Genomic DNA, 112,400 nt, shown 5'->3' with positions numbered 1-112,400 from the left:
CATCTTCACCACCAGCCTGCCGCCCGCTCTGACCGCCGGGGCTCTGGCCTCGGTCCGTCACCTGAAGGCGCACCCGGAACTGCGTGACGCCCATCAGGAACGCGCGGCCACCCTGAAACGCCGCCTGACCGAGGCGGGCATCCCGGTCCTGCCCAGCGTCAGCCACATCGTGCCGGTTCACGTCGGCAATCCGGTCCACTGCAAGCTGATCTCGGACATGCTGCTGGAAGAGCACGGCATCTACGTCCAGCCGATCAACTATCCGACCGTGCCCAAGGGAACCGAGCGCCTGCGCTTCACCCCCTCGCCTGACCACGACGACGCCATGATCGACAAGCTGGTCGATGCGATGGACAAGCTCTGGTCCCACTGCAACGTGGCGCGTCGTCCGGTCGCGGCATGACGCGCGACCCCGAGCTTGGCGAGGTCATCGTCGAGTTCGTTCGCAACGGCCCCTATGTGAAGTGCTCCGCCGTCCACACGGCGACGGGCGTCGAGGTCTCCGCCATCGGTCCGGCCGCCGAGCCGCGTGCGGTCGAACGGGTGGCGATCGCCAAACTGAAGCGTGCGCTGGCGACGCGTTGAACCGACCCTCTCTCGTCCGTTATCCTCGGGCTTGACCCGAGGATCGGATTGTCCGTCGGCGCGACGTGGGAAGGCGTGAGCGCGCCCCTCGCTTGATCCTCGGGTCAAGCCCGAGGATGACGGCGTTTGGAGGGCGGATAGCGTACCTGCGCGGGAAGCGCTCCGGTATGCCCGCGTCTTCCACCCCCTAGATGTTGTGGTGTTCGGCGGCGCGGCCTAGAAGGGAGCGCCGTTTCCGCCTTCAGCCTTCGGGATGCCTGCCTGTGACCGCCTTCACCCACGACTCCTACTTCTCCAAGAGCCTCGCCGACGCCGATCCGGCGATCTTCAAGGGCATCCAGGGCGAGCTTGGCCGCCAGAAGGAGCAGATTGAGCTGATCGCTTCGGAAAACATCGTCTCTCAGGCGGTGCTGGACGCGCAGGGTTCGGTCCTGACCAACAAATACGCCGAGGGCTATCCGGGCCGTCGCTACTATGGCGGCTGCGAATTCGTCGACATCACGGAAGATCTGGCCCGCGAGCGCGCCAAGGAGCTGTTCGGCGCCGCCTTCGTCAACGTCCAGCCCCACTCGGGCGCACAGGCCAACCAGGCGGTCTTCTTCTCCCTGCTGCAGCCGGGCGACACCTTCCTGGGCATGGACCTGGCCGCAGGCGGACACCTGACCCACGGTTCGCCGGCCAACCAGTCGGGCAAGTGGTTCCGTCCCGTCACCTACAAGGTGAACGAAGACGACCATCTGATTGATTATGATCACGTCGCCGAGATGGCCCAGAAAGAGAAGCCCAAGCTGATCCTGGCCGGCGCCTCGGCCTATAGCCGCCACATCGACTTCAAGCGCTTCCGCGAGATCGCGGATTCGGTCGGCGCCTATCTGATGGTCGACATGGCCCACTACGCCGGTCTGATCGCCGGCGGCGTCTATCCCGACCCGATCCCGCACGCCCACGTCGTCACCACCACGACGCACAAGACCCTGCGCGGTCCGCGCGGCGGCATGATCCTGTCCAACGACCTGGACCTGGGCAAGAAGATCAACTCGGCGGTCTTCCCCGGCCTGCAGGGCGGCCCGCTGGAGCACGTCATCGCCGCCAAGGCCGTGGCCTTCGGCGAGGCGCTGAAGCCCGAGTTCAAGCTCTACGCCCAGCAGGTCGTCAAGAACGCTCAGGCCCTGGCCGCCGTTCTGGTCGATCGCGGTCTGGCCATCGTCTCGGGCGGCACCGACAGCCACCTGATGCTGGTCGATCTGCGCCCCAAGGGCGTGACCGGCAAGGCCACCGAGCATGAGCTCGAAAAGGCCCTGATGACCTGCAACAAGAACGGCGTGCCGTTCGACACCGCACCCTTCACCGTCACCTCGGGCGTCCGTCTGGGCACGCCGGCGGGCACCACGCGCGGTTTCGGCGAGGAAGAGTTCAAGCAGATCGGCCACTGGATCGCCGACGTCGTCTCGTCGATGAGCGGCGGCGATGAAGCCGACCCGGCCGTCGTCGCAGGCGTGGCGGCTCAGGTGCGCGAACTGACCGCGCGCTTCCCGATCTATCGCTAAGAGGCCCATCGGATGAAGTGCCCGTTCTGCGGAAACGCCGACACCCAGGTGAAGGACAGCCGCCCGTCTGACGACGGCGCGGCCATCCGGCGCCGTCGGTCCTGCCCGCAGTGCAACGGGCGCTTCACCACCTTCGAGCGGGTGCAGCTGCGCGAACTGGTCATCCTGAAACGGAACGGCCGCCGCACCCCCTTCGACCGGGACAAGCTGGAACGCTCGCTGGGCATCGCACTGAGGAAACGTCCCGTGCAGCCCGATCAGGTCGAGCTGCTGGTCAGCCGCATCGTGCGCCAGCTGGAAAGTCTGGGCGAGACCGAGATCCCGTCGCACATCGTCGGCGACTTCATCATGAAGGCGCTGAAGTCGGTCGATGAGGTCGCCTACGTCCGCTACGCCTCGGTCTACAAGGACTTCCGCCACACCAGCGATTTCGCCAAATTCCTCGGCGACGAGGGCTTCGACGAGACCAAGTCCGGCCAGGACTGATGCGCCCGCGCGTCACGCTTAAGCTGGCGACGTCGCTGGACGGCCGCATCGCAACGGCCACGGGCGAAAGCCAGTGGATCACCGGGCCGGAGGCGCGTCAGCAGGGCCATCGCCTGCGGGCGACGCATGACGCCATCCTGGTCGGCGTCGAGACGGTGCTGGCCGACGATCCCGAACTGACTGTGCGCCTTCCTGATCATGCCGGGCCGCATCCCTTGCGTGTCGTCCTCGACAGCCGCTTGCGGACCCCCGCGACGGCCAAGGTCGCATCCGGCAACACCCTGATCTTCACAACAGCCCAACCCCATCCCATCGGCCAGGCCGAGGTCGTCGCCGTCGCCGCCGATGACGGTCGTCCCGCTGTTTCCGCCGTCCTCGACGCGCTCGCCGCCCGCAACATCGGCTCCCTGCTGATCGAGGGCGGGGGCCGCGTGGCCGCCTCCTTCATCCAGGCGCGAGCGGTGGACGCGATCGAGTGGTTCCGCGCGCCGATCCTGCTGGGCGGGGAGGGGCGGCCCTGCATCGCCTCCCTGGCGCTTGCAAAGCTGGCCGACGCCCCCAAGTTCCGTCGTCTGGGCGTCGAGCCTGTCGGAGACGATCTGTGGGAACGCTACGCCCGCGGCTGAAGCCTCCTCAGGCCGCGATTTCAGACGAATTAGACTAATTAGACTCTGTTTTTTGGGTCCGAAGGGACCGGAGCTTTCATGTTCACCGGCATCGTCACCGACATCGGCCGCGTCCGCAGCGTCCGTGAAACCAACCGCGACCGTCGCTATGAGGTCGAGACCGTGTGGGACACGGCGACCATCGACCTGGGCGCCTCCATCAGCCACGCGGGCTGCTGCCTGACCGTTACGGAGAAGGGGGAGGGCTGGTTCGCCGTCGAGGTCTCGGGCGAGACCCTGTCCAAGACCAAGCTGGGCGACTGGAGCGAGGGCGCCCGCGTCAACCTGGAGCGCGCGGCGAAACTCGGCGACGAACTGGGCGGCCATATCGTCTCGGGCCACGTCGACGGTCTGGGCGAGGTCGTGTCCATCACCCCCGAGGGCGGGTCGCACCGCGTCGTGATCGAGGCGCCGGCGCCCCTGCACAGATTCATCGCCCCAAAGGGCTCAATCACGGTCGATGGGGTTTCCCTGACGGTGAATGGGGTGCATGAGCGCCGCTTCGACGTGAACATCATCCCGCACACGTGGGATGCGACCACCCTCGGCGGCCTGAAGGTCGGCGAAAAGGTCAATCTGGAGATCGACATGCTGGCGCGTTACCTCGCGCGGTGGCAGGAGACCGCATGATGAAACTGGCCGTCTACAACACCGACAGCCCGATCAGCTCGATCGAGGACATTATCGAGGACGCCCGCAACGGCCGCCCCTACATCCTGGTGGACGCCGAGGATCGTGAGAACGAGGGCGACATCGTCATTCCGGCCCAGTTCGCCACGCCGGACCAGATCAACTTCATGATCCGCTATGCGCGGGGCCTGGTCTGCCTGGCCCTGACGTCCGAGCGCGCCAAGCAGCTGCGCCTGCCGCCGATGGCCGCCGAGAACCGCGAGAGCATGGGCACGGCCTTCACCATCTCGATCGAGGCCAAGGAAGGCGTCACGACCGGCATCTCGGCCGCTGATCGCGCCCATACGGTCCAGGTGGCGGCCGATCCGTCGCGCACCGCCGACGACATCGTCTCGCCGGGCCACATCTTCCCCTTGGTCGCGCGCGACGGCGGCGTCCTGGTCCGCACCGGCCACACCGAGGCGGCCGTCGACATCAGCCGCATGGCCGGCCTGATCCCGGCCGGGGTGATCTGCGAGATCATCAAGGACGACGGGACGATGGCGCGGATGCCCGACCTGATCGCCTTCGCCCAGCTGCACGGGCTGAAGATCGGCACCATCGCCGACCTGATCGCCTATCGCCGCCGCACCGAGCGCTTTGTCGAGCGCGTGATGGAGACGCCGTTCGAAAGCGTCCACGGCGGCGAATTCAAGCTGATCCTGTACCGCAACACCATCGAGGGCGCGGAGCATGTCGCCCTGGTGCGCGGCGACATCGACCCGGCCAAGCCGACCGTCGTGCGGATGCACCAGGTCGACTTCGCCGCCGACCTGCTGGGCCATGTCGAGGCCCGCCAGGACTATATTCCGAAGGCGATGCAGGCGCTGGCGGCCCAGGACGGGCCGGGCGTCGTCGTCTTCCTGCGCGATCCCGACCTGCATGGTCTGGCTGAGCGGCTGGGCGGCGTCGCCAAGCCCGCCGCCGTGGATCGTTCGCTGAAAGCCTATGGCGTCGGGGCGCAGATTCTGCTCGACCTCGGCGTCAAAGACATGATCGTGATGAGTTCGACGCGACCCAATCCGACGGCGCTGGAAGGCTACGGCCTGCGCATCGTCGGCTGGCGCGACATGGACGGAGAAGACCAATCTTGAACGACCCCACTCGCGTCCTCATCGTCGAGGCGCGCTTCTACGACGAACTGGCCGACGCCCTTCTGGAAGGGGCGAAGGACGCCCTGCGCGCGCAAGGCGTTCAGTATGACGTCGTGACCGTACCCGGCGCCCTGGAAGTGCCGACCGTGATCGCCATGGCCGAGGAGGCCGGACGCTATCCGACCGCGCCGCGCTATGACGGCTATGTCGCCCTGGGCTGCATCATCCGCGGCGAGACCTATCATTTTGAGATCGTCTCGGATCAGTCGGCCGCCGGCATCACCCAACTGGGCCTCAAGGGCCTGGCCATCGGCAACGGCATCCTGACGACCGAGGACGAGGATCAGGCCTGGGCCCGCGCCCGCCTCAGCGAGGGCGACAAGGGCGGCTTCGCGGCCCGCGCCTGCCTGGACCTGATCGCCATCCGCAAGCGTCTGCGCGGAGGACTGGCTTCGTGAGCGAACCGACCAACACCACCCCGGCGACCGTCGCCGAAGTCATGGCTCAGCTGGCCGAGGCCGATAAAGCCCGCGCTGAGCCGCAACTGACCAGCCGTCAACGTCGCGCCCGCACGGTCGCCCGCCTGGCCGCCGTTCAGGCCCTGTATCAGATGGAGCTGGCGGGCGAGGGCGTCGACAGCGTCGTGCGCGAGTTCCGCAATCACCGCTTCGACGCCGACATCGACGGCGCCCCTCTGGCCGAGGCGGACGAGGACTGGTTCGCCGCCGTGGTTCATGGCGTGGTCGAGGACCAGCGCGCGGTGGACGAGGCGGTCAAGGCGCGCCTGGCCTCCAACTGGCGGCTGGAGCGTCTGGACGCGACCCTGCGCGCCCTGCTGCGTTGCGGCGCATGGGAGCTGAAGCACAAGCCTGACGTGCCGCGTGAAATCGTGATCGACGAATACGTCGAGCTGGCCAAGGCCTTCTTCGACGATGCGGAGGCGAAGTTCGTGAACGCGGCGCTCGACGGCGTGGCGCGTGATGCCCGCGATTGACGTCGCAGGCGAATTCGAGACCATCCAGCGGCTGCTGAAGCCGCTGGCGCACCCGGAATGGGCGCGGGGGCTGGCCGACGATGTGGCCGCGCTGCCCTCGCGTCCGGGACACGACCTCATCCTGACCAAGGATGCGATCGTCGAGGGCGTCCACTTTCTGCCCGACGACCCGCTGGACACGGTGGCGCAGAAGCTTTTGCGCGTGAACCTGTCCGACCTGGCCGCCAAGGGGGCTGAGCCGTTCGGCTATCTGCTGGCCTGCCACTGGTCCCCACGCTGCGGCTGGCCCGAGCGCGAGGCCTTCGTCGCCGGGTTGCGGCGCGATCAGGCCATTTTCGACATTTCCCTGCTGGGTGGCGACACGGTGAAGACGCCGGGGCTGGCCAGCTTCTCGGCCACCCTGCTGGGCTGGGCGCCGTCGGGCGCGGCGGTCAGCCGGGCCGGGGCGCGGCCGGGCGATCTGGTCTTCGTCACCGGCACGATCGGCGACGGCTGGCTGGGTCTTCAGGCCGCTCAGGCGACGTTGAGCCTGGAGCCCGAGCGCATGGACGCGCTGGAGGCCGCCTATCGCACGCCTATGCCGCGCGTGGAGTTCGCACCCGTCGTTCTGGGGCTGGCGACCGCCAGCGCCGATGTCTCCGACGGCCTTCTGGCCGACGCCGCTCACATCGCCGAGGCCAGCGGCGTCAGCCTCGAGATCGACCTGGAGCGGCTGCCCATGTCGGCGGCGGCGCAGGCCTGGTTCGAGGGGCGCGTCGATCCGCAGGCGGCGCTGGAGCTGCTGGCCAGCGGCGGCGATGACTATGAGATTCTGCTGACCGTCCCGGCGGGCGCCGAAAACGCCCTGCGCCGCGAGGCCGAGCGCCGCCATCTGCGTCTGACCTGCGTCGGCCGGGTGGCCGAGGGCAGGGGGCTGTCCCCGCGCTATCTGGGCCAGACCATCACCCCAACCCGCATGGGCTGGACCCACGGCTGAGGGCAACGGAATCCTAACGGGATAGGGCCAGACTGCCGCCATGAACCGCCGCGCCCTGATCCTCGCCGTCGCCGGCGCCGCCCTGCCGGGGGCGGCCGCAGCAGCCTCGCCATCGGCGGAGACGCCCGCTCAGCCGGCGAGCATCAACCTGACCGGCGTCGGTCTGCCGATCATCGTGGGCGGCCGGGTCCGGAACTACATCTTCGTGGTGCTGAAGCTGCATCTGGGTGAAGGCCATGCCCTGGATGCGGTTAAGGCCAAGGAGCCCTATCTGCGCGACGCCCTGGTCCGCGCCGGGCACCGCACGCCCTTCGTCCTGGCCGATGCCTGGAACCAGTTGGACGCCCAGGCTCTGAGCGCCAGCCTGATCCGCTCGGCCGATACGCTGATCGGCAAGGGCGCGATCGCTCGCGTCGAGGTCGTCAGCCAGGCCGCGCGCCGTCGCACGACCGTACGCGCCGTCTAGAAGAGCGCTGTTGCGCCACGGCTCTGCTTTTGGCACGATTTAGCCGCAATTCCCGAGGGGCGTGAATTTGCGTCCGTAAGCGCACGGGGGGACCGGAAGGCGGCCGAGAGGCGAAAACGCCCGTAGCGCAGCCCATGGATCCGCGCGCCCAGTTGCATAGGGCTTGGAAACGCCATGACGTCATATCTTTGGCTGGTCATCGCGGCCGGCGCTTTGGGGGTGCTTTACGGCGCCGTCCAGACCGCTGCCCTGATGAAGGCCGACAGTGGTAATGAACGGATGCGTGAGATCGCCGCGGCGATCCAGGAAGGGGCATCCGCCTATCTGAAGCGTCAGTACACAACGATTGGCATTGTAGGGGTCGTGATCTTGGTCGCGGCCTATTTTCTTATCGGAACCTGGGCGGCGCTCGGCTTCCTGATCGGCGCGGTCCTGTCGGGCGCGGCGGGCTATGCGGGGATGCTGATCTCCGTGCGCGCCAACGTCCGCACGGCCCAGGCCGCGTCGCAGAGCCTGTCCAAGGGTCTGGACCTGGCCTTCCGCTCGGGCGCCATCACCGGCATGTTCGTGGCGGGCGGCGCGCTTCTGGGCGTGTCCGGCTACTACGCCTTCATGACGCAGGGTCTGGGCCACGCCTCGACCAGCCGCGAGGTCATCGACGGCCTGGTGGCGCTGGGCTTCGGCGCCTCGTTGATCTCCATCTTCGCGCGACTGGGCGGCGGCATCTTCACCAAGGGGGCTGACGTCGGCGGCGACATGGTGGGCAAGGTCGAGGCGGGCATCCCTGAGGACGACCCTCGCAACGCCGCCACCATCGCGGACAATGTGGGCGACAATGTCGGCGACTGCGCCGGCATGGCCGCTGACCTGTTCGAGACCTATGCCGTCACCACGGTGGCGACCATGGTGCTGGCGGCCATCTTCTTCCGCAACCAGCCCTATGTGGACGTACTGATGCTGCTGCCTCTGGCGATCTGCGGCGTCTGCATCGTGACCTCGATCATCGGGACGTTCTTCGTCCGTCTGGGCAAGAGCGGCAACATCATGGGGGCCCTATATCAGGGGCTGATCGTGACCGGCCTGCTGTCATTGGTCGCCGTCTGGTGGGTGATCAACACCTTGTTGCCGGGCGCGGTCGAGACCTCAGGCGGCCTGCTGATCCAGCCCATGAACCTGTTCTGGGCGGGCGCTGTGGGTCTGGTGGTGACGGCGGCCATCGTGGTGATCACCGAATACTACACCGGCACGGGCTTCCGGCCGGTGAAGTCGGTGGCCAACGCCTCGGTCTCCGGGCACGGCACCAACGTCATCCAGGGCCTGGCCATGTCGCTGGAGGCCACGGCGCTTCCGGCCCTGACCATCATCGTCGGCATTGTCGCGGCCTATCAACTGGCGGGCCTGTTCGGCATCGCCATCGCCACCACCACCATGCTGGGCGTGGCGGGGATGATCGTGGCGCTGGACGCCTTCGGCCCGGTCACCGACAACGCGGGCGGCATCGCTGAAATGGCGGGCCTGCCGCCGGAGGTCCGCGTTTCGACCGACGCTCTGGACGCCGTGGGCAACACCACCAAGGCCGTGACCAAGGGCTACGCCATCGGTTCGGCGGGCCTGGGGGCGCTGGTTCTGTTCGCCGCCTATGTGGAGGACTTGAAGTTCTTCGCGGCCGAGGCGGCGCCGGGCAGCTTCTTCTACGGTCTGGGGACGGTCGCGTTTGATCTATCCAACCCCTACGTCGTGGTCGGCCTGTTGTTCGGCGGCTTGCTGCCGTTCCTGTTCGGAGGGTTGGCGATGACGGCGGTGGGGCGCGCAGCCGAGGCTGTCGTGGCCGAGGTCCGACGTCAGTTCCGCGAAAACCCCGGCATCATGACGTTCGAGACCAAGCCGGAATACGGACGGGCCGTCGACATCCTGACCAGCGCGGCCATCCGCGAGATGATCGTGCCGTCGCTGCTGCCGGTGCTGTCGCCGATCGTCCTGTTCGTCGTCATCCTGTTCATCCAGCCGGACAAGGCCAACGCCTTCGCCGCCCTGGGGGCCATGCTGATGGGGGTGATCGTGACGGGCCTGTTCGTCGCCATCTCCATGACGTCGGGCGGCGGCGCCTGGGACAACGCCAAGAAGGTGATCGAGGAAGGCTTCACCGACAAGAACGGCGTCGTTCACGGCAAGGGGTCCGAGGCGCACAAGGCCGCCGTCACCGGCGACACTGTGGGCGATCCCTACAAGGACACCTCCGGTCCGGCGGTGAACCCGATGATCAAGATCACCAACATCGTCGCGCTTCTGCTGCTGGCGGTGTTGGCGAGCGGCAAGATCGTCTGACCGCGCGTCGCTGAAACTGAAAACGCCCCGGAGATCGCTCTCCGGGGCGTTATCTTTTTTGCGCCTATGCTCGCGACGCGGTCGCTCGCGGCTTGAGGCCTGTTTGCGCCCTACGTTCGCGACGCGGTCGCTCACGACTTGTGAGCGCCTGTTTGTAGGGACCGTTAGTCCGGGCGGCGCTGGCCGGGGACATCGTCCTCGGTGCGCGGCAGTTGGCCGCGGCCGACGTTGCCGAGCAGCTGTTCGAGGATGGTCAGCTGGCGGCCGCGGGTCGGGGTCTCGCGGCGCTCCATGGCGATCTGGCGGCCGTCTTCCAGGCCCAGATTACGAACAGAGGCGACCTTGCCGTCGGCTTCGCTGAAGGTGATCTCCGTCACGGTCCGCTGCGACACTTGGGGCTTGTTATAGGTGTAGCGCTGCGTTGTCTGGGTCAGGTAGTACCAGACGTTCTCCGACTCGAAGGTCGAGGTCGTGGACGGCGTCCCCAGCTTGGTCAGCACGGTTTCGCGGGTATCCACCCCGGACTGGATGTCCTGGGGTTTGGCGTCCACCGCCTGGAAGCCTTGGGTGGCGACAACCGGCGCGCAGGCGCCCGCAGCAGCAGCGAGCGAGGCGGCGATGATGAGCGACGTAAAACGGGGCATCGGCGATGGGCCTCTACAAACAAGGTCTTTGACCTAACCGTCGCTGCGTCCTAGTGCAACGGCGCGGCGGAAAAGGGGCCGTAAAACCTATGTTCAAAACACTCTTCAAGCGACAGTTGCAAGACCGTCAGGTTCAGGCTCTGTACGCCCTGGCGGTCGAACAGGCGCGTCAGCCGGATTTCTACACCCATTTGGGCGTGGCGGACCGTATTGACGCGCGATTCGAACTTTACACCCTGCACGTGCTGCTGCTGTTCGTTCGGCTGAAGCAGGAGGGCGAGCGCGGCGCCGATTTTGCGCAAAAGCTGTTCGACGCCTACGTCTCATCGCTCGACAATGTTCTGCGCGAGCTCGGCGTGGGCGACGTTTCAGTGGGCAAAAAGATGCGCAAACTGGGCGAGGCCCTGTATGGCCGCATGAGCGCCTACGAGAAGGCGCTGAGGGCAGGGGACCGCGACGGCCTGCAAGCTTCGATCGCCCGTAACGTCTTCGAGAGCGAGGATGCCGCCGTCGGCGAAGCTCTTACCCGCTACGCCGTTGAGTCGCATGATCGGCTGACGCGCCAATCTTCGGCTGCCGTGGAAAAGGCGCCGGATTGGGCGAAGATCGCCGCATGACCATCCCCGCGATTCCCTACAGCGACCCCATCCGCCTGCATCAGATCGGCGCCGCCCTGACACGACGTCTGGAGCCCGACGTCGAAAGCCGCAGCCGTATCGCTCGCGCACTTGACCTGAAGTCGCTCGATCGATTCGTCGCTGATATCGAGATCGTTCCCACGGTTTCTGGATGGCGGATGTCAGGCCGCGTTCAGGCCGACGCCGTGCAGTCCTGCGTGCTAACGCTGGAGCCCCTGTCGGTGGCGATCAATGAACATTTTACCGTCAACCTGACCGAGACGCCGCCAGACGCGCCTGCAGACGAAGACGGCGAGATCGACCTGGAACTGGACGACAACTCGCCGGACGTGGTGGAGAACGGCCAGATCGACCTGGGCCAATACGCCGTGGAGCAACTGTCCCTGCACCTGGACCCTTACCCCCGCAAGGACGGCGCGGTTTTTGAACAGCCGCCAGAACCCGGTGAAATCTCGCCCTTCGGGGTGTTGAAAGCGCTGAAGCCGGCGGACGACGCCGACAAGAGTTGACCTAAGGTCGCTCAGGCGTCATCCACGGTGCGACATTTTCGTCCGACCGTCCTAAACTGAAGCGCCGCGGCAAGACGGCGACGGAGTCGATTTCACTTGGCATCACCGATACTGATCTCGCTCGACGCCATGGGCGGGGACCATGGGCCTTCCGTCGTGGTCGGCGGCGTGAAAGACTACATCGCCCGCTATGGCGGCGAAGGCGTGCGCTTCCAACTGCATGGCGACGAGGCCGCGATCCGCGTCGAAGTCGCGCGCAACGGACTGGCGTCCGGCGTCTGCGAGATCCGCCACACCGACAAGGTCGTCGGCATGGACGAGAAGCCCGCCCAGGCCATGCGCCGCGGCAAGGGCTCCAGTCTGTGGAACGCCATCGAAACGGTTAAGCTCGGCGAGGCGCAGGCCGCGGTTTCAGCCGGCAACACCGGCGCCCTGATGGCCATTTCCAAGCTGTTGCTACGCATGGCCGTAGAGGGGCTGGAGCGGCCCGCCATCGTCGCCAGTTGGCCGACCAAGCGCGGATTCACCGCCGTTCTGGACGTTGGCGCCAACATCGGCAGCGATGCACGCCAGTTGCTCGAATTCGCCATCATGGGCGAGGCCTTCCAATCGGCTGTTCACGGCGTCGCCAGGCCCACCGTCGGCATCCTGAACGTCGGTTCCGAAGAAATGAAGGGCCATGACGAGGTGCGCGAAGCGCACGCCGTTCTGCGCACAGACGCCGTGCCCGTAAACTATAAGGGGTTTGTCGAAGGACACGACATTGCAGCCGGAACCGTGGATGTTGTCGTCACCGACGGCTTCACCGGCAACGTCGCCCTGAAGACGGCCGAGGGCACTGCGCGCTTCATCTCGGGCCTGTTGAAGGAGGCGCTGACCTCCGGGCCTCTGGCCAAGATGGGCGCCCTGATCGCCATGCCTGCGCTGAAGAAGATGGCGCGCCGGATTGACCCCAGCAGCGTCAACGGCGGTCCGTTGCTCGGCTTGAACGGGATCGTCGTCAAAAGCCACGGCGGAGCCACGGCTGAAGGTTATGGCAACGCCATCCGTGTGGCTGTCGATCTGGCCCGAAGCGACTATCTGACCAAGGTCAGCGCCAACTTCGCGCGTCTGTCGGCCGTCCTGGACAAGAGCGACTCCGCGTCCGACGAGGCCCAAATCGGAGAAGTCCAGCCGTGAGCATCATCCGCAGCGTCGTCACCGGGGTAGGATCATTCCTGCCCGAACAGGTCGTCACCAACGCCGACCTGACCAAGATCGTCGACACCTCCGACGAATGGATTGTCGAACGCACCGGCATCCGTCAGCGCCACAAGGCCCGCGACGACGAGCCGACCAGCGATCTGGCGGTCAAGGCCGCCGAGCGCGCCCTGGCGGACGCGGGCAAGACGGCAGCCGATGTCGATCTGATCATCGTCGCCACGACTACGCCGGACCAGACCTTCCCCGCGACGGCCGCCATCGTCCAGCGCAAGCTGGGCGCGCCGGTGGGCATCGCCTTCGACGTTCAGGCGGTCTGCTCGGGCTTCGTCTACGCCATGAGCGTGGCGGACGGCTTCGTCGCGCGTGGTCAGGCCAAATGCGCCCTGGTCATCGGCGCCGAGGAAATGACCCGGCTGATGGACTGGACCGACCGCACGACCTGCGTCCTGTTCGGCGACGGCGCCGGCGCCTTCGTGCTGGAGCCGGGCGAAGGGCAGGGGACCAAGGAGGATCGCGGCGTGTTGGGCTTCGCCCTGCGCTGCGAGGGCGCCAAGGCCGACATGCTCTATGTCGACGGCGGCCCGGCCACGACCGGCACGGTCGGCCATCTGCGGATGCTGGGCAATCAGGTCTTCCGCCACGCCGTGGTGAACATCGCCGAGGCCATCACCGCAGCCGCCGAGGTCGCGGGCGTCGATATCCCCGAGATCGACTGGTTCGTGCCGCACCAGGCCAACCAGCGCATCATCAAGGGCGTGGGAGATCGCCTGGGTCTGGACGAGGACAAGGTCATCTCGACCGTGGCCATGCACGCCAACACCTCGGCCGCCTCCATTCCCCTGGCGATGGACGTCGCGATCAAGGACGGGCGGATCAAGAAGGGCGATCTGGTGCTGGTCGAAGCCATGGGCGGCGGCCTGACGTGGGGCGCCTGCGCTTTCCGATTCTAGGTTCGCATTGAGGGCTTTGATTTTCTGTCATTTTGCCCTTCAATGCCCCGCCATTGGAAAGCGGGGAGATGTCAGTGTCCCAGACCCTTACTCGGGCTGATCTGTGCGAAGCCGTTCACGAGGAAGTCGGCCTGTCGCGCCAGGAATGTTCCGGCATGGTTGAACGGACGCTTGAACTGATCGTCGAGTCGCTTGAACGGAGCGAGACCGTCAAACTGTCTGGCTTCGGCGTCTTTCAGGTGCGCGAAAAACGCGCGCGTATGGGACGCAACCCCAAGACCGGGGAACCCGCCGCCATCAACCCCCGCCGCGTCATCAGCTTCCGGGCCTCCCAGATCATGAAGGGCCGGGTGCACGACGCCGTCGTAGAGACCTGAGTTCATTGGCCAAAAGCCCTAGCGCCTTTCGTACTATCTCCGAAGCCGCCGAAGAAGTCGGCGCGCCTCAGCACGTCCTGCGTTTCTGGGAGACGAAGTTCGATTTCATCGCTCCGGTGAAGCGCGCGGGCGGGCGGCGTTTTTACCGTCCTGACGACATTATGGTGCTGAAGGCCGTTCGTCGCCTGCTGCATGACGAGGGCCTGACGATCCGTGGCGTGCAGCGCTTGGTGAAGGATCTGGGGCTGACGCGCGTCGCGGCCTATGGCGATCCGACCGCCAGCCTCGAAATCGATTCGGGCCTACGAGCGGAAACTGCGGCTTCCGGCGCGACGCAGACCATCGATCACAACCGTCTGGCGCAGGTTTTGGCCGACCTGGAAGCGGCTCGCGCACGTCTGGAAGGTGTTCTTCGTCTTTAGGACGGAAGTTGTTGTCGATAATGCGTTTTAGGGTTTGCGGAGCGCGAAACCCTTGTCTATACGGAGCGCCTTCGGAGCGTGGCGCAGCCTGGTAGCGCACTTGACTGGGGGTCAAGGGGTCGCAGGTTCGAATCCTGTCGCTCCGACCATTTCAGGTTCTCGGACTTGATTTGCGAACTTGACGGGCGGCTTCGCAACAGCGAGGCCGCCCGTTCCGTATCTACTCCTCAAGCCATCCCGCTAGTCTTCCGTCTCGTCCGTTTGAAGCAGGCGGATCGCCATCGCGATCATGACGATGATGTGGACCGTTTCCAGCACGCGCTGCGCCGCGCCGTGCCAGAGAAAATCGGGTGAAACTGAGCGCGGCGACGACCGCGCATGCTGCAAGCAGGGGGAATAGTCCAGACCAGCCTGCGAGATGACGCAGGCCCAACGCGAGAAAGAACAATCCGACGACGCCGCTAAAATACCCCACAGCCCTTTGAATGGCTGCGCAGCGGGGCGTCGAGCTATGTTGCTTGGAATGGCGCAACACTACCGAACTGGCGTTTCCTTCGCATAATATATCTTAGGCGATAAATGCCAATTCTCGCCCTAAAGGTCATCCACACCTGCCTCGGCCGCCGCATGGGCTTCCTCCTTCAACCAGGCGACAAAGGTTCGCGCGGCCGTCGTGGCGCCGCTGCGCTTGATCAGAACGTAGTATGCGAAGTCCGTGGTCAAGGCGCCGTCGGCGAATGGCGCGACCAGTCGACCCGCAGCCAGGTCGTCCGCCACGAAGGCGTACGGCGCCAAGGCGACGCCTTGACCGTGAGCAGCGGCTTCGATGGCCAGGGCCGTCTGGTCGAAGCGTGGTCCCGCCTGGGCGTCGATGTCGGTCAGATCGCGCGCCTTCAGCCAGGCGCCCCAGTCCGGTCGCGGCTCCTCCCATTCGCTGGGTCGCAGATGAATCAGCACGTGGTGCGCCAGGTCAGCGGGCTTTCGCAAAGGCTGGCGTCCAACCAGCAGCCCTGGCGCGCAAACCGGCGTTACATCAGCGTTCAGCAAACGTTCCGATCGAACGCCGGGATAGTCGCCACGTCCATAACGAACCGCCACATCGACACGGCCGCCGCTGACATCCGCCAGGCGCATATCGGCTGACATCCACACTTCGATCTCAGGATGGGCGGCGGAGAAGCGCGCGATGCGCGGCGCCAGCCACTTGGCTGCAAACGATGGAGGGACGCTGACCGCCAGGGCATGACGACGGTCCGGTCGATACAGCAGATCCCCTGCCCGTTTCAGGTGATCGAATCCGTCGCGCAGAAGCGGATAGAGTTCCGCTCCCAGGTCGGTCAGGGCGATCTGACGCCCTTCGCGATGAAACAGAGGCGCGCCGGCGTGCTGCTCCAGAATGCGTATCTGCTGACTGATGGCGCCTGGCGTGACCGACAATTCCTCGGCGGCGCGGGTGATGTTCAGTCGCCGAGCCGCCGCCTCGAAGGCCTTCAGCGCGTTCAACGGCGGGATGCGGCTTTCCAGCGCGGTCTCGGACTTGCGGCGGATCATCAGCTCAGCCATTCCGGTGTCGGCAGGTTGCGGGCGGCCAGGAAGGCCGGATCATAGATCTTGCTGCCATATCGCTGACCGGAATCGCACAGTACGGTCACAATGGTGCGGCCAGGACCGATTTCGCGCGCCAGCCGCATCGCCCCGGCGATGTTGACCCCGCTGGACGGCCCCAGGGACAGTCCCTCTTCCTTCACCAGACCGAACAGGATGGGCAGGAACTCGACGTCTTCGATGCGATAGGCGTGATCGACCGACAGCCCCTGCAGATTGCCCGTAATGCGATTGACGCCGATGCCTTCGGCGATCGAGCCGCCCTCGCCTTTCAACACGCCTTCGGTGAACCAGCTGTAGAGAGAGGCGCCGGGCACGTCGGCCAGACCGATGCCAACATCCGGATTACGCTCGCGCAAATAGGCGCCCGTCCCGGCCAGGGTGCCGCCAGATCCAACGGCGCAGATGAAGCCGTCGATACGCCCCTCGGTCTGTCGCCAGATTTCCGGGCCGGTGGCTTCATAGTGAGCCAAGCGGTTGGCCTGATTGTCAAACTGGTCAGCGTAGAAGGCGCCGTTCGGCTCGCTTTCGTTCAGTTCTTCTGCGAGGCGGCGCGAGAAGTGAACGAAGTGGTTGGGGCTGGCGAAAGGCGCAGGGTCGACCTCGATCAGGCGGGCGCCGTGCAGGCGGACGGCGCGTTTCTTCTCTTCCGTCTGGGTGCGGGGCATGACGATGACGACCGGATGGCCCAGCGCCGCGCCGACCAGCGCGAGGCCGATGCCGGTGTTGCCCGCCGTGCCTTCGACGATCGTCCCGCCGGGCTTCAGCGCGCCCGAGGCGCGCGCCGCGCGGATGATGCTGAGCGCGGCGCGATCCTTGATCGAGCCGCCCACGTTCAGAAACTCGGCCTTGCCCAGGATTTCACAGCCCGTGGCCTCAGAGGCGCGTTTCAGGCGCACCAAGGGCGTGTTGCCGATCAGGCCAAGGACATAAGGCGCAACAATCATGGAAAATCCGAACCATGGGGAGAAGCGACCCTCTTAGCCACAGTTCAGATTTTCTAACAACCGCCCTAGATGTGGATCACGCGGCCATAGGCGTCGAGAGCCGCCTCGTGCATGGCCTCGGACATGGTCGGGTGCGGATAGACGATGCCGTGGATGTCTTCCTCGGTCGCTTCCATGGTGATGGCGGTGACGTAACCTTGGATCATCTCGGTGACGTCGGCGCCGATCATGTGCGCGCCGATCAGGGCGCCCGTCTTGGCGTCGAAGATGACCTTGACGAAGCCTTCGGTCTCGCCCGCCGCGATGGCCTTGCCGTTCACCTTGAAGGGGAAGCGGCCGATCTTGACCTCGCGGCCCTCGGCCTTGGCCCCCTGCTCCGTCAATCCGACCGAGGCGACCTGCGGCTGAGCGTAGGTGCAGCCGGCGATCGGCGAATGGACGTTTGGGGTCTTGTAACCGGCGATGTGTTCGGCGGCGTGGATGCCTTCGTGCGAGGCCTTGTGCGCCAGCCAGGGCGCGCCGGCGCAGTCGCCGATGGCGTAGAGACCCTTCACATTGGTCTGGCAGTGGCTGTCGGTCTTGATGTGGCCGCGGTCCAGTTCGACGCCCAGCGCCTCCAGACCGATGCCGTCGGTGTTGGCGGTGATGCCGACGGCCGAGATGCAGACCTCGGCCTCCAGGCTTTCAGCCTTGCCGTTGACTTCAAGATCGACCTTCACACCCGTGGAATTCTTGGAGACCTTCGTCACCTTGGCGCCCAGCTTGAACTTGATGCCGCGCTTCTCGAAGCCCTTCTGGGCGGCCTTGGAAACCTCTTCGTCCTCGACCGGCATGACGCGATCGACAGCTTCGACGACCGTCACCTCGGCGCCCAGGGCGCGGTAGAAGCTGGCGAATTCAATGCCGATGGCGCCTGAACCAATGACCACGAAGGTCTTGGGCAATTTCTTCGGCGCCAGGGCGTCGCGATAGGCCCAGATCTTGTCGCCGTCGGCCTCAAGCCCGATCTGCGGCAGGGCGCGTGCGCGGGCGCCGACGGCCAGCATGACCGTCTTGGCCTCAATGGTGCGCGTACCGCCGGCCTTCAGATCCACGACGACCTTGGGCGCAGCGGCGCCTTTCTCAAGCTTGGCCGAACCTTCGATGACCTCGATCTTGTTCTTCTTCATCAGGAAGCCGACGCCCTGATTCAGCTGCTTGGCCACGCCGCGCGAGCGCTGGATGATGGCGTCGAAGTCGAACGTGGCGCCCGAGGCGGACAGGCCATAGTCCTTCAGGTGCGACAAGCTCTCGAACTTCTCGCCCGACTTCAGCAGGGCCTTGGTCGGGATGCAGCCCCAGTTCAGGCAGATGCCGCCCAGGTTCTCGCGCTCGACGATGGCGACCTTCAGGCCCAGTTGGCTGGCGCGGATGGCCGCGACGTAACCGCCGGGGCCCGAGCCGATGACGACGAGATCGAATTCAGCAGCCATGATCAGATCAACTTCTCGATGTCGGCCTTGATGGCCTCAGGTTCAGTCTGGGGCGAATAGCGCGCGACGACGCGGCCTTCGCGGTCGGTCAGGAACTTGGTGAAGTTCCATTTGATGGCTTGGGAGCCGAGGAATCCGCGCTTCTGCCGGGATAGCCACGCATAGAGGGGATGGCGGTTCGGTCCGTTGACCTCGATCTTGTCGAACAAGGGGAAGGTCACGTCGAAGCTGCTGGCGCAGAAGGCGGCGATTTCCGACGCCCTGCCCGGCTCCTGCTGACCGAACTGGTTACAGGGGAAACCCAGAACCTCGAACGGCGCATCGGCGAAGTCGCGGTGCAGCTTCTCGAGCCCGTCATATTGACCGGTGAAGCCGCACTTTGACGCCGTATTGACGATCAGCAAGGCCTGGCCACGAAAGCGGTCCAGCGACACGTCTGCGCCATCAATGGCCCGGGCGGAGAAGTCATAGACCGAGGTCATGACTTCACCCTCCCCCGCTTTTTTCAGCACATGATCTCATCCGAAAACCGCTGACACTTTTCGGGATCATGTGACTAGGCCAGCATCGCCACGGGATCTTCGATCAGCGGCTTGAATGCCTGCAGGAAGCGGGCGCCCGTCGCACCGTCGACCACGCGGTGATCGCAGGTCAGGGTCACGGTCATGACCGTGGCCACGGCCAGTTGCCCGTCCTTGACGACCGGACGTTGCTCGCCCGCGCCCACGCTCATGATGCAGCCCTGCGGCTCATTGATGATCGAGCTGAACGACTTGATGCCGAACATGCCCAGGTTGGACACCGAGAAGGTGCCGCCCTGGAACTCTTCGGGCTTCAGCTTGCGCTCGCGGGCGCGCTTGGCCAGATCCTTGGACTCGGTCGCGATCTGCGCCAGGCCCTTGGTCTCGGCCTTGCGGATGATCGGAGTGATCAGGCCGCCGTCGATCGCCACCGCCATGGAGACGTCGGCGTTGTGGTGCATGGCGATGCCTTCTGGAGTGTAGGAGGCATTGGCCTCCGGCACCATCTTCAGGGCCAGGGCGGCGGCCTTGATGACGAAGTCGTTCACCGAGACCTTGATGCCCTGCGGCTCCAGCATCTTGTTCACCTTGGCGCGAACAGCCATCAGCTGGTCGATCTCGCAGTCGATGAAAAGCGGGAAGTGCGGCACGTTCTGGATGCTGTCGACCATGCGACGCGCCACGGCCTTCTTCATCCCGTCCAGCGGGATCAGGTCGTAGCTGCCGTCCGGAATGCCCATCTGGGCGAGAGACAGAACCTTGCGCGGCTCGGCGGCTGTGGCCGGGGCGGCAGAAGCGGTCGAGACGGCCGGCTTGGCGCCGCCCTTGCCAGCGGCTTCCACGTCGCGCTTGACGATACGGCCGTGCGGGCCGGTGCCGGTGATGCTCTTCAGGTCCAGGCCGGCCTGGGCGGCCAGGCGGCGCGCCAACGGCGAAGCGAAGATGCGGCCGCCGTCGTCCGATTTCGGTGCAGCAGGAGCGGCCGCCGCCACAGCCTTCGGAGCCTCTTCTGCCTTGGGCGCTTCGGCCTTCGGCGTGTCAGCCGGGGCGTCAGCCTTCTTCGGCGCGGGCGCTACGGCGTCGCCGGACAGGCGGGCGATCGGCGTATTGACCTTCACGCCCTCGGCGCCTTCCGGCACGAGGATTTCCAGCACTTCGCCTTCGTCCACGGCTTCGACTTCCATCGTCGCCTTGTCGGTTTCGATCTCGGCGATGACGTCGCCGGCCGAGACGGTATCGCCGACCTTGACGTGCCACTTGGCCAGGACGCCCTCTTCCATCGTCGGAGACAGGGCGGGCATCAGGATATCGGTCATCAGGCGTTCCCCGCTTGCGGTGAAACCGGCTCGGCGACGGTGCGAACGTTATCCGCCTTGATCACCTCGCTGAGCCCTTGAAGGATGCGGTCGTAGGCGGCCTTTTCATTGTGACCATGGCGCACGGCGTAGCCATGCGCCATGTGACGCGCCGCATAGGCCAGCAGTTCACCAAACTTGCTGGGATCAGCGAAAGCAGGCTTCACCGACATCACCGGCTCATTCTTCGACCACCACATGCGCAACAACTCTATTGCGTTCTCGTCTGCGGCGACGCTGTCCGGTACGGCCAGCTCAAACTCTGCGGACTCGCTCACGCCATCACCTTCTTCACAGCGGCGACGATCTTGTCGACGCCCGGCAGGGACAGGGCTTCCAGGTTGGCGGCGTAGGGCAGCGGCACGTCTTCCTGGTGCACGCGCACCGGCGGGGCGTCCAGGTAGTCGAAAGCGTGTTCAATCACGCGAGCGACCACTTCGGCGCCGACGCCCATCGGCCCCCAGCCCTCTTCGGCCGAGACCAGACGGTTGGTCTTCTTGACGCTCGCGACGATCGTTTCGTGATCCAGCGGACGCAGGGTGCGCAGGTCGACGACTTCGGCCGAGATGCCTTCTTCAGCCAGCTTTTCGGCGGCTTGAAGAGCGAAGCCGACCATGCGGCTGTGCGCCGTGATGGTGACGTCCGTACCTTCACGGCGAACCTTGGCCTTGCCGATCGGCACGACGTAGTCCTCAACGTCCGGCACGTCGAACTCGTGACCGTACATCATCTCGTGCTCGAGGAAGACGACCGGGTTCGGATCACGGATGGCGGCCTTCAGCAGGCCCTTCGCATCGGCGGCGTCATAGGGGGCGATGACCTTCAGGCCCGGCACCTGAGCGTACCAGGCCGAATAGTCCTGGCTGTGCTGGGCGGCCACGCGGGCGGCGGCGCCGTTCGGGCCGCGGAACACGATCGGACAACGGATCTGGCCGCCCGACATGTACAGCGTCTTGGCCGCCGAGTTGATCACGTGGTCGATCGCCTGCATGCCGAAGTTCCACGTCATGAACTCGACGATGGGCTTCAGGCCCGCCATGGCGGCGCCGACGCCCAGGCCGGCGAAGCCGTGCTCGGTGATCGGGGTGTCGACCACGCGACGGTCGCCGAACTCCTGAAGCAGGTCGCGGCTGACCTTGTAGGCGCCCTGGTACTGGGCGACTTCCTCGCCCATCAGGAAGACGGCCTCGTCGCGGCGCATTTCCTCGGCCATGGCGTCGCGCAGGGCGTCGCGAATGGTAGTCTTCACCAGCTTGGCGTCAGCGGGGATTTCCGGGTCGCGCAGTTCGACCTTGGGCTGAGCCGGAGCCGCGGCTGCCGTGACGGCGACAGGCGCTTCCGCTTCGACGGCGGTCATCGGTTCGGCGGCCTTGGGTGCGGGCGCAGCGGCGCCGTCTTCACCCGCCAGACGTGCGATCGGCGTGTTGACCTTCACGTTCTCAGCGCCTTCCGGCACCAGGATTTCCAGCACTTCGCCTTCATCGACGGCTTCGACTTCCATCGTCGCCTTGTCGGTCTCGATCTCAGCGATCACCTGGCCGGCCGACACGACGTCGCCCGCCTTGATGTGCCACTTGGTCAGCGTGCCCTCTTCCATCGTGGGGGACAGCGCCGGCATCAGAATGTCCGTCACGTATCAGGCCTCCACGTAGACGTCGGTGTAGAGCTCGGACGGATCCGGCTCGGGGCTCTCTTGAGCGAACTGCACGGCTTCGGCCACGATGGCCTTCACTTCGTTGTCGATCGCCTTCAGCTCGTCCTCGGTCGCCTTGGCGGCGGCGAGCAGCATCTTCAGGTGGTCGATCGGATCGCGGGTCTTCTTGACCTCGTCCACCTCTTCCTTCGTCCGGTATTTGGCAGGGTCGGACATGGAGTGGCCACGATAGCGGTAGGTCTTCACTTCGAGAATATAGGGGCCTTCGCCGGCACGGGCGCGGGCCACGGCGCGGGCGGCGGCGTCACGCACAGCCAGCACGTCCATGCCGTCGACCTGTTCGCCTGGAATGCCGAAGCTGGCGCCGCGCTGATACAGTTCGGTCGTGGACGACGAGCGTTCGATGCTCGTACCCATGGCGTACTGGTTGTTCTCGATGATGTAGATGGCCGGCAGCTTCCACAGCTGGGCCATGTTGAAGCTCTCGTAAACCTGACCCTGGTTCGAGGCGCCGTCGCCGAAATAGACGAAGCTGACCGAGTCATCGCCGCGGTACTTGCCCGCGAAAGCCAGGCCCGTGCCCAACGCCACTTGGGCGCCGACGATGCCGTGACCGCCGTAGAATCCGGTCGGCACGTCGAACATGTGCATCGACCCGCCCTTGCCCTTGGACGACCCGCCGATGCGGCCCGTCAGCTCGGCCATGACTTCCTTCGGGTCCATGCCCGCGACCAGCATATGGCCGTGGTCGCGATAGCCCGTGATGATCTTGTCGTAGCCCTGCTTGACGCTCTCTTGAATGCCGACGGCCACGGCTTCCTGACCGATGTACAGGTGGCAGAAGCCCCCGATCAGGCCCATGCCGTACAGTTGGCCCGCGCGCTCTTCAAAGCGGCGGATAAGGATCATCTCGCGATAGAAACGCAGCAGGTCTTCCTTGGAAGCCTGAGGCGTGTTCGGAATCTTGTCGCCCGTGTTGGGCGAGGTTTTCTGAGCGGCGGCTTTCGCCATCCGGCATCTCCCGGCTTACACCCCTGTTTCAGGGACTCTTATCGTTACAGAAAGGGGCTTTAGCAGCCTTCGTTCCCGAAACGCAAAGCGGCCAGCCAGGCTGTAACAATAGTTCAGGAAGCGCGTGTCGCGTCAGGGTTGTGGCCAGCGGGACCATTCAGCCGCACCACGTAGTCGCGCGGGTCGGCGAAGCCGATCACCGCCCTCGCCCGCTCTTCCAGCAGATCCTTCGACAGGCTCTCTGTACGCAGATAGCGGACGCGGACTTCCAGATCCTGGCGCTGTTCGGCCAGACGGCTCAGTTGCGTCTGACGTTGCGCCAGCAAAGCGTCGCGTTCACCGCCACTTAGCAGACCGCGTTCACCCGTCAGGGCTTGCACGCCCAGATAGACGATCAGCAGCAGCAACAGGACGGACGGCAGGTAAGGCTTCATCTGCTCAGGCACGACGGACGCTCCTTCTGAGCGCGCATAAACACAGTGACCTATCAGTGAGCGAAAATGCCTAACGAACCGTAGCTTGACCGTAATTGCGAACGCCGCCCCCGAGGTTCGGAGGCGGCGCCCAGCACATCTTCGTGATGCAGCTTATTTCAGCAGCATGCCGTCGCCGAAATAGGCGGCCTGGTCGCCCAGCATCTCTTCGATGCGCAGCAGCTGGTTGTACTTGGCCGTCCGGTCCGAGCGAGCCAGCGAGCCGGTCTTGATCTGACCGCAGTTGGTGGCCACGGCCAGGTCGGCGATGGTCGAGTCCTCGGTCTCGCCCGAACGGTGCGACATGACGGCGGTGTAGCCCGCACGGTGCGCCATATCGACGGCGTCCAGGGTCTCGGACAGGGTGCCGATCTGGTTGACCTTGATCAGGATGGAGTTGGCCAGGCCTTCGCCGATACCGGCGGCCAGACGGCGCGGGTTGGTGACGAACAGGTCGTCGCCGACCAGTTGAACGCGGTCGCCCAGACGGTCCGTCAGCAGCTTCCAGCCGTCGAAGTCGTCCTCGGCGCAGCCGTCCTCGATCGAGACGATCGGGAAGCGTTCGACCAGATCGGCCAGGTAGTTGACCATGCCCTCGGCGTCGAAGGACTTGCCTTCGCCGGCCAGCTCATACTTGCCGTTCTTGAAGAACTCGGTCGAGGCCACGTCCAGCGCCAGGTGGAAATCCTCGCCCGCCAGATAGCCGGCCGCCTGGCCCGCCTTGGTGATGAAGGTCAGGGCTTCGTCAGCCGAGGCCAGGTTCGGGGCAAAGCCGCCCTCGTCGCCGACGTTGGTGTTGTGGCCGGCGTCCTTCAGCGCCTTCTTCAGGGCGTGGAAGATTTCGGCGCCCATGCGCAGGGCTTCCGAGAAGTTCTCGGCGCCCGTCGGCATGATCATGAATTCCTGGATGTCGATCGGGTTGTCGGCGTGGGCGCCGCCATTGATGATGTTCATCATCGGCGTCGGCAGGATGCGGGCCGAGACGCCGCCGATGTAGCGGTGCAGCGGCAGGCCGGCCGAGATGGCGCTGGCCTTGGCCACGGCGAGCGAGACGCCCAGCATGGCGTTGGCGCCCAGGCGCGACTTGTTCTCGGTGCCGTCCAGCTCGATCAGCGCTTCGTCGATGCGGCGCTGGTCCTCGGCGTCCATGCCGGACAGGGCGTCGAAGATCTCGCCGTTGACGGCGTCGACCGCCTTCTCGACGCCCTTACCGCCCCACATGTCCTTGTCGCCGTCACGCAGTTCGACGGCTTCGTGCGCGCCGGTCGAGGCGCCCGACGGCACCGCCGCGCGGCCGAAACTGCCGTCTTCCAGCATCACGTCCACTTCAACCGTCGGATTGCCACGGCTGTCGAGAATCTGGCGGGCGACGATGTCGACGATATCGGTCATGAAACTTTGCGCTCTGACTGAGTTGGGAAAGGTCGGGCCGGTTTAGACCAGACCCGCTTGAATCGCCACAGCCGAGACTGCGGCGAACATATGCGAAAACGGCGCGCGAGAAACTCGCGCGCCGCTGAACTTGCGCCCGGCCGAAGCCGGATCGCCAGAGGAGGCCTTAGTCTTCCTTCTGGGTCAGAACCTGACGGCCCTTGTACATGCCGCTCTTCAGGTCAATGTGGTGCGGACGACGCAGCTCGCCGGTGTCCTTGTCTTCGACATAGGTGTTGGCGCCCAGGGCGTCATGAGCGCGACGCATGTTGCGACGCGAGGGGGATACTTTGCGCTTCGGAACGGCCATGTCCGTCTCAATCTCTAAGTCGGTGCGCCGGTGAAGACGCGAAAACAACAGCGGCGGCCCCCCGATAAGAGCCGCCACGCGAGGGCGGGCTTATGCATGAAGACGCAACCGATTTCAAGGGTGTCGGCGCAGGTAGGCGGAATAGGCGTCAAACCCTTGCGGTAAGGCTTCCCGCCACAGCCTCGCCGATGGCCAGCGAACTGGTCAGACCAGGACTCTCGATGCCGAACAGGGCCATCAACCCCTCCATCCCGTGATTCGCCACGCCGTGAAGCTGGAAGTCCGGCTGCGGCTCGCCCGGTCCGTGCAGCTTGGGCCGGATGCCCGCGTAGTCGGGCGTCAGCCGCTCGACCGTCACGCCAGGCCAGAAGCGGCGGATGTAGCGCGCGAACTCTTCCGCCTTGGCCGGATCGACCGAATAGTCCTCGGTCTCGACGTAGGCTAGGTCCGGGCCGAACACGCCTTGCCCGCCCAGATCCTTGCGATAATGGGTGCCCAGCGCGCCGGGAATCGGCGGCGGATAGATCAGGCAGTTGAACGGCGCTGGGCCCGTCAGGCGGAAGTAGATTCCCTTGCCCAGATGGCGCGCCGGAATATCGGCGGCCGGATAGCCTTCGATTCGCGCCGCAACGTCCTGCGACGACAGCCCCGGCGCCGTGACCAGCAGGCGGCTGGTCAGGGTCATCGCCCCCTCGCCGCCCACACGGATCAAAAAACCGCCGCCCGGTAGGGCCTCCGCTCCTTCGAACGGCGCAGAGATGACGACCGAGCCGCCCGCGTCCTCGATCTCGCCCTGAAGGGCCAGCATATAGCCGTGGCTGTCGAACACGCCGCTCTCGGGCGACAGGATGGCGGCGTGGGCGTTCAGCTCCGGCTCCAGCGCCCGCGCCTGGGCGCCGGTCAGGTGCTCCAGATTTTCGACGCCGTTGGTCGTCGCCTGCTGGAAGATGGCCTCGATGCGTTCGACCTCGGTTTCCTCGGTCGCCGCGACCAGCTTGCCGCACTTCCAATGGTCGACCTTGCGGCTTTCCAGGAAGGCATAGAGGGCGCGTCGCCCCTCGACGCAGAACTTCGCCTTCAGTGAGCCGGTCGGATAGTAGAGCCCGCCGTGGATCACCTCGGAATTGCGCGAGGAGACGCCCTGGCCGATGTGCGGCTCCTTCTCCAGCACCAGCACCGTCAGGCCACGCCGCGACAGCGCCCGGCCGCAGGCCAGCCCCACAGCCCCCGCGCCCACGACCGTCGCATCGAAGTCGAAAGGCGCGCCCATGGTCCTACCTCTTGCCGTAGAGAGCCTTGGCCCGGCTCTCGAAACACTGGATCAGCTTGTCGACCGCTCGGTCGAAGTTCGCCTGAAGCATCATGTCCAGCATGCGCGACTTGAAGGCGAAGTCGATGGAGAATTCCAGGCGCGTTCCCTGCGGATGCGGATGAAACTCCCAGCGGTTCTTCAGGTGCTTGAACGGACCGCGGATCAGGCCGACCTCGACCTTGGGCGCATGAACGTCATGGCGCACCCAGGTGGAGAACTTCTCGGTCAGGAAGGCGAAGCCGACGCCTGCCTCCGCATCCAGCAGGTGCACGCCCGGCGCCTCATCCCGCACGTTCCAGACGCGCATCGACGTGATCCACGGCACGAAGTCGGGATAGGCGCGCACGTCCGCCACCAGGGCGGCGAGCTGTTCCGGCGCATAGGGCAGGATGCGCGTTACGCGATGGACGGCCAAGGGTTCAGCGGCCGTTCCGGGACGACAACTGGGCCTCGCGCGCGGCTCGCAGCCGGGCGAAGTCGTCGCCCGCGTGGTGCGACGAGCGCGTCAGCGGCGACGACGACACCATCAGGAAGCCCTTGGCCCGTGCGATCGCCTCATAGGCCTTGAACTCTTCCGGCGTGACGAAGCGGTCGATGGCGGCATGCTTGCGCGTCGGCTGCAGATACTGGCCGATAGTGATGAAGTCGACGCCGGCGGAGCGCATGTCGTCCATCACCTGCATGACCTCTTCCTTGGTCTCGCCCAGGCCGACCATGATGCCGGACTTGGTGAACTGGTTCGGATCGCGCTCCTTGACCATCTGCAGCAGGCGCAGCGAGTGGAAGTAGCGGGCGCCGGGGCGGATCTTCAAATACAGGCGCGGAACCGTCTCAAGGTTGTGATTGAAGACGTCAGGCGTGGCGTCGATCATCACTTCGGCCGCGCCATCCTTGCGCAGGAAGTCGGGCGTCAGGATCTCGATAGTGGTGTTCGGCGCCTGGATGCGGATCTGGCGCACCACTTCCGCGAAGTGGGCGGCGCCGCCGTCCGACACGTCGTCGCGGTCCACCGAGGTGATGACGACGTGGTTCAGCCCCATCTGGGCTACGGCCAGACCGACCTTGCCCGGCTCTTCCGGGTCCAGCGGCTGCGGCAGGCCGGTCTTGACGTTGCAGAAGGCGCAGGCCCGCGTGCAGGTGTCGCCCATGATCATCAGGGTCGCGTGTTTCTGGCTCCAGCACTCGCCGATATTCGGGCAGGCGGCCTCTTCGCAGACCGTCACCAGCCCCTTGGAGCGGACGATGTCCTTGGTCGCATTGTACTGGCCCGACCCGGGCGCCTTCACGCGCAGCCAGTCAGGCTTCTTCAGCACCGCCGATTCCGGGCGGTTCTGCTTTTCCGGGTGACGAAGCTCGGACGGCTTCTTCTGCAGGGTGTCGATCAGCGTGACCATCGCCGGCGGTCTGGCTCCTGTTTATGAAGGCGGCCCAATTCTTGAGGCTATGTCGGCCTTCCGTGGGGCAAAGGCAAGGCACAGACGGTTTCAGTCCGGCATCGGAACAGCCTCACGCGACGTTACGCATCTTTTCAAGGCGCCCTTGCGTCACTAGGTTCCGGCCTCTTAACCAAGGGAGCCGCTTTCAGAGCTCTCTGAAGGAGGACGTGCTTGCTGCGAGCAGCCCTGGACCCAAAGGTCTATGAAGAGACCCTGTTCGACGCGCTGATCGATGCGCGCGCCCGCTACGGCGACAAGGAGATTCTGGAAGATCAGGATCGCCACCCCCTGACCTACACGGGCCTGATCCGCGCCGCCTTCGTGCTGGGCCGCAAGATCGCCAAACTGACCCAACCGGGCGAGCGCGTCGGCGTGCTGCTGCCGTCCAGCGCCGGTGTGGTCGTGACCTTCTTCGCCCTGCACGCCTTCGGGCGCGTGCCCGTCATGCTGAACTTCACCTCAGGCGAGGCCAATTTGAAGGCTGCGCTGAAAACAGCGGGCGTGAAGAAGATCCTGTCGGCCAAGCGCTTCGTCACTCAGGCCAAGCTGGACGACCTGATGGAGGCCCTGGGCGAGGTTTCCGAGATCGTCTGGCTGGACGATATCCGCAAGAGCATCGGCTTCGCCGACAAGATGTTCGGCCTCAGCGCCGGCATGGCCCCCAAACGATTCCGCGTGAAGACCGATCCGGATTCGGCGGGCGTGGTTCTGTTCACCTCCGGCAGCTTCGGCGCGCCCAAGGGGGTGGTGCTGAGTCAGAAGAACCTGGTCGCCAATGCGCGCCAGGTGGCGGCGCACATCGACCTGGATCCCGATTGGGTCATGTTCAATCCGCTGCCGACCTTCCACTGCTTCGGCCTGACCGGCGGGGTGCTGCTGCCTCTGTTGCAAGGGTTGAAGGCGTTCGAATATCCGTCGCCGCTGCACGCCAAGCAGATCACCGACCTGCTGCCCCAGGTGAAGGCGTCGATCCTGTTCGCGACCGACACCTTCCTGAACCAGTACGCCCGCGTGGCCGAACCGGGCGACTTCGCCACCCTGCAGTTCGCCGTGGCGGGCGCGGAGAAGGTCCGCGACGAAACGCGCCAGATGTTCAACACCAAGTTTGGCGGCGTCGAGCTTCTGGAGGGCTATGGCGCCACCGAGGCGGCGCCCGTGGTGGCGGTGAACCATCCCGACCGCAACCGACCGGGCACGGTGGGCCAGATCCTGCCGGGCATGGAATACCGGATCGAACCGGTCGAAGGCATCGAGGTCGGCGGTCGCCTGTACCTGCGTGGGCCGAACGTGATGGAAGGCTATATCTCGCCGAACGACCCTGACAATCTGGAGCCGCTGGCAGGCGGCTGGCACGACACCGGCGACATCGTCGACATCGACGCCGAGGGCTACATCACCATTCTGGGGCGGGCGAAACGCTTCGCCAAGATCGGCGGTGAGATGGTGTCTCTGACGGCGGTCGAGGGCATGGCCGGCGGCGTCTGGCCGACCGGTCACCACGCCGTCGTCGCCGTGCCCGACAGCAAGAAGGGCGAGCGTCTGGTCCTGGTCACAGACGTCGCAGGCGCCGAAAGCGCCCGTCTGACGGAGTGGGCCCGCGACAACGGCGCGCCCGAACTGGCCGTGCCGAAGAAGATCATCAAGGTCGAGACCATCCCGGTCCTGGGCACCGGCAAGACCGACTATGTGACCATCCAGAAGATGGTTGAGGATGAACTGAAGCGCACCTGACAAGGCGCTTGCCGTTCGGCGCAAGTGTCATAACCTCGGCCGTCCAGCCCCGTTCGCGAGGCGCCACGGCCGAGGAGACTTCATGGCCCGACGTTCGACATCCCTGGCCAACTGGGAGCCGCATTTTCTCAGTATCCTGAGAATTGTCTCCGGCCTGCTGCTGCTCCAGCACGGCGCGCAGAAGATTCTGGGCTTCCCGCCAGGCGGGCGCGGCGGCGTGGTCGACCTATCGACGCTGGCGGGCTGGTCCGGGCCGATCGAACTGGTCGGCGGCGTCCTGCTGGTGCTGGGCCTGTTCAGTCGCCCGACCGCCTTCATCCTGTCGGGCTTCACCGCCGTGGCCTATTGGATGGTCCACGCGCCGCAGAGCCCCTACCCCATCAACAACGGCGGGGAGCTGGCGGCCCTCTACTGCTTCGTCTTCCTCTATCTGGTCTTCGCCGGGCCGGGGCCGTGGTCGCTGGACAACGCCCTGCGCGGCGGCCGTCGCTAAGAGACGTGACGCGGCGTCCGGTCAGCCGATCCGGACGCCCGTCATCGAGATCGAGCCGCCATCGATCACATCGTTGAAGAAGCTCAAGGGCTCGCCCGGCGTGTGTTGGGCGGCGACATAGAGCAGCGGCAGATAATGCTCGTCCGTCGGCACGCTGAGCTGGGCCTGCTCGGCCAGATGGACCCAGTCGATCAGGGCGTCATGGTCGCCCGCCGTGAAGGCGCGCTTGACCGCCTCGTTGAAATCGACCGCCCAGTCGTAGGGTTCGCCGCCCGCCCGTTTCCACGTCCGCAGATTGTGCACGAAGTCGCCTGAACCGGCGACGATAACGCCTTCCTCCCGCAAGGGACGCAGGCGCTTGGCAAGTTCGTAGTGGGCGCGGGCGTCGATGGTGCGATCCAGCGACAACTGCACCACGGGCACGTCGGCGTCCGGCCAGACATGAGCCAGCACGGACCAGGTTCCGTGATCCAGACCCCACTGCGTCGTCTGGACGGCGCCGGTCAGCTCCGCCACCCGGTTCGCCAGCGAAGGCGAGCCGGGCGCGGGATACTGCATGGCGTGAAGTTCAGGCGGGAAACCTCCGAAATCATGGATGGTTTCCGGTTGCTCCTGCGCCGTCACGCCCAGCCCGCGCGTCTCCCAGTGGGCCGAGACCATGACGACGCCTTTCGGCTTGCCGATCTCCTCTCCCAGCGCGCGCCAGGCGTCCGCGAAGGGACCGCCCAGGGCGTTCATGGGGGAGCCGTGACCAAAGAAGAGTGCGGGCTGGCGCATGATCTTAACCGTGAAGTTTCTTGGCGATCTCAGCGATATGCTTGCCTTGGAAGCGCGCGCCGTCCAGTTCGGTTTCGCTGGGCATCCGCGAGCCGTCCGGGGCCGAGATGGTGGTGGCGCCGTAGGGCGAACCGCCGGTGATCTCGTCCAGACGCATCTGGCCGGCGAAGGCGTAGGGCAGGCCCGCTACCACCATGCCGTGGTGCAGGAAGTAGTTGTGCAGACCGGCGAAGGTCGTCTCCTGGCCGCCGTGCTGGGTGGCCGAGCCGGTGAAGGCGCCGCCGACCTTGCCCAGCAGCGTCCCTTGCGCCCACAGGCCGCCGGTCTGATCCAGGAAGGCGCGCATCTGCGAAGCGGCCGTGCCGAAGCGGGTGCCGGCGCCGATGATGATGGCGTCATAGTTCGCCAGATCGGCCACGGCGGCGACCGGTGCGGCCTGGTCCATCTTGTAGCCCGAGCTGCGGGCCAGTTCTTCCGGCACGGTTTCCGGCACGCGCTTGATGTCCACCACGGCTCCTTCGACCTGGCGCGCGCCTTCGGCGACGGCCTCGGCCATGCGCTCGATGTGGCCATAGGTCGAGTGGTAAAGGACGAGAATCTTGGGCATCACGGCTCCGGTTGAATCTGAAACGATGCGTACAGTAACTGCATCAGTGCCTGATTTAGCGTCATGCTGCGGCGCCGCAAGCCCCTCCTCTCAAAAATCCGACAACCCGATGGGACAAACCCGCGCGTAGAAGGCGGGATCAGCTGGAACCCGTGCGCCCCGTGACTGCAAAAAGCGGTGCTCGACCACCATGGCCTGCTGTTCGATGTTCAGGGCGATCCAATCGCAGCGCTCATCCACCGGATAGGCGTAGGCGCCCGGTCCGTCGCCCGCCTTCAGCTTTCCGGTCAGCAGGTTGACGCCGTTCTGAGCCTGCCAGACGTGAACCAGTTCGTGAATGAAGACGGCCTGGCTCCGCAGCGGCGCCTGCGACAAATCCGGCGCCAGGCTCGCCTTGGGCCAGACGATCCAGTCGCGCCCAAACCAGCGCCCCGGCACGAAGGCGCGGTCGAACGGCCAGGGCGAGCCCAGAAAGCGGATGTCGTCCAGCCGCAGGTCGCGCCCGAACACCTCGCGCGCCAGCGCCGCCTCGCCATACGCCAGCGGTCGGATCATCGACCGACCCACTCCCAGTGCCAGGGCTCATAGACGTAGGGCACGAAGCCGAACCGCCCGGCGTTCTTGACCAACCAACGATAGGTCGGGGTCTGGCTCATATGGCGACGGCTGTGAACGTCGGTGGAATCAACCCCCATGCCCTGCAGGTGGCCGACATACAGATCGACCGCCGTCCCCGTCCGGTGCGGTGAACAGACGGCGCGGCGCAGGCCGTCGCAATTGCCGTCGCGCGCGCATCGCGCCGCGTCAGCCTCGGGATCGCGGAAGGAGGAGAAGACCCGCAGCAGTTCCGGCTCGGCGGCGATCTCAGGAACTTCGGCGCGGGCCGCCGCCGCCATGGCGCGATAGGCGTCGAGCACGTCGCGACGCAGCAGGCGCGTCAGGCGCTCGGCGTGCTCCTCGCCCGTCGTCAGATAGGCCAGGTCGCCGACGGGCGGCGGATCGGGGCATTCTCCCCTCACTCGCGCCATGACGAATGGCCGCCGCTCCTGCCACAGGCCGCGCAGCACCTGGAAGGTCGCCTGATCGAACCGCCCGCTGGCCGTCAGCCTATACCGCCCCTGAAACGCCGCCAGGGCCTCGGCGAAACCCGCCGACGTCGGATCGCAGGGCGAACCGACCTCTTGCTGCATCAGCGGCACATAGGCTTCCCAGCCCAGTTCCGAGGGCCCGAACGGCGTCCACTCCAAGGCGTAGAGCGATATGGCGTTCGCCTCGGCCGTGTCGTCCCATGCGCCCGGCGCGCGGTCGCAGATCTGGGCCGTCGGAATCGGTTCAGGCGCCTCGGCATGCGCCTGCCCGGCGAGGCCGACTACGGTCAGGGCGGCGAAGAGAGAGGCGGACGCTTTCCACATGACCACAGCAGGCCCCAGGATGAGAGTCGCCGCAACCCCTTCCGCCGGTCTTCGCGCCATCGCCGAAAACCTGCATGGTGACGGTTGCGGCCGACTCGCGCCGCGATCGGGCCGTGACCGCATGACCGCAACCGCCGCGCCTTCGTCCGCCATCGCCGCGCCCGACGCGCCGCGCCGGTCCAACGCCATCCTGGCCGCCTTCTCAGGCCCGTGCCTGCCGTTGGCGGCCTTCGGCGTGGCTCTGCCGGTCACTCTGCCGGAATTCTACGCCACCCACGTCGGCGTCGAGATGGGCATGGTCGCCGCCGTCTTCATGGCGGTGCGGCTGATCGACATCCTGTTCGACCCCTTCATCGGCTGGGGCATGGACAAGACGCGCACGCGCCTGGGCCGCTATCGCCCGTGGATGGCGGTGGCGACTCCGATCCTGATGCTGGCGGCGCTGATGATGTTCGTAACGGTCCAGCCGGGCGCCGGGCCGGTCTATCTGTTCGCCTGGCTGCTGGTCCTCTACCTCGGCTTCTCCATGGGGACGCTGGGCCAACTGGGCTGGGCAGCCGTCCTGGCGCCGCAGTATGACCAGCGCAGCCGGGTCTACGGCTGGTGGCAGGTGTTCAACATCATCGGCGTGATCCTGATCCTGATCCTGCCGACCATCGTGGTGAAGACGGGTATCGGCGACTACGCCGACGGCGTGCGGATCATGGGATGGGCCATCATCGTCGCCCTGCCGCTGACCATCGGCCTGGCCATGATCGCCGTGCCTGAGCCCGTCAACGCCGGCGCTGCGCCGCACGGCGGGCCCAGCGCCTACCTGGCCCTGTTCAAGATGAAGACGGTGCGCAAGCTGCTGATCGCCGACCTGCTGCTGGGCATCGCGCCGGGCATCACGGGGTCGCTGCTGTTCTTCTTCTTCGGCCAGATCAAGGGCTACGACCACACCCAGGCGTCGCTGTTCATGCTGATCTACTTCATGGCGGGCCTGGTCGGGGCGCCCATCTGGGCCTGGCTGGCGACCAAGATCGGCAAGGATCGCGCCCTGGCCGTGGCCAGCCTGATCTTCGCCGTCTTCTATGTCGGCGCGACCCTGGTTCCCGGCGGCAACTTCGCCCTGACGGCGGTCGCCATGTTCATCGCCGGCCTGCCCTATGCGGCGGGCCTGTTCCTGCTGCGCGCCATGATGGCGGACGCGGGCGATGAGGTGCGGCTGGAGACGGGCGTGGACCGCACCGGCCTGATGTTCTCCATCCTGTCGGCCACGACCAAGATGGGTCACGTCTTCGCCCTGATCCCCTACGCCATCCTGCCTTTGGTCGGGTTCAAGGCCCTGCCCGGGCCGGAGGGGAACAGCGAGTTCTCGCTACTGATCCTGCAGATCCTGTTCATCGCCGTGCCGGGCCTGCTATTGGCGGCCACCGCCTGGGTGCTGAAGGGCTATCCCCTGACGCCGCAGCGGCATGATGAAATCCGCGCCGCCCTGGCGCAAAGAGACGCCGGACACGCCTGAATGACCCACCCCGTCGACCGCCTGAAGGACATCATGGTTCGCCTGCGCGATCCGAACGGCGGCTGTCCCTGGGACGTGGAGCAAACCTTCCAGACCATCGCTCCCTATACGATCGAGGAAGCCTATGAGGTCGCCGACGCCATCGAGCGCGGCGACATGGACGAGCTGAGGGTCGAGCTGGGCGACCTGCTGTTCCAGGTCGTCTTCCACTCGCGCATGGCTGAGGAAGCTGGTCATTTCCGCCTGGAAGACGTGGCCGAGGCCATGGCTGACAAGCTGGTTCGTCGCCACCCGCACGTTTTCGGCGACGAGGCCGCCAAGGCCAGCGGTCCCGCCCAGAAGGCGCGCTGGGAAGACATCAAGGCCGCCGAGCGCAAGGCCAAGGAACAGCATGGCGTGCTGGACGACGTCCCGGTCGGCCTCCCCGCCCTGACCCGCGCGGCCAAGCTGACCAAGCGCGCGGGCCGCGTCGGCTTCGACTGGCCCTCGACCGACGAGGTCTTCGACAAGCTGGCCGAAGAGGTCGAGGAACTGCGCGTCGAGATCGCCGCCGGCGACAAGGACAAGGCCCGCGAGGAGTTGGGCGACCTGCTGTTCGTCGTCGCCAACCTGGCCCGCAAGCTGGAGGTCGAGCCGGAAGACGCCCTGCGCGCCGCCAACGCCAAATTCGTGCGCCGCTTCGAATTCATCGAGGCCGAACTGAAGAAGGACGGCCGCACGCCGGAACAGTCCGACCTGCCCGAGATGGACGCCCTGTGGGACGCCGCCAAGGCGGCCGAGCGAGCGTGAACCGGGGGCCGTTCGACCTCATCATCTTCGACTACGACGGGGTTATCGCCGACAGCGAGCTGTTGAATAATGCGGTGATGGCCGAACTGCTCAGCGAAATCGGCCTGCCGACCACGCTGGACGACGCCCTGGCGACCTATCTGGGCAAGCGCTGGCTGGACTGCGAGCCGATCATTTCGGAACGACTGGGCGCGCCCTGCCCGCCCGGCGTTCAGGCCGAGTGGACCCGTCGCTGTCATGACCGCGCCCGACGCGACCTGACGGCCGTCGCGGGGTTCGACGCCTTCCTGGCCGGACGCAACGAGCGGCGCTGCATCGCCTCGTCCAGCCCGCCCGACTGGATCGAACTGGGCCTACGCCATTTCGGCGCTCATAACGTCTTCGCCGGACCGATCTTCAGCGCCGCAGTCCACGTCAGCCGGGGCAAGCCGCATCCGGACCTGTTCCTGTACGCCGCTGAGGCCATGAAGGCCGCGCCGGAACGCACCCTGGTGATCGAGGACAGCCCTACCGGCGTCCTGGCCGGATCCGCAGCGGGCATGACGGTCGTCGGCCTGTGCGTGGGCGGTCATATCCGCGGCGATCACCCTCAGCGTCTGAAACAGGCCGGGGCGCATCAGGTGTTCGGAAGTTACGCCGACCTGGCCGCCTGGATCGCCTCGACGGCCTAGGCGTAGCGCAATTCCTGCAGGTCGATTTCGCGGATCAGCTTGCGCGCCGTCTCTTCGTCGATCAGCCGCTGCCGGCCCAGACGCACCAGTTCCTCACGCTCCGCCGCTAGGCCGGTCAGGCGCAGGCGGCGCTCGATCTCGTCGGCGCGGCGGGCCTGGACCACGGCGTCGGCCTCCATGCTGGCGCGCATGTCGATGCGGTGGCGATAGACCTCCATCACCCGCGTCGCCGTTTCGGCGTAGAAGTCCGGGTCCAGCTTGCCCTCGGCCATGGCGTGCTGAGCGTCTTCGATAGCGCGAATGGCGGCCCAGGCGGCGGCGACGCGGGATCGGTTCTCCTCGGCCTGATGATCGTCCTCGGGCGGAAGCTGCACGCCTTTCAGCAGGCGCGGCAGGGCGACCGTCGCCAGCACCAGGGAAACGATGATCACCCCCGCCGCCAAGAAGATCGCCAGATTTCGCGCCGGCATGGCCGAACCGTCGCTCAGATAAAACGGCAGCGTCAGTATGCCCGCCAGGGTGATCGCCCCCCGCACTCCGGCCAGCGACATGACGGCCACCAGCCGCAGACCCACCTTGGGCGGCGCGCTACGGCCCTTGCGACGGAACAGGGTCAGCTTCAGCGACGTCCACACCCAGACAAAGCGCAGAACCGCCAATGCCGCGACGATGGCGAAGACATAGACGGCCAGCCACCAGACCTCGCTGTGCTGGGTGGAGCGGATCACTTCGGCTGCGCGGGCCATGATGGACGGCATCTGCTCGCCCAGGATGACGAAGATCAGGCCGTTGGCGACGAACTGCACCGTGTCCCACACCACGGCGCGCCGGATGCGGGTCGCGGCCAACGCCGAGCCCTGGCGCTCGGTGAAGCTCATGGTCACGCCGGCCGCCACCGCCGCCAGAATGCCCGAGGCGTGGATCGCTTCGGCCGCCAGATAGGCTGCGAACGGCATCAGCAGACTGATCAGGATCTGGCCGCCGACGTCCTCGCCCCAGCGACGGCTGATGAAGGCCTTCACCAGGCCGATGGACAGGGTGACGGCGATGCCCACCGCCACGCCCGCCAGCGCAAGCCAGGCGAAGGTTCCGAAGGCGCTGGATAGAGAAAAGGCGCCTGTGGTCGCCGCGATCACCGCGATCCGCATACAGGTCAGGCCCGTCGCGTCGTTCAACAGCGACTCGCCCTCTAAGATGTGCATCAGTCGCTTGGGGATCGGCGCGCGCCCGGCAATGGCCTGGACCGCAATCGGGTCCGTCGGCGACAGGATCGCCGCCAAGGCGAAAGCTACTGCCAGCGGCATGCCTGGGATCATCCAGTGGATCAGGAAGCCCAGGCCGACGACGGTGAAGACCACCAGTCCCAGCGCCAACTCCAGGATCACCACCTTGTCCCGAAACAGGGCCTCCTTGGGGATGCGCCAGCCGTCCACAAACAGCAGCGGCGGCAGGAACAACAGGAAGAAGACATCCGGCCTCAGATCAACCGACTGCCCCGTGATCAGCACCACCCCCGCCCCCAGGGCGATCTGCACCAGCGGCAGGGCGATGCGCGTGATGCGAGCCACCCATCCCGACAGCACCACGGCCAGCAGCAGAAAGAGGATGGTCTCGATCAGATGCATGACAGGATCAGTCGATCACGTCCGGATACAGCCGCTCAAGCCGCCCCAGCGCGGCGGGATGCAACCGGACCGTCAGGTGAACCCGACCCTCATCATCCGTCTCGCGCCCCGTCACCCGGCCGTTGGCGTAGAGCCAGGCCAACAGGTCGCCGCGGTGCGGCTCGACCGTCAGGTGGGTCTCCGGATCATCGTCGATCAGCCCGGCGATGATCTCACGCAGGGTCTCGATCCCCTCGCCGGTCCAGGCGGAGACGGCCACGGCCTGTCTCTCGCGCGCCAGGCGCTCGGCCTGGCCGACCACGGCCTCGCGCGTTTCCGGCTCCAGCAGGTCGATCTTGTTCCAGACCTCAAGAATGCGACGCGACTTGCCTTCAGGCGTGGGTATCTGTTCCAGCACCGCCTCGACGTCCTTGGCCTGGGCGGCGCTGTCGGGCGAGGCGATGTCGCGCACGTGCAGGATCAGATCGGCCTCGCCGACCTCTTCCAGCGTGGCGCGGAAGCTCTCGACCAGTTCGTGCGGCAGGTCCGAGACGAAGCCGACGGTGTCGGCGATGATGGCTGGTCGCCCCTGCGGCAGGCGAATGGTGCGCTGGGTGGTGTCGAGGGTGGCGAACAGCAGATCCTTGGCCATCACCTCGGCTCCGGTCAGCCGGTTGAACAGCGTCGACTTGCCCGCATTGGTGTATCCGACCAGGGCGACCGACGGGAACGGAACCTGTTTGCGCGCCTTGCGGTGCAGGCCGCGCGTGCGGCGCACCTCTTCCAGTTCGGCCTTCAGGCGCACGATGCGGTCGGCGATCATCCGCCGGTCCAGCTCGATCTGGGTTTCGCCGGGGCCGCCGGTGCCGCCGGTGCCGCCGCGCTGGCGCTCCAGGTGGGTCCACGTGCGGACCAGACGGGATCGCTCGTATTCCAAGCGGGCCAGTTCGACCTGCAGCCGCCCCTCGCGAGTGCGGGCGCGGCGGCCGAAGATTTCTAGGATCAAGCCCGTCCGGTCGATGACCTTGATATCCCAGAAGCGCTCCAGGTTGCGCTGCTGCACCGGCGTCAGCTGATCGTCGACGACGACCGCTTCGGCGTCGGCGGCCAGGATCAAGGCCGAAATCTCTTCCAGCTTGCCCCGGCCGATCAGGGTGGCGGGCGTGACCGAGCGCAGGCGCACGACTTCCTGCGCCCGCACGTCGAGGTCCAGCGCCTGGGCCAGGCCCACGGCTTCTTCCAGGCGCTCGGTCGCGTGGCGCGCATTGTCGCCGCGGCGGTCGGGGTGGATGACGACGGCCCGGATCAGCGGGACGGCGTGGTCAATGAGTTTGGAGGTCAATCAGTCTTCTTCGGCGTCGGGCTCGTACAGTTGCACGGGCGCGGACGGCATGATGGTCGAGATGGCGTGCTTGTAGACCAGCTGCGATTGGCCATCGCGACGCAGCAGCACACAGAAGTTGTCGAACCAGGTGACGATGCCCTGAAGCTTGACGCCGTTCACCAGGAAGATGGTCAGCGGGGTCTTCGTCTTGCGGACGCTGTTCAGGAAGGTGTCCTGGAGGTTCTGTCGTTTGTCTTGCGACATGGCAGGTTGATCCTGTTCTTGGTCTTTTCATCAACGGCGGTATGGCCGCGTGGCGAGACGCGGCCCGCATTCGCGACCTTAGCCACGCCCCCGCCGGTGCGGCAACGCCTTAAATGGCCTCGCGGCGCGCCTGTTCCAGATAAATCTCGCGTAGACGGGTCGCCACCGGGCCGGGCTTGCCGTCGCCGATGCGGGTTCCGTCCAGCGAAACGATCGGCATGACGAAGGAGCTGGCCGCCGTGACGAAGACTTCGCGGGCGCGCTTGGCTTCCTCGACGCTGAAGGCGCGCTCGTCCAGTTCGATCCCCTCGGCCTCGACCAGCTTCAGAATCGCCGCACGGGTGATGCCGCGCAGGATGTTGGCCTGGGTGTCGCGGGTCCGCAGCTTGCCGTTCTCATCGATGATCCAGGCGTTGGTCGATGAGCCCTCGGTCACCATGCCCATTTCATCGAACAGGATGGCCTCATAGGCGCCGCGCTCGCGCGCCGCCTGCTTGGCCAAGGCATTGGGCAGAAGGCCGACCGTCTTGATGTCGCAACGACCCCAGCGCATGTCGGGGTGGGTGACGCCGGCCGCGCCCCTGGCGGCCAGGGCCTCGCCCTTCCTCAGGTCGATCGACTTGGCGGTGATGATGACGCTGGGCGCCACATCCTGCGGAAAGGCGTGGTCTCGCGGCGCGGTGCCGCGCGTGATCTGGATGTAGACGATGCCGTTCCGCACCCGGTTCCGGCGGATCGTCTCGCGCAGCACGATGCCCAGAGAGTCGGCCGACATGGGAATCTCGATCCGCAGTTCCGTCAGACTACGGGCCAATCGGCTCAGGTGACCCTGATAGTCAGCCAGCTTGCCGTCGAATACCGACCAGACCTCGTAGACGCCGTCGGCGAACTGGAACCCGCGATCCTCGATATGGACCACGGCCTGACCGTGCGGCTGATAGATCCCGTTTACATAGGCGACCCTGGACATCAGGCGCCCTCTCCTTCCTCGTCTCCGCCGCGTGCGGGCGACACGCCCAGCGACTTCAGCTTGCGATGCAACGCAGATCTTTCCATGCCGATGAAGGCCGCTGTGCGCGAGATGTTTCCGCCGAACCGCATGATCTGGGCCGACAGATATTCCCGCTCGAACACCTCTCGCGCCTCACGCAACGGCAGGGCGATGATCCGGTCGGCGCCCAGAGAGGTCGGGCTGGCGGACGACGCTACCTCCTGCGGCAGCATGTCCGCCGTGATCGGTTCGTCCGGACCGCCGGTCGCCAGGATCAGCAGGCGTTCGATGTTGTTGCGCAACTGGCGCACATTGCCCGGCCAGGGATGGACCTGAAGCACAGCCAGGGCGTCATCGGCGATACGACGGTGCGGCAGCCCCTGGGACGCCGACAGGCTGTCGATGAAATACTCGACCAGTTCAGCGATATCCTCGCGTCGTTCAGACAGCGGCGGCACGCGAATCGGCACGACGTTCAGACGATGGAACAGATCCTCGCGGAAGCGGCCTTCGCTGATCTCGACGCGCAGATCGCGCGAAGTCGAACTGATGACCCGCACATCGACCTGAACGTCCTGTTCGCCGCCGACCCTGCGGAAGCGCTGTTCGACCAGGACGCGCAGGATGCGGCTCTGGCTTTCGCGCGGCATGTCGGCCACGTCATCCAGGAACAGGGTGCCGTTGTGAGCCTGCTCGAAGACGCCGATCTTGCGCGGTCGGCCGTCGCCGCCTTCTTCGCCGAACAGTTCAACATCCAGACGTTCGGGCGTCATGCCGGCGGCCGAGATGGCGACAAACTCGGCCCTAGCGCGCGGGCTGGCCTCGTGAATCTGACGCGCCGCTAGTTCTTTGCCGGACCCGGGTGGACCCGCGATCAGGATACGGCTGTTTGCAGCCGCCACCTTGGATATGGTGCTGCGCAGCGCCTGCGCCGCCACCGACTTGCCGATCAATCCGCTGGGCGTCAGCGTCTGGGCGCGTAGGCGGCGGTTCTCCCGCCTCAGAGAAGCGGCTTCCAACGCGCGCTCGACCACCACCACCAGGCGATCAGACTTGAAAGGCTTTTCGATGAAGTCATAGGCGCCGCGTTTCAGCGCGCTGACCGCCGTCTCGATATTGCCGTGGCCCGAGATCATTACGACGGGAAGATCCGCATCCAGTTCGCGCACCACGTCCAGCAACTCAAGGCCGTCCAGGCCACCGCCCTGCATCCAGATATCGAGGACCGCGAGGGACGGCTTGCGCGCCTTGATCGCAGCCAGGGCCTCGTCCGAGTTGGCGGCCGTTCGGACGGCATGACCTTCATCCTCAAGCAAGCCTGAGACCAGTTCGCGGATATCGGCCTCGTCGTCGACGACCAGAATGTCGGCACCGGTGCTTTTCATGACGCCTCTCTTACTCCGCCGTGCGCGTCGCGCCAGAGGCGCGGGCGACAGCCTTATGATCCTGGCTCAGGGGGAAGGTCAGGCACACGCGCGCGCCTGACAATGTTTCGGCGTCGGCCAGCTTCAGCTCTCCGCCGTGGTCTTCACAGATGCGCTTGACGATGGCCAGGCCCAGGCCAGTCCCCTTCTCGCGCGTCGTCACATAGGGTTCGGTCAGCCGATCCCTGTCCTTGGCCGGCAAGCCGACCCCGTCGTCCTCGATGACGAATGCGGCGACCCCGTTCTCGACGGTCAGTTGGGCGATGATGCCCAGTCCAGGCTTCGTCGTCGCGTCCCGCTCGCGTCGAGCGGCGACCGCCTCGCCCGCGTTCTTCAGGATGTTGGCCAACGCCTGGCGAACCATGCGGTCGTCGGCCTGCATCGTCACGTCCGGCAAGGGCTCGATCAGATCGACACCGATGTCGCCGGCCGCCACTCGCTGGGCGAACACCGCCTCACGCAACATCTCGGCCGGGTTTTCATGAGAAAAACGAGGTGCCGGCATACGGGCGAAGGACGAGAATTCATCCACCATCCGGCCGATATCGCCGACTTGGCGGATAATGGTTTCCGTACAGCGATCGAACACTTCCACATCGTCGCCGACCTGATCGCGATACCGGCGGCGCAGACGTTCGGCCGACAGCTGGATCGGCGTCAGCGGGTTCTTGATCTCGTGAGCGATGCGTCGCGCTACGTCGCGCCATGCCGCGTTCCGCTGAGCCGTGACCAGCCGTGTGATGTCGTCAAAAGTCAGCACCATCTCGCCGCCCTGCCCGCCCTCAATACGAACACGCAAACGCAGAGCCTCGCCGTTGCGGCTGACATCAATATCTTCCTCAATATGAGCCTCGCCCCGCTCGGACAATTCGCCGAGTTCAGGGGCGACCTCGGCCAGACGGCGTCCCTGAACCTGCTCCGGGTCCAGTCCCAGCAAGAAACTTGCGCTGTCATTGATGGCCGAGATTCGTCTTGTTCGGTCCAGACCGATCACCCCCGCGCTCACGCCAGACAGAACGGTTTCGATGAACAGGCTTCGTCCCTGCGCCTCGTCCGAAGCCGTCTTCAGCGCCGCCTGCTGGGTCTTGATGTCCTGCGTCATGCGGTTGAACGCCTCGGACAATACTATGAGTTCCGCAGGCGCACCCATGTTGTCGACGCGAGCGTCCAGATCACCGCCCGCCACCTGATCGGCCGCCTTCACCAGCCGCCCGATCGGCGCCGAAATCGAACTGGCCGCCGACATGGCCAGCCAGACCGCCCCGACCAGGACCAGCAGGGCCGTCTCCAGGTAGCTGAGAGCGAAAGCCGCCTGGATGCGGGCGCGGCTTTCCTCCGCAGCGCGATAGGCGGTGATTGATTCCTCGCCGTTACGCATCCGCTGGATCAGGCCCGGCGCCAACGGACGCACGACATAGAGATAGGCGTTTCCGTAATCCGGCAGGGGGTAGAGCGCCCGAACGGTGTCCGGATTTTCGGTCACCGTGGTCGGCGCGACCTCGCCGCCTGCGACAGTTTCAAAAGCCTCGCGGGGAGGCGCGACATAGGGGGGCGCTGCGGGCTGCTCGCCGCTGGCCATCACGCGTCCGTTTTCGTCGAGGATGTAGAGCGCCGGATAGCCGAAGAAGTCGCCGATCTGGGACAGGGCGCGCGAAAACTGGATTCGGTTGTCGAAGAGCCCCCGCACGCCGCCAAGCTCAGTCGACATGGTCTCCATATCAACCTCCAGCCCGGCGCCGACGTCGGCAACATAGGCGCGGCCGATTTCCGCTCCGTTCTCGACCGCGGAACGGACGTTCGTGCTGAACCACTGATCCACGCCCCGGTTGACCAAAACGCCGAACACCAGGGCGATCAACACGGCCGGCACGACCGAGACCAGCGAAAACAGCGTCACGAACCGCAGATGCAGGCGCGCGCCCGGGTCGTAACGGTTACGGAACAGGCGCAGCACCCGCACGCCGATGACAAAGGCCAGCCCGAAAATCAGGATCAGATTGGCCAGCAGGATGAACAGCACCGCCTGACTGGCCGCCGTACGTGCATCTCCGCCTGCCGCGGCGCCGGGGGCGATGGCGACCAGCCAGATCGCCGCCGCCGTGACGCTGAATGCGACGGCGTAGGCCGTTCCGAACAGGGCTCGCGCCCGACCGCCAGCCAACCGCCCCCAGAGCGATGGCTCTGAGCCGTGTTGATCAGCCTGGGCGGCGGGGTCCGACATCAGGCGACAGCTTTGACTACCTGTGGCTTGTTTTCAACATCGAAGTTGCGAGAATGCTTCACATCAAGCCAGAGCGCGGCCAGAGCCTCCTCCACCGCCTCGGGCGTCTCCAGGCGGCACAGACGCGCCTTGGCCGCGCGCCGCTCGCCCGGATCAGCCGGCCAAGGCGCCTGTTCGATGTACCAGCCCAAGTGCTTGCGGAACATCTTAAGCCCCAAAGGCAGGCCATAGAAGGCGGTGGACGCCCGCATATGCTCGATGACGATGGCCAGACGCTCCTCGCGATCCGGCTCGCTGAGTCGCGCGCCGTCCATCAAGGCGCGTTCCAGATGCGCCGCCAACCATGGGCGGCCATAGACGCCTCGACCCAGCATCAGGCCATCGGCGCCCGAACGCCTCAACGCCTCGCGCGCCTGTTCGGCGGTGATGATGTCGCCGTTGACGATAACCGGGATGGCGACAGCCTGCTTCACCTCGGCCACAGCGTCCCAGTCGGCGACCCCGGTATAGAACTGCTTGCGGGTGCGTCCGTGCACCGTCACCGCCGCCACGCCCAGCGCCTCGGCCCGGCGCGCCAGATCAGCCGCGTTCAGGCTGTTCTCATCCCAGCCCAGACGCATTTTGACCGTCACCGGCCGGCTGACCGCCTGGACGACCGCTTCCATGATCCGCGCCGCCTGATCCGGCGTCCGCATCAAGGCTGAACCACAGGCCGCGCCGGTCACTTCCTTGGCGGGACAGCCGAAGTTCAGATCGACAATGTCAGCGCCCGCCTTCTCGGCCATGCGCGCGCCCTCGGCCATAGCCTCAGCGTTGCCGCCAACCAACTGGATCACCGTTAGCGGCAACTCTCCGCCTACGGCTGCACGGCGCACCACGTCGGGTCGGGCGCGCGCCAGCTCGGCAGCGGCCACCATCTCTGTCGCCACATAGGCGGCTCCCAGCTTTGACGCCAGCACCCGGAACGGCAGGTCGGTGATCCCGGTCATGGGCGCCATCAGCACCCGCCCGTCGATCTGCACATCCCCAATTTTCAGGCCAGTCTTCATTCGGCTTCCTTAGCACCGAAGGCGCCCCCTCTCGTCAAGCGATACCGGGACGCCTAGAAGGCCGTCATGGGATTCTCAGCGATTGTCGTGGCCGCCGGTTCAGGCTCGCGGGCCGGAGGCGCCAAGCAGTGGCGCGTCGTCGCCGGACGTCCGGTGATCGCCTGGTCCGTCGAGGCACTCTTGAAGGCCGGCGCTCGGGAGGTCGTGGTAGTGATCGCCGCCGACGCCGAAGCGACGGCGCAAGCGGCTCTGGCCGGGCTGTCCGGCTGGCGCGCCGTGCCCGGCGGCGCGACCCGGGCCGCCTCGGTTCGGGCTGGTCTGGCGGCGCTGACGGCGGATGGCGCTGAGCCTGTGATGATCCACGACGCCGCCCGGCCTTTCCTGAGCGCCGACATCATAGAGGCGCTGCTGCAGGGCCTTAAGGACGCTGACGGCGCCCTGCCCGCACTCGCCGTCGCCGACAGCCTGCGCCGCACCGAGGGCGATTTCATTGTCGGCGGCGTCGATCGCGACCGCCTCTGGCGCGCCCAGACTCCTCAGGCCTTCCGCCTGAAGACCATCCGCGACGCCTATGCCGCCTGGCCGAACGATGAGACGGCGACCGACGAAGCCGCCGTCGTCGAGCGCACAGGCGGCCGTGTCCGACGGATCCCCGGCGATCCCCGCCTTCTGAAACTGACCTATCCTGAGGATTTCGCTATGGCCGAGGCGCTTGCCGCACCCCGCACCGTCGTTCGCATCGGACAGGGCTTCGATGTTCATCGCTGGGGCCCCGGTTCGTCGGTCTGGCTGTGCGGGGTCGAGATTCCGCACGACCAGACCCTGATCGGCCATTCGGACGCCGATGCGGGCCTGCACGCCCTGACTGACGCCATCCTGGGCGCCATCGCTGACGGCGACATCGGCGACCATTTCCCACCCAGCGACCCGCAATGGAAGGGCGCGTCCTCCGATCGGTTTTTGGTATATGCAGCAGAGCGGGTGGCCGCGCGCGGCGGACGCATCATCAACGTGGACGTCACACTGATCTGCGAACATCCCAAGGTAAAGCCGCACCGTCTGGCGATGCGCGAACGACTGGCGAAACTACTAAATCTGCCGCTGGACGCCGTCAGCGTGAAGGCCACCACCAGCGAGGGGCTTGGCTTCACCGGCCGCAATGAAGGCCTGGCGGCCCAGGCCGCCGTCTCGGTCGAACTGCCCGCCTGACGCCCGGTCAGGCGCGCGGCAATCCGGCCGAGGCCCGTTCCAGCAAAGTCAGCGCCGTGTCTTCGGCGGTCAGTTGCGCCACTCCGACGTCCAGTTCGACGACGAAGGGCGAGCGGTCTTTGCCGGCATCAAAGGCCGTACAGGCGATCACGGCCGCGATCCGTTCAGCCGTGATGCGTGCTGAGGCTTCGTCCGTTGCAGGCAAGGCCAGGGCGAAGGTCTCGCTCGACAGGCGCGCAGCGGTATCTTCGACCCGCACCAGACGCGACACCATGGCTCCTACCTGCGGTATGGCCTTCTCCAACCAACCTCCAGGCCTGGCTGCCGCAACAGCCTCGCGATCCGCCACGCGCAGAACGCACACGGAAAGCGTACGCGACCGCATCCTCGCCCCGCCGACCAGACGATTCAGGTGGGAAGCGAAAAGCTCCCGACTGAACAGGCCCGTCGCCTCATCCATCAGATCGCTGCCTCGAACGGCGTCCAGGGCGCGGCGAAGCCCCCGTTGACGGCGATGATTGCGCGCCAGCGCCATGACGCGCGCAGCCGCGTCGCCCTCCGACGTTTCGGGATCGGCCACATCGGCGAATCCTCGACGATACAGATCGCCCAGGTCCGGCCCAGTCTCCTCGTCCCATAGGTAAAGGGTCAACGGAATGTGGTAGAGGCGGGTGTTCCGGCGCATCCCCGCCGCAATCGCCAATGCGGGCGCGTGCGATCGGTCGCCCCACAGAACAGCGCCGTCGAATGCGCGCTCATGCAGATAGTCGAAGGCCGTGTAGGGCGTCGGCGCCGCCACGACCTCGGCTCCAAGCTCCGTCAAGGCGTTGGAAAGAGCCAGAAACCGGCGATCGGCGGAGCCGGCGGTCAAGATATTCAGTCGAACGTTCTCAACGTCGGGCGCAGCCAGCGTGACGCCATGCTGACCAAAAGTGGCCTGACGCAGGACGAACTCCTCCTCTGCCACCGCGGCGCGAGTCATCTGCTCCAGTCGCAACGCCGCCTGCGCCGGGTGCGGCGCCTTGGACAACGTCAGATCGCACCCGTTCACGCCGGATCGAGTGGGCTCACCTACGCCCAGGATCGTCAGATAGCGAGCGTCCGCCGAGCGCCGCAGTCGCTCGATCTCCTGAGCGTCGAACTGATCCACATCGACCACTGCGGCATCGATCGACATGTCCGCGAGCACCAACAAGGCCGCATCAAGATCCCGGGCGGTCACAGTCCGCCACCCCAGCCGATCCAACCCCTCGCACAGGGGATCCAGAGCGTCATCGAGGCTGGCGACGACCAGCACGCGCGGGTTGGAAAGCAAGCAAAATCTCCTGGATTCGGCCGGCCGCCCCCGCCGCCTTGCCCGAACCATCCGGCATGATACCGGGGTCTTTGCGCCCCGCAATGGGCAAGAACGCGTAGCGTGACATGGCGCTCAGGGGTTTTCACCTCGTGCCAAATGGGGTTAATCCCCCCGCTTGTTCGACGACGAGGCTTCGGATTGACCCAGCCCTTACCGCTCGCGGACCTGCCCATGCGTGGGGCGCGCCTGGCGGGCCGCGCTTTCGCTAGGAGTTGGGGCCGGGACGTCATGCTTTATACCGGCGGGGTCTCGTTCTTCGCCCTGCTGGCCCTGTTTCCGGCAATCGCCATCCTGATCGGTTTCTACAAGGCCGTGCTGACGATCGGTCAGGTCAGCGAACAGGCGGCCGCCTTGGCGGACGTCATACCGTCGGCCGCGCGCACCCTGTTCCTGAATGAGATCGACCGCCTGGCCAACGCCTCGGCCCGAACCGTGTCGTTCCAGAGCGCGATCGCCCTGGTCATCGGCGCCTATGCCGCGCATCGAGGTTTCAAGGCGTTGCTGGCGGGTCTGAACCTGATCCATGACGAAACGAACCCGCTTGGCTTCTTCAAGTTCAACATGCTGGCCTTCCTCGTCGCACTGGCCGCCTTCGCCCTGTTCACCGTAGTGTCAGGCGCCGTGGTCACGTCGCGCCTGATGGAGCACGCCTATGCTGATCAGCCCGGCGGCTGGCTGACTCTCCCTCTGGACGGCTTGTGGCCCGCTCTTGGCTTATGGCTGGGGCTGACCATGCTCTATCGATACGCCATGGCGCACGCCAAACGCGTAGCGTGGAAGGCGGCGATCGTCGGCGGTCTGGTCGCCACGATCATGTCCACCTTCTTCTCCTGGCTGTGCACCATCTATGTCGAGCAAATCGTGCATCTGGGCGCGACCTACGGCTCGGTCGGCGCCGTGGTGGTGCTGCTGATCTGGCTGTCGTGGAACGTCAATGCCGTCTTCTACGGCGGCGCCTTCGCCACGGAACTGGAGATCGACTGGGAAAAGCGCGCCGCCCTGCCCTCGCCGGAAACCTATTCCGATACGGTGGTCAGCCTGTCCGAGCGCCGCCGCTCTCGACAGTGATTTCCAGGACGCCGTCTGCTTCTTCGATCTGAATGACCTGTCCGCCCAGTTCCTGCATCAGAAAGGGCACGTCGATCCGCGCCATGGGGTCGGTCGCCAATAACGTCAGCCGCTCGCCCGCGCGGCGCCCGTCCATCGCCTTGCGCAAGCGCAGACTGGGCACAGGGCATTTGTGACCACGCGCATCGACGACAACAGGCTTCATCGCGATACGACCTCCAGCAACAAGCTCAGGGCGACGCGCACGCTTTCCAACCGAACCTTGTCCCGCCCGGCGGCGCCGAACCGCTTTTCGACATGAATGATGGTTCCATCCGCCGCCGTGACGGCGAAATGGACCAGCCCCACCGGCTTCTCATCTGATCCTCCGCCAGGCCCGGCGATCCCGGTGATCGACACCGCCGCCTGGGCTCGGGAATGCGTTATCGCGCCTTCGGCCATGGCCCGCGCCGTCGGCTCGGACACCGCGCCGAAACGCGCCAGCACGTCCTGAGATACGCCCAGCATCTCTGTCTTGGCCTCATTGCTGTAGGTGACGAAGCCGCGATCAACGACGGCCGATGAGCCCGCAATCGCCGTCAACGCGCCCGCCACCAGGCCGCCGGTGCAACTCTCAGCCGTGGCGATCATCAGGCCGGCCTCGATCGCGCGGCGGATCACACTTTCAGCAGTCGCCTCGATATCCTGCGGCAACATGGGAATTCGCTCCATCATCGAGTCGTCATAGCCTCGCCTCGACCGAATCATCCGCCCGAGGTCGAAAGCAGCGCATGACCGAACACGTCCTGTCTCCGGCCCAAAGCAAGGTCGATGCGATAACACCTGCGGCCTTCGCCGTCGCCATCTTCACTTCGGCCAGCCTGGTCTTCATCGTTCAGCCCATGGCGACCAAGCTGGTGCTGCCGTTGCTGGGCGGATCGCCATCGGTGTGGAACACCGCCATGGTATTCTTCCAGGCGGCGCTTCTCGCAGGCTATCTCTACGCTCACCTGCTGCAGCGGATACCGTCTGTGCGATTGCAGGCCGTGGTGCATCTGGTCCTGCTGGCGGCGGCGGCTGTCTTCCTGCCGCTCAGCATCACACAGGCCCTGGGCGATCCCGACCCGGCCGCGCCGATCGGCTGGCTGCTGGGCGCCCTGGCCCTATCCGTGGGCGCGCCGTTCGCCATCCTGTCGGCCACGGCGCCCCTGCTTCAGGCCTGGTACGCCCGAGCGCGGGCCGGCCGCCCCGACGGGGCCAATCCCTATGTTCTCTACGCCGCCTCCAACCTCGGCAGCTTTCTGGCCCTGCTGGCCTACCCCGCTCTTTTAGAGCCGCTGGCGTCCCTGTCCGCGCAGACGATCGGCTGGACGGTCGGGTACGGCGCCTTCGCGTTGATGATCGTGGGTCTGGCCATCATCATGCCGCGCGGCCTCGGCGCCGCACGCGTCGCCGCGTCGGCCAAGCGCAGTCCGACGATCCCCTGGTCGCGCAAGATCATCCTAATTCTGCTTGCTGCAGCCCCCTCCAGCCTGATGCTAGGCGTCACGGCGCATGTGTCGACCGATGTGGCCTCAGCGCCCTTCCTGTGGGTCGCGCCCCTGGCCCTATACCTGCTGACCTTCGTCATCGCCTTCCAGGCCAAGCCCTGGATACCCCTGCCCGTCACCCTCGTTTTACAGGCGACATTCACCATCATGGTCGTCGCACTGGTCGGCATGACGACCGGGCAGTGGCTGATGCTGCTGGGCCTGCATCTGCTCGCCTTCTTCTTCACCACCCTGATGTGCCACCAGCAGCTGGCCGCGCGTCGTCCCGCGCCGGACCGTCTGACCGAGTTCTATCTGTTGATGTCGTTGGGCGGGGTGCTGGGGGGCGCGTTCACCGCCCTGCTGGCGCCGGTCCTGTTCGAGACGGTGCTGGAATACCCATTGGTCATGGTGCTGGTCTGCCTGGCGCGCCCGTGGCTGGGCGACCGCCCGGCCAAGCGCGAGGTCTGGCTGATGACAGCGGGTCTAGTGATCGCGGTCTCGGTTCCGCTGCTGTTCGAGATGATGCGCTACAATCCGTCGATGCGGGCCACGTTCAGCGATTTCGGACTGACCGCGACGGCGCAGATCATCCTGGGCGTCGCCGCCATCTGCGCCTTCCTGATCCGCGACCGCGCACTGATGTTCACCGCCGTCGTCGCCGCTATGACTCTGTCAGCCCACTACATCGGCCGAGGCTACGACTGGAGCCTTTCCGAGCGCAGCTTCTTCGGCGTCATGCGCGTGGCCGTCACGCCGGACCCCAAGATGGGCGGCGACGTCCATGTATTGATGCACGGCACCACCCTGCACGGCGCCCAGGCGCGCAACCCCGACTTCGCCTGCGCCCCGACCATGTACTATGCGCAAACCACGCCGCTGGGGCAGGCGGCCGAACTGATCCAGGCGCGCGGCCCCGACGCCGTCATCGGCGTGGTGGGTCAGGGCTCGGGCGCCATGGCGGCCTACAAGCGCGCCTCGGACCAGATGACCTTCTTCGAGATCGACCCCATGGTCGACCGCCTGTCGCGCGATCCCAAGTGGTTCACCTTCATCTCAGACTGCGCCGACGGCCCGATCCGCACCGTTCTGGGCGATGCGCGGCTGACGCTGAACAAAGAGGCCGCCGGATCCTATGACCTGCTGATCATCGACGCCTTCTCGTCCGACGCCGTGCCGACTCATTTGCTGACCCGCGAGGCGATCGCGGGTTATCTCAAGCTGCTGAAGCCCAAGGGCGTGGTGGTGTTGCACCTGTCGAACCGCAATCTGGAGATCACCCTGCCCGCCGTCGCAGCAGCCCGGGAACTGGACGCGACCGAATTGCACCAGATCTATATCGAGCACCCGGAAGCCGCCCTGATGGCCGAAGCCTCGACCGAGGCCCTGGCCATTTCGCCGACGCCCGAAGGCCTGGCGGACTTCAAGGCCGACGGCCGCTGGCGCAAGCTGGAGCCGACCGAAGTACGGCCGTGGACCGATGACTACGTCAATCTGTTCGGCGCCCTGATCCGCAGCATGCAATCAAGGGCCGGCTAGGCCGCTCCCGCCACCCGCGCCAGATCGGCGGTGATGCGCTCGGCGACCTTCAGTCGATCCTCCGGCGTGGGCCAGTCGCCCTTCACCACGATCTTCTGATCCGGGCGTATCTTCCAGAAGGCGTGGTTCTTCTGGATCAGGCCCACCAGCCCCATCGGGTTGGGGAAGGTGTTGTTGCGCAGGGTCAGCACCGCGCCCTTCGGCCCGATGTCGATCTTCTCGATCATGGCCGTGCGGCAGTTGGCCTTGATCCCGACGATCCGCAGAAGCTGCTGCGCCTCGTCCGGCAGCGGACCGAACCGGTCGATCAGTTCGGCGGCCATGGCCTCGCGGTCCTCCATCTTCTCGGCGTCGGACAGGCGGCGATACAGGCTCAGACGAACGTTCAGGTCTGGGACGTAATCCTCTGAAATCAATACGGCCGCGCCGACATTGATCGAAGGCGACCAACCGCGATCCGGCGCCGCTTCGCCCTGTTCGCGCAGTTCGGCGACGGCGTCCTCCAGCATCTGCTGGTACAGTTCGACGCCGACCTCGCGGATGTGGCCCGACTGTTCGTCGCCCAGCAGATTGCCGCCGCCGCGCTGGTCCAGATCGTGACTCGCCAACTGGAAGCCGGCGCCCAGATTATCCAGCGACTGCAGCACCTGGAGGCGCCGCTCGGCCGACAGGCTCAGCGGCTTGGTCGGATCAGTTGTCAGATAGGCGAAGGCCCGCGCCTTGGACCGGCCGATCCGGCCCCTGATCTGGTGCAACTGGGCCAGGCCGAACATGTCGGCGCGATGCACGACCAGGGTGTTGGCCGTTGGAATGTCGATGCCGCTTTCGACGATGGTGGTCGAGACAAGCACGTCATATTCGCCGTCGTAGAAGGCGCTCATGACCGCTTCCAGCTGGGTCGGGCTCATCTGGCCGTGACCGACGACGAACTTCACCTCAGGAACCTGTTCGCGCAGGAACCGCTCGATGTCGGGCAAATCCTTCAGGCGCGGCGCGACGTAATAGGCCTGACCCCCGCGATATTTCTCGCGCAGCAGGGCCTCGCGCACCAGCACCGGATCCCACGGCGTGACATAGGTCCGCACCGCCAGACGATCGACCGGCGGGGTGGCGATGATCGACATCTCGCGGATGCCCGACAGCGCCATCTGCAGGGTGCGCGGGATCGGCGTCGCCGTCAGGGTCAGCAGGTGAACATCGGCCCGCAGGGACTTCAGCTTCTCCTTGTGCTTGACGCCGAAGTGCTGCTCCTCGTCGACGATGACGAGGCCCAGATCCTTGAAGCCGACCTGATCGGCCAGCACGGCGTGGGTGCCCACCACGATCTCGAAACTGCCGTCCTTCAGACCCGCGCGCGTCTCGTTCGCGTCCTTGGCCGTGACCATGCGCGACAGGTGGCGCACCTTGATCGGCCAGCCGGCGAAGCGCTCCGAGAAGGTCTTGAAGTGCTGACGCGCCAGCAGGGTCGTCGGGCAGACGATAGCGACCTGTTGCCCCGTCATGGCCACGACAAAGGCCGCACGCAGGGCGACCTCGGTCTTGCCGAAGCCGACGTCGCCGCAGATCAGGCGATCCATCGGCGTGCCCTTGCCCAGGTCTTCCAGCACGTCGCCGATGGCGTTCAGTTGGTCGTCCGTTTCCTCATAGGGGAAGCGGGCGCAGAACTCGTCGAACAGACCAGCGGGGGGCACGATGGCGTCGGACACGCGCAGCGCCCGCTTGGCGGCCAGGGCGATCAGCCCCTCGGCCATGGCGCGCAGGCGCTCCTTGGCCTTGGCCTTGCGCGCCTGCCAGCCTGCGCCGCCCAGACGGTCGAGTTGAACCCCTTCGGCGTCCGTGCCGTATCGGGTCAGAAGATCAATGTTTTCAACCGGCAGATAGAGCCTGCTCTCACCAGCATAGAGGAGTTCGAGGCAGTCGTGCGGCGCCTCCTGGATCTCCAGCGTCCGCAGGCCTTCATAACGGCCGATACCGTGATCCAGGTGAACCACCAGATCGCCCGCCGTCAGGGCCGAAGCTTCCGCCAGGAAGTTCGACGCCCGCCGCTTGCGCCTGGGTCGCGCCAAACGGTCGCCCAGGATGTCGGTCTCGGAGATGACGGCCAGATCGTCGGTGGCGAAGCCATGCTCAACCGGCAGCACTGCGCGCAGATAGATGCCGTCGGGCGCGCCGGACACATCGTCCCAGTCGCGCACCGCCACGACGTGCGTCAGACCGTGATCGCTCAGCATGGCGGCCAGACGTTCGGCCGAGCCTTCGGACCATGAGGCGAACAGGACGCGCTTGCCCTGCCCTTTCAGCGCCTCGGCGTGCTGAGCAACGGCGGCGAACAGGTTGACGCTGTCCTGCGACCGCTCGGCCGCGAAGCTGCGGCCCAGTCGACCGCCAGCGTCCTCGCCCGAACCGGCGGCCAGCGGCGACAGACGGCGCACAGCGCGACCGGCCAGGGCGCTGTTCCAGTCGCCGTCGTCCAGATAGAGCCGCGCAGGCGGCAGGGCGCGATAGGCCGCCCCGCCCTTGCCGCGCGCCGCCTCCTTGCGCGCCTCATAGGCGTCGACGGTCAGGTTCCAGCGCTCTGCGCGCGCCTGCTCCGTCTGGCTGTCGAGGAAGACCGGCGCCATGTCCGGCAGATAGTCGAACAGCGTATCCAGCCTGTCGTAGAACAGCGGCAGCCAGTGCTCGACGCCCTGACGGCGCGCGCCCTCGCTGACGGCGGCGTACATCGGCTCGTCGCCCGGCGCGCCGAACAGGTTCAGATAGCCGCTGCGGAAGCGCGAGATCGAATCTGCATCCATCAGCACTTCGGACACCGGCGACAGCGAAACCGCCTTCAACTGGCGCGTCGAACGCTGAGTCTCGGGGTCGAAGGCGCGGATCGATTCCAGCTCAGACCCGAACATGTCGAGGCGCACCGGCTCCTCGAAGCCCGGCGGGAAGACGTCAATCACCCCGCCCCGAATGGCGTATTCGCCGCGCTCCGACACGGTCGAGGCGCGCACATAGCCGTTGGCCGCGACGTAGCGTTCCAGAGCCGCCGTATCGAGATCTGCGCCGACCTTGGCCGCGAAACCGGCGCCCGTAACGGCGCTGCGCGGCGGCGTGCGCTGGGAGGCGGCTGCGACCGTGGCGACCACCAGCAGCGGCGTTCGGTCCGACGGATCGCGCGTCGCCAACCGGGTCAGAGTCGCCATGCGTTGCGCCGCGACCGAAGCGGTAGGGCTCAGCCGGTCATAGGGCAAACAGTCCCACGACGGATATTCAAGAACTTCAACATCCTTGGCGAAGAAGCGGAAGGCCTGGATGAAATTGCCTGTGCGCTGATAATCGCGCGCGATAAACAGAGCCGTCCCGCCCTGGGCCTTAATGCGTTCGGCGACGATCAGGGCGTCTAGCCCCTCCGGCGCGCCGCCCAGTTCTGCGTCGATCCGCGCCAGCGCCGCGCCCATCAACCGATGCCCTTGGCCACTTCGGCCGCAACATGTTCGCGCATGAAGGCGCGGATGCGAGCCAGCATAGGCCCTTCGAACTCGGGCGGCGTCGGTTCGCGCTCAATGATCCAAGCGTAGAGGTACTGGTCCTCTTCATCCAGCAGGCGCTCGAACTCGGTCAGTTCGTCGTCGTCCAGCGTCGGCGTGATCTGATCGGCGAAGGGCCCCAGCACCATGTCCGCCTCGCGGAATCCCCGGCGCCAGGCGCGGAAGGCGATGCGGCCCAGGCGCGTCTTGCGCTCGTCAGAAATCAGGGCGTCCTCGGGACGTGCGTCGATATCGGCCACGCGGTTTCCTTGCCTGTCCGTTCACTTCGGTAAGAGGCCGATCAGATAGCGTTCCAGACGCCGCTTCGCCAGCTATGCTGTCCAATGATGAGGCCCGAGATTCTCTTTCCCCTGTTCGCCGACGTCTCCACGCTGAAAGGCGTGGGGCCGCGCAGCGCGCCTCTGGTGCAGAAGGTGGCGGGCCCGCTCGTGCGCGACGTGCTGTTTCTGTCGCCCAGCGGCGTGATCCAGCGGCGGCGCACCACGGCGATGGAGGCCGTCGACGGCGAGATCGGCGTCTTCGAGGTGACGATTGACCGCCTGATTCCGCCGCACAAACACGGCGCGCCGATCAAGGTCCGCGCCATCGACGACACCGGCTTCATCCACCTGATCTGGTTCGCCGGTTCGCCGCGCCATATCGAGAGCCTGGCTCCACGCGGTTCGCGCCGTCTGGTGACGGGCAAGGTCGAGCGCTTCAACAGCGAAGTCCAGATCGCCCACCCCGACTACATCCTGCCGGTCGAGAAGGCGGATGAGATTCCGCTGTCCGAACCCGTCTATCCGGCGACGCAGGGGTTGACCTCGCGCCAGATCCGCAAGCTGGCGCAGGGCGCTCTGGCCCTCGCCCCCGAACTGCCGGAGTGGCAGGAGCCGAACTGGCTGGCGGCGCGTCGCTGGGTCGGCTGGCGCGCGGCGCTGGAAGCCCTGCACGCGCCGACGACCGAATCTGACCTGACGCCGGACGCCCCGGTGCGCCAGCGTCTGGCCTATGACGAACTGTTCGCCCACCAACTGGCTCTGACCCGTCGTCGCCGCGCGCGTCAGATCACGCCCGCCGCCCGTATCACGCCGGGTGAGGCATCAGCCCACCTGCTAGCCGCACTGCCCTTCGCCCTGACCAGCGCACAGGAACAGGCCATCGCCGAGATTCGCGCTGACCTGGTTTCCGGCGAGCAGATGGGACGGCTGCTGCAAGGGGACGTCGGCTCGGGCAAGACGGCGGTTGCAGCGGTGGCCCTCGCCGATGCGGCGTCCAGCGGCTTTCAGGCGGCCCTGATGGCGCCGACCGAGATTCTGGCGCGCCAGCACCATGAAAAGCTGTCGCCAATGCTGGAGCAGGCGGGCGTGTCCAGCCTGCTGCTCACCGGACGTGACACGACGGCGGAACGGCGCGTCAAGCTGGCGGCTCTGGCATCGGGCGAGGCCCAGGTCGCCATCGGCACCCACGCCCTGTTCCAGGACGCGGTGCAGTTCAACCGGCTGGCCCTGGCCGTCATCGACGAACAGCACCGCTTCGGCGTGCGCGAGCGTCAGCGCTTGCAGGCCAAGGGCGATCCGGCTCTGGGCGGCGTCCATCTGCTGACCATGTCGGCGACGCCGATCCCGCGCACGCTGGAGCTGACACAGTACGGTGAACTGGAGGTCAGCCGCCTGATGGAGAAACCGCCCGGCCGCACGCCCGTGACCACGGCCGTCCTGCCGCTGGCGCGCATCGGCGAGGTTGCGAAACGCCTGAAGGCGGCGGTTGAGGCGGGCGCCCAAGCCTATTGGATCTGTCCTCTGGTGGCGGAATCCGAGGCCATCGACTTGGCCGCCGCCGAGGATCGGGCCAATGACCTGCGCAAATATCTGGGAACCGAGGTCGGCCTGGCCCACGGCCAGATGCCGGGCGCCGAGCGCGAAGCGGTGATGGCCGAGTTCGCGGCGGGCCGCCTGCCCGTTCTGGTCGCGACGACCGTCGTCGAGGTCGGCGTCGACGTGCCCAACGCCTCCATCATGGTGATCGAGCATGCCGACCGCTTCGGCCTGGCGCAATTGCATCAGCTTCGCGGTCGCGTGGGACGCGGCGCCAAGGCCAGCTCCTGCATCCTGCTGTACGGCGGCGAGGACGGCGCCCTGGGCGAGACGGCGAAAGAACGACTTGAGACCCTGCGCCGTACCGAGGATGGCTTCGTCATCGCCGAGGAAGACTTCCGCCTGCGCGGCGGCGGCGACCCGCTAGGCCTGAAACAGAGCGGCTTCCCGGCCTATCGATTCGCCGATCCGATCCGCCATCGCTCGCTGCTGCTGGCGGCGGCGGACGACGCACGTCTGCTGCTGGGCCGCGACCCCGAGCTAGCCAGCGAGCGCGGTCAGGCCGTGCGTCTGCTGGAGGCCCTGTTCGACTGGAAAAACGAACGCCCCTCAGCGGACTAAGGGGCGTCGTAAAACTCAGCTAGGTTTTGAAGCGATCAGCCTGCGTTGCGGGCGATGCGTTCGACTTCCTTGCGGACCTGGGTCTCGACGATGGCGGGCAGGTTGGCGTCCAGCCAATCCTTCAGCATCGGACGCAGCATCTCGCGGACCATGGCCTCGACCGTATTGCCGCTCATGAAGTTCATGTCGGCGGCCGAAGCGACCGGCGCAGGTTCCGGCTTCTGGAAACTGGCGGCCAGACCGGCGAAGGCCGAGGCCGCGCTGGCCGCAGCGGTTTCGCCGACCAGAGTTTCGACCTCTGCCGTCGCGACGGCGGGCTGCGGCGCGGCTGGCGCAGCCTCGGCTGGGAACGGCGCAGCGTCCGCCACGTCCAGATCGCCGATGGCTTCGGCGGCTGGCGCCTCATAAGGCTCGGTCAGTTCCAGCACTTCGTCCTCCACCGGAGCGGGCTCCGGCTCGGCGACGACGGGTTCTGGCTCCGGCGCGGGCTCGGGAGCCGTCTCCGTCGCGGCGGCGGTTTCAGCCGGAGCGTCGTCTTCAGAGATAATCCGGCGGATCGACGCCAGAATCTCTTCCATCGTCGGTTCCTGGGCGGCTTGTTCGGTCATGTCGGAACCTCAACCTGGGCGCTCGAACGGGGACACTCGCCAACCGATGCGGACTAGGCAGGCGACGATGGGGACCGAGCTTTCAGACTCGCCTCCCCTTGAATCCTGTCGTCGCATCAACGCCCGTCGGAATCAACGAACGTTTTGTCGTTCAGTCTTCAGCCCTGGGGAGCAGTGCGAACGACTTCGCCCTTCAACTGACGATCAACCGGCGCATCTTCCACATCGACGGCGGGCGTCGTGGCCGGGGCGGCGACGCGGTCGATGGCCTCGATCACGCCATCCCAAGGCAGGGCGCCGCGATTGCGCACCGCGCGATAGTTGTCGGACGGGTCATAGGCATCGATCGTCGGATCCAGGTTGGGACCGCCCAGACGCCCCATGGCCGCCAGAAGCTGGGCCTGGGCCACATATTCGTTGCGGCGAGCGCTGGTCAGGGCGACTTCCGCGCTGCGCAGTTCAAGCTCCTGGTTCAGCACGTCCAGGGTGGTGCGCAGGCCGACCTGAGCTTCCTGGCGCACGCCCTCGGCGGCGACCGAGGCGGCGCGCACCGCCTGTTCGCCAGCCTGAACGCTGGAACGCGCCGAAGTGCTCTGAGCATAGGCCGAGCTGACCGACTGCAGAACCGTGCGACGTTCACCCTCGACATTGATCTGTGCGGCGTTGGCGCGCTCCAGAGCCTGGGCGACGCGCGAACGATTCAGGCCGCCCGTGAACAAGGGCACGGAGACCGTGGCGCCCGCCGTAAAGCTGGTGCGATCGCCCAGGTCCAAGCCCGACAGATCATTGGCCGTCCCGCCATAGGAGGCGTTCAAGCGCGCCGAAGGCAGATATTCCGCCCGCGCCGCCGCTACATTGGCCTCGGCCGCGCGCTGAGCGTGAACGGCGGAAAGCACGCCGGGGTTCTCGGCAAGGCCGACGTCCATGGCGCTGTCGAAATCGGTCGGCAGGCCCGGCAGCGTCGGCAGGGTCTGCAGGTTGGACGGCGCCTGTCCCACGACGGCGGCGTAAGCCGCGCGCGACACCGACAGTTGCGCCTGAGCGCTGGCCAGATCGGATTCGGACTGCGCCAGACGGGCTTCGGACTGAGCGACGTCGGTGCGGGTGATCTCGCCAACCTCGAATCGAGCGTTCGATTCATCCAACTGGCGACGCAGCACCTTCAGGTTCTCCTGGCGGATGCGCAGGATTTCCAGATCGCGGGTGACGTCGGCGTAGGCCTGAATGACCGTCACCATGACCTGCTGCTCGACCTGACGCAGGTTCTCGCGACCGGCCAGCACATTGGCTTCGGCCGCAGAAATGCCGTGCGACACGCGCCCAGCCGTCCAGATATTCTGCGTCAGGCTGACGCTGGCGCTGGCGCCGTCGCTTTCGATCGTCCCGCCGCTGATGCTGCTGCTGCCCGGCAGCGTGCCGGTGGCGTCGGGCACGCCGTCGCCGTTGGTGTCGATCGGGAAGGTCTGACCGGGGATCGTCGTCGTCACACGATCGGTGCGCGTGCGGCTGTAATCGACACCCGCCGAAGCGTTGACGGTCGGGCGCAGACCCGCGCGCGCCTGGACGATGCTCTCATCCAGGGCCCGTTGATTTGCCCGTTGCGCCAACAGGGTCGGATTGGTGCGATAGGCCAGACCGATGGCTTCCTGAAGCGACTCGGCGAAGACCGGCGTCGCCCCCATCGTCAATGCGACCAGTGCGACCGAAGCGAGCGCGCGCGAGCGTTTCAACATGAACCTGTCCCTGCCTGACGCCCCCATCCGGCGCGCCTGTAGTGCCTTGTAGCGGCGTAGTTGGGGGCTAGCCGCGTCCGACGCCAGTTAAGTTTTTTTCACGCACCGCGACGCCCCTTCCGTCGCCGCCAATAGCCTTAAAGCGCAAACGCAGGCGCAGGGACCATTTCCGCCAGCAACTCAGGCGCAGCGTCGAACAGTTCGCGCCGCGAAACGCCTTCGCGACCACGCACATAGAGGATGGCCGCGCCGCTGGCGCCGTCGCGCTCCACCACAGCCAGACGGCCGCCCGGACGCAGGGCCGCAATCCACGATTCGGGGCGCTCAATAACCGCGCCTTCGCTGATGATCAGGTCGTAGCCCTCGGCCTGCGGCTGGCTTAGCGGCGCCACGACGGTCTCGACCCCGGCCTCGGCCAGCGCGGCGCCGACCACGTCGAACACGGCCGCGTCGGATTCCTGAGCCGTAACCGACAGGCCCATGTGCGCCAGGACGGCGGCGGCGTACGGCGCGGCGATCGCCAGGGCCTTTTCACCGGCGCGGGCGTCCAGCCCTTGCAGCAGCTTGGCCACATCGCGCGGCAGCATCAGGCGACGGTCGCCCGCAATTTCCGGCTCGACGTCGGCATAGGCCGAGAAGGCGCGGTCGGCGGCGCAGAATCGCTCGCGCTCCACAGCGCCGATAGCGGCGTGCAGTTGGCGGTCGGTGACGTCGTTCACACGGACCTGCGAGTCCAGCATCACCTTGCGGGCGGCGGCGAAATCCATAATCCGAAGTCCTTCAGGTCGGCTCAGGCGAAGAAATGTGACGCGCTTATAGGTCCGTGCGTTGCAGCGGACAATCCGATCTGATAGCTGACGGCCCTCGCGATGGCGGGGCCCCACCGATAAGGGGTCACGGCCTGATGGCGGAGTGGTGACGCAGAGGACTGCAAATCCTTGCACCCGGGTTCGATTCCCGGTCAGGCCTCCATCGCGATGAACATCGAGAAAGCCGCCCTTCGGGGCGGCTTTCTTGTTTTCTGACCTAGCCCGCTCCCGCTGTCGTCAGATGGTGCAGGGCGACGGCGCTGGTCGTCGCCACGTTCAGCGAATCGAATCCGCCCGCCATCCGGATACCGATCGGACGACAGCGCGCGATCAGGTCTCGCGGCAGACCAGGCCCTTCGCTGCCCAACAGAAGAGCTGTACGCCTCTCCGGCTTCAGCTCCGTCAGCGTCTGGTCCGCAGAGGGCGTCAGGGCCAGCACCTCAAAGCCCCTGCCCTGCAACAGCTCGATCATCGCTTCGGCCTCAAGCTCCGTCGCCATGGGCGTCCGCAACACGGCCCCGACCGAGACCCTGATCGCCTTGCGATAGAAAGGATCGCAGCAGGTCCGATCCAGCAGCACCGCTCCGGCTCCAAAGGCGGCGGCGTTGCGGAACAGCCCGCCCATGTTGTCGTGATTGCCGATTCCACACGCCACGACCACCACGGCCCGCTCTGGCAGGCTGTCCAGCAGAGCGCCCGGATCGACGACCTCAGGCTTGCGCCCCAGAGCCAGAATGCCGCGATGCAGGTCGAACCCCGCCACGGCGTTCAGGACCGCCTGCGACGCCACATGAACCGGCACGCCGCCCGGCAGGCGCTCCAGCACCCCTCGCAGGTTCTCCAGGCGCTTCTCGGCGATCAGGACGGACACCGGCTCGCAGCGCGACGCCTCGGACGCCAGCACGCGCAGCACCACCTCGCCTTCAGCGACGAACAGGCCCTGCCGCCCGGTCAGGTCGCGCTCCTTCACATTGCGGAAGGCGGCGATGCGCGGATCATCGGGGTCGTTCACATGGGTCGGCGTCATGCGGAGCCTTGTAGCGCAGGGCATTGCGAAAAAATTTGGCGATTTCTGCCTTTTACCCGTTGCATGAATCGAAAAGGCGCTGCTATACGCCGGCCTCCCCCGAGGGGATGTTCCGCGGTAGCTCAGTGGTAGAGCAGCCGACTGTTAATCGGCTGGTCGTAGGTTCGAATCCTACCCGCGGAGCCACTCGGGGGTATTAAGCCCATGAAATTATTGCGCTTAATATTTACCCCTGGTGGCTTCCCATCCAGCTTCCCATCCGCCGACCACGCGATACGATTTTTCGCGTCTTCGTTCTGCATGGCTTTGCACCCCTTTTCAGCGATCGAGCTCAGCGGGCGACCTAGCGCCTGAACAAGCCCTCCAACGAGGGCCGTTCATGGTGCCCAGGCAAGGCTCCCGCGGGTGATTCTAGCGGCTCGAACCGGGTAGGTTACCGAAGCAGTCGGCGTCGCCCGACATCGACATTTCAAACACGGAATCGATTAGTCGCAGCTGCGGTCACGACGCCGATATCTATCCACACCTTTCGATCCTCCAGGCGCGTGAACAGAGCGGTTGGCGACGTGCTGGCGGCGGCGGTCGGCTCAGCGTTCCGCCACATCCACTGAGCCCGGATCGGACACGACGCCCTCCTCCAACCCCAGCCAGTCCGCCATGCGGCCCAGCTCCGCCTCGAGGGCGTCCCGCGTATGGGCAGGCGCGTTCTCCTCCAGATGGACGGACCGAACCATCAAACGCCCGCGCTGGCGGTCTGCCTTAAGGTCCACGCGGGCGACGAGCCCTTCGTCCAGAAGAAAGGGCAGCACGTAATACCCATGTAGCCGCTTCTCCGCAGGCACGTAGATTTCGATGCGATACCGGAAACCGAACAGTCGCTCGGCGCGGTCACGATGCCAGATCAGCGGATCGAAGGGAGCAAGAAGCGCTGAGGCCTCGATCTTGCGCGGCGTGCGCGCTTCGTGATGCACCCAGGCGTGGCGACAGCCCGGCGTCGAGACCGGGATCAGAACCCCTTCCTCCGTCAGCTCCATGATCGCGCGCCGCGTCGCTTCCAGAGGCTGACGGAAATAGTCGCGCAGTTCGGCCTCGGTCGCGACGCCGTGCGCCCGCGCCGCCCGCTCGATCAATCCGCGATGCGCCTCGGCGTCCGTCGGCGTCGGCGCCGCCAGGACCGCCACCGGTAAGACGCGTTCGACGAGGTCGTAGACGCGCTCAAAACTGCCTCGCCGCTCGGCGGTCGTGATGTGGCCGGCCCAGAACAGCCACTCCAGCGTCCGTTTCGTATCGCTCAATTCCCACCAGCCGGGTCGCCCCTTGTGGGTTTCGAAATCCGAGGCCGCCATGGGGCCGTCGCTCCGGATCCGGTCCAGAAGCGCCATGGCTTCGGGGCGCCGTTCGCCGGCGTAGAGCTTCATCTGCCCCCAGCCGGTCTCGCCGTGATCGGCCTGGGCCATGCGCCAGCGCAGGAGCGGGTGCAGGTCGAACGGGATCAGGGACGCCTCATGCGCCCAATATTCGAACAGTCGGCGCTGGCCAGGCGGCCCCCATGCCAGCCGGTCCAGATCGGCGCGGTCATAGCCGCCCAGTCTCGAGAAGGCCGGCAGGTAGTGCGCGCGAGACAGCACGTTGACGCTATCGATCTGATGCAGGTGCAGATGATCGATTGTGCGCATGAGATGAAGAGACGATGGAGCCTCGGGCCGGCGGCCGCCGAATCCCTGGGCGCCGAGCGCCATCCGGCGCGCCTGCGGCAAGCTGATCGTCTCCATGCCCGCCTTCACCCAGCACCCGTCCCTATCGAAGAATGACCCGTGCCGCAAAGCAGGCAATGGCGAACAGGGCCAGAATCACCATGAAGCCGTGCGTCTCCCAGAAGGTCCAGGGGAGAAGGTCGGAGAGGACTTCGTCGTCGGGCTCGGACTAGTCACCGCCCACCGCCGCTGGGCCGCCCCTGCGTCCCGAGCCGATAGCCTCACCCTTCTGGTAGAGCGCTGACTTCACGTCATTGCTGGATCGGTCGCCGGAGCCGCAAGGGCCGACGAACGGCCTCGCCATAGGCCCCGTCAGGACGACGCCAGCACCACGCCGACCAGAACCGCCGCCCAATGCACGCTGGCGGCCGCCACCACATGGCCATGCCAGACGGCCCGGAAGCACCCGAGCTTCTTGCGAACGTAAAAGACCGCTCCGGACATGTAGAGGGCCCCGCCGACGGCCAGAAGCAGAAGGGCGATCCAGGAGCCGTGAGCGATCATCGGCTTGAAGGCGATCACGACCAACCAACTCAAGGCAATGTACAGGACGATCCAGAACCGGCGGCCGACGCCCGGCAGGAACAGCTTTCCCAGGGCCCCGAGGATCGCAAGGCTCCACACCGCAGCCGTCATGCCCCACGCCCAGGCGCCGGTGAGATTGTGGGTGGTGAACGGCGTGTATGAGCCGGCGATCATCAGGAAGATGCCCGCGTGATCGAGACGACGTAGAAGCGGGCGCCACCGGGGCGCTGCGAAATTATAGGCGGTTGAGAAGCCCAGCATCGCCAGCATGCCGACCGCATAGACGCAGACGGCCAGGACCAGCCCGAGGCTTCCCTTGGCCACGGACAGTCCCAGGAGGACGCCGCCGCCGAACAGGGCGAAGGCCAGACCGACGATATGCACCACCAGGTCCGCGCACCTGGCGCGCGACGTCGGATAGTGCCTCGGCGGAAGAGTCATCTGGGTCACGGCGTTCAGCCTATCATAAAATCCCACACGAGGGCGCTGGCGGCGTCCCGCCTGCCTACACGTCCAGCTCGAGAATCCGGACATGCTGCTGTCCGCAATGCATGTCGCAAAGTACCGGATGGAAGCGCGAGTGGCTAGAAACCGAAATCGATCTGATCGGCCGAAACATGTCGTTTACGGGGCCGGGGCCGACGCTCGCTCATGGCGGCGGACGACGGCGGAACCTCCTGAGGTTGTCTCGACACTTCGGATAGGGGCCGATCAATTCCAGGACGGGCGGAGCGGGCGCTCTCGATCAGCTTGGGCGCGCGCGGCGCCGTGAGGGACATCGGCCGCCTCGACTTTCGGGATTTGCGCGTCTCCTTCCAGGCCGTCAGTTCGCTCTCCCACCACCCGACCCGGTTCACCGATATCCGCACCGGTTCCGGGAAGTCGCCCAGCCGCTGAAGCCGCCAGGCCGTGGAGCGGCTCAGGCCCGTGACGTCCCGGACCTTATTCCACGTCAGCAGCCGGTCCTCCGGTCCGCCGCTCTCCACCGGTTCCCGATCCTGCTCCCAAGTCACCGGCGTCGTCCTCTTGCGGCAGACGGCGCGCCTGTCCGGATGTCGGAAATCTGCGACCGGGCCCAGTCGCGCAGCAGGCCCCGCGGATAGTGAGGTTTGGACCGGACATGTCGGCAGGGCGGGCCGTCGTTGCCGGTGGACCACAGCCGCGCCAGGGTCGCCGGCTTCATCCGGATGCCGAACAGGCCGATGAAGGCTGAAGCCTCCGCTCGCGTCAGCAGGTCCTCGTCCCCATCCGTCGAAGGCGCTTCCCCTTCAATATCGCGATCCGGGATCATCGCCCCGTCTCCCTGGAGGCGCATTGGCGCGAACTGGTCAGTTGCCGCCCCGCGCTGAGAGCGAGGTAGCAGTCCACGACCGTGGCCACATAGGCGCGGGTCTCGGCGATATCGGGCACGCGCCCCAGACGGGCGACACGGCCGGGGCCTGCGTTATAGGCTGCCAGCGCCAGGCGAAGGTCCCCGAACCTGAGGATCTGCCGCGCCAGGTAATCGGCGCCGCCCATAAGGTTTTCAATGGGATCAAAGCGATCCTTGACGCCCAACTCGAGGGCGGTGGCCGGCATGAGCTGGGTCAGTCCGCCGGCGCCGGCCGGCGATCGGGCGTCCGCACGATAGGCGCTCTCAGTGAGGACCAGGGCATGGAGCAGCTTGGGGTCCAGACCGTGACGATCGGCGGCCGCAGCCACGGCCTCGCCGAACGGTTGGCTCAGCGGCCCCAGACGCGACTCATCACCGCCGTCCCATACCCCCTCCTCAACGACAGCCGCTCGCCCGAACAGATCGCCTCCGGCGCGCGACCAGTCGACCGTCTGGGCCGAGCTCACGACCGGCCACGCCGCCAGAAGCGCCGCCGTCAAAAACAGTCTCACCATGTCAGAACCTCCCGATAGACTCCCCTCGCCTCGTCCCTGAGGACGGGACCGAAATAGCGGCTGTCGAAGCTCCCCGGCGTGTCGCCGAGCAGGAAGAGCTCGTCGTCCGCGAGGAGGCGGCACTGGTTCCAGGTCGGGAGGGCGACCCCCTCGCCGTCCCTTGCGACCCTCAAGACCCGCCGCCCGGGCGTGCGGACGACGCGGCTGTCAGCACAGACCCTGTCGCCGCCGACGGCCGCGACGCGCTTGACCAGAAGGACCTCGGACGGCATGCCCAGTCGCGCGAGATAGCGTCGAACCCGTCCGGGCTGGGCGATCGCCACGATCGACCCGCGTTCGACCTCCGCCCCCGAGCGGAGATAGAGGCCGCGCGGAAGGCTTGGGCTCTCATTGACCAAGGCCAGGGTCGGCCTGTCGGCTGCGACCAAGGCCCCCGCAGCCAGACCGATCCCTGCTGCAGTCAGGCTCCAGCGCCGCCAAAGGGTCCGGTGCGGGGTCATGGCTGATAGGGCTCCAGCACCAGGTCGCGCGTGATCATTACCTGCACCGGGGCGCCCGAGCGCAGCCGGATCGAGGGGCGCACCTCGAGTTCGCGATCCACCAGACGGCCGCCCACCTGAGCGCCCTCTATGGCGGCGGCGTCGCCGGCGTCCCCACGCCAGCCGCCCGAACCCCGGTCGCCGCCGTCCCGGGCCATCTGCCCGAGCGTCGTGATGGCTCCGGCGAAAAGCGTCCCGACCAGAAGGGGAAACAGCCGGCGATCCACCTGACCGCGCACGCCCACGGCCCCTTGCGCGTCCACGCCGGGCTCTCCGTCCAGCATCAGGCTCTTGCCGTTGGGCAGGATCAACCGATCCCAGACCAGGAAAGCCCGCCGGTCGCCATAGGCGCTCTCCCCCTCATGGCGGCCGATCAGCCGCGTGCCCTGGGGGATGAGGAGGTGCCGTCCGCTCACCGTGTCGAAGACGTTCTGGGTGGTCATGGCCACCACGGGCCCCGCACGCGCCGTGTCCACGCCGGTCAGCAGGGCCGCCGGCACGACTGCGCCGGCCTTGAGTTCGAAGGGCGACAGGGGCGCAACCAGGACATTCGGATTGTAGGCCGAACCCCGGCTTCCGTTCGTCAGCAGACCCCGGTCCGACGCTGGCCGTTCAGGCGGAGCTTCGACCGATGGTCGCCCGCCGACACTACCTTCAAAGAAGAGGCCAGAGCGCGCCGCTTGCGCCGCACCGTTGTCGGGCGTCCTCGGCGTCGAGACCGGACGATAGGCCGGCTGAGGATATGAAGCGGCAGACGGCGCTGGGCCCTTAACGTCAGCGCCGACCGCCGCAGCGCCGCGCGGCGGCGGCAAGCGATCATAGCTGGCCGGCTGGCGCGTGACGGCCTCGGCTGGCCGCACCACCCCGGCGGCAGCGTCCGGACGATCCTCCCCGGCGCGCGCCTGGGCGTTGGCCCGCAACTCCGGCTGAACCACGAAGGCCCATGCGAGCGATCCCGCCACCAGGACCACGCCGCCCAGAACCATGACATGGACGACCGACTTGCGCAGTCGGACGACCGGCGGCCGCAGCGCGCGCAGAGACAGGTGGACCGGTTCCTTGGGAAGCGGCGAACCGGGACCTTGAGGCGCCGTCATAGCCCGGCTCCCAGCCGACGGATCCGCACGACCTGCGGACGACGATCCCCCAGGCGCAGCTCGGCCCGATCGAACAGGCGATCGACCACGAAGAGCCCGCCTTGCTGTCGGTAGTTGACCATCTGGGCCTCGCCGTCCGGCGCGACCACGAAGAGGACCGGCGCCTCGTGGCCCTCCAGGTCCGCGCCGAAGGCGATGAAGGTGCGCCGGCCATCGTTGAAGACCGAGGTCGGCGTCCAGCGCGCCCGCCGCCCTAAGGGCTCGATGCGGTAGCGGGCGTCGAGCGGCCCCTGAGGCGTCGCGACCCGATCAACCCGGTCCGGCGACTCAGGCTCCGCCACCTTCCCGGCCTGTCCGGCGTCATCCCAGGCCACGGCGGCGTTGAAGGCGTCGGCTGCGCCGCTCCTGAGATCGAGGAGATAGACGCGACGATTGGTGGTGAGGACCAGGTTGGTCTCCAGCCCGCGCTCAAGCGGCTTGATCAAGACATGGGTGCGGCCGGCCGAACCCGCCCCGGAGGCGACCTCGCCTATCTGCCAGCGCACCGTGTCCCCGGCGGCCTTGGAGACGAGGGTCTCGCCCTCCCCCAGCGTCAGGGTGGTGACCCGTAAAGGTGCGGTCCAGATTTCGAACACCCGCCCCGGAGACCAGGCGAAGACCCGGACCCCGCCGACAAAACCGTCCGCCCGCGACGGCGCCCGCGCCGCCTGGTTGGCCCGGGCGATGGCCGCACGCCCCGTTGGTCCGGACGTCGCCTCGACCTCGACCGTCGGCCTGCCGCTCACGACGGCCAGATACGGAACGGCCGTCTCGCTCTCCGCCGGCAGGGCCAGGACTTCGACGGCAGGGCTGTCCTCTGCCTCCGCCTCAGCCGCAGGCGCGATCGCCAGAACCTCGTCGCCGGCCTGCAGGGCGGCGCAGCCGGACAGGAGCAGGCCCGCCCCGGCCAGGGGCAGCGCCGATCTCAGGAAGCGTCGGGGGTCCATGATACGTCCTCGATCTTCAATCCCAGGGGGTTCTTCATCAACTCGGCCTCTGTACGAGGCGGCTGCAGGCCGGTCGTGATCAGCGCCCGCCAGCGTTCGCTCCCGGCCTGCTGGCCGTTGACGAAGCGGGTCTCGCGCCATTGCAGGTCGTAGGTTCGCTCGGTGCGGCGCACGACGTTGAGCACCTCGACATTGACCGCCTCGCGCCCGGCGTCGGCGAAGGGGTCGTGGGTCTGGGCCCAAGCGTTGAGGAAGGCGGCGGCGCGCGGCGTCATCAGGTCATAGGCCCGCAGCCAATTCTGCCGGATGACGATGGGGTCGATGCTCTTGGAGCGAACGTCGCGGATCCAGCCGCCCAAGGCGTGGCCGACCTGGGCCTCGTTGGGCTCGTAGCGGCCGCCGATGGCGGTGATCTTTTGGGTTTCTCCCCAGTCGGACACCTCCACCACGAAGGGCATGACCACGGCCCGCTCGGCCTGGACCCACCAGCCCGCGCCGAGAAAGGCGGCCAGGATCAGATTGGCCAGGGCCATGCGCCGCCAGTTGCGGGCGTGGGCCAGGGACAGACCCATGCGGTCGTCCCAGACCTGGCCGGCCCGCTGATAGGGGGTGGAGTCAGGCGCGGCGCTCAGCGCCCGCCGGGGGCGAAAGAAGGGATGCATGGCCTTCAGGGCTCCTCGGTTTTCAGGGAGGGCGACAGGACGCCGCTGGTCTCGCCGGAGGGCATGAGGCCGCGGCCGGCGTTGGCGACGAAGAAGGCCTGAAGCGCCGCGGATCGGCCCGTAGCCCTGCCCCGCGCCGGGACGTCGCCGCCCGCCGCCGCGCGGTGGAAATCCCTGCGCGCCGCCTCAGCCTCCCGGGCGATGGTTTCGGGCTTGCGGCCAAGGCCTGGCCCGTCCGTAGTGCCTGGAATGCCGCCGGCCATGTCCTTCCCGGACTTAGACCCCGGTCCCGGCTCCGCCGCCGACGAAGGTTCCCCTTGTGGGCCGGCGTCCGGAGACCAGGCCCGCTGGGCCTCGCTAACGCCGACGCCTCCAGGCGCGGATCTCGGACCCGACGGCGACGGGTTGTCATTAGAGGCGCGCGCTAGCCCTCCGGGCCTGGGCGAGGCCGATGAAGACGGGGGCGGTGAAGGCGACGGCGAAGACGGGGACGAAGGCGAGCCCGAACCCGAAGGCGGCGTCGACCGCCCGCCCCCCGCGCCTGAGGCCGCTCTCGCCGGCCCAGCCAGGCGCGCGGCGGCGCCGCCTGCCCCGACCAGACCGGCGCCGGCCAGGAGCCCTGCGCCGCCGACCGCCAGCCCGCCTGTCACGAGCGCGCCTGCGCCCAGGGCCGGCCCGCCGGTGACCAGGGCCGATGCCAGATTGGGAATGAAGACGGCCAGCATAGCCAGAAGGATAGCGGCGACCAGAATGGTCAGGGCTTCATAGATGTCGGGATTGGCCGAAGGCTGGAGCTGGTCGAAGACGCTCCTCGCCCCCGAGACGACAATGGCCAGGGCCAGGACCTTGAGGCCGGCCGCGACGACATAACCCAGAGGTCGTTCAGCCAGGAAGGCGGACTTGCTCCATATGCCGAAGGGCAGAAGGATGAAGCCGCCCAGGGTCACGATCTTGAACTCGACCAGGGAGACGATGATCTGCAGGGCCAGGACGGCGAAGGCCAGCATGATCCCGATCATCGCTAGGCCGAGGATCAGGGCGTCGGTCAGGTTGCCGGCGATGTCGAGCGGGTTCTCGACCGGGGCCGGGGTGTCCCCCAGCGCCTTCACGATCCGCCAACCTTCGGCGAGGATGGCGCCAGGATTGAGGAAGTCGGCACGGCTGAGACCACCGCCGCCTGCCGTCAGGCCCAACTCCAGAAAGCCGGCGTAGGTCGTCTCGGACAGGGCCTGCCAGTCATTGATCAGCCAGGCGAAGGCGCCGATCAGCAGGACCTTGCCGAAGCCGGACGCCAGAACCTCGCGGTTGGAAGACAGGGCCCACTGAATCCCGGTCAGGGCGACGACCAGGACGATCATCAGCCCGAACACGCCGTTGACCGGCCCCTGCAGGGCGCTGAAGCCCGCCGAGACGGTGTTGGAGAAGACCGCCATCAGCTCGTTGGGAGTCTCCACGCCGACCATCGCCGCCATCGCCCTGCTCCCTCAGTTCCGGGCGTTCGACAGGGGATCGAAGGCCGGCGGGTTCGGGACCGCGGCCGGCCGGGCCCAGATGCGGCGGCGCGCCTCGGCGCCCGCCGTCCGCTCGGCGGCCTCGCGCGCCGCCCCCTCCGACATCAGCCGGGCCTGTGCCAGCATGATGACCCGCAAGGCGGCCAGGTCCTCGGCCAGGACCGCCAGCATCTGGTTGGAAGACTGGACCGCCGCCGTCTGGCCCGAGGCCGACTGGCTGGCGTTCAGGGCGCCGGCAAGCCTCTGTCCCCGCCCCTGCCCCAGCCGCTCCAGTTCGGCGGCGGTGCGGGCCAGGTCCCCGACCGTGCGCCGGGCATTGGCGGCGCGTCCGCGTCCCTGTTCCAGCATGTCCAGGGCGTCCGCCCCCGACAGATCGTCGGGATAGAGATCCGCGAACTGCCGCTCGAGCCCGTCGACCGAGGCCGCCAGCCCGCGCGCCGACCGGGCCAGTTCGGCCATGTCCTGCAGCGCCTGGCTGTTCTGGGCCAGGTGGCTGTAGGGCGAGGCCGCCAGGCTACGGGCCTCATTGGCCAGGCTCTCGAGCTGACGCGCCGCCTGGAGTGCGTTCTCCATGTGATTGCGCGGGTCGAACACGACCTGTTGGGCCTGTACGCCGTCAGCGGCCATCAGGGCCGTGACGGCGACGATGACCGCAGCCGACCTATTCGGCCGCCAGCGGCGGGGCGAAGGCGTCGAAAACGGAATCCACATCTCGCACTCCCTTGGCTTTGAGAAATTCACGGGCGAAACCGGCCTCGCCGGATCGCATCAGCACGGCGTCGATGAGGGCCTGGTCTTCGGGCGATCCGGCCCCGCACAGGGCCAGGGCCACACCCGACAGTCGCAGGTCGAACAGGCGTCGCCCTTGGGGCTGACGCCAGTAGTAGGCGCGCTTAGGCGCGGCGAAGGCGATCAACTCCAGCTGGCGCCGGTTCAGGCCGAAGCCCCGGTAGAGCTCGGCCGAGGACGGCTCGAGCGCCCGCGGATTGGGCAGAAAGACCTGGGTCGGGCAGGACTCGATCAGGGTGGCGGCGATCGACGAGGCGGCCACATCGTCCAGGCTCTGTGTGGCAAAGACCACGGCGACGCGCTTCTTGCGCAGGGTCTTCAGCCATTCGCGGATCTTGGCGGCAAAGGCCGTCTCGCCGAGAAAGAGCCAGGCCTCATCGAGCACCAGCAGGGTGGGTCGGCCGTCGAAGCTCCGCTCAAGATGATGGAACAAGGCCGAGAGCACGGGCGCGACCGCCGAGGGCGTCGCCATCAGGGCCTCGAGCTCGAAGGTGTCGAACCGGCTCGGCGCCTGGCTCCCGCCCGCCCCATCCAGGAGGGCCCCGAGCGGCCCCTTCAGGGTCAGGGCCTCCAGGCCCGCCACCACGGCCTTGTCCTGGACCAGGGCGCAGAAGACGGTCAGCGTCCTCTGCTCAAGCGGCGCCTCGCCGAGCGCCGCCAGCGCCGCCCAGATCTCCTCGCGGACCGCCGGCGTCGGCTCGAGCCCGGCCTGACGCACGGTCTCGGCGATCCATTCGGCGGCCCAGGCCCGTTCGTCGTCCCGATCGATTCCGGCCAGGGGCTGGAGCGAGAAGGCCGCGCCCGGCTCCAGGGCCCGCCAGCGGCCGCCGGCCGCCAGAGTGGCCGCCCGCGCCGAGCGTCCCTTGTCGAAGAAGACCACTCGCGCCCCCGGATAGCGAAACCACTGCAGAGCGAGGAAGGACAGCAGTGCGCTCTTGCCCGACCCGGTCGGCCCCACGACCATGGCGTGGCCGACGTCGCCGACATGGAGCACGAGCCGAAAGGGCGTGGATCCCGTGGTGCGCGCGACCGCCAGAGGCGGCCCGTCCAGGCAGGCGTCTCCTGACGGTCCGGCCCAGACCGCCGAGACCGGCAGGAGGTCGGCGAGGTTGAGGGTCGAGACCAGAGGCCGGCGCACGTCAGCGTAGGGCTCGCCCGGCAGGGAGCCGAGCCAGGCCTCCACCGCATTGAGGTCCTCGATCCGCGCCGTCAGCCCCTGGGCGTTGAGCGCCGCCTCGATCGCGCGCGCCTTGGCAGAGGCCCCCTCCTCGCTCTCGTCCAGCACCGTGACCGTCAGGGTCAGATAGCCGAAGGCGCAGGCCTCGGCCCCGAGCATCTCCAGAGCTCCGTCGCATTCCTCCGTCTTGGAGGCGGCGTCGGTGTCTATCAGGGGCTGTTCCTCGTGGGTAATGGCCTCCCTCAGCAGGGCCCCGACACCCTTTCGTTTGGAGAACCAGCGTTTGCGCAGCCTGACGATCTCCTGCTCGGCCTCCGCCTTGTCCAGACCGATCCAACGGGCGGTCCAGCGATAGGCGAAAGGCAAGGCCCCGAGGCCGTCGAGCAGGCCGGGCCGGGTCGCCGAGGGCAGGCCCCGCACCGACACCGTCCTGAGCCATTGGTCGCCGAGCCGGGGCGCGGTTCCGCCCGTCAGGCCGGCGTCCGCCAGCCAGACGTCGAGGAAGACAGGCGTCTCCGGCGGCCTCACAAAATGGGGGTTGGGCGAGACGCAGGCGTGCAGCCAGGTCAGCAGGGCCGCGTCCTCCAGCGGCTCGATCTCCGGAAGGGCGTCCGCCAGGAGGTCGAAGGTCGTATTCGCCTCGCGGCGGAAGGTCGCCAAGGTATGGCGCCAGTCCTGTCCGGCCCTGGCCAGGCCGTCGAACAGCCAGCGCTCCATGCGCCGCGTCTCGTCGGCCGGCGGCAGCCAGGTCAAGGCCAACCGATAGTCCGTTTCGAAGGCCAGGTCAGCGTGTTCAAAATGATCGCGTCGTTCCGCGTCGACCAGCCAGGCGGCTTCCACGTCGAAGCCGCTCTCGGGATAGGGCGTCGCCGCCCGCCGACGCGCCTCCACATGCAGGCACCAGCCGGTCCCGAGGCGTTTCAGGGCGTTGTTCAACCGGGCCCTGACCGCCATCAGTTCCTCTTCGGTCGAGGATTCCAGGTCCGGGCCCCGGAAAGAGAAGGCCGTGGTGAAGGAGCCGTCCTTGTTCAGAACCACGCCCGGCGAGACCAGGGCCGCCCAGGGCAGATGATCCGCCAGACTGGCGGGACGACGGCGGTGTTCGTCGAGGAAGCGCATGGGAGCCTCACGCGTCCAGATGGCCAGGCAAGGCCAGATGGCGCCGCAGGACGTCGAAGAAGCGCCGGTCCGCCCGCGCCGCCCACAGGCCCACGGCATGGGCGACGGCCCACCACAGCAGGCCCAGCCACCAGATGCGCAGCGCCAGTCCCAGCACCATGGCGGTCGTCCCCATGAGGATGGCGTAGTCGCGCGGCATGCCGACCATCAGCACGGGTTCGACCAGGGCCTGGGCGACCGGCAGGTCCCAGCCTTCGGGATGGAGGGTGTCGAGGGCGCGGGCCATCAGACGATCTCCACCCCGCCGGCGAAGCCGAAGAAGTCGAGGAAGAAGGTCGATGCGGCGAAGGCGATGGTCAGGCCGAACAGGATGCCCAAGGCCCTTCTCATGGAGGAACCGCTCTCGCTCATGGCCACCCCGGCCCCGAACAGGACCACCGCGATCACCGCCGCGGCCTGGACCACGGGTCCGGTGATCGACTGCACCACCTGCTGGATCGGCCCTTCCCAGGGCATACCCGACCCACCCGCTACGGCCGTACCCGCCGCCAGAAGTCCGCTTGCCAATGCCGCGCCGAACAGGCGTCGTCCTACGCTCCGCTTCATGATCGCCTCCCAGAGTTCAGCGCCTTCAGCGCCTTGCGACTCATTGCAAGCAAAACAATCCACCGACTGTCAACAATAAATAAACAATAATTTCCGTGAGTTAAAACGACTTGCTAAACAAGTCTCTCACGAGTTGCGGTCGCATCGGCGCACGCAATGGCCGAGCCTTCCTGTACCGGATCGTCCTCCAGGCAGGCGCCTTCCCTGGAAACCCGCCTGCCTTCGGGATTCTGGCCCAAGGGCCTTCCCGGCCGACGCGCCCGTGCCGCCCTGTCACCGCCCCCCGGTTACAGACAGCTTCTCTGCTCGCCAGAATTTCGCCGCAATCTATGTGGTAGCCGCGAGACTCCACAGACTCCTTCAGGCGCCCCATGGACCCCAAAATTGACGGCCAGACGCTTTCGCGATCCGATCTCGTCGCCCTGCTCAAGTCGGCCTCCGGCGCCGATCTCGTGCTGGCGAGACCTGCGTCCTCGACGAGGCCGACCTGTCCAATCTCGTCCTGAACGGCCTGAAGTTCGAGCGCTGCAGCTTCAAGTGGACGGACTTCACCGGCGCCCAACTGGAGCAGGCCCGCTTCTCCGGGTGTCGCGGCGCCATGGCCAACTTCACCGCAACCCGGCTGGACGCCTCGACCTGGCGGTCCAGCGACCTCAACAACGCCCGCTTCACCGGCGCGAGCCTCTCTGAGGCGGTCTTCACAGGCTGTAAGCTGACCGGCGCCGACTTCTCCCGGTCGCGACACGTCGGCGCCCGCTTCGTCGAAACCACCCTGGCCTCCGCCCGCCTGCCCGGCTTCTCCTTCCGGAAACAGACCCTGGAGACCCTCGACTTCAGCCACGCCGACCTGGCCGGCTGCGATTTCCGTGACGCCGTCCTGGACAACTGCAGCCTGCGCGAAAGCCATCTGGTCGATGCCCGGTTCGAAGGCGCGGACCTTCGCGGCGCCGATCTGGGCGGTCTCCGGCTGAACGACGCCCGGCGGTTCAAGGGCGCTACCATCTCCCGCGCCCAGGCCGGCGGCCTTTTGGCGGAACTGGGGCTGAAGGTCATCTAACCCACAGCTTTGCCCCAACTGTTGAGAACCCGGCTCCGCGCCTCGACGCGGCCGGCGAACCGCCTTCTACCCGCCCCATGATAAGACTGACGCCGATCGAATACGCCAGAGCCAAGGGCAAGACTGTCACCTTGAGCATGCCGGACCGCGGGCCTGAGGTCCGCGCACAAATCCTTGCTTGGCTGATAGAGCGACCCGGCGACCGATGGTTCTATGCCCAGGGCGACAACTACGCTTTCGAAACCGCCACCGACGCCGCAGCGTTCAAGCAGTGGCTGATGGACGCCCTAGCGGCCTGAAAAGACCCGCCCGCCCCCGCAAGCGCCGGTGGCGGCGTCCTCAGGTTGCGGGATTAAAGCCGCCCGTCGATTTCGTCTCGATAACGCTAGTCGACAGCCCGTTCTGAGCGGCTGCCAGCAAGCCGAGAAACGCCTCTGCCAGACGTGAGGGTTTGACGCTGTTGGAAACCACGAAGGCGTATTCGTGAAGGATGGGCGGGCTGAAGCGCCGCAGCACCGTCTGGCCGCGCACATAGGCCTGGGCCAGACGTTCGTTGACGATGGCCACCCCGACGCCGCGAGCGGCCAAGGCGCAGGACGAGGCCACGGTATGGGTTTCGACTCGGACGCGGGGGACGACTCCCGCCTCTGCGAAGGCGGCTTCGACCTGGGAGCGGAAGCGCCGCCCCTGCCCCAGCAGCACCAGAGGGGTGTTCTTCAGATCCAGCGCCGAGATTTCCGGCAGAGCCGCCAGCGGATGATCGCACGGCAAGACGCAGGCGGTTTCGCTGACCAGCACCGTGCGAGCATCGAGATCGTCGCGATTCAACGGCAGCTTGACGAACCCGGCATCGACGGCCCGCGAAGCGATCATGTTCTTTGCGGCCTCGATGCCATGAGAATCGATCGACAGGTGAACGCGCGGGTACTCATCCAGGAAGGCCGTAATGACGTCGGGCAGGACCGCCTCGAGGAAGCTGGGCGGCGCGACCAGACGCAGATGGCCGACGCGAAAGTCGGAGATGTCGCGGGCCATGTCCTGAACCCGGTCGACATTGTCCAGCGCCCGTTCAACCTCTTCGTAGAGCATCAACCCATCGGCGGTGGGCACCAGGCGGCCGCGGTCGCGATGAAACAGCTCGAACCCCAGGTCCTGCTCCAGTTGAGCCAGCAGGCGGCTGGCAGCGGGCTGGGTCAGGCCCAGGGTCCGGGCGGCCGCCGTGACCGATCCCTGTTGCAAGATGGCCCGGAAGGCCCGCATGGCGCGCAGCCGGATAGGACGCCGGGCGCCGGCCGAGACCAGCGCCATCAGTTACGTCCTCCGCGCCGGAACGATGGGCAGGACCAGACGCGACCGATCGGGCCCCGTGTGGATGCGGTTGATCGCGACCACAGCCCCCGTGACCTCGCCCGCTGGGGCGCCCGTGCCGGGATTGACGTCGAAATGCGGGAAGTTGCTGCTCGCCACGTCCAGGCGGATGCGATGCCCGGCCGCGAACAGGTTGCTGGTGGGGAAGGCCTGGATCTCGACGTCATACACTTCACCCGGAACCAACGGGCGCGGCGCCGCGAAGGAGTCACGGAACCGTAGGCGCAGCACGCCGTGGGTCAAGTTCAAGGCGTAGCCCTCGGGGTAGTCATCGCCAGGCGGATAGACATCGATCAGCTTGATCATCAGGTCCGTGTCCAGCGCCGAAGACGACACCGACAGCCGCGCTGTGATCGGCCCCGTCACCTCGACCGCCTCTTCCAGGGGGGAGGTCTGGAACACCAGAACGTCGTCGCGGTCAGCGAAGGCGCGGCCGATGACCGTCGCGCCGAACAGGCCCGGCGCCTCGCGCTGGTCAAAGCCTCCGGCCTCCATGACCGGCGCGCCCGAAGCGATCGCCCCGCCTGCAGTCGGCACGGGGTGGGCCGGGTCGTGACGCCAGGCGCGCTCGCCCGGTTGAGCCGGGTCGGGCGAAAGACAGCCGTCGGCGTGCAGGTGGAAGTCGGTGAAGACCGTGCCCGGCAGGGGCCAGTCCGCCTCGGCCCGCCAGCAGCCGCCGTGATCCAGCCGCCCCTCGGCCGTACGTCGTCCGCTGCCGCCGCCCATGACGAACAGACTGACCGGGGCTTCCAGAGAGTCGGACGCTTCCTGTCCCTTGAGCCAGCGGTCGAACCAGGCGCGGCGCAGGGTCAGATAGTCGGGCGCCAGAAAGCCGTCCAGGGTCGCGGCGGCGCTGAAGTCCACGTCTCCGGCATAGGCGACCGAGCGCTGACCATGCGTCCACGGCCCCATGACCAGCTTGACCGGCCCGGTCTTGCTGCGGCTGAAGCGGGTGAAGTTCTCCGTGGCCGACAGGGCGTAGGGGTCGTACCAACTGCTCATGAAGACCATGGGCGCGTCAGTGAACGCATCCTCATGACAGGCGGCGCAAAAGTCGGGCGCGCGCCAGAAGTCGTCGAAGGTCTCGCGCCGCCACATATCCTGGATGAAGGCGTCGTACTCGGGCGCAGCGGCCAGCGGCGTCCGGCCCGGACGCCAGGGATTGACCGCCATCCAGTCGCGCACGTCCTCGGCGTCGAGGGCGGCCAGACGCGCCGGGTCCTCCTGGCTGAGCGGCGACAGGCGGGCGTGTTTCATCGCCCAGGTCAGTTGCTTCAGCTCGAACGCCCCGCCCTGCCGCACCCCGCTGTGGAAGGCGCTGGCGAAGCCGCCAGAGTCCATGAACATGGCCTTTAGACCCGGCGGGTTCAGACAGGCGGCGGCGGCCTGAACGTGGGCGCCGTAAGAGAGGCCGAGCGTCCCGACCCGGCCGTCGCACCAGTCCTGCTCTACCAGCCAGGCCATGACGTCGAAGCCGTCGTCGGCCTCGTTGGCGTATTTGGTGAAGACGCCCTCGGAGCCGTAGCGCCCCCGGCAATCGACCAGGACATAGGCGTAGCCGCCCCGCGCGAACTCGGCGGCGATCTCGGGCTTGGAGCGCGGCGTCGGATCGGCGGCGGAGCGGTCGGCGTGATTGGTTCCCCGCCGGTCGTAGGGGGTGCGTTCCAGCAGGGCCGGCAGACGTCCCTCCCCGCCCTCGGGCAGATAGACGTCGGCGGCCAGACAGACGCTGTCGCGCATGGGGATCATGACGTCGCGCATGACGCGAACGCCGGACAGAAGCGGCAGATCGCTCATCGGACGGCAGGCTCAGTTAACATTGGCGCGCTGGCGGCGACCGGCGACGACGGCAGGTGATAGGCGGCGGGCGCGCCCGGGCCAACCGGCAGCTGGAAGCCGACCCAGGCCAGGATCAGCAGCATCCCGGCCGCGCCGAAGGCGGCGCTGTAGGGCAGCATCAGGGCGATCATCGAGCCGACCCCGAACCCGGGCTTCCACTGCTGGCACATGATCAGCACCAGCGGGAAGTTGCTGGCCAGTGGCGTGACGATATTGAAGATGGAATCTCCCATCCGGTAGGAGGCCGTGGTCATCTCGGGCGAGACGCCCAGCAGCATGAGCATGGGCACCACGACCGGCGCCATGGCGCTCCACTTGGCCGAAGCTGAGCCGATGACCAGGTCCAGCACCGACGACATCATCAGCAGGCCGACCAGCAGCAAGGGCAAAGGCAGGGCCAGACCCTTCAGGCCTTCGGCGCCCTTGACCGCCAGCACGGGGCCGAGGTTGGACCAGCTGAACATGGCCACGAAGTGGGCGGCGAAGAAGGCCAGGACGATATAGGGGGCCATCCCCTTCAGGCCTTCGGCCATCATCTTCACCAGTTCGCGGTGCGAGCGAATGGTCCCGGCCGCCGCCCCATAGGCCCAGCCGGTCGAGACGAACAGCAGCATGAAGGCGGCGATCAAGGCGCCGTAGAAGGGCGCCAGCCGACGCGGCCCCACGGCCTCATGATCGACCAGAGGACTGAACCCTGGCCACAGGGTCAGGGCGGCGAACAGACCGACGACCAGCAAGGCGGCGACGCCGGCGCGACGCAGTCCCCGCTTCTGATCCGGACCCAGCACGCCGAGCCCTGCGGCCTCGGCTTCGCCCGCCGTATTGTCGCCGGTCCACGGCCCCAGGCGAGGCTCGACCACCCGGTCGGTCAGGAACCAGGCGATGGGGGTGAAGACCACGCCGATGGCCAGGGTGAACCACCAGTTGCCGAGAGGATTGACGGTGAAACTCGGGTCCAGAAGCTGCGCCGCCGGAGCCGTAATGCCCAGCATCAGCAGGTCGAACTGACCCGGCAGGATATTGCCTGCGAAAGCGCCTGATATGCCCGCATAGGCGATGGCCACGCCCGCCAGCGGATGCCGCCCGGCCTTGGCGTAAACCAGAGCCGCCAGCGGGATCAGCACGACATAGGCCGCATCCGAGGCATGGTGCGAGAACAGGCCGATGACGAAGATGGCGGGCGAGAGGAAGCGGGTGTGAAGCCGCCTCACCCCGCCGCCCAGGAGGGCGGCGAACAGGCCCGACCGTTCCGCCACCGCCGCGCCCAACATGACCACCAGCACCAACCCGAGCGGCGGGAAACTGGTCAGGGTCTTGGGCATGTCGACCAGCAGGCGGGCGACATTGGCCTCGGACAACAGGCTCTGGGCTTGAAGCCGTTCACCCGTCACCGGATTGACCGCGCTCCACTGGGTCCAGTCGGCGACCACCGAGGCGGCGACCAGCACGCCGATGCAGAACAGCAGGATGAAGACCGGATCCGGCAGGGCGTTGCCCATCGCCTCGATCCGGTCGAGCCAGCCGCGTTTCCGCCGACCCGTGTCAGCCGGCGGAGCCTCGGTGTCCGTCATGAGAAACGCCTGATCCTAGAACTGGAAGCCCAGGCGAACGTAGGCGCTGCGGCCCCGCACGTCATAGGTATACATGTCGAAGTTGATGGGGGCGTTGGCGTAGGAGGCCGGCGGCATCACGTCGAAGAGGTTGTTGATCCCGACCGTCAGGGTCGTGTCGTAACGGTCGAAGCGATAGCCCGCCTCGAGGTCCTGATAGAAGACCGCGTCGGTCTTGGCGTCCTTGACCGTGTTCACCACATCGGTGCTTTCGCCGATATAGCGACCGCGCCACATAAGGTTCGCCGGGCCGTCGCTCCAGCGCAGCGAGGTCTGACCCTTCCAGTGGGGATAGGTCGAGCGCGAACGGTCGCCCTTGCCCGCCCGATCGTCGACGATGGCCGGGCCGCCCGCCGGATCAGGGCTCACGGTCGAGAACTCGCTGAGGTAGGAGGCGTCGATCACAGCGGCGAAACGGCCGATCGAGGTGCTGAACTCATAGCGCGCGGTGGCGTCGACGCCCGAGGTGCGGATCTCGTTCAGGTTCTGCGAACCCTGCACCAGGTTCAGCACCGCGCCGGTCGAAGCGTCCCGCGTAATCAGTTCGCAATAGACCCCGCCGCGCACGGCGCAAAGGCTCATGATCTGGGCCGGAGACTGGGAGGCGATCGCGTCCGTGATCTTGATGTCGTACCAGTCGACCGTCAGGCTCAGACCCGGAACCCAGTGCGGCTTGACCGCGACGCCGAAGCTCAGGGTGTCGGCCGTCTCGGGTTTCAGATCGACATTGCCCGAGGTCGTGCCGGGGATCAGACCGTTCAGATTGTAGTTGGCCTGGTTGTAGCCGGTCGGCACGCCGACGCAGCCCAGCAGGTTGGGGTTGGCCGAGGCTCCGCCGTTGCAGGGATCGATGACCTGAAGGGAGACCTCGCGACCGCCCTGGAACAGTTCCAGGATCGACGGGGCGCGAAAACCTTGCGACCAGGTGCCCCGCACCAGGACGTCCTGCACCGGACGCCAGCCTACCCCGACCTTCATCGTCGTGGCGTCGCCGACCGTGTCATAGTTCGAGTAGCGGGCCGCCAGGCTCAGATCCAGGCTCTGGGCCATCGGCAGATCGCGCAGCAGGGGCGCCGCCACCTCCAGATAGGCTTCGTGCAGGCTGTACTGGCCCGTGGTCGGCACGCGCGTCTGCGAGGTCGTGGTGGTGTAGGCGCTCGACAGATATTTGGGCGTCGCGTTGACATAGGGGTCCGGCGCGTCGGTCGCCTTGTTCTGGCGGTACTCATAGCCCGCCGCCACGGCCAGAGGACCGGCCGGCAGTTCATAGACGTCGCCGGTGATGTTGAACGCCAGATCATAGATCTCGGTGCTGTTCGTCTCACGCGTGGTGTAGCGGATGAACTCCGCCGCTTCGGCCGTCATCGGCGCGAACAGGTTGACCGGAACGCAGCCGGCCGTCGCGGCGCAGGTCGCCGGATTGCCCAGCCCTAGGAACAGGTTCTCGTAGTTGATCCCGTTCAGCGCCGAGGACTTCATCTCATTGCGGGCGTAGCTGCCGTAGGCGTCCCAGCTGAAGTCTCGTCCGAACAGGCTGATCTCGCCGTCGAAGCCCGCGCCGAAGCGATAGGTCTTCACATCCTGGACGTTGTCGCGGTTGCCCACGTCCGTCATCACCTTGCGCACGCGCCAGGCCTGGTTGGCGCCGAAGGCCAGGGCGTTGGCGGTAGGCACGCCGTTGGCGGTGCCGAACGGGTTGAAGGCGTGGTTCGACGGTAAGCTGAAGCCGCGGATGGTCCCGGACGTACCGCCGATGTCCAGCAGGACCGGCGAGAACATCTGGTCCGAGACCCGGCGGTTGAACAGGGCTTCGGCGTGGAAGGACAGCTTGTCCGACAGGTCGCCGCGATAGCGACCATAGAAGCCATAGCGCTCGCTGGGACCGGTCGTATAGATGCCCTGAGCCTGGGTGTTGTAGTAGTCGCCCGGCAGGCTGGCGACGTGGAAGCTGTTGTCCGCCGCGGCGCCCGCGCCATAGTTCCCCAGGCCGTTGGCGACGATGGGCGAAGCCGACGAGCCGAAACCCGCGCCCGTGCCGAAGAAGGCGTTGTTGGACAGGCCCGGCAAAATGAACAGGCCATAGGGGCTGGTGCCCGGGGTCGTGACCGGCACCAGGCTGGTGCGGGTCAGGTCGCGATCCTCGGTCAGGATCGGGCTGTCCTTCACATAGCTGGCCGAGAAGACCAGAGCGCCGTTATCGAAGCGCTTGCCGAAGTTGGCGATGGTCTGGAACTGCTCGCCGTCGCCGCGATCGGTCGAGCCGTAGCGGGTGCTCAGGCGCACGCCGTCGAAATCGCGGATCGTCTGGATGTTGACCACCCCGGCGATGGCGTCGGCGCCATAGATGGCCGAGGCCCCGTCCTTCAGCACCTCGATGCCTTCAATCATGCCCAGCGGCATGGTGTTCAGGTCGACGAAGTCGCGGAAGCCGCGCTGGCCAACCCCGTCCACCCAGCGATGGCCGTCGACCAGCACCAGGACGCGGTTGCCGCTGCCCTCGGCCCCGCCGAGGTAGCGCAGGTTGATCGAGGAGGCGCCGTAAGACGTCCCTTGGGTGCCGTTGCTGTTCAGGCTGACGCCGGCCGACGGCAGCTTCTGCAACAGGTCCCCGATCGAGGTGGCGCCCGAATTCTTGATGTCCTCGGCGGTCAGGGTCAGGACGGGGCCGACTGAGTCGGCGTCCTTGCGCTGGATCCGCGAGCCGGTGACGACGATCTCGTCGACCGAGGTGGTCGCCTCCGGCTGCGGCTGCGCCGCCTGATCCTGCGCCCAGGCTGCGCCCGCCCCCACCCAGGCCAGCACCGCCAGCGCCGCGCCGTTCCGCAGGCGTCGCGCCTGTCCGTTCACCGATCCCGACATTGTCACTCCCCGAATCTTCCGATGCCCTGCGCCGCCCCTTTTTTGATCGGAGCGTGCGATTGAGCCGGAAGGAGCCGGGTTGCGAGATCGAATGCAACATTATTGCAGTTTCGTATCAGTCCATGCGTTCACGGCATGATCTACCGGAAATCCGAACCGCGATCTTATGGTCGTCGATCAGGGGAGGACGGCATGGATCGACGAGGGTTTCTGGCGGCAGGCGCGGCGGCGCTGGCCCCGGCCGCATGGGCTAAGCCTCCATCCCTGCGGCTCAGCCTGCTGGGTCAGGCCCTGATCGAGCACGCCCCCGCTGCCCACGAATGGCCGGGCCGCGCGGGCGTCGCCGCCCATCTGGCCCGCAGCCATGTGGTCTTCACTAATCTGGAGACGGTGATCCAGGGGCCCAACGCCGGGGCGCCGACGCGCGACCTGCTGACCCTGCACGCCGCGGGTCCGCAGATGCTGGAGGCGTTGAAGACCGCCCGCGTCAACCTGGTCGCCACCGCCAACAACCACGCTTTCGACCTCGGCGCCGGCGGCATCCTCGACACCGTCAGCGCCCTGCGCGCGGCGGGCCTGGCCTCGACCGGCAGCGGCGCCGATTTGGCCGCCGCCTCAAGCCCGGCCTACGCCGGCTCCAGCGCCGGAACCGTCGGCCTGGTCGCCTTCGCCACCGGCAAGGTGCGACCGGGCGGAGCCGCCACGCCCGAGCGCCCCGGCGTCAACGAACTGCGCCGCGACGCCTCCGGCCAGCCTGTCGCCGAGGACGTCGAGCGCATCCTGAACGCCATCCAGTCGGCGCGCCGTCAGGCCCAGGTCGTCATCGCCTATCAGCACAACCACGACTGGGAGCCGGACATGGCCGAGGTTCCCGACTGGCAGCGCGCCCTCGCCCGCCGCTGCGTCGACGCCGGCGCCGCCGTCTTCGCCGGGCATGGCGCGCCCGTGGTGCAGGGGATCGAGGTCTATCAGGACGCGCCTCTGCTCTATGGCCTCGGAAACTTCTTCTTCCAGACCGAAAAGCCCGTCGGCGCCTATCCGCCCGAGTCCTGGCAAGGCGTCATCGCCGATTGCACCTTCGACGGGGGCCGCTGTCGCACAGTTCGCCTGGTTCCTATCACCCTCAACGAAGTCGGCCTGAACGGCCCCGACGACATGACGACGCGCGGCCTGCCCGCCCTGGCCTCTCCCATTGACGCGGCCTCCATCCTGGACCGCGTGGCCAGACGCAGCCAGGGCTTAGGCCTCCAGCTGGACAATAGGACCGGAGTAATGCGGTTCTGAAATCACAAGGAAGACGCCCGACGACCCAGACGCCGGGGCCGCGGTCGGGGCTGGACAGGCCTTAGGCTAACCAGTCCCCGTACAGCGCAAAGTGCGGCAACGGGCATGGGCCTGGTCCTTGGGCTTGAACGACGCCGGCCACCATCGGCGCTCAGAAAATCTATTGGATGATCAGGCCAGCGGCTGGATCCGATATCCGCCGTCCGCAAACCCATTCACGGCGATCACGACTTCGACCTGACGTCCTGACGGCGTCCGACGAATGTGGACGACGCAATCCACGGCCTCTCCGATCATCCGATGGGGAACCTGGCTCGCAACCTCGCCGATCAGGTCCTCAATGCGCCGCAGCGCTTCGGGCGCCGAGTTGGCGTGGACGGTGGACAGACCGCCGGGATGCCCGGTGTTCCAACTCTTGAGGGTCTCAAGCGCGGCTGCGCCGTCGCGCATCTCACCGATGACGATCCGATCCGGCCGCATGCGCAGGGCGTCGCGAACGAGGTCCGCCACGCCGATGGCCATGGGCTGGCGGCGGGTCACGACCGACACGACGTCCCAGGCCGAACACTGCAGCTCAGGCGTATCCTCGATGAGGAAGACCCGATCCTCGGCGAAGGCCGGATCAGCCAGAATCGCATTGGCCAGCGTCGTTTTTCCTGAACCTGTACCGCCGGAAATCATTATGTTGTGGCGTTCTGATGCAGCAATACGCAAGGCGTTGGCCTGCCCCTTGGTCATCACGCCGTCGCGCACATAATCCTCCAATCCCCAGATCACTGCGGGACGCTTGCGGATGGAAAAGGCAGGGCCGAAGGAGACCGGCGGCAACACCCCCTGGAACCGCTCGCCCGTCTCAGGCAGCACGCCTGACAGCCGCGGGTTCTCCCGCGTCACCGTCTCGCCGACATAGTCCGCGATCAGCCGAATGGTCCGCTCACGCGCCTCAATCGACAGAACGCACCCGGTATCGCAACGCCCCTCGCCGACCCGATCCAGGATCAGTCGTCCGTCCGGATTGGCGAGGATCTCGACCACGGTCGGCTCCTCGAGCCCGGCGAGCACCGTCGCCCCCAGTGCGTGGCGCAGCGCCTCAAGCTTTCGCTCGGCGATGATCGGATGGGGCGCCACCTAACTGGCGGCCGCGAAGGACCGAGGCTCTGCTGAAACCACAGCCCGCTGCCCATCACGACGACCCGAGACGATCCGGGCGGCTGTCTCATCCAGCAGACGTTCGATGCGCCGCTCGACGGCGGCCTGCACCGTCGGATCCTCGTCCGCGACCGCGTCAGGCAGGCGCAGGAAGAAGGCCCTGGCCAGTTCGATGAGGAGTTCCTGGACGATCTGCATGTCCCGCCCGGTCGACCGCATGTGGTCGCGCAATGATCGCTCCAGGTTCAGCAGCCGATCTTCCGGATCGACCTTCGGGTTCCGGGCCAACCCCCGCATGATGGCCTGACCCGCCGCCTGGCTCAGGGCGATGCGCCCGACCCTGGCTTCCCGGTTGAGGCTCGACACCACCTTGGGGTCGTTGAGATAGACCTGCACACGCGTCGCCAGCTTTTCACCTCTAGCCATCGTTCCCTCCTTGCAACTGATCCAACACCGCCTGCTGCGCCGCCATTTCCTGGGCCACCCGGCCATAGATGTCGGCGGCGCGCGCGGCGGCTCTCCGGTCGTCCATGGCGCCCGCGACCTCCTTGAACAGGGGCAGGCTGGCCCCGTCGTCCCGGCCGAGACTGCGCTTCCCCACCCACGGATGAGGCGGAGCGCCCGGCGCGTCCACGCGCAGGACCTGGTCCGGAAGCCGTCCGTGGGCGCGGCTGCGAAACGGCTCGCGCCGGTCGTAGAGCAGCTTCTCGGAGCGGAGCGGACGCTGGCCGGCGACGAAGACCAATTGCAGATGATCCGGCAGGGCGCGGATCTCGCCAGGCTCCAGCAGGGGCCGCTCGACCTCGGACCGCGACACCGTGCTTCGGCCCGCGGCGAACCCCGAAGGCGAACTGCGACTGGTCCGGGTCTCCGTGACCGAGCCGGTCAGCTTCGACACCTTGTCCTGGGTCAGCGGATCCAGGGCCGAGAAGGCGGTGTAGACATGACAGTTGTCGAGGATGGTGTTGTGAGGGCCGTAGGTCTCGACGATGTCGTTCAGGGACTGTGCGACGAACATGGCCTTGATCCCGTAGCCGCTCATCAGGCGCAGCGACTTCTCGAAGAAGGCGAGCCGTCCCAGCAGCGGGAACTCGTCCATGACCATCAGCAAGTGGCGCCGCTTGGCTCGTCCGGCCGCGTCACGCATCTCCTCAGCGGTCAGGGCCTGGGCCGCCGCATAGAAGAGCAGCCGCACCAGGGGCCGAAGCGCCGCCGCATCGGCCGGCGCCACCTGTACATAAAGAGACAGGGGCGCCTCGGCGCACATCAGATCGCCCATGGCGAAGTCCGAGGCGGACAGGACCCGCTCGACATCTTCGCCTGCCAGCCATTTCAGATAGGAGCGCGCCGTCCCCTGGACCGAGGTGCGGAACCGGTCATGCATGGCCGCATAGCCCTTCACCGCGGTCTGGATAAAAGGATGGGCCTGCGGCTCGCCGTCCGGTCCAAGGCGATGCAGGGTCTTGAGCATGACGTCCGCCGCCTCGTCGAGGTCGGCCAGCAGTTCCCTGACCTTCAGCAGGGTCTTGTCCTGATCCTCGGCGGTGTAGAGGACATGCAGGATCACCGCCTCAAGGATCTCCGAGGCCGCCTTGTCCCAGATGGCCTCCTCGTCGCGCGTCCCGCCGGGATCGGACAGAATGGCGACCAGCCTCTGCACCTGGGCCAATTCCCCCGCTCCAGGCCTGATCTCCGCCAGGGGGTTCCACCGGGCCGAAGCGGGATGTCGCGGCGCCAGAAAGAGGGCGTGGGAAAACCGCGATCGCCAGCCGGCCGTGACAGCCCAGAGCTCGCCCTTGGGATCATGGACCAGGACGCTGCCGCCCCACGACAGCAGGGTGGGAACCACATGCCCCCTGCCCTTGCCGCTGCGGGTCCCACCCGTCACCAGCGTTGGCCGCAGGTCCGTCGTCGCCAGCAGCCGCCCGCGAAACACCCCCAGGACGGCTCCCGACCTCGCGAGCAACCCCGCGCGCCGCGCCTCCGCCAGACCGCCCCAGCCGCGTCGCCGAACTGACCTGCCCTGGCTATCCGCCACGACACCCAGGCTCAATCCGCCCAGCGCCCCCGCCAGGATGGCGACGCCGCTGCGGTTCAGGGCCTCGCGGGCTTCCGCCCCGTAGGTCCTTCGCCAGACCAGGATCGACCAGGGCGGATAGACGGCGAGCGTCGGACCGGGCCGCCAGGCCGGCCCCAGCAACGGGGACCATCCGTAGGTCCAGGCGAACGCCTGGGTTCCCGCGCTCAGGCCGACAAGGGTTCCCGCCGCCAGGCCTATGAGCCGCCCCTTCACGGCGCATCCTCCCCAGCGTCCGACGGCGTCCCCGTCATCGCTTCGAGCACCAGCAGCGCCGCCGCCTCCATGCGGCGATGGTGGTAGCGGCTCAGAGCAATCTCGAGCGCCTGGATGTCCGCTTGGGCCAGAAGGGTGGAGATGCCGGCCGCCTCGTCGTCGAGGTCCGCGAAAACCTGTTCTTCCGCCCCTCTGATCTGCGCCAGTCGCGACGACACGCGCCGAAAAGCGTCGAGAAGGGCGTCGCTGCCGCTGCTCTGGACCAGACGGTCGAGGTCGCGATGGAGCATGGCCCGGACGCCCTCCTCATCCGGCGCCGACGCCGCCGGCAGACCCGCCGTGCCGTCCAGGCTCAAGCGGAGGCAATGAAGGCGAAAGGCCAGACGATCACGGACCGTCGCGGGATCCAGCTGAAGCGTGACGTAACCGCCAAGCGGAGCGCGTTCGACCAGCCCCGCGCCCGCAAGCCAGGCCATGGCCTCCCGCACCGGCGTGGTCGACAAGCGCAGGCGCCGCGCCTCCTCGACGATGACGACCGGCTGGCCCGCGCCATAGAACCCCTGCTCCACGCGCAACCTCAGACTGCCGAGCGCCTGATGGAACGGATCGCGGTTTCGGGTCAAAGCATCCTCTCCCCTCGCATCAGAAAACTATTGAACAGCGACGCCGGCTTCTCCAATGAGTTGAGAACACCAGCGTTCTCTCGCGCCGAAGAACGTCGCCAGCCCCGCCGGAAACCGACGGCGGGAGCGCCGGAAAACGGCGCGGTCTTCGTCGCCATGCGTCGTTCCGGCCCTGCGGGGCCGCAATCTCGGGGTGCGAAAATGGATGCGGAAACGAAAGGCGTTCCGCCGGCTTCCAATCATGACGGCGCGCTTCTCTCGGCGGCGCTCCGGGCGGTGAGGCGTCTGCGCGGCATGAGTTCGCGCGACACGGCGGACGCCATGCACATGGCGCTGCGCACCTACCAGCGCTTCGAGTCCGGCGAGACCCGCCCCAACCTCGACCACATCCATCGCTTCGCCCGGGCGACGCGCAGCGATCCCCACGCCCTGGTGATGGCGGTGGCCATCGGCGCGCCGGAACTGGCGGTTCACACTGCCGACAATCACCTCGTCACCATCCTCACGGTCGGCCTTCAGACCTACAACCGGACGCAGGGCGACAAGATCGCCGATCTTGACGTCCGCACCATCGTCAGCGCCGTAACGGCGATGTTCGATCGATTGGCCGACGCCAGTGCGGCCCAGAACGAAGCCCGCGCCTGGATCCGAACGGGTCAGGACGCCCTCGCCAAGGCGCGGCCCAAGCCCGGCCGCTGAGCATCCGCCGCGCGCAGATATACTCCAGATATAGCTTCACCGACCGTCGCTACGGGCGCTCACTGGGTCCGCCACGATAGGTGGCGAACTGAAGCAGGAGACTGACATGCAGACCCAAATCCTGAAGCTGGTGCGCGTCGGCAGCGCGCATAATCTCACCCGCCTGGAGATCGAGGGCAAGTACGTCGAGGCCGCAGGCCTCCGCACGGACTTCCCCATGTAGGACGGACCGGGCGGCCGCTTCCGCGACCGCCCGTTTGCCCTTGTCGAGATCTCTCATGACAGCCCTAGCTGAAGCGGATCTGGTCGCGGGCGTTCATCTCGCCTGGGTGGACGAGGACATCGTCGTCCTCGACCTTCAGTCCGACGCCTATATTCTGATCACCGGCGCCTCAGCCTTGTTGCAGCCCGTCCGCAACGGCGGCGGCGTCTGCGGCGCGGCGGTCGTTGTCGATGATCTCGTGACGGCAGGGCTGGCCGCCCGCACCAACAGGCTTTGGCGGACACCACTGCCGCGAGCCGTCAGCGACATCCGCCTGCCCGGCGACGCCCCTCCCCTGGCCGCCCTTTCGGCCCTAACCCACGCCCTGGCCGCCACGGCCGCCTTCAAGCGTCAAAACCTGGCGGCGCTCGTCGAGACTGCGCGTCGGCGCCGAAGTCTCGCGCGCCCCCAGGATCTGGCTGAAGCCGTGCGCCAAGCCGGCGCCTTCGAGGCCGTTCGTCCCTGGGTCCCTTTCGAAGGCGACTGCCTCCAGCGGTCCTGGATGCTCCATGACCGCCTTTGCAAACGCGGCGTCGACGCCGCCTGGGTTTTCGGCGTGCGCACCTGGCCCTTCTTCGCCCACTGCTGGGTCCAGGTCAGAGATATCGTCGTCGGCGACACCCTCAACAGGGTCGGCGGCTTCACGCCGATCATGGCCGTGTAGTGGGCGACTTCCTCCTGTGCAGCCGACGCGCTGACGACCTCGCCGGCGAGTGCCTGGCCCGCGCGGTGTGTGACGTGGCCGAGCGCCAGGGTTTCATAGCCCGCCGCCTGTCCCCTCTGGTTTGGATGATCACCTGGGGCCCACGCCCGCCGAAAGTCTCCAGGATCGGGCCCTGGACCCTGCTCGGCGACGTCCTTGATCGCCGGCGCCCGGTCTTCCCGTCCATCGATGACCGGGATCCTCGCGGCTACGACGCCAAGATGATGGCCCGCATCTGGGGACGCTATGTCGGCGTTCTGCTCGATCCGTCAGGCGCAGCGACGGCTATCCTGCGCGACCCGTCGGGCGCGCGCGAGGCCGTCTACTGGACAGCCCACGGCCTGACCTTCGTGGCGTCCGATGTTCCTGACGGACTCGTGAAGTCCGTCGCGCCTGATTGGAGGATTTCGACCGAGCGGCTGTCCGCAGCCGTCCGGAACCCTCTGGCCCTGAGCGCCTGCCTTCTTCTCGACGGCCCGGTCGCCCTCCTTCCCGGCGAGATGCGCGATCTCGTCGCCGAGGAGACGATCCCGCTCTGGTCGCCGGCGGACCATGTCCATCGGCGCGATCTGACGTCCCTGTCCACGTCTGATGCTGCGGACCATCTCCGCACCGCCGTCGTGGAGGCGGTGGATGGACTGGCCTCCGCGGCGGAGGGTGTCGGCGCCGAGATATCCGGGGGCCTCGACTCGAGCATCGTGGCCGCAGCTCTCCATCCCCGCCATGAGGTCCGCCTCTGGCTCAACGCTTCTGGTCCGGGCCTCGGCGCGGACGAAAGCGCCTTCGTCGCAGCCCTCGAAAAGCATCTCGACATAGACGCGACCCGGTTCAACCGTCGCGCGGCGGCCCTGGATCGCGACGCGCTCGAGGCGGCGCCGCAGCGCTTGCGCCCCTCCCTCGCGGCCCTGGACGGCGACTTCGACCAGGAATGGGCGATCCGCTGTTCCAGCGCCGGGGTCGATGCCCTCTTCACGGGAAAGGGCGGCGACGGCATGCTGATCCAGCCTGCGGCGGCGAGGGTCTTCACCGATCTCTGGCGACTCAAGGGGTGGCGCGCCTTGTGCTCAAAGGATCTCGTCCGTCTGGCGCGCCTCAACGAACGTTCGGTCTGGACGCTGGTGTCGGAGGCCATGCGCTGGAAGCAGCCGCTCTATCCGGCGTCCGGCGATCTGAATCTCTTCACGCCGTCCGTTTCGCCATCTCCGCATCATCCCTGGCTCGACGACGCGGCCGCCTGGGGACCGGCCAAGGCCGTCCAGGTCATGAGTCTGCTCCAGGGACACGGCCTCCACGGCCCCAGCCGGCTGACCGCCGCCGTCGATGTCTTCCATCCCCTGCTTTCACAGCCCGTGATCGAAGCCTGCCTCGGCCTGACCACGCCCCAACTCACCCTCGGCCGGCGAGATCGCGCTCTCGCCCGCCTCGCCTTCCGGGACAGACTGCCGCCCGAGGTTCTCCACCGGCGCTCGAAGGGCGAACTCACCGCCTACTTCGGGCGCATGATCGCCGACGGTCTCCGAGATCTAAGGCCCTGGCTTCTGGACGGGCGGCTCGCCGCCCTGGGCGTCATTGATCGCCGGTCGGCAGAGGCCGCCCTGACAAGAGACGCCCTGATCCGCTGCGGCGACTATCCCGACATCCTCCTGGCGGCCTTGTTCGAAGGGTGGGTGCGGGCCTGGGACAACCGCCTCCAGGTCTGAGGATGAAGACCGTCCCAGGGTCTCATCCAGCCAACGAAAGATCTGCCCGTGCAGATCGCGCAGGTTGGCGGGGCTCGTCATCCCGTGGCCCTCGCCCCAGTAGGTGATCAGTCTGGCCGGTTTTCCCAGTCGGTGGAGCGCGGCGAACATGGCTTCCGACTGGGTAGCCGGCACATAGTCCCGATCCGCCGTGACCAGCATGACCGGCGCCCTGATGCAGGGAGCGGCCAGCATCGGACTGGCCTGAGCATAGGCTTCAGGGATAGCCCAAGGCGGAGCCCCCATGGCCGCCTGTCCCTGTTCTGTTGACCCTGCGCCCTGGTTCCAGGCCGGGCCGGCGTTGGGCCACAACCGGCTGGCCGGCATGGGCTCGCCCCACTTGCTGAACAGGAGGGTCGGCGCCGAGGAGACGACATAGGTCTTGAAGCGATCCGTTCGGGCCGCCACGCCCAGGGCGCTGTACCCCCCGAAGCTGTGACCATAGAGACCCAGACGAGACCAGGGCAGGTCCGGAGCGGTCGCGGCACCGGCGTCGATCGCCAGGTTCAGTCCGATCATAAGGTCGTCCAGCATCTCGGCGCGGCGGCTCTCGCCTTCCGGCGTCGTGCTCGTCGAAAAGACCGCATACTCGCCCATGGCCAGAACCCTGGCCTGCATGCCCGACCTCAGGCTCAGGGCGTCCGTCCATCGACCGGCGTCACCCCTGCCCGGATAGAAGTCGACGATCACGCCGCGGATGTCGGCCGCCTCCACGCCAGGCGGGCGATAGAGGTAGCTCGTCACGGGACGGCCCAGGCGATCGAGATGGGGAACAGGGATCGGCCTGGCGAGCTGAAGATCCTTAAAGCCGCCGTTCAGCACCTCCAGCACCCGATCGCCGGCGCGGTCCTCCGCCGTCAGGGTGGACACGCCCTCGACGTCGCATGTCATGAGCGCCCGCTCGCCCGCCGCGGCCCGCACCCTAGCCTCGCCGGCGCAGTCCCGACTCGCCCGCCAGATCGTGCTCCCGTCATTCCTGACCGCCGTGAGACGGTCGTCCTGGAAAAGGGGCGACCATGCCCGCCGCGCCGCGCTGTTCGACCGGCTGCGCACCGTGTCCAGCAGGTTGACCGGCTCGGCGGACCGCAGCCCGCTTTCCGTTTCGCCGACGGGCTCGATCGCTCCGCTCGCGGACAGGTCCCACAGCCGGCCGTCGGCGACCAGCCTGGCCGAAACCTCGCCCACGCTGGTCAGCCGGTCGGGTACGGACGCCAGACGCTGCGTCACCGCGACAGGGCCGCCGGGGTCCAGCCGCCACCAATCTAATCGGTCGCTGTCGGGCCTCCGGGCGTAGATCATCAGATGCTCTCCCACCCAGTCGGCCCGCGCCGCCCGCAGTTCGTCGATGGTTCGGCCCTTCTCCCTGGGCTCGAGCCCGCCGGTATCGACCGGGCGGATCGCCCCCTCCGTCGAGATCCTGACCAGGCCGCCTTCGCCCCAGGTCTGACCGTCGCGACGCGCCCAGACGACGACCTCGCGGGAACCGGCCGACCAGCGCAGCAGGTTAGGCGCGACATCGAGGTCGTCCTCGAGCGCGACCGTCCGTCCCGTGGCGGTCTCGACCAGAAGCAGACGCCCCCTTCGCAGCACGGCGCTCTGAACGGTTCTTTCCTCGGGCCGCAGCGGCGTCGCCTCCGCCTGGGTGAGGACCGCGGTCCAGCCGCCGTCCGGAGAAATCTGAAAATCCCGGATCGACGCCGTCAGCCCTGGTGTTCCGACGCCGTCGTCGGCCCTGACCGTCATCAGGGTCTGAACCTCGTAGGCTTCGTCCGCTGATACAGCGGCGTCGTGCGTGTCCAGGATCTGCCGCGACGGCGCCTGTCCTTGGCGGCTTTTTCGCCAGCGCTCGGCCATAACCTCCGCCCCGGGGGTCTGGAACCGAAGCTGCCAGGGCGTCCGTCCGTCGGTCCTCACGCTCAGGACGAACCGCTCGGCGTCGATCCAGCCCGCCCCCGCGCCGTTCAGCGGCAGGTCCGGCGCGAGCCCGGTCCATTGCACCTGACGGCTTCGCACATCGGCGATCCCGGCTTCGGCGATCTCGCCCACGAGCCGATAGACGATCAGTCGTCGCCCGTCCGGGGACCAGGGTCCGAGCAGCAGCCCGGTCGCGCCGCCGTCGATCGGCGCCGGCGCCTTCCCCGCGTCGAGGTCGGCGACGAACAGGACCCCGGTGCTCCAGGCGGAGCGCCAGTCGCGGTCAAAGCGCGGCCCCTGGTCAAAGGGACCTTGCCGCTCCCAGGCCGCATAGCGACCGTCCGGCGACAGGGAGACAGCGCCGAAGCTCGACATGGACAGGACGTCTTCGATGACGACGGGTCGTTTCTCCGCCCTGGCCCCGCCTGTCCAAAGCAGGCATGCGAGGGCGATCCCCGCCAAGGCGGGGCTGTTGCGCATCTCCATGGCGACCTACCAGCGCTTGATCAGCTGAAGGGAGACCATGCGACCGAGCGCATTCGCGCCGCCGGGATCGAAACCCACGCCGGAAGGCGCGTCGTAGAAGGGCGGATCGGCGTCCAACAGGTTCTGAACGTTGAAGAGCACCCGCAGGCCTCGCCCCGGGTCCCAGCCCAACTGAAAGTCCGCCGTGTTCCAGGCGTCGATCCTGGTTCCCGCCCGATCCTCATAGGCGGCGACATGGCTCCAGTTCAGACCGGCCGAAAGCTCGCCCCGCGTCCATGTCACGCCCGCCCTCGACCGCAGTTCGGAGGGATAGCCGATCAGTCCGCGCACCGAGAGCGAGGGCGCCGCCGGGGTGGTCTGCTGGTCATAGGCGAGCAGCCAGGATCCGGAGAGGTCGAACGCCACCTCCTGCTCGCCGAAGCGCACCGGATAGACGGCGGCGAAGTCGAGCCCGCTGACATCGACGGACGCCGCATTGACCCAGCGCCCGTCGAGGATGGCCCCATAGGCATCCGGCGGGTAGAGACCCGCCGCCGGGAAGCCGGGCGCCTCGATGAAGGACCGAACCAGGGCGAGATCGGCGGCGCTCCCCGCCGGATCGACCAGGCGCACGAAGGGGGCCAGCGACGGATCCGTCAAAACCGCCTGAAGGTTCTCGTTGACCGGCTGGTTGATGCGGTCCGAGAAGCGCGTGTCGAAATAGCCGAGGCTGAACCGCGCGCCGCCCTCCGCCGCATAGTCAAAGCCCGCCGTCCAGGTCGTCGCCGTCTCCGGCTTGAGTTCGGGGTTGCCGCCGTAGAGATAGACGCTGAGAATCCGCAGGCCGTCGCTGCGCGGCACGGTCGTCATCGTCGCCGCCGAGGCGTCGAACATCTGGGTCAGGGCCGGCGCCCGGAACGACGTCCCATAGGAGGCCCGCAGGTTCCAGCCGCGCGCCGGGGACCAGACCGCACCGATCTTGGGATTGGTGGTGGAGCCGAAGTCGTCATAGTCCTCGAACCGCGCCGCCGCCGTCAGTTCGAGACGTTCCAGGCCCGGTCGGGCGTTGTCCGCTCCGACAATCGGAAGGCGGACCTCGGCGAAGGCCGCCAGAACGGTCCGTTCGTAGTCGGGTTGAAGAACGTCCCGGGGCGTCGTCGTCGACGTCAGGTTGCGGGCGCGGCTGGACAGGCTCTCCCGACGGGCCTGGAGGCCCACCGCCAGATCAAGATCGCCGCCCGGCAGCCTCGCAACCGGCCCGCTCGCCAGCAGGTTCGCCGAACCCGTGCGGCTGCGCTCCAGCTTGTACGAATAGCCCTGGCTGATGAAGTCGAGCACCGCCCGGTCATTGGCCGCGCCGGCCCCGAACGGGTTGAAATAGCCGTCGCGAAGGCGGTCGTAGGACGTTGCCGGATTGTCGGCGCCGTTACCCAGCGCCTCGGCCAGGTAGGCGCTGTTGACGACCTTGAAGACCAGGCTTTCGCCCCTTTCCTCGGCCAGGCCGAGATAGCCGTCCAGAGACCAGCCCGCCCCCAGGTCATAGGCGCCGCCCGCGGTGAGGCCCAGACTTCGAGACGTCCCCTTCTTCCGCGTCGGGCCGAGATCGCCGTAGAAGGAATAGGCGATCAGATGCTGGGTTGAGCCGTTGGGCGTCACGAAGTGGGGATTGGCGGCGGTGACGGTGAGGACGGTGCTCGTCGGCGCGTTCTGCAGGCCATAGGCGCGGTGACTGAACCGCACGTCGGCGCTGGCCTCGAACCGGTCGCCTAACCCCTGGCGCACCCGCCCATAGAGGCTGTCGCGTCGAACGTCCGGCATGAGGTCCGCCCCCGACAGCAGGGCCGTCCCGTTGGCCTGCCCGGCCGCGAAATCCCCGGGACCCTGCGCGACTCCGGAAGCGCCAGGCTGGATGGCCCATTGCGACGCGAAAGCCCCGCCCGACACGGCCACGATATTGCCCGGCGAAGAGAAGAGCCCCCGCCGGTCTGTCCCCCCGAACGGGCGCAGGTCGCCGTCGGCCGTATAGGGCCGGTCGAGCATGTTCAGCCCCTTGGCCGTCTGGTGCTCGTAGGCCAGGTAGGCCCCGCCGCTGTCCCACGACCGACCCGCCATATGGGATACGACGACCTCTTCGCTCCCGCCCTGCCCGGTGCCCAGCCTCAACCGGCTTTCCTGGCCGTCGAACTCGCGCCGCATCGCGATGTTGACCACGCCCGCCACGGCGTCGGAGCCGTAGAGGGCCGAGGCGCCGTCCAGCAGGACGTCCACCCTCTCCACGGCGGCGGACGGTATGGCCGAGGCGTCGGCGAAGGCCCCGCGCGAACCCGTCCCCGCCAGACGTCGGCCGTTGACCAGGGTCAGGGTCGAACCGACGCCCAAGCCTCGCAGATTGATCCCCGTGGCCAGGGCGCTGTTGCCGCCGGCGGGATCCGCGAAACCCAATACCGCTCCCGGCGTCCCCGAGCCGGCGTAGTTTTGCGGCAGGTCGGCCAGCACCTCCGCCACGGACCCCCGACCTCGCCGGTCCAGGGCGTCACGGTCCAGAACCACGACCGGCGACGACAGCGGTCCGGTTCCCCGCAACAGGCTGCCGGTGACGATCACCTCCTCAAGCCGGGTGACCTCGTCGGCCGCGACGTCGGTCGCGCCAAGAAAGATCACCCCCGGTCGGGTCTCGCGCCAGACCAGACCCGTGCCGGCCAGGAGCCGATCAAGCGCGGCCGAGGGCGCATAGGCGCCGTTCAGCCCTGCGGTTCGCCGTCCGGCCACAAGGTCGCTGGAAAACAGGATCTGCTGGTCGGACTGGGTCGCGAACCGGTTGAGGGCGTCGCGAAGCGAGCCGGCGGGAATATTGAAGACGCGCGCCTCCTGGGCGCAGGCGGGCGGGCTGGCGGCGAACAGGCAGGCCGCAAGCGCACTGGCGGACACGAAACTCAAACGATTCATCTCAGGACTCCCCACGACGCCCCATGGCGTCTGAGAAGAGATGGCTGAGCCCCCGAAAGACCCTGGCGCTCGCCCTCAGTTCATTCGCTTCGTCCCGTCAGGACGATGGTCCCGCCCGGTCCGGTCGAGGCCTTGAGGTCGAAAACCTCCGTCGCCGTCGAGACGAAGGCGTCGCGATCTCCGGTCCTGAACACCCCGTTCACCGACGCCCGGCCGGTGACCGTCTCATCCAGAACGATCTTCTCGGGCAGGTAGCGGTTCACCTCCGCCACCGCCGCCCGCAGCGGGGCGTCCCGGAAGACGATGCGGCCGTCGACCCATCCCGTCTCAGCGCCCACGTCCGCCGCCCGGGTCGCCACCCCGCCCTTGGTCACCCTGGCCTGCTGGCCGGCGGTCATGCGTTTCGCCGCTCCCGCCTTGTCAGCCACCTCTACGGCGCCGGAGACCAGGACCACCTTCACGCCCGCCGCTTCACGTCGCACGTCGAAGACCGTGCCGAGCGCCGTCACCCTGGCGTCGCCGGCCGCCACCACGAAGGGACGGCCCGCATCATGGGCCACCGTGAACAAGGCCTGTCCCTCCTGGAGCTCGATGAACCGGCGATCGCCGTCAAACCGGACCCTCACCCGCGACGCGGTGTCGAGGCGTACAGAAGAGCCGTCAGCCAGCTGGACAAGCCGCTCCTCCCCCACACCTGTCGAAAAGACGGTCCGGGATTGCAGCCAGAAACTGAAGCCCCCCGCGAGCGCAGCCGCGGCGCCGACCGCGGCCAGGCCCAGCAGAAGCCGGGGCGGCCGACGCCGCTGCGTCCGTCGCGAGAAGGCGGCCTCAAGCGCTTCGTTCACCTGGGGATCTGCCGCCAGCTTGCCGGTTCCGGACCAGACGGTTTCCACGCGCCGATAGGCCTCGGCGTTCTGGGGCGACTGGCGCCAGGTGAAGAAGTCCTCGATCATGCGGGCGTCGACGTTCCGGCCGCCCAGGCGTCCGTGCCATTCAGCCGCTTCAATATCGGCGGCGCTCATACGGGCCTTTGGGCCAGCCATGCGATGCCCCATCCCTAGCGTCGAACCTGGGCGGCGCAGCGCGCCAAAGCCCGCGTCATACGCCATTCGACCGTTTTTGGACTGATACCAAGCCGGTCGGCGATCTGGCTGTTCGTCAGTCCGCCCACACGGGACAGAAGAAAGACATCTCGGAGAGGTTGTGGCAAGTCGAGGACCATCTGCCGGAAGAAGACCGTCTCCAGTTGGTCGGCGTCTTCATGCGACACGGTCGGTGTCACAGCCGCGAAACGCTCCGCGACCGCACTGCGTCTCACCTGCCCTAGCGCCAGGTTGCTCGCCACGCGCAGCAGGAAGGCCTTCGGATGACGAATGCCCGCCAGGCCCGGATAGGACGCCAGCCGCAACCAGGCCTCCTGCAGGATGTCCTCGGCGTCAGCCGCTCCATAGCGGCGAACCAGACGCGCCCGAAACCACGACGCATAACGTCCATGCAGGCCGTCCAGCGTCATCGGCGTTTCAGGCTGCAGTTTTTCCAATCCATCCGACACGGGCTCGCCTCCGGTTCAGAGGCGAGCCCGGCCGAAGCACCGGGTGTTGAGAACATGCTCAAACACATGCGCCGACGTCTTTAGCCCCCGAGGGAGCCTGGACATGCACGCGGGCCACCCGCCGCCACGGAGCGCGAATGGGATTTTCAGGATCTGCTCAAGCGAGGTTCTCACGCCCCGGCGTCAAATCAGACGCGTCCCAAGTCTGAATCAGGCGGATTCAGTTGGCAAGCCGCATAATGCCGGTTTGCGGCGATCAAGCCGCCGAAGCGAACAACGGCCCGGCGCGCCGCAAAAGGGGGGCTGTTGCGCTGCCGGGCCGTTCCCCGATTCTCCTCCCGAGGAGAACACGAACAGCACAACCCAAAAGCGTCGCCGTGGTTCCCGTCAAAGCAGAATCGAAACGCCCCGCGCGAGCACGACCACGCCCGCGATGAAGACGATCCCTGCGGCGGCCATGAAGGCCAGGAACACGCCTCGCTGAAGGGCGGCGGACCTCATCCGCGCAACAGGGCTTCGAAATCGGCCAGGGTCTTAGATCTGACGCCGCAGGCTCGGGCCGCTGCGATCGCGGCCGTCATTTCGATCCGCCAGGCGTCGTCCTGCAGCAGACCGGGCGTGGCCCGCGCACGCCGCCGCAGCGTCTCCAAAGGCTCCACAAACTCAGTCTGGCAGTCATCCACGGCATCCTCCCTCAAGGCCGACCGTCACCTTGGCCCACCACCCTGCTCAGGTCCACGGGGCAGAGGCGGCCGAAGCCGCCCCTGCCCCGCCAGGCCTCAGCGCTTCATCGCCCTCTCGTGGACCCAGCCCTCGTTCATCAGGACCACGGCGACCTTGCCTTCCAGGGTCTCGGCGTTGTCGCGCGCCAGCTGCGGGAACTGCGCCTGCATTCGCCCATTCCGGCATGTTCTTCAGCTGCCAGGTGTATTCGACCTGGGACAGCATCATACCCATCATGTTGTCCAGCTCGGTGAAGTGGACGAAGCTAGGCTATCAGACTGGCGGTTTGTAGTGATCGAGGACGTCGCTGACACGCTGGAGGAGTGGCGCAAACCCGTCCCATTTTAGGGTTTCAGCCTTCACCCGAACCACCTTCTCAGCGAACACGTGCTTGCCGTACTCCTTCGCTGGATCAGGTGTGCCGAGATTGAACTTCTTACCCCCTAGCTCCTCTTTAAGAAGGGCGGGCTCGAACATGTCCTCGATGCAAGTCTTCTTTTTCTTCCCGACATGCGGCGTTTTCACAAGGTAGAGGTTGTGCGTCACATGATAAAAACCATGACTGGAATTGTGATCTATGGCGACACCATAGTTTTGCTTTATGATCGCGAATATATCCTTCGCTCCGTCATCATTATCTAGAAGGAGGATAACGGGATGAGCTTGAGGTTTGTAACTAAACGAATCCATCATCTCTTTATATCGGATGACGAAGAACTTAAAGTTCCCGGACCCACCGTCCAACTCAAGGACTTTGTGCGTCTTATTGGCATGGTTGAAGAAACGGAGCGTGTTGGAGAAACCTTTGGCGGTAATCTGTCCGAGCTTAGGGTGAAAGCTCGCCAAATGACGGACCGATAGCGAGAGGTATACATTGTCCGTCTTGCCCTCCGTAAGAATCAACGGTTTGTCGAGCGCGACGAAATTGCGAAAGAAAATAAAGCGGCAGTAGAGCTTTCGAAACGCCGTCTTGTGCTTCCGTTTGTCGAATTCCTCGCGAAGATCGATTTGATCTTTCACGTGATGGATGTGAGCCAGGCGGCCTCCGATAGGGTGAAGCGATTTGATCGCAGCCCGGTCTCCATTGGAAACCGGCACCTTCCCCTTCGCTCGCGCTAGCGACTTCGTATCCAGAGGGTCGGCGTACTGCCCAGTTTTGAAAAGCGCATCGCACATGGCCCGTGTGCGCTTGTAATAATCGGATCGGATGTTCACCTTCGCGTTCACTGTAAGCCCCGTCACGAGCTGGCGGGACATCCGGCATTGCATGCGCGTTTTGCCGTGACTGACCTCAAAGCCAGCATCAGCGATCCGGCCTAGCAACTCGTCGCCAAGCTCCCAGACTTCAGGATCACCAGCCCTCTGCCTTGCAAGCGCGGACGGAAACGCCTTCTGATTCGTCGAGAAGGTGAGGTCGTCAGCATAGCGTGAGTACGTCACGCGCTCCCGCTTCGCCATCTTGGCCAACCGCACATCCAGCAGGTGCGCGAGCAGGTCTGCAATAACCGGAGAGCAAGGGCTGCCTTGAGGCAGCTCGTTCTCATGGCAAGCAATTTGCGCGATGAGTGTGGCGACCTTCTCGTTGAGCTCGAAAGCCTTACTCTTAATGAAAAAGCCACGGACACGCCCAAAGTTGAAGCTTGGGAAAAAGTCCTTAATATCTAAATTTAGAACGTAGCGGCGCCCGTGGTGAGGTTTCGCGTTCGTCACGATTGAGTGACGCTTCCGAAACCCGTGAGAAAGCGATCCGAGATTACTATCCTTATCGATTTCGTCGCGACACAAGTAGAGGATATTAGCTAATCGACGCTGGAGAAGCTTCAGCTGTTCCGTGGGCGCGCAGATATCTCGAACGCCGCCGCTCTTCTTTGGAATCTGGAAGTTCTCGTACTTCGCCGCGGAAGGCAATTTGTAGATAATAAAAGACAGCGCCTTAGGCTTATAACCTAACAGCGCAGCCAGATCGTCGATGCTCTCTGCCGCTCTCAAACTCTTTAAAATAGACACGGCACCGCCAAATTTAAGGATAGAGGCTTACAGGCACTCCTATGCGATCGAAGAGCCATTCATCTGTAATCAGACAAGCAGCAATAAAGGTCATTGGGAAGCAACGACAAGTCGTATTGCTTCATATGTCGCGAAACACGACAACAAATCTGCCTGTAAGCCAGATTCTGGACTAGCGCCAACAGAAGCGTATTGCAAGCGCCGGTTGCCCATTTGGGGCGCAATTGCGACGCGTCGCGCCCCCTTCCAAAGGAACAGAAGCTTCGGCAGAATCCACTTTCGGTCAGGAACCGTGCAAATGCACGCGCTTCAAGAACCGATTACGTCGCTCGACGCCCCTCAGGCTCCGGCTTCGACAGCTCTAGAAAGCACAGCTATACGCTCTTGGCTGGCGGCTGCGACCAAATCGCGAAGACGAACTACAGCCGCAAGTTGTCGCGCCAAGTCGTCCGCCTCAACATCATATTGATCGGAGTAGCGCGCCTCGACGTAAGCACGTTTCAGCAACTCGAAGCGTCGACGGTCGGCGCGCTGCTCTCTAGGCCAAGCGACGGTCAGGCGCTTGTCGCTGTCCTCGGCCAAGGAGCGCAAGAATTTGATGTTGTGGGAGCGCGGAAAATAGAAGGTGCTAACAAGCAAGAAGCAGATGTACGCGGACTCTGTCGCCTGATGCAGGCGGAACGCTGCATGCTTTCGAGCGTGTCGGCTTTCAGCTGCATCGCCCAAATGCTGCCGCGCTTCCTTAATCCACACGTCGATGTCACCTAGCTTCTCGTCAAAATACCGCTGGGCTGCATTATGCGCCTCCGCCGCCGTCATCGGCTGCGGCTGAGCGAACGGATGGCCCGGCAACTCATAGAGCGTCACGCCGTCGCGCAGGATGTCGGTCCAGAAATACTCGCCCCGGGTCAAGGCCTGGTTCACCTCGGCCATGGTGTGGACGATGATGTTGACCGTCCGCCCCACGGCGGGATCGCGCAGGATCTGGTCCTCGGCGACGTACCAGTAGTCGGCGATGTCGGTCAGCTTCTCATGGCTGACGATCACCAGCAGATCGAAATCGGACAGATAGCCGTTGTCGGGTTCATCGACCCAATCGCTGCGGGCGTAGGATCCGAACAGGATGATCTTCAGCACCCGGCCGTCGCGCCGCCACGACTGGGTGCCCCCGCCCCCGCTTTTGATCGCGGCTTCGAACTCGGTCAGCAGGGTCGTGCGGACGCGCTCCAGCTCACGCTGTTGCTTGGCCGGCAGGTGGTCGAGATCAGCGCGCATGATGGCGTCCGCCCTGCATCCGCAGCGTCGTCGGGTCGATGATCATGCCTGTCGCCTGCGTTTGCATCCGCGCCCCAAATCACTTCCGCACAAGCCTACCTCCCCTGCCCGCCAAGCGCCACAATGAGGGAGGGTGTCCGCCGGACAGTTGAGAACACGAGAGCTCGTGCGCCGACGCCTTTAGCTTGCGCCTGTACATAGCGGCGGCCAGCCGGGGACGCGGGACTGTCGCCGGTCCGGCGGCGCGAGGCAAGCCGCAGAGCTTCCCAAGCCGTGCGTTATGAATGCGCGGGCGGCCAGACGCGATCCACGGACAGCGCCCCGGCGGGCAAGGCCTTCAGCATTTCTCCCTCTGGCCGGGACAGGTCCAGCCAGGCCATCCCCTCCTCCGGCGCCAGCACCACGACCTGTCGGTCATGGTAGGGCGCGACATCCGGGCCGGGCTCCGTCGTCAGCATGGCGAAGGCGCAGTCGCGAATGACTCCCGCGATCCAGAACCAGGGCGCTCCGCTCATGGTGAACAGCCATTTGGTCTTTCGCTTCTCGCCCGGCTGAGCCTCAGTGAACTCATAGAAGCCGTCGGCCGGGATCAGACAGCGTGTCGATGCATCGAACCGTCGTCCGTCCGACCGAAAGTTGAACACGGGGCGACCGCCCGGCCCCTTCCACGCCCACGGCGTCATCGTCAGTTGAGGGGTCTCGCCTTCGAGTGTGATGACCGCGGCCCGATCACCAATACGGATGTCATCCGTCGCCGGGAGGTTGGGCTGGCCATCAGGAAAATGCAGCGGCCTGTCCGTTTGGCGGAAGACATCCCCGATCACGTTCACCGGGACGTGGAGGCGATAGTTGTTGCACATCGCGTCAGCTTCTCATGGCGCCGGGGCCTTGTGGAGTCGCAGGCGCCGTCACCGAACGTTCGAAGCCGAACAGGAGGAACCGAGCATCGTCGCGGAAGTTAACGGCTCGGAGGGTATGACCATGATCATCATCGCCTTGGCCGCCGCACTGATGCTGGACGCCTCGCCGAAACTAGAAACGGTGGCGAAGCTGACCGCGCGCGAGGCGCCGGCTCAGGAAAACCACGCTGCGCCGATCCTCGCCGTCGCCGTCACGCTGGAATGCACAGCGCGCGCGACCGGCCAGGTCGAGAATTGCCGCGTGCTGGGAGAGACCCATCCAGGCCTCGGGTTTGGCGACGCTGCGGTCGCCTTGATGCGAGACGCAACCGTTGAGCCAGGCGACGAGGACTTCCAGTTCGCCCGAACGATCCAGTTCACCCCCTAAACGTCTGATCCGTCGCCAAGGGCGGCGTTCGCAACACCCACAGCCTTCAGCCGTTGAACGGCTTTGAAAGGGAGACCGAACATGCCCAGGTCCATACTCCTGACGGTGGGAGCCGTCGCCCTGCTCACGCTTGGCGCCTGCGGCAGCCGGGACGCCGAGCGTTCCGCGCCTGAAGCCGCATCCATGGAGGATGACGCCACATCGGACCTCACCATGGGCGCGGCCGCCTCCAATCCGGGGGTGACCCAACAAGCAGGTGTCGCCCAGACACCTACGCAACAGGTCGATCAGGGCGGGCAAGAGGGATCGAGCGCGCCGTCGCCCCAGTAACGCTCGCCCGAACGCTCAGCTAACGCTTCCGCGAGCTTGTCTGGGGTCATGATAGCGCATTAGCCGAGTCGGTCAGGCTCAAGAACCAAGCTGCAGCAATGAAGCGGCCGCCGCCTAGACCCCCATCGCTTTCAGCGCCGACTTCAGGCTAACCGCCGAGGCGCGGAAGTTCGCCCATGGATCGGGCTTCTTCAGCAAAGCCCTATAAGTCCAAAGGTTGAATGCAGCCGGATCCAACCCAGCCTTGACCTGCGCCCATGAGAGGGGGAACGCGATCCCCGCCCCCGGTCGGGCGCGCGGTGACCAGGGCGCGACCGCCGTCGCCATCCGTCCGTTCCTCAGATAGTCGATAAAAATCTTTCCGCCCCGCGCCTTCTTGGCGAGGGTGGTCGTGAATCGCTCGGGCGCCTCAGCGCGTATTTGGTCGGCTACAGCCTTGGCGAACGCCTTGTTCTGGTCCCAGGTGACACGCGAGCGGGCGTCCGTCTTGATCGGCACGACAACGTGCAACCCCTTGCCCCCGGTCGTCTTAACGAAGGCCGTCAGGCCCAAAGCCTCGACCTTCGCCTTCACCACCTTGGCGGCAGCGATCACATCGGCGAAATTCAGCCCTTCGTCGGGGTCCAGATCGAAAGTGATCTGGTCCGGGATTTCCGGCTTGCCAGGCGCGCAGCCCCATGGATGCAGTTCCAGCCCGCCCGACTGGGCGATGGCGACCAGACCGCCCACATCGACCGCGGCGACATAGGGCGTGCGCGCTTCGACATCGATCAGCTTCAGACGCGGGTTCGACCCCGCCATGGCGTGGCGCTGGAAGAAGGTCTCGCCGGCGATGCCCTCGGGCGCGCGAATGATCGAGGTCGGCCGATTCGCCACATGGGCCAGGATCCGCTCGGCCGCCGCCTCATAGTAGCGCGCAAGATCGGCCTTGGTAATCGCCGGCCGGTCATCCACGGCGGGCCACAGCACCTTGCCGGGGCTGGAGATCGTCACCCCTGCGACAATCTCCTTGCCCGACTTTCCAGCCGACCGCGTCGTCGTGTTCAGCTTCTTGCCGCCGGCACCCATATCCGTCGGCGCCTGAGGCGCCTGCGTCACCTCGGCGGCCGTCTTGTCTTCGCGCAAGCCCTTGAACGCCGCCTGTCTTAGGGAGCCCGCTTCGGTGTATCCCCCATGCTCGACTTCGACGACCAGAACCGGCTTGACCCAGTGGATGTCTTTGGCCGCCTTCGGCGCGCGTGGACCAGAAAATGGCGATCTGTCTGTAGCCACGCCCTTCAGCGCCGGCACCAGCATCTTCGTCACCGCTTCGCTATAGCCGGTCCCGACGCGTCCCAGATAGCGAAGGCCGGTCTTTTCCTTCACGCCGACCAGCAGCGAGCGAAAACGCGTCCCTCCTTCCGACGACCACCCGCCGATCACCACCTCGTCTCGCCCACGGCATTTGGACTTGAGCCAGGTCGTGGACCGCCCCGCGTGATACGGGGCTTCCAGCTTCTTGGAGATCACACCTTCTAGGTCCATCCTGCACGCGCTCTCGAGCACGGCCTGCCCTGATGAGGCGAAGTGCTCGACGTAACGCATCCGACCCGCTGCTCGCTTGGCGATCCGGTCCATATAGGCTTGTAGCCGCGCCTTGCGATGCGAGAGCGGCAACTTGCGCAGATCCTCCGCGCCCTCGAACAACAGGTCGAAAGCGAAGTAGACAAGGCTGCCGGTCTTCTCGTTCGAGATTGCGGCCTGGAGCGCCCCGAAATCAGGCATGTGATCGTCGTCCAGCGCGCACAACTCACCGTCGATCACGGCGTCCGGCCAAGTTGCGGCATCCGCCGACAGCTCAGGGAACCGGTCACTCCAGTCCAGACCCTTGCGTGTCCGCAGCACCGCCCGACCGCCACCGATCCCGATCTGAATGCGATAGCCGTCAAACTTGATCTCATGCGACCAGCCCACTCCGCCCGGCGGATAGTCCGTCACCTTGCACAGTTGGATCGGCGCAAATGGTGGCGGCTTTTGCGCCTTCAGCGCCGCTTTCGACGACCTGGCTTTGGCCGGGCCCTTTTGCGGTGTCGGCTTGGACGACGTCCTTTCCTTGGCGCCCTCTGCGATCTCGGCCAGCGAGCGCCCCGTGGTTACGGAGGCGTCGATCTCGGCCAAAGCCCCCCCCTCGCCTGCCACCGCGAAGTCGTCTTTCTCCTTCAACAGCAGCCAGTTGTTCCGCTTGGACGGCCTGCCGCGATCGTTCTTCAACCGGATCAGCGCCCACTTGCCCTTCAGCCGCTCGCCGTGAAGGACCATTTTGATTTGCCCCTTGGCCCAGGCCGCCTCCAGGTCCGGCTCCTGTGGTTCCCACGTGCCGACGTCCCACATCTGCACTGTGCCGGCGCCATAGTTGCCCTCGGGTATCGTGCCCTCGAACGAGCCGTAGTCCAGCGGGTGATCCTCGACCTCCACTGCAAGTCGCTTGACCGCCGTGTCGCGCGACGGCGCCTTGGTCACGGCCCAGGACTTCAGCACCCCGTCCGCCTCAATGCGGAAATCATAATGTAGCCGCGTCGCCGCATGACGCTGGATTAGATAGCGAAAGGCGCCCGTCGATCGCCCGCCCCTGGCGCCCTTGGGCTCGGGAGTCTCGCCGAACCGGCGCTTGGTTTGGTAGGTCTTCAGTTCGCCACGCATCCAGCCGTAATCCCTGCTGGAGTAAACCGTTGCGGCTCATGTCGTCAGGATCAGAGACTCGGTTATGTCGACAGCATGCGGGCGGGCTTCAGCGCGGAGACTCGAAACTGGCAGCGGCCAGGCGCTTAACCGCGCCCATCCCGTTGCTGACTCCCAAGCCGCCTACATGACCGAGGATTAACTGGCGGCTTGCCGGATCTTCAGACTACCAAGCCTGAACATTGATTTAGGTCCGTCATGCTCCTCCCCCTTCTCGCCGCCTTCTCGCTGACACAACAGCCTTCGGAGCGTTTCGACGCTGAGACGCGCATCAAAGACGCCGTCGCTGTCGTTCGCCCCGTCGCCTATCGCAGCCGGCAGGTCGAATGGGACGCCCTTGCCGAGGACATGCGCCATCGCGTCGAAGGGGCCGCTGACGACATCGACATGCTTCCGGCCTGGGCGGCCCTGGCGCGTGGATTGGGCGACGGCCATTCCTTCGTCCAACCGACCCCCGAAGCGGTCGCCGCCTGGCGCGAGCGATACGGCGACCGCCCGCTTATGCCTGATGCGCCGCCTCGGCCTCGTCCTGGCTCGCAGTTCATGAAGCGGGCGGAGATCGAAGCCCACACGCTTGCTGTTGGCCCCAATCACGACGCCGAGCTGATTACCGTGCCCTCCGTCTCTGGTTTTGGCGAAAATGCGGTCGCCTACGCCTCGCGACTTTTCGGCGCCGTCGCCGACTCCGGCCCGCGCACCTGCGGCTATGTCCTGGACCTGAGAGGCAATACGGGCGGCAATGTGTGGCCGATGCTGCTTGGGCTATCGGGCCTGCTTGGAGACGGTCCGCAGGGCCGGAGCGAGGACGCCGACGGACTGATCGAGGACTATGCCACGCTTAAGGAGGGCTCTGCGGTCGTGCTCGCCGAACAGGGACGCGGCCTGACGATGATGACAATCGACAACTGGCGTCCGATCCCATCGCTCGCCGTCGCACCCGTCGCACTTCTGCTGGATGACGCGACCGCCAGTTCCGGCGAGGGCGTTGCGGTCGCCTTTGCGGGGCGCGCCTCCACCCGCACCTTCGGCGTTCGCACCTATGGCGTCGCTTCCTCCAATGAGGGCTATCCGCTGGCCGACGGCACCAATGTGGTCGTGACCACGGCCATGATGATGGATCGGAATAGCCGAACCTACCTGAAGGGGATCGAGCCGGACCAGGTCATCGATGGTGAAGGCGAAAATCCCGTTGACGCCGCCCGTACCTGGCTCGCCCGTCAGTCGTCGTGCAATTAGCCGCGCCTGGCTTGGAGGCAGGATTTCCGCGCTTCGTTTGCGTTGAACGAGGGCTCTCACAGCCGGGCAGACAAACGTTCACTTCCTGCGCGTGGCAGAGCATCGAGCCGGCCGCAGACCTAGGTGGCAAATGCACCAACAGCGGGCATTCGCTAATCGCCAGAAACGCGACATTCGGGCGGATCTCGAATGTCCGCGTTCCGGTCGGTCGCGCCCAAGACGGTTCCCGACCCGTTGCGGACGTTGCCATGGAAGCGCGAGCGGTTACGCTCAAGACGGTGACAGAGTATCGGTACAGGCAACGCTACCAGAGCCCTGATGGGCAAGCAGCCCTCACACTTGAGGAGGGTGATCATGGCTTGTGGCGGTTCACCGTCTGGAAGTGGGTGGAGACGCAAGGCGACCATAGTGAGTTTGAGCACGCATACTGGCTGCCTAGCTTCCAATCGGGTTTGTACGCAGCGGTAGCCGAAGCGACAGCGGCTGCCAGAACGCAGGTTGACTGGTTCCGACCTCAGGTCCGCTAACCACCCCTTCCAGACTCTCGGAAGGTCCGCTTCAGCGCGCACGTTCGCGTAGCAACTGCCGCGGTGCGTCGCAGTGGCCGACCCGGAGAACTATCCAGCCTTAGTGGGCTGGGCGGGGTGGACGTCGGGTTTTTTTGGCCGAAAGACAAAATGCCCATCTGCCAGCGGCGCCTTCGCCCTTGTCGCGCATTGTGGTGCCATGACGCCGTCAATCGCTTTCGTCGGGGCTGGCCCGACAGCCCTATACGCTCTTCACGCCCTCCTTTTAGAGGGAGCATGCGCCGCACAGATCACCGTGTTCGAGGCGCGAGCGACGGCCGGATCCGGCAGCCCGTACAGTCCCGATTGGAACGACCGGGCCATGTTGTCGAACATCGCCAGCGTCGAAATCCCCCCGGTCATCGACACCCTGGCAGACTGGCTGGCCGCACGATCGGACGCCGAGCTCAAGGCTCTGGACATCGACCGCACCGCACTGGACGAGCGCACGTTCGTGCCCAGAATCGCCCTCGGTCAATATCTCGAAAGCCAATTTAAGGCGATGGTAGAACACGCCCAAGCCGGCGGCGTGGCGATCAGGGTCATGACCGGATGTCGCGTCGTTGACGCTGTGAATCGACGCGAGGGTATCGAGCTGACCATCACCTCTCGGTCGTCAGAGCTGACGACGAAGGCGGTCTTCGACCATGTAGTGCTGGCCACCGGCCACCAATGGCCGTCCCGCCAGCAAGTGCGTCCCGGCTATTTCCTCAGCCCTTGGCCGGCCTCGACAATCGCAGCTCTGCCGGCGACCGGCGTCGGTATCCGCGGTTCCTCGCTCACGGCCATCGACACGGCCGTCGCTCTGGCAGGGTCGCATGGCGCCTTTACCCGTGACGGCGACGCGCTGGTCTATGTGCCCGCGCCAAACACGAGCGCCTTTCGCATCACCATGATGTCCCGCAAGGGCATCCTGCCGGAGGCCGACTTCTACTTCCCCCTGCCGCATGCCCCGCTAGATATCTGCACGCCGGAGGCAGTCGCGGCCATCATCGGACAGGCCCGGACAGGCCTGCTCGACGCCGTGTTCGACCTGTTCCGCCGCGAACTGATGCTTGTCGATCCCGCCTACGCCGCCGAGACGGATCTGGCCAATGCGACGATCGAAGTCTTTGGCGAAGCCTATTTCGCCAGACGTGCCGAGACCGATCCCTTTGTCTGGGCCGCAGCCAACCTGGAAGAAGCGCGGGCGAACCACGCCGCCGAGGTTACCGTGCCGTGGCGCGACGCCATTCTGCGCATGCACGAGGTCATAGCCACCGTCGTACCCCATCTCGACGCCGCGCAGTTCGATCGCTTCAACCGCGTATTCAAGCCGGTCTTCGTAGACGTCTATGCTGGAGTGCCGCATGAATCGATCGAGCGGATGCTCGCCCTCCATGCGGCCGACAAGCTGGAGGTCATATCGCTCGGAGACGACCATCTGATCGACACCCGGCGGCCCCACGGCGGCGCTCGCGTCACCATAGGCGGGAAAACCCGCGACTTCCCGATCTTTATCGAGGCTACCGGCCAGCGGGCACTGTGTGCGATCCAATTCCCGTTCCTATCGCTGCTGGAGCAAGGCATCGTCCGTGACGAGGTGGCCAACGATGCCCCCGACATCGTGCGTGGCATCGCTGTCGATGACCTGTTCCGTCCGGTCGACGCGCCCCTGCCGCCGGACCGGCTTTTCTGTCTTAGCCTGCCCTTCCTGATGAACCGGCACCCCTTCGCCCAAGGCATCACCAGCTCGCACGAGATGGGAGGGATCGTCGGGCGCCGGCTGGCGTTTGTCGTCGATACCGCAAAGCCCGTGCCCCGTCCGGGCGCCGCAGCGGCCTGAAGCGAGGACTGATGAAACTGTTTGCGATCTACATCGGGGGCGAACATCCGGGCGCGAATATCGAGGTGCACGACATGCGCTTTGTCGTCGCCCCGGCAATCGAGGCGACATATCCGACCCTGCTGGCCCAATGGTGGGGCCGGGAAGGCAGCCTGCATGTCGATTGCTGGTCGGAGATCTCGCAAGCGGACGGGTATGAAGTCAGTCTCCGCCCCGAGCCCTACGAGGGCAAAGAGAAGCTCTACTACGTCAACCTCGGCGGATATGACGGCGTGGCCTTTGCCGAGCAGCATCGCAACGTCTTCGTCGTCGCCGACAGCCTCCCGGCCGCCAAGGCGCGCGCCATCCGATTGGCGTCTGACTGGACCGACGCCCACCGAGACGAGATGTACGAGGCGGAACAAGCCTTCGCGCTTGACGACGCCGCGCAGGCCCAACGCCTGCACATTCATCTCACGCCCCGCCTAATGTCTGGCGACCCGGCCTTTACCTGCCATTACACCCCGCTGCGCTAATCCGATCCACAGGGTACCACGCGTTGCCTTCCCGCCACCGGACCGCCTGAAGCTCACGCGCCCGCCGCTGACTTGAGCTCGCTCCGGTAGCGAGACCTCGAAGTCCCAAGGAGAAGGCTCGACTGGATCCGCAACCTATTGCGCCCAGGGGTTGAAGCCAGTCTCTGTCTGGCCGGATCGATGACGTCGGCCTCTCTCTGACTTGTTGTCGGGCGGGGCCGGCCGGAAAAGTGGAACGATCTTCGGATCATGCGGTTTCCGCCCCGAACCCAATAAACAGGAGCCGCCCATGACCACAACCGCCCTCAACGGAAAGACCATAGCGGTGCTCGCAACGGACGGTTTCGAACAGGTCGAGCTGACGCAGCCAGTGGAGGCTCTGAGGGCTGCAGGCGCGACCGTCGAGATCGTGGCTCCCAAGGCTGGCGAGATTCAGGGTTTCAGACACCACGACAAGGGCGACAAGACCGTCGTGGATCGCACGCTGGAGACCGCCAACGCCAACGATTATGCCGGCCTCGTCCTGCCTGGCGGCGTCATCAACCCGGACGCCTTGCGCCTTGAACCCGAGGCCATTGCCTTCATCGGCGCCTTCATCGAGACCAGCAAGCCTATCGCTGCCATCTGCCATGGTTCCTGGCCCCTGATCGACGCCAATGCGGTCAGCGGTCGGCGAATGACCTCATGGCCCTCTCTCAAGGCAGACCTCACCAACGCCGGCGCCAACTGGGTCGACGAGACGGTCGTGGTCGACAACGGCCTGGTCACCTCCCGCAACCCGGACGATCTGCCGGCCTTCTGCGCAAAGATGATCGAGACGTTCGCCGAAGGCCGCCACTCACGATAGTGACGGATCCGGCCGCGTCCAGATTGGCCACGCCTCCCGGGCGCTATGTCGTTATCCGCGAGCGTTTGTGGCGCGCGTCGAATCCACGCCTAGCGAACTCGCCCCACAGGCGGTCTATTGTTGTTAACAATTATGAGCCGCGCTCAACAGCATCACTCGCGTGCCGTCATCCAAGAGGCGTCGAGGATCTAGAGGCTGGCGGGTGTTTGTGGACGGTTTAGGCTGAAAAGCGCCATGTGTGGACGGCTCCCCGTTGGCAAGGGTTGATCTGATGTTCTGCTGAGCCTGGTCGGTGCGGCCATGTG

Annotated in this window: 104 protein-coding genes, 3 tRNA genes and 2 pseudogenes (1 of these 109 running past the window's edge); 43 read left to right on the top strand and 66 right to left on the bottom strand. The window is 66.5% G+C overall.

The features are described 5' to 3' along the window. From hemA to AC3A3G_RS00490, 12 genes are all read left to right on the top strand, one after another. Positions 1 to 403, top strand: partial view of a 5-aminolevulinate synthase gene (hemA, locus tag AC3A3G_RS00545; RefSeq protein WP_487487281.1) — the final stretch only. It extends 824 nt beyond the left edge of the window; 403 of the gene's 1,227 nt are visible here — the last part of the coding sequence; its start codon lies off the left edge, out of view; the stop codon is at positions 401 to 403. Then, positions 400 to 585, top strand: a complete 186-nt coding sequence (locus AC3A3G_RS00540; RefSeq protein ID WP_368922606.1) for a DUF6898 family protein — start codon at positions 400 to 402, stop codon at positions 583 to 585. The genes hemA and AC3A3G_RS00540 overlap by 4 nt, the downstream gene beginning before the upstream one ends. A 263-nt stretch (positions 586 to 848) precedes the next feature. Beyond that, entirely contained in the window at positions 849 to 2,132 is a 1,284-nt protein-coding gene (gene glyA / locus AC3A3G_RS00535; RefSeq protein WP_487487280.1) for a serine hydroxymethyltransferase, read from the top strand. A gap of 12 nt (positions 2,133 to 2,144) precedes the next feature. Continuing rightward, the gene (nrdR, locus tag AC3A3G_RS00530; RefSeq protein WP_003164743.1) at positions 2,145 to 2,618 is read left to right on the top strand and encodes a transcriptional regulator NrdR; all 474 of its coding nucleotides are present in this window, start codon (positions 2,145 to 2,147) and stop codon (positions 2,616 to 2,618) included. Continuing rightward, on the top strand, positions 2,618 to 3,244 hold the full coding sequence (locus AC3A3G_RS00525) for a RibD family protein (protein ID WP_487487279.1): 627 nt from the start codon (positions 2,618 to 2,620) through the stop codon (positions 3,242 to 3,244). Before nrdR ends, AC3A3G_RS00525 begins: the two co-directional genes overlap by 1 nt. A 78-nt stretch (positions 3,245 to 3,322) precedes the next feature. Continuing rightward, the gene (locus AC3A3G_RS00520; protein ID WP_368922612.1) at positions 3,323 to 3,913 is read left to right on the top strand and encodes a riboflavin synthase; all 591 of its coding nucleotides are present in this window, start codon (positions 3,323 to 3,325) and stop codon (positions 3,911 to 3,913) included. Further along, positions 3,910 to 5,046: a 3,4-dihydroxy-2-butanone-4-phosphate synthase gene (gene ribB, locus AC3A3G_RS00515; RefSeq protein ID WP_200168484.1), complete on the top strand. Its 1,137-nt coding sequence runs from the start codon at positions 3,910 to 3,912 to the stop codon at positions 5,044 to 5,046. Before AC3A3G_RS00520 ends, ribB begins: the two co-directional genes overlap by 4 nt. Next, positions 5,043 to 5,504 carry a 6,7-dimethyl-8-ribityllumazine synthase gene (gene ribH, locus AC3A3G_RS00510; protein WP_040345280.1) on the top strand — a complete coding sequence of 154 codons (462 nt, stop codon included), beginning with the start codon at positions 5,043 to 5,045 and terminating at the stop codon, positions 5,502 to 5,504. The genes ribB and ribH overlap by 4 nt, the downstream gene beginning before the upstream one ends. 41 nt (positions 5,505 to 5,545) lie before the next feature. Continuing rightward, positions 5,546 to 6,040, top strand: coding sequence for a transcription antitermination factor NusB (gene nusB, locus AC3A3G_RS00505; RefSeq protein ID WP_087141445.1), 495 nt, complete (start codon positions 5,546 to 5,548; stop codon positions 6,038 to 6,040). Beyond that, positions 6,027 to 7,016 (top strand): thiamine-phosphate kinase, encoded by a 990-nt coding sequence (gene thiL / locus AC3A3G_RS00500; protein WP_487487278.1) that lies wholly within the window; start codon positions 6,027 to 6,029, stop codon positions 7,014 to 7,016. Before nusB ends, thiL begins: the two co-directional genes overlap by 14 nt. Before the next feature lie 40 nt (positions 7,017 to 7,056). Continuing rightward, positions 7,057 to 7,482, top strand: coding sequence for a hypothetical protein (locus AC3A3G_RS00495; protein ID WP_487487277.1), 426 nt, complete (start codon positions 7,057 to 7,059; stop codon positions 7,480 to 7,482). A gap of 174 nt (positions 7,483 to 7,656) precedes the next feature. Further along, positions 7,657 to 9,807: a sodium-translocating pyrophosphatase gene (locus tag AC3A3G_RS00490; RefSeq protein WP_087141417.1), complete on the top strand. Its 2,151-nt coding sequence runs from the start codon at positions 7,657 to 7,659 to the stop codon at positions 9,805 to 9,807. A gap of 164 nt (positions 9,808 to 9,971) precedes the next feature. Here AC3A3G_RS00490 and bamE read toward each other — a convergent pair whose 3' ends face one another. Next, entirely contained in the window at positions 9,972 to 10,451 is a 480-nt protein-coding gene (gene bamE / locus AC3A3G_RS00485; RefSeq protein WP_125901400.1) for an outer membrane protein assembly factor BamE domain-containing protein, read from the bottom strand. A 53-nt stretch (positions 10,452 to 10,504) separates the two neighbouring features. Here bamE and AC3A3G_RS00480 point away from each other — a divergent pair, with 53 nt between their 5' ends. The 7 genes from AC3A3G_RS00480 to AC3A3G_RS00450 all read left to right on the top strand — a co-directional run bounded on the left by AC3A3G_RS00480 (position 10,505) and on the right by AC3A3G_RS00450 (position 14,699). Then, positions 10,505 to 11,068 (top strand): ubiquinol-cytochrome C chaperone family protein, encoded by a 564-nt coding sequence (locus AC3A3G_RS00480; protein WP_487487276.1) that lies wholly within the window; start codon positions 10,505 to 10,507, stop codon positions 11,066 to 11,068. Continuing rightward, on the top strand, positions 11,065 to 11,598 hold the full coding sequence (locus tag AC3A3G_RS00475; RefSeq protein WP_200168489.1) for a YceD family protein: 534 nt from the start codon (positions 11,065 to 11,067) through the stop codon (positions 11,596 to 11,598). The genes AC3A3G_RS00480 and AC3A3G_RS00475 overlap by 4 nt, the downstream gene beginning before the upstream one ends. 96 nt (positions 11,599 to 11,694) lie before the next feature. Then, positions 11,695 to 12,777, top strand: coding sequence for a phosphate acyltransferase PlsX (gene plsX / locus AC3A3G_RS00470; protein ID WP_487487275.1), 1,083 nt, complete (start codon positions 11,695 to 11,697; stop codon positions 12,775 to 12,777). Then, entirely contained in the window at positions 12,774 to 13,751 is a 978-nt protein-coding gene (locus AC3A3G_RS00465; protein WP_487487274.1) for a beta-ketoacyl-ACP synthase III, read from the top strand. The genes plsX and AC3A3G_RS00465 overlap by 4 nt, the downstream gene beginning before the upstream one ends. Before the next feature lie 68 nt (positions 13,752 to 13,819). Beyond that, a complete protein-coding gene (locus AC3A3G_RS00460; RefSeq protein WP_125901406.1) occupies positions 13,820 to 14,128 on the top strand; it encodes an integration host factor subunit alpha in 309 nt (102 codons plus the stop codon). Positions 14,129 to 14,133: 5 nt separating this feature from the next. Then, positions 14,134 to 14,550, top strand: coding sequence for a MerR family transcriptional regulator (locus tag AC3A3G_RS00455; RefSeq protein ID WP_200168491.1), 417 nt, complete (start codon positions 14,134 to 14,136; stop codon positions 14,548 to 14,550). Positions 14,551 to 14,622: 72 nt separating this feature from the next. Beyond that, positions 14,623 to 14,699, top strand: a tRNA-Pro gene (locus AC3A3G_RS00450). A 445-nt stretch (positions 14,700 to 15,144) separates the two neighbouring features. Here the strand turns inward: AC3A3G_RS00450 and gcvA are convergent. The 14 genes from gcvA to lipA form a co-directional block, all read right to left on the bottom strand. Beyond that, complete coding sequence (gcvA, locus tag AC3A3G_RS00445; protein WP_243637586.1) at positions 15,145 to 16,113, bottom strand: transcriptional regulator GcvA; 969 nt, start codon at positions 16,111 to 16,113, stop codon at positions 15,145 to 15,147. Beyond that, on the bottom strand, positions 16,101 to 17,102 hold the full coding sequence (locus tag AC3A3G_RS00440; protein WP_125900308.1) for a cysteine synthase A: 1,002 nt from the start codon (positions 17,100 to 17,102) through the stop codon (positions 16,101 to 16,103). Before AC3A3G_RS00440 ends, gcvA begins: the two co-directional genes overlap by 13 nt. Positions 17,103 to 17,167: 65 nt before the next feature. Next, positions 17,168 to 18,574, bottom strand: a complete 1,407-nt coding sequence (lpdA, locus tag AC3A3G_RS00435; protein WP_125900307.1) for a dihydrolipoyl dehydrogenase — start codon at positions 18,572 to 18,574, stop codon at positions 17,168 to 17,170. A 2-nt stretch (positions 18,575 to 18,576) separates the two neighbouring features. Next, a complete protein-coding gene (locus tag AC3A3G_RS00430; RefSeq protein ID WP_200165081.1) occupies positions 18,577 to 19,056 on the bottom strand; it encodes a glutathione peroxidase in 480 nt (159 codons plus the stop codon). Between the two features lie 74 nt (positions 19,057 to 19,130). Further along, positions 19,131 to 20,411 (bottom strand): pyruvate dehydrogenase complex dihydrolipoamide acetyltransferase, encoded by a 1,281-nt coding sequence (locus tag AC3A3G_RS00425; protein ID WP_487487273.1) that lies wholly within the window; start codon positions 20,409 to 20,411, stop codon positions 19,131 to 19,133. Beyond that, a complete protein-coding gene (locus AC3A3G_RS00420; RefSeq protein ID WP_125900304.1) occupies positions 20,411 to 20,728 on the bottom strand; it encodes a DUF5076 domain-containing protein in 318 nt (105 codons plus the stop codon). Before AC3A3G_RS00420 ends, AC3A3G_RS00425 begins: the two co-directional genes overlap by 1 nt. Further along, positions 20,725 to 22,083, bottom strand: a complete 1,359-nt coding sequence (locus tag AC3A3G_RS00415; protein ID WP_200165083.1) for a pyruvate dehydrogenase complex E1 component subunit beta — start codon at positions 22,081 to 22,083, stop codon at positions 20,725 to 20,727. Before AC3A3G_RS00415 ends, AC3A3G_RS00420 begins: the two co-directional genes overlap by 4 nt. Positions 22,084 to 22,086: 3 nt before the next feature. Beyond that, positions 22,087 to 23,115, bottom strand: a complete 1,029-nt coding sequence (gene pdhA / locus AC3A3G_RS00410; protein ID WP_200165084.1) for a pyruvate dehydrogenase (acetyl-transferring) E1 component subunit alpha — start codon at positions 23,113 to 23,115, stop codon at positions 22,087 to 22,089. 113 nt (positions 23,116 to 23,228) lie between these two features. Next, positions 23,229 to 23,549 carry an FtsB family cell division protein gene (locus AC3A3G_RS00405; protein WP_200165497.1) on the bottom strand — a complete coding sequence of 107 codons (321 nt, stop codon included), beginning with the start codon at positions 23,547 to 23,549 and terminating at the stop codon, positions 23,229 to 23,231. A 153-nt stretch (positions 23,550 to 23,702) separates the two neighbouring features. Further along, positions 23,703 to 24,980: a phosphopyruvate hydratase gene (gene eno, locus AC3A3G_RS00400; protein WP_200165085.1), complete on the bottom strand. Its 1,278-nt coding sequence runs from the start codon at positions 24,978 to 24,980 to the stop codon at positions 23,703 to 23,705. Positions 24,981 to 25,146: 166 nt separating this feature from the next. After that, positions 25,147 to 25,329, bottom strand: coding sequence for a 50S ribosomal protein L32 (rpmF, locus tag AC3A3G_RS00395; protein WP_087139335.1), 183 nt, complete (start codon positions 25,327 to 25,329; stop codon positions 25,147 to 25,149). Between the two features lie 148 nt (positions 25,330 to 25,477). After that, positions 25,478 to 26,599 (bottom strand): NAD(P)/FAD-dependent oxidoreductase, encoded by a 1,122-nt coding sequence (locus AC3A3G_RS00390; RefSeq protein ID WP_200215917.1) that lies wholly within the window; start codon positions 26,597 to 26,599, stop codon positions 25,478 to 25,480. 4 nt (positions 26,600 to 26,603) lie between these two features. Further along, positions 26,604 to 27,056, bottom strand: coding sequence for a type II toxin-antitoxin system RatA family toxin (locus tag AC3A3G_RS00385; RefSeq protein WP_003164871.1), 453 nt, complete (start codon positions 27,054 to 27,056; stop codon positions 26,604 to 26,606). A 4-nt stretch (positions 27,057 to 27,060) separates the two neighbouring features. Then, the gene (lipA, locus tag AC3A3G_RS00380) at positions 27,061 to 28,035 is read right to left on the bottom strand and encodes a lipoyl synthase (RefSeq protein ID WP_200165088.1); all 975 of its coding nucleotides are present in this window, start codon (positions 28,033 to 28,035) and stop codon (positions 27,061 to 27,063) included. Positions 28,036 to 28,251: 216 nt separating this feature from the next. On the opposite strand from lipA, the gene AC3A3G_RS00375 reads away from it, so the two are divergent. Both AC3A3G_RS00375 and AC3A3G_RS00370 read left to right on the top strand, forming a co-directional pair. Further along, on the top strand, positions 28,252 to 29,808 hold the full coding sequence (locus AC3A3G_RS00375) for an AMP-binding protein (protein WP_487487485.1): 1,557 nt from the start codon (positions 28,252 to 28,254) through the stop codon (positions 29,806 to 29,808). Positions 29,809 to 29,890: 82 nt separating this feature from the next. Then, positions 29,891 to 30,301, top strand: coding sequence for a DoxX family protein (locus AC3A3G_RS00370; RefSeq protein ID WP_200165089.1), 411 nt, complete (start codon positions 29,891 to 29,893; stop codon positions 30,299 to 30,301). Between the two features lie 21 nt (positions 30,302 to 30,322). Here the strand turns inward: AC3A3G_RS00370 and ygiD are convergent, their stop codons facing one another. The 4 genes from ygiD to AC3A3G_RS00350 form a co-directional block, all read right to left on the bottom strand. Next, on the bottom strand, positions 30,323 to 31,078 hold the full coding sequence (gene ygiD, locus AC3A3G_RS00365) for a 4,5-DOPA-extradiol-dioxygenase (RefSeq protein WP_200165090.1): 756 nt from the start codon (positions 31,076 to 31,078) through the stop codon (positions 30,323 to 30,325). A 4-nt stretch (positions 31,079 to 31,082) separates the two neighbouring features. Beyond that, entirely contained in the window at positions 31,083 to 31,685 is a 603-nt protein-coding gene (wrbA, locus tag AC3A3G_RS00360) for an NAD(P)H:quinone oxidoreductase (protein ID WP_200165091.1), read from the bottom strand. A 90-nt stretch (positions 31,686 to 31,775) separates the two neighbouring features. Further along, positions 31,776 to 32,240, bottom strand: coding sequence for an NUDIX hydrolase (locus tag AC3A3G_RS00355; protein WP_487487272.1), 465 nt, complete (start codon positions 32,238 to 32,240; stop codon positions 31,776 to 31,778). Further along, positions 32,237 to 33,157 (bottom strand): D-alanyl-D-alanine carboxypeptidase family protein, encoded by a 921-nt coding sequence (locus tag AC3A3G_RS00350; protein WP_487487271.1) that lies wholly within the window; start codon positions 33,155 to 33,157, stop codon positions 32,237 to 32,239. The genes AC3A3G_RS00355 and AC3A3G_RS00350 overlap by 4 nt, the downstream gene beginning before the upstream one ends. Before the next feature lie 61 nt (positions 33,158 to 33,218). Between AC3A3G_RS00350 and AC3A3G_RS00345 the strand changes: the two genes are divergently transcribed. The 3 genes from AC3A3G_RS00345 to AC3A3G_RS00335 are packed head-to-tail and all read left to right on the top strand — an operon-like array spanning position 33,219 to position 36,064. Next, complete coding sequence (locus tag AC3A3G_RS00345) at positions 33,219 to 34,604, top strand: MFS transporter (protein ID WP_487487270.1); 1,386 nt, start codon at positions 33,219 to 33,221, stop codon at positions 34,602 to 34,604. Beyond that, on the top strand, positions 34,605 to 35,393 hold the full coding sequence (mazG, locus tag AC3A3G_RS00340) for a nucleoside triphosphate pyrophosphohydrolase (RefSeq protein ID WP_200165095.1): 789 nt from the start codon (positions 34,605 to 34,607) through the stop codon (positions 35,391 to 35,393). Continuing rightward, complete coding sequence (locus tag AC3A3G_RS00335) at positions 35,390 to 36,064, top strand: HAD family hydrolase (RefSeq protein WP_368922693.1); 675 nt, start codon at positions 35,390 to 35,392, stop codon at positions 36,062 to 36,064. Before mazG ends, AC3A3G_RS00335 begins: the two co-directional genes overlap by 4 nt. Here AC3A3G_RS00335 and AC3A3G_RS00330 read toward each other — a convergent pair. The 7 genes from AC3A3G_RS00330 to dusB form a co-directional block, all read right to left on the bottom strand. Further along, positions 36,061 to 37,689 (bottom strand): Na+/H+ antiporter, encoded by a 1,629-nt coding sequence (locus AC3A3G_RS00330; RefSeq protein ID WP_368922695.1) that lies wholly within the window; start codon positions 37,687 to 37,689, stop codon positions 36,061 to 36,063. The two genes, AC3A3G_RS00335 and AC3A3G_RS00330, sit on opposite strands and share 4 nt — an antisense overlap. Before the next feature lie 7 nt (positions 37,690 to 37,696). Then, on the bottom strand, positions 37,697 to 39,010 hold the full coding sequence (gene hflX, locus AC3A3G_RS00325; protein WP_487487269.1) for a GTPase HflX: 1,314 nt from the start codon (positions 39,008 to 39,010) through the stop codon (positions 37,697 to 37,699). Then, positions 39,011 to 39,256: an RNA chaperone Hfq gene (hfq, locus tag AC3A3G_RS00320; RefSeq protein ID WP_003164861.1), complete on the bottom strand. Its 246-nt coding sequence runs from the start codon at positions 39,254 to 39,256 to the stop codon at positions 39,011 to 39,013. A 109-nt stretch (positions 39,257 to 39,365) separates the two neighbouring features. After that, entirely contained in the window at positions 39,366 to 40,226 is an 861-nt protein-coding gene (locus AC3A3G_RS00315) for a D-amino-acid transaminase (protein WP_487487268.1), read from the bottom strand. Continuing rightward, entirely contained in the window at positions 40,226 to 41,632 is a 1,407-nt protein-coding gene (gene ntrX / locus AC3A3G_RS00310) for a nitrogen assimilation response regulator NtrX (RefSeq protein ID WP_200165099.1), read from the bottom strand. Before ntrX ends, AC3A3G_RS00315 begins: the two co-directional genes overlap by 1 nt. A 10-nt stretch (positions 41,633 to 41,642) precedes the next feature. After that, entirely contained in the window at positions 41,643 to 43,892 is a 2,250-nt protein-coding gene (locus AC3A3G_RS00305) for a sensor histidine kinase NtrY-like (RefSeq protein WP_487487267.1), read from the bottom strand. Then, on the bottom strand, positions 43,892 to 44,941 hold the full coding sequence (gene dusB, locus AC3A3G_RS00300; RefSeq protein WP_487487266.1) for a tRNA dihydrouridine synthase DusB: 1,050 nt from the start codon (positions 44,939 to 44,941) through the stop codon (positions 43,892 to 43,894). The genes AC3A3G_RS00305 and dusB overlap by 1 nt, the downstream gene beginning before the upstream one ends. A gap of 66 nt (positions 44,942 to 45,007) precedes the next feature. On the opposite strand from dusB, the gene AC3A3G_RS00295 reads away from it, so the two are divergent. After that, positions 45,008 to 46,150: a bifunctional 2-C-methyl-D-erythritol 4-phosphate cytidylyltransferase/2-C-methyl-D-erythritol 2,4-cyclodiphosphate synthase gene (locus tag AC3A3G_RS00295; protein WP_487487265.1), complete on the top strand. Its 1,143-nt coding sequence runs from the start codon at positions 45,008 to 45,010 to the stop codon at positions 46,148 to 46,150. Between the two features lie 7 nt (positions 46,151 to 46,157). Here AC3A3G_RS00295 and AC3A3G_RS00290 read toward each other — a convergent pair whose 3' ends face one another. Further along, a complete protein-coding gene (locus AC3A3G_RS00290) occupies positions 46,158 to 47,465 on the bottom strand; it encodes a diguanylate cyclase domain-containing protein (protein WP_200165102.1) in 1,308 nt (435 codons plus the stop codon). 180 nt (positions 47,466 to 47,645) lie between these two features. On the opposite strand from AC3A3G_RS00290, the gene AC3A3G_RS00285 reads away from it, so the two are divergent. Next, the gene (locus AC3A3G_RS00285) at positions 47,646 to 48,575 is read left to right on the top strand and encodes a YihY/virulence factor BrkB family protein (protein ID WP_234287786.1); all 930 of its coding nucleotides are present in this window, start codon (positions 47,646 to 47,648) and stop codon (positions 48,573 to 48,575) included. Here the strand turns inward: AC3A3G_RS00285 and AC3A3G_RS00280 are convergent. Continuing rightward, positions 48,541 to 48,780, bottom strand: a complete 240-nt coding sequence (locus AC3A3G_RS00280; RefSeq protein ID WP_125900280.1) for a sulfurtransferase TusA family protein — start codon at positions 48,778 to 48,780, stop codon at positions 48,541 to 48,543. The two genes, AC3A3G_RS00285 and AC3A3G_RS00280, sit on opposite strands and share 35 nt — an antisense overlap. Next, a complete protein-coding gene (locus AC3A3G_RS00275) occupies positions 48,777 to 49,271 on the bottom strand; it encodes a CinA family protein (protein ID WP_200165105.1) in 495 nt (164 codons plus the stop codon). Before AC3A3G_RS00275 ends, AC3A3G_RS00280 begins: the two co-directional genes overlap by 4 nt. A 74-nt stretch (positions 49,272 to 49,345) precedes the next feature. Here AC3A3G_RS00275 and AC3A3G_RS00270 point away from each other — a divergent pair, with 74 nt between their 5' ends. Continuing rightward, positions 49,346 to 51,622: a fused MFS/spermidine synthase gene (locus tag AC3A3G_RS00270; RefSeq protein ID WP_487487264.1), complete on the top strand. Its 2,277-nt coding sequence runs from the start codon at positions 49,346 to 49,348 to the stop codon at positions 51,620 to 51,622. Here the strand turns inward: AC3A3G_RS00270 and mfd are convergent. Together mfd and AC3A3G_RS00260 are read right to left on the bottom strand one after the other, a co-directional pair. Then, the gene (gene mfd / locus AC3A3G_RS00265) at positions 51,619 to 55,068 is read right to left on the bottom strand and encodes a transcription-repair coupling factor (protein WP_487487263.1); all 3,450 of its coding nucleotides are present in this window, start codon (positions 55,066 to 55,068) and stop codon (positions 51,619 to 51,621) included. The two genes, AC3A3G_RS00270 and mfd, sit on opposite strands and share 4 nt — an antisense overlap. Next, on the bottom strand, positions 55,068 to 55,397 hold the full coding sequence (locus AC3A3G_RS00260) for an FAD assembly factor SdhE (protein WP_200165108.1): 330 nt from the start codon (positions 55,395 to 55,397) through the stop codon (positions 55,068 to 55,070). Before AC3A3G_RS00260 ends, mfd begins: the two co-directional genes overlap by 1 nt. An 87-nt stretch (positions 55,398 to 55,484) precedes the next feature. On the opposite strand from AC3A3G_RS00260, the gene recG reads away from it, so the two are divergent. Next, positions 55,485 to 57,575, top strand: coding sequence for an ATP-dependent DNA helicase RecG (gene recG, locus AC3A3G_RS00255; protein ID WP_368922905.1), 2,091 nt, complete (start codon positions 55,485 to 55,487; stop codon positions 57,573 to 57,575). Positions 57,576 to 57,610: 35 nt separating this feature from the next. Here the strand turns inward: recG and AC3A3G_RS00250 are convergent, their stop codons facing one another. The 3 genes from AC3A3G_RS00250 to AC3A3G_RS00240 all read right to left on the bottom strand — a co-directional run bounded on the left by AC3A3G_RS00250 (position 57,611) and on the right by AC3A3G_RS00240 (position 60,683). Next, the gene (locus AC3A3G_RS00250; protein WP_368922714.1) at positions 57,611 to 58,183 is read right to left on the bottom strand and encodes a DUF2497 domain-containing protein; all 573 of its coding nucleotides are present in this window, start codon (positions 58,181 to 58,183) and stop codon (positions 57,611 to 57,613) included. A gap of 158 nt (positions 58,184 to 58,341) precedes the next feature. Further along, positions 58,342 to 59,916 carry a TolC family outer membrane protein gene (locus tag AC3A3G_RS00245; RefSeq protein ID WP_200215906.1) on the bottom strand — a complete coding sequence of 525 codons (1,575 nt, stop codon included), beginning with the start codon at positions 59,914 to 59,916 and terminating at the stop codon, positions 58,342 to 58,344. Between the two features lie 137 nt (positions 59,917 to 60,053). Next, complete coding sequence (locus AC3A3G_RS00240; RefSeq protein WP_200165111.1) at positions 60,054 to 60,683, bottom strand: protein-L-isoaspartate O-methyltransferase family protein; 630 nt, start codon at positions 60,681 to 60,683, stop codon at positions 60,054 to 60,056. Positions 60,684 to 60,814: 131 nt separating this feature from the next. Here AC3A3G_RS00240 and AC3A3G_RS00235 point away from each other — a divergent pair. Beyond that, a tRNA-Cys gene (locus AC3A3G_RS00235) sits at positions 60,815 to 60,888 on the top strand. 54 nt (positions 60,889 to 60,942) lie between these two features. Here the strand turns inward: AC3A3G_RS00235 and AC3A3G_RS00230 are convergent. Then, positions 60,943 to 61,752, bottom strand: a complete 810-nt coding sequence (locus AC3A3G_RS00230; RefSeq protein WP_487487262.1) for a TrmH family RNA methyltransferase — start codon at positions 61,750 to 61,752, stop codon at positions 60,943 to 60,945. Between the two features lie 111 nt (positions 61,753 to 61,863). Here AC3A3G_RS00230 and AC3A3G_RS00225 point away from each other — a divergent pair. Beyond that, positions 61,864 to 61,938, top strand: a tRNA-Asn gene (locus tag AC3A3G_RS00225). Between the two features lie 401 nt (positions 61,939 to 62,339). Here AC3A3G_RS00225 and AC3A3G_RS00220 read toward each other — a convergent pair. The 14 genes from AC3A3G_RS00220 to AC3A3G_RS00155 form a co-directional block, all read right to left on the bottom strand. After that, entirely contained in the window at positions 62,340 to 63,524 is a 1,185-nt protein-coding gene (locus tag AC3A3G_RS00220) for a winged helix-turn-helix domain-containing protein (RefSeq protein WP_487487261.1), read from the bottom strand. Between the two features lie 294 nt (positions 63,525 to 63,818). After that, a complete protein-coding gene (gene trhA, locus AC3A3G_RS00215; RefSeq protein WP_487487484.1) occupies positions 63,819 to 64,472 on the bottom strand; it encodes a PAQR family membrane homeostasis protein TrhA in 654 nt (217 codons plus the stop codon). A gap of 143 nt (positions 64,473 to 64,615) precedes the next feature. Continuing rightward, complete coding sequence (locus AC3A3G_RS00210) at positions 64,616 to 65,044, bottom strand: helix-turn-helix transcriptional regulator (protein WP_487487260.1); 429 nt, start codon at positions 65,042 to 65,044, stop codon at positions 64,616 to 64,618. Then, positions 65,041 to 65,322, bottom strand: a complete 282-nt coding sequence (locus AC3A3G_RS00205) for a hypothetical protein (protein ID WP_114816571.1) — start codon at positions 65,320 to 65,322, stop codon at positions 65,041 to 65,043. Before AC3A3G_RS00205 ends, AC3A3G_RS00210 begins: the two co-directional genes overlap by 4 nt. Further along, positions 65,319 to 65,918: a lytic transglycosylase domain-containing protein gene (locus tag AC3A3G_RS00200; protein WP_487487259.1), complete on the bottom strand. Its 600-nt coding sequence runs from the start codon at positions 65,916 to 65,918 to the stop codon at positions 65,319 to 65,321. The genes AC3A3G_RS00205 and AC3A3G_RS00200 overlap by 4 nt, the downstream gene beginning before the upstream one ends. Next, the gene (locus AC3A3G_RS00195) at positions 65,912 to 66,418 is read right to left on the bottom strand and encodes a S26 family signal peptidase (RefSeq protein WP_487487258.1); all 507 of its coding nucleotides are present in this window, start codon (positions 66,416 to 66,418) and stop codon (positions 65,912 to 65,914) included. Before AC3A3G_RS00195 ends, AC3A3G_RS00200 begins: the two co-directional genes overlap by 7 nt. Next, the gene (locus tag AC3A3G_RS00190) at positions 66,415 to 67,554 is read right to left on the bottom strand and encodes a TraB/TrbI/VirB10 family type IV secretion system protein (protein WP_487487257.1); all 1,140 of its coding nucleotides are present in this window, start codon (positions 67,552 to 67,554) and stop codon (positions 66,415 to 66,417) included. The genes AC3A3G_RS00195 and AC3A3G_RS00190 overlap by 4 nt, the downstream gene beginning before the upstream one ends. Then, on the bottom strand, positions 67,551 to 68,540 hold the full coding sequence (trbG, locus tag AC3A3G_RS00185) for a P-type conjugative transfer protein TrbG (protein WP_487487256.1): 990 nt from the start codon (positions 68,538 to 68,540) through the stop codon (positions 67,551 to 67,553). The genes AC3A3G_RS00190 and trbG overlap by 4 nt, the downstream gene beginning before the upstream one ends. Next, positions 68,519 to 69,202, bottom strand: coding sequence for a conjugal transfer protein TrbF (trbF, locus tag AC3A3G_RS00180; RefSeq protein WP_487487255.1), 684 nt, complete (start codon positions 69,200 to 69,202; stop codon positions 68,519 to 68,521). Before trbF ends, trbG begins: the two co-directional genes overlap by 22 nt. A 5-nt stretch (positions 69,203 to 69,207) precedes the next feature. After that, positions 69,208 to 70,674 (bottom strand): P-type conjugative transfer protein TrbL, encoded by a 1,467-nt coding sequence (gene trbL, locus AC3A3G_RS00175; RefSeq protein ID WP_487487254.1) that lies wholly within the window; start codon positions 70,672 to 70,674, stop codon positions 69,208 to 69,210. A 12-nt stretch (positions 70,675 to 70,686) separates the two neighbouring features. Next, positions 70,687 to 71,424 carry a TrbJ/VirB5 family protein gene (locus AC3A3G_RS00170; protein WP_487487253.1) on the bottom strand — a complete coding sequence of 246 codons (738 nt, stop codon included), beginning with the start codon at positions 71,422 to 71,424 and terminating at the stop codon, positions 70,687 to 70,689. Continuing rightward, positions 71,375 to 73,798, bottom strand: coding sequence for a conjugal transfer protein TrbE (trbE, locus tag AC3A3G_RS00165; protein WP_487487252.1), 2,424 nt, complete (start codon positions 73,796 to 73,798; stop codon positions 71,375 to 71,377). The genes AC3A3G_RS00170 and trbE overlap by 50 nt, the downstream gene beginning before the upstream one ends. Positions 73,799 to 73,805: 7 nt before the next feature. Further along, positions 73,806 to 74,084, bottom strand: a complete 279-nt coding sequence (locus AC3A3G_RS00160; protein ID WP_114816580.1) for a VirB3 family type IV secretion system protein — start codon at positions 74,082 to 74,084, stop codon at positions 73,806 to 73,808. Next, complete coding sequence (locus AC3A3G_RS00155) at positions 74,084 to 74,404, bottom strand: TrbC/VirB2 family type IV secretion system protein (protein ID WP_487487251.1); 321 nt, start codon at positions 74,402 to 74,404, stop codon at positions 74,084 to 74,086. Before AC3A3G_RS00155 ends, AC3A3G_RS00160 begins: the two co-directional genes overlap by 1 nt. A 406-nt stretch (positions 74,405 to 74,810) precedes the next feature. On the opposite strand from AC3A3G_RS00155, the pseudogene AC3A3G_RS00150 reads away from it, so the two are divergent. The 3 genes and pseudogenes from AC3A3G_RS00150 to AC3A3G_RS00140 form a co-directional block, all read left to right on the top strand. Next, positions 74,811 to 74,981 (top strand): annotated as a pseudogene (locus tag AC3A3G_RS00150) (pentapeptide repeat-containing protein); the annotation flags it as partial. Positions 74,982 to 75,002: 21 nt separating this feature from the next. Further along, on the top strand, positions 75,003 to 75,461 hold the full coding sequence (locus AC3A3G_RS00145; RefSeq protein ID WP_487487250.1) for a pentapeptide repeat-containing protein: 459 nt from the start codon (positions 75,003 to 75,005) through the stop codon (positions 75,459 to 75,461). Between the two features lie 77 nt (positions 75,462 to 75,538). Further along, the gene (locus tag AC3A3G_RS00140; protein WP_487487249.1) at positions 75,539 to 75,760 is read left to right on the top strand and encodes a hypothetical protein; all 222 of its coding nucleotides are present in this window, start codon (positions 75,539 to 75,541) and stop codon (positions 75,758 to 75,760) included. Between the two features lie 40 nt (positions 75,761 to 75,800). On the opposite strand, the gene AC3A3G_RS00135 is transcribed toward AC3A3G_RS00140, so the two are convergent. From AC3A3G_RS00135 to AC3A3G_RS00120, 4 genes are read right to left on the bottom strand one after another with little or no spacing between them, the layout of a single operon-like run. After that, positions 75,801 to 76,769, bottom strand: coding sequence for a LysR substrate-binding domain-containing protein (locus AC3A3G_RS00135; protein ID WP_245945098.1), 969 nt, complete (start codon positions 76,767 to 76,769; stop codon positions 75,801 to 75,803). 3 nt (positions 76,770 to 76,772) lie between these two features. Then, on the bottom strand, positions 76,773 to 78,626 hold the full coding sequence (locus AC3A3G_RS00130; protein WP_487487248.1) for a CocE/NonD family hydrolase: 1,854 nt from the start codon (positions 78,624 to 78,626) through the stop codon (positions 76,773 to 76,775). Beyond that, positions 78,623 to 80,239, bottom strand: a complete 1,617-nt coding sequence (locus AC3A3G_RS00125; RefSeq protein ID WP_487487247.1) for an AbgT family transporter — start codon at positions 80,237 to 80,239, stop codon at positions 78,623 to 78,625. The genes AC3A3G_RS00130 and AC3A3G_RS00125 overlap by 4 nt, the downstream gene beginning before the upstream one ends. A gap of 15 nt (positions 80,240 to 80,254) precedes the next feature. After that, the gene (locus AC3A3G_RS00120; protein WP_487487246.1) at positions 80,255 to 83,137 is read right to left on the bottom strand and encodes a TonB-dependent receptor; all 2,883 of its coding nucleotides are present in this window, start codon (positions 83,135 to 83,137) and stop codon (positions 80,255 to 80,257) included. A gap of 192 nt (positions 83,138 to 83,329) precedes the next feature. Between AC3A3G_RS00120 and AC3A3G_RS00115 the strand changes: the two genes are divergently transcribed. Beyond that, positions 83,330 to 84,421: a CapA family protein gene (locus AC3A3G_RS00115; protein WP_487487245.1), complete on the top strand. Its 1,092-nt coding sequence runs from the start codon at positions 83,330 to 83,332 to the stop codon at positions 84,419 to 84,421. Between the two features lie 171 nt (positions 84,422 to 84,592). On the opposite strand, the gene trbB is transcribed toward AC3A3G_RS00115, so the two are convergent. From trbB to AC3A3G_RS00095, 4 genes are read right to left on the bottom strand one after another with little or no spacing between them, the layout of a single operon-like run. After that, on the bottom strand, positions 84,593 to 85,549 hold the full coding sequence (gene trbB, locus AC3A3G_RS00110) for a P-type conjugative transfer ATPase TrbB (RefSeq protein ID WP_487487244.1): 957 nt from the start codon (positions 85,547 to 85,549) through the stop codon (positions 84,593 to 84,595). Further along, positions 85,550 to 85,996 carry a hypothetical protein gene (locus AC3A3G_RS00105; RefSeq protein ID WP_487487243.1) on the bottom strand — a complete coding sequence of 149 codons (447 nt, stop codon included), beginning with the start codon at positions 85,994 to 85,996 and terminating at the stop codon, positions 85,550 to 85,552. Then, positions 85,989 to 87,863, bottom strand: coding sequence for a type IV secretory system conjugative DNA transfer family protein (locus AC3A3G_RS00100; protein ID WP_487487242.1), 1,875 nt, complete (start codon positions 87,861 to 87,863; stop codon positions 85,989 to 85,991). Before AC3A3G_RS00100 ends, AC3A3G_RS00105 begins: the two co-directional genes overlap by 8 nt. Next, complete coding sequence (locus AC3A3G_RS00095; RefSeq protein WP_487487493.1) at positions 87,860 to 88,486, bottom strand: GntR family transcriptional regulator; 627 nt, start codon at positions 88,484 to 88,486, stop codon at positions 87,860 to 87,862. Before AC3A3G_RS00095 ends, AC3A3G_RS00100 begins: the two co-directional genes overlap by 4 nt. Between AC3A3G_RS00095 and AC3A3G_RS00090 the strand changes: the two genes are divergently transcribed. The 3 genes from AC3A3G_RS00090 (at position 88,460) to AC3A3G_RS00080 (ending at position 91,850) form a co-directional block, all read left to right on the top strand. After that, positions 88,460 to 89,185 (top strand): helix-turn-helix domain-containing protein, encoded by a 726-nt coding sequence (locus AC3A3G_RS00090; RefSeq protein ID WP_487487483.1) that lies wholly within the window; start codon positions 88,460 to 88,462, stop codon positions 89,183 to 89,185. The two genes, AC3A3G_RS00095 and AC3A3G_RS00090, sit on opposite strands and share 27 nt — an antisense overlap. A 278-nt stretch (positions 89,186 to 89,463) precedes the next feature. After that, positions 89,464 to 90,111, top strand: a complete 648-nt coding sequence (locus AC3A3G_RS00085; protein ID WP_487487241.1) for a lasso peptide biosynthesis B2 protein — start codon at positions 89,464 to 89,466, stop codon at positions 90,109 to 90,111. Beyond that, positions 90,111 to 91,850 carry an asparagine synthase-related protein gene (locus tag AC3A3G_RS00080; RefSeq protein ID WP_487487240.1) on the top strand — a complete coding sequence of 580 codons (1,740 nt, stop codon included), beginning with the start codon at positions 90,111 to 90,113 and terminating at the stop codon, positions 91,848 to 91,850. Before AC3A3G_RS00085 ends, AC3A3G_RS00080 begins: the two co-directional genes overlap by 1 nt. 24 nt (positions 91,851 to 91,874) lie before the next feature. Here the strand turns inward: AC3A3G_RS00080 and AC3A3G_RS00075 are convergent. The 8 genes and pseudogenes from AC3A3G_RS00075 to AC3A3G_RS00040 form a co-directional block, all read right to left on the bottom strand. Continuing rightward, positions 91,875 to 92,408 (bottom strand): annotated as a pseudogene (locus AC3A3G_RS00075) (alpha/beta hydrolase family protein); the annotation flags it as partial. Between the two features lie 1,887 nt (positions 92,409 to 94,295). Continuing rightward, positions 94,296 to 97,214 (bottom strand): TonB-dependent receptor domain-containing protein, encoded by a 2,919-nt coding sequence (locus AC3A3G_RS00070; protein WP_487487239.1) that lies wholly within the window; start codon positions 97,212 to 97,214, stop codon positions 94,296 to 94,298. 80 nt (positions 97,215 to 97,294) lie between these two features. Then, on the bottom strand, positions 97,295 to 98,236 hold the full coding sequence (locus AC3A3G_RS00065; protein ID WP_487487238.1) for a FecR family protein: 942 nt from the start codon (positions 98,234 to 98,236) through the stop codon (positions 97,295 to 97,297). A gap of 35 nt (positions 98,237 to 98,271) precedes the next feature. Then, complete coding sequence (locus tag AC3A3G_RS00060; protein ID WP_487487237.1) at positions 98,272 to 98,727, bottom strand: RNA polymerase sigma factor; 456 nt, start codon at positions 98,725 to 98,727, stop codon at positions 98,272 to 98,274. Between the two features lie 536 nt (positions 98,728 to 99,263). Then, positions 99,264 to 99,449 carry a hypothetical protein gene (locus tag AC3A3G_RS00055; protein ID WP_487487236.1) on the bottom strand — a complete coding sequence of 62 codons (186 nt, stop codon included), beginning with the start codon at positions 99,447 to 99,449 and terminating at the stop codon, positions 99,264 to 99,266. A gap of 313 nt (positions 99,450 to 99,762) precedes the next feature. Next, positions 99,763 to 101,496: a retron Ec67 family RNA-directed DNA polymerase/endonuclease gene (locus tag AC3A3G_RS00050; protein ID WP_487487235.1), complete on the bottom strand. Its 1,734-nt coding sequence runs from the start codon at positions 101,494 to 101,496 to the stop codon at positions 99,763 to 99,765. Positions 101,497 to 101,835: 339 nt separating this feature from the next. Then, positions 101,836 to 102,771: a nucleotidyltransferase and HEPN domain-containing protein gene (locus tag AC3A3G_RS00045; RefSeq protein WP_487487234.1), complete on the bottom strand. Its 936-nt coding sequence runs from the start codon at positions 102,769 to 102,771 to the stop codon at positions 101,836 to 101,838. Positions 102,772 to 103,049: 278 nt separating this feature from the next. Then, on the bottom strand, positions 103,050 to 103,631 hold the full coding sequence (locus tag AC3A3G_RS00040) for an SOS response-associated peptidase family protein (protein ID WP_487487233.1): 582 nt from the start codon (positions 103,629 to 103,631) through the stop codon (positions 103,050 to 103,052). A gap of 121 nt (positions 103,632 to 103,752) precedes the next feature. Between AC3A3G_RS00040 and AC3A3G_RS00035 the strand changes: the two genes are divergently transcribed. Both AC3A3G_RS00035 and AC3A3G_RS00030 read left to right on the top strand, forming a co-directional pair. Then, a complete protein-coding gene (locus tag AC3A3G_RS00035; RefSeq protein ID WP_487487232.1) occupies positions 103,753 to 104,058 on the top strand; it encodes an energy transducer TonB family protein in 306 nt (101 codons plus the stop codon). 81 nt (positions 104,059 to 104,139) lie between these two features. Beyond that, entirely contained in the window at positions 104,140 to 104,388 is a 249-nt protein-coding gene (locus AC3A3G_RS00030) for a hypothetical protein (protein WP_487487231.1), read from the top strand. 114 nt (positions 104,389 to 104,502) lie between these two features. Here AC3A3G_RS00030 and ligD read toward each other — a convergent pair whose 3' ends face one another. Beyond that, positions 104,503 to 107,067: a DNA ligase D gene (gene ligD / locus AC3A3G_RS00025; protein ID WP_487487230.1), complete on the bottom strand. Its 2,565-nt coding sequence runs from the start codon at positions 107,065 to 107,067 to the stop codon at positions 104,503 to 104,505. 237 nt (positions 107,068 to 107,304) lie between these two features. On the opposite strand from ligD, the gene AC3A3G_RS00020 reads away from it, so the two are divergent. The 4 genes from AC3A3G_RS00020 (at position 107,305) to AC3A3G_RS00005 (ending at position 112,095) form a co-directional block, all read left to right on the top strand. Further along, on the top strand, positions 107,305 to 108,342 hold the full coding sequence (locus tag AC3A3G_RS00020) for a S41 family peptidase (protein WP_487487229.1): 1,038 nt from the start codon (positions 107,305 to 107,307) through the stop codon (positions 108,340 to 108,342). Positions 108,343 to 109,068: 726 nt separating this feature from the next. Continuing rightward, positions 109,069 to 110,733, top strand: coding sequence for an FAD/NAD(P)-binding protein (locus tag AC3A3G_RS00015; RefSeq protein WP_487487228.1), 1,665 nt, complete (start codon positions 109,069 to 109,071; stop codon positions 110,731 to 110,733). An 11-nt stretch (positions 110,734 to 110,744) separates the two neighbouring features. Beyond that, positions 110,745 to 111,248, top strand: coding sequence for a DUF1543 domain-containing protein (locus AC3A3G_RS00010; protein ID WP_487487227.1), 504 nt, complete (start codon positions 110,745 to 110,747; stop codon positions 111,246 to 111,248). Positions 111,249 to 111,537: 289 nt separating this feature from the next. Then, positions 111,538 to 112,095 carry a type 1 glutamine amidotransferase domain-containing protein gene (locus AC3A3G_RS00005; protein ID WP_487487226.1) on the top strand — a complete coding sequence of 186 codons (558 nt, stop codon included), beginning with the start codon at positions 111,538 to 111,540 and terminating at the stop codon, positions 112,093 to 112,095. Positions 112,096 to 112,400 lie beyond the last annotated feature (305 nt).

Source organism: Brevundimonas sp. Soil_N_31, assembly GCF_057655995.1.
The sequence above is the reverse complement of the archived record's forward strand: the minus strand, read 5'-3'. Positions and strand labels throughout refer to the sequence as shown.

What these genes read in the sequence shown, in the direction of transcription:
- AC3A3G_RS00540 (WP_368922606.1), top strand. Translation starts at nt 400, where the DNA reads ATGACGCGCGACCCCGAGCTTGGCGAGGTCATCGTCGAGTTCGTTCGC.
- nrdR (WP_003164743.1), top strand. Translation starts at nt 2,145, where the DNA reads ATGAAGTGCCCGTTCTGCGGAAACGCCGACACCCAGGTGAAGGACAGC.
- AC3A3G_RS00525 (WP_487487279.1), top strand. Translation starts at nt 2,618, where the DNA reads ATGCGCCCGCGCGTCACGCTTAAGCTGGCGACGTCGCTGGACGGCCGC.
- AC3A3G_RS00520 (WP_368922612.1), top strand. Translation starts at nt 3,323, where the DNA reads ATGTTCACCGGCATCGTCACCGACATCGGCCGCGTCCGCAGCGTCCGT.
- ribB (WP_200168484.1), top strand. Translation starts at nt 3,910, where the DNA reads ATGATGAAACTGGCCGTCTACAACACCGACAGCCCGATCAGCTCGATC.
- nusB (WP_087141445.1), top strand. Translation starts at nt 5,546, where the DNA reads ATGGCTCAGCTGGCCGAGGCCGATAAAGCCCGCGCTGAGCCGCAACTG.
- thiL (WP_487487278.1), top strand. Translation starts at nt 6,027, where the DNA reads ATGCCCGCGATTGACGTCGCAGGCGAATTCGAGACCATCCAGCGGCTG.
- AC3A3G_RS00495 (WP_487487277.1), top strand. Translation starts at nt 7,057, where the DNA reads ATGAACCGCCGCGCCCTGATCCTCGCCGTCGCCGGCGCCGCCCTGCCG.
- AC3A3G_RS00490 (WP_087141417.1), top strand. Translation starts at nt 7,657, where the DNA reads ATGACGTCATATCTTTGGCTGGTCATCGCGGCCGGCGCTTTGGGGGTG.
- bamE (WP_125901400.1), bottom strand. Translation starts at nt 10,451, where the DNA reads ATGCCCCGTTTTACGTCGCTCATCATCGCCGCCTCGCTCGCTGCTGCT.
- AC3A3G_RS00475 (WP_200168489.1), top strand. Translation starts at nt 11,065, where the DNA reads ATGACCATCCCCGCGATTCCCTACAGCGACCCCATCCGCCTGCATCAG.
- AC3A3G_RS00460 (WP_125901406.1), top strand. Translation starts at nt 13,820, where the DNA reads ATGTCAGTGTCCCAGACCCTTACTCGGGCTGATCTGTGCGAAGCCGTT.
- gcvA (WP_243637586.1), bottom strand. Translation starts at nt 16,113, where the DNA reads ATGGCTGAGCTGATGATCCGCCGCAAGTCCGAGACCGCGCTGGAAAGC.
- AC3A3G_RS00440 (WP_125900308.1), bottom strand. Translation starts at nt 17,102, where the DNA reads ATGATTGTTGCGCCTTATGTCCTTGGCCTGATCGGCAACACGCCCTTG.
- lpdA (WP_125900307.1), bottom strand. Translation starts at nt 18,574, where the DNA reads ATGGCTGCTGAATTCGATCTCGTCGTCATCGGCTCGGGCCCCGGCGGT.
- AC3A3G_RS00430 (WP_200165081.1), bottom strand. Translation starts at nt 19,056, where the DNA reads ATGACCTCGGTCTATGACTTCTCCGCCCGGGCCATTGATGGCGCAGAC.
- AC3A3G_RS00425 (WP_487487273.1), bottom strand. Translation starts at nt 20,411, where the DNA reads ATGACCGATATCCTGATGCCCGCCCTGTCTCCGACGATGGAAGAGGGC.
- pdhA (WP_200165084.1), bottom strand. Translation starts at nt 23,115, where the DNA reads ATGGCGAAAGCCGCCGCTCAGAAAACCTCGCCCAACACGGGCGACAAG.
- AC3A3G_RS00405 (WP_200165497.1), bottom strand. Translation starts at nt 23,549, where the DNA reads ATGAAGCCTTACCTGCCGTCCGTCCTGTTGCTGCTGCTGATCGTCTAT.
- eno (WP_200165085.1), bottom strand. Translation starts at nt 24,980, where the DNA reads ATGACCGATATCGTCGACATCGTCGCCCGCCAGATTCTCGACAGCCGT.
- rpmF (WP_087139335.1), bottom strand. Translation starts at nt 25,329, where the DNA reads ATGGCCGTTCCGAAGCGCAAAGTATCCCCCTCGCGTCGCAACATGCGT.
- AC3A3G_RS00390 (WP_200215917.1), bottom strand. Translation starts at nt 26,599, where the DNA reads ATGGGCGCGCCTTTCGACTTCGATGCGACGGTCGTGGGCGCGGGGGCT.
- lipA (WP_200165088.1), bottom strand. Translation starts at nt 28,035, where the DNA reads ATGGTCACGCTGATCGACACCCTGCAGAAGAAGCCGTCCGAGCTTCGT.
- AC3A3G_RS00370 (WP_200165089.1), top strand. Translation starts at nt 29,891, where the DNA reads ATGGCCCGACGTTCGACATCCCTGGCCAACTGGGAGCCGCATTTTCTC.
- ygiD (WP_200165090.1), bottom strand. Translation starts at nt 31,078, where the DNA reads ATGCGCCAGCCCGCACTCTTCTTTGGTCACGGCTCCCCCATGAACGCC.
- wrbA (WP_200165091.1), bottom strand. Translation starts at nt 31,685, where the DNA reads ATGCCCAAGATTCTCGTCCTTTACCACTCGACCTATGGCCACATCGAG.
- AC3A3G_RS00355 (WP_487487272.1), bottom strand. Translation starts at nt 32,240, where the DNA reads ATGATCCGACCGCTGGCGTATGGCGAGGCGGCGCTGGCGCGCGAGGTG.
- AC3A3G_RS00350 (WP_487487271.1), bottom strand. Translation starts at nt 33,157, where the DNA reads ATGGCGCGAAGACCGGCGGAAGGGGTTGCGGCGACTCTCATCCTGGGG.
- AC3A3G_RS00345 (WP_487487270.1), top strand. Translation starts at nt 33,219, where the DNA reads ATGACCGCAACCGCCGCGCCTTCGTCCGCCATCGCCGCGCCCGACGCG.
- mazG (WP_200165095.1), top strand. Translation starts at nt 34,605, where the DNA reads ATGACCCACCCCGTCGACCGCCTGAAGGACATCATGGTTCGCCTGCGC.
- AC3A3G_RS00330 (WP_368922695.1), bottom strand. Translation starts at nt 37,689, where the DNA reads ATGCATCTGATCGAGACCATCCTCTTTCTGCTGCTGGCCGTGGTGCTG.
- hfq (WP_003164861.1), bottom strand. Translation starts at nt 39,256, where the DNA reads ATGTCGCAAGACAAACGACAGAACCTCCAGGACACCTTCCTGAACAGC.
- AC3A3G_RS00315 (WP_487487268.1), bottom strand. Translation starts at nt 40,226, where the DNA reads ATGTCCAGGGTCGCCTATGTAAACGGGATCTATCAGCCGCACGGTCAG.
- ntrX (WP_200165099.1), bottom strand. Translation starts at nt 41,632, where the DNA reads ATGAAAAGCACCGGTGCCGACATTCTGGTCGTCGACGACGAGGCCGAT.
- AC3A3G_RS00305 (WP_487487267.1), bottom strand. Translation starts at nt 43,892, where the DNA reads ATGTCGGACCCCGCCGCCCAGGCTGATCAACACGGCTCAGAGCCATCG.
- dusB (WP_487487266.1), bottom strand. Translation starts at nt 44,941, where the DNA reads ATGAAGACTGGCCTGAAAATTGGGGATGTGCAGATCGACGGGCGGGTG.
- AC3A3G_RS00295 (WP_487487265.1), top strand. Translation starts at nt 45,008, where the DNA reads ATGGGATTCTCAGCGATTGTCGTGGCCGCCGGTTCAGGCTCGCGGGCC.
- AC3A3G_RS00280 (WP_125900280.1), bottom strand. Translation starts at nt 48,780, where the DNA reads ATGAAGCCTGTTGTCGTCGATGCGCGTGGTCACAAATGCCCTGTGCCC.
- AC3A3G_RS00275 (WP_200165105.1), bottom strand. Translation starts at nt 49,271, where the DNA reads ATGTTGCCGCAGGATATCGAGGCGACTGCTGAAAGTGTGATCCGCCGC.
- AC3A3G_RS00270 (WP_487487264.1), top strand. Translation starts at nt 49,346, where the DNA reads ATGACCGAACACGTCCTGTCTCCGGCCCAAAGCAAGGTCGATGCGATA.
- mfd (WP_487487263.1), bottom strand. Translation starts at nt 55,068, where the DNA reads ATGGGCGCGGCGCTGGCGCGGATCGACGCAGAACTGGGCGGCGCGCCG.
- recG (WP_368922905.1), top strand. Translation starts at nt 55,485, where the DNA reads ATGAGGCCCGAGATTCTCTTTCCCCTGTTCGCCGACGTCTCCACGCTG.
- AC3A3G_RS00250 (WP_368922714.1), bottom strand. Translation starts at nt 58,183, where the DNA reads ATGACCGAACAAGCCGCCCAGGAACCGACGATGGAAGAGATTCTGGCG.
- AC3A3G_RS00245 (WP_200215906.1), bottom strand. Translation starts at nt 59,916, where the DNA reads ATGTTGAAACGCTCGCGCGCGCTCGCTTCGGTCGCACTGGTCGCATTG.
- AC3A3G_RS00240 (WP_200165111.1), bottom strand. Translation starts at nt 60,683, where the DNA reads ATGGATTTCGCCGCCGCCCGCAAGGTGATGCTGGACTCGCAGGTCCGT.
- AC3A3G_RS00230 (WP_487487262.1), bottom strand. Translation starts at nt 61,752, where the DNA reads ATGACGCCGACCCATGTGAACGACCCCGATGATCCGCGCATCGCCGCC.
- AC3A3G_RS00220 (WP_487487261.1), bottom strand. Translation starts at nt 63,524, where the DNA reads ATGGAGACGATCAGCTTGCCGCAGGCGCGCCGGATGGCGCTCGGCGCC.
- trhA (WP_487487484.1), bottom strand. Translation starts at nt 64,472, where the DNA reads ATGACTCTTCCGCCGAGGCACTATCCGACGTCGCGCGCCAGGTGCGCG.
- AC3A3G_RS00205 (WP_114816571.1), bottom strand. Translation starts at nt 65,322, where the DNA reads ATGATCCCGGATCGCGATATTGAAGGGGAAGCGCCTTCGACGGATGGG.
- AC3A3G_RS00200 (WP_487487259.1), bottom strand. Translation starts at nt 65,918, where the DNA reads ATGGTGAGACTGTTTTTGACGGCGGCGCTTCTGGCGGCGTGGCCGGTC.
- AC3A3G_RS00195 (WP_487487258.1), bottom strand. Translation starts at nt 66,418, where the DNA reads ATGACCCCGCACCGGACCCTTTGGCGGCGCTGGAGCCTGACTGCAGCA.
- AC3A3G_RS00190 (WP_487487257.1), bottom strand. Translation starts at nt 67,554, where the DNA reads ATGACGGCGCCTCAAGGTCCCGGTTCGCCGCTTCCCAAGGAACCGGTC.
- trbG (WP_487487256.1), bottom strand. Translation starts at nt 68,540, where the DNA reads ATGGACCCCCGACGCTTCCTGAGATCGGCGCTGCCCCTGGCCGGGGCG.
- trbF (WP_487487255.1), bottom strand. Translation starts at nt 69,202, where the DNA reads ATGCATCCCTTCTTTCGCCCCCGGCGGGCGCTGAGCGCCGCGCCTGAC.
- trbL (WP_487487254.1), bottom strand. Translation starts at nt 70,674, where the DNA reads ATGGCGGCGATGGTCGGCGTGGAGACTCCCAACGAGCTGATGGCGGTC.
- AC3A3G_RS00170 (WP_487487253.1), bottom strand. Translation starts at nt 71,424, where the DNA reads ATGTGGATTCCGTTTTCGACGCCTTCGCCCCGCCGCTGGCGGCCGAAT.
- trbE (WP_487487252.1), bottom strand. Translation starts at nt 73,798, where the DNA reads ATGCGCTTCCTCGACGAACACCGCCGTCGTCCCGCCAGTCTGGCGGAT.
- AC3A3G_RS00160 (WP_114816580.1), bottom strand. Translation starts at nt 74,084, where the DNA reads ATGGCCCGCGCCCTCGACACCCTCCATCCCGAAGGCTGGGACCTGCCG.
- AC3A3G_RS00155 (WP_487487251.1), bottom strand. Translation starts at nt 74,404, where the DNA reads ATGAAGCGGAGCGTAGGACGACGCCTGTTCGGCGCGGCATTGGCAAGC.
- AC3A3G_RS00145 (WP_487487250.1), top strand. Translation starts at nt 75,003, where the DNA reads ATGGCCAACTTCACCGCAACCCGGCTGGACGCCTCGACCTGGCGGTCC.
- AC3A3G_RS00140 (WP_487487249.1), top strand. Translation starts at nt 75,539, where the DNA reads ATGATAAGACTGACGCCGATCGAATACGCCAGAGCCAAGGGCAAGACT.
- AC3A3G_RS00135 (WP_245945098.1), bottom strand. Translation starts at nt 76,769, where the DNA reads ATGGCGCTGGTCTCGGCCGGCGCCCGGCGTCCTATCCGGCTGCGCGCC.
- AC3A3G_RS00130 (WP_487487248.1), bottom strand. Translation starts at nt 78,626, where the DNA reads ATGAGCGATCTGCCGCTTCTGTCCGGCGTTCGCGTCATGCGCGACGTC.
- AC3A3G_RS00125 (WP_487487247.1), bottom strand. Translation starts at nt 80,239, where the DNA reads ATGACGGACACCGAGGCTCCGCCGGCTGACACGGGTCGGCGGAAACGC.
- AC3A3G_RS00120 (WP_487487246.1), bottom strand. Translation starts at nt 83,137, where the DNA reads ATGTCGGGATCGGTGAACGGACAGGCGCGACGCCTGCGGAACGGCGCG.
- AC3A3G_RS00115 (WP_487487245.1), top strand. Translation starts at nt 83,330, where the DNA reads ATGGATCGACGAGGGTTTCTGGCGGCAGGCGCGGCGGCGCTGGCCCCG.
- AC3A3G_RS00105 (WP_487487243.1), bottom strand. Translation starts at nt 85,996, where the DNA reads ATGGCTAGAGGTGAAAAGCTGGCGACGCGTGTGCAGGTCTATCTCAAC.
- AC3A3G_RS00090 (WP_487487483.1), top strand. Translation starts at nt 88,460, where the DNA reads ATGGAACGGATCGCGGTTTCGGGTCAAAGCATCCTCTCCCCTCGCATC.
- AC3A3G_RS00085 (WP_487487241.1), top strand. Translation starts at nt 89,464, where the DNA reads ATGACAGCCCTAGCTGAAGCGGATCTGGTCGCGGGCGTTCATCTCGCC.
- AC3A3G_RS00070 (WP_487487239.1), bottom strand. Translation starts at nt 97,214, where the DNA reads ATGAATCGTTTGAGTTTCGTGTCCGCCAGTGCGCTTGCGGCCTGCCTG.
- AC3A3G_RS00065 (WP_487487238.1), bottom strand. Translation starts at nt 98,236, where the DNA reads ATGAGCGCCGCCGATATTGAAGCGGCTGAATGGCACGGACGCCTGGGC.
- AC3A3G_RS00060 (WP_487487237.1), bottom strand. Translation starts at nt 98,727, where the DNA reads ATGACGCTGGACGGCCTGCATGGACGTTATGCGTCGTGGTTTCGGGCG.
- AC3A3G_RS00045 (WP_487487234.1), bottom strand. Translation starts at nt 102,771, where the DNA reads ATGCGCGCTGATCTCGACCACCTGCCGGCCAAGCAACAGCGTGAGCTG.
- AC3A3G_RS00040 (WP_487487233.1), bottom strand. Translation starts at nt 103,631, where the DNA reads ATGTGCAACAACTATCGCCTCCACGTCCCGGTGAACGTGATCGGGGAT.
- AC3A3G_RS00035 (WP_487487232.1), top strand. Translation starts at nt 103,753, where the DNA reads ATGATCATCATCGCCTTGGCCGCCGCACTGATGCTGGACGCCTCGCCG.
- AC3A3G_RS00030 (WP_487487231.1), top strand. Translation starts at nt 104,140, where the DNA reads ATGCCCAGGTCCATACTCCTGACGGTGGGAGCCGTCGCCCTGCTCACG.
- ligD (WP_487487230.1), bottom strand. Translation starts at nt 107,067, where the DNA reads ATGCGTGGCGAACTGAAGACCTACCAAACCAAGCGCCGGTTCGGCGAG.
- AC3A3G_RS00020 (WP_487487229.1), top strand. Translation starts at nt 107,305, where the DNA reads ATGCTCCTCCCCCTTCTCGCCGCCTTCTCGCTGACACAACAGCCTTCG.
- AC3A3G_RS00015 (WP_487487228.1), top strand. Translation starts at nt 109,069, where the DNA reads ATGACGCCGTCAATCGCTTTCGTCGGGGCTGGCCCGACAGCCCTATAC.
- AC3A3G_RS00010 (WP_487487227.1), top strand. Translation starts at nt 110,745, where the DNA reads ATGAAACTGTTTGCGATCTACATCGGGGGCGAACATCCGGGCGCGAAT.
- AC3A3G_RS00005 (WP_487487226.1), top strand. Translation starts at nt 111,538, where the DNA reads ATGACCACAACCGCCCTCAACGGAAAGACCATAGCGGTGCTCGCAACG.